Source organism: Pseudomonas sp. NPDC087626, assembly GCF_044743405.1.
GTDB lineage: Bacteria > Pseudomonadota > Gammaproteobacteria > Pseudomonadales > Pseudomonadaceae > Aquipseudomonas.
On sequence record NZ_JBIUWJ010000014.1, the window covers coordinates 1 to 113,709 of the forward strand.

Sequence of the window (113,709 nt, forward strand, 5' to 3'; positions counted from 1 at the left end):
AAACCGGCAGGACGCCGGTTTAGCCGCACTGGGCCAGGGAGGGCCCATTGCGGCGGCCCCCCAAATCAATGTCGGAGTACGGGCATGCCGAGCCTCAGCGAGGCACCGAGTGGTGGGGTAAAAGCGTTTTGCTTACTTTTGCGCTGTTCAAAAGTGAGCCGCCGTCAGGCGGAACCCAAATCAGCCGTTATCGCAAAAATGGATATGTACTCCCCCTAATCCAACACCCCAGAGGCCGCCACGCGGGCAAGCCTTGCTCCTACGACAGCCGCGTAGTCGAATCACATTATGGATTAGCCTCCAAAGGCTACTTTTGCAAATGTAGCCTTTAGAGGCTACTTTTAAGCACTACGTCTTTCCTCTAGGCACCTGCATGACGATCAAGGCAGTCCTGACCGGCGATCTGATTCATTCCCAGCACTCCCACGACACCCTGGCGTACATCGAGGGGCTTGCAGCAGTGCTGGCGACCTTGAGCGAGCGCTACGGCGCCAGCGCTGAAACCTTCCGTGGCGATGGCTTTCAACTGGTGCTCGGGCAACCGGCGCTGGCCTTCGACTGTGCGCTGGCCTTGCGGGCCGGGCTGATTGCCGCCAGTCCCAAAGGCGAGCGTTGGGACGCCCGGGTCGCCATCGGCCTCGGAACGGCGCAAGCAGACCAAGGCTACGGCGAAGTCTTTGTGCTTTCCGGGCAAGGCCTGGACAGCATGAAAAAATCGACCCTGGGGGTTTTCAGCAGCGACGGGCAGTTTCTCGAGCGCACAGAACTGGTAACCGAGTTTGTCGGCGCCATCATCGAGCAATGGACCCAGGTGGAGGCCCAGACCTACGGCGTACACCTGACCAGCCAGGGCGATCAATCGAGTACCGCCCACTACCTGGGCAAATCCCGGGTCACGGTCAACAAGGCGTTGCAACGGGCCCAGGCACGATTGCTCGATCGTTACCTGGAACGCACCCACCAGTGGATCGAGGAGTTGCAACATGGCTGAGCCGAGCACCCTGTTGCTGATACTGCTACTGATCCATGTGCTGGCCGACTTCTCCCTGCCGTGGAAACGCTGGTTCAGCGATGCTGCCACCGGCTTACACCGAGCGCGGGCGCTGACGGGCTATGTCGCGGTCGCCGGGCTGGGCTACTTTAGCGCGCTGGCGCTGACTGCCAACCCGCTCCCCTGGGCTGCACTGATCGCGCTGTCGCTGGCCGTGGCGCGAGCGGCGCTGCATGGATTACTACCGCGGCCCGCGCCCCATCCGGTGCGCCGTTTTATCCTGGAGCAGGGACTATGCGTGCTGGCGATCCTCGGGGTCTGGGCCGTGATCGAGGGTGCCGCGCTGCCCTGGCACGCCTGGTTGAGGGGACTGGTGAGCCCGCCAAACCTGTTGATCGCCCTGGCCTACCTGCTGGTGTTGCGCCCCACTTCCAGCTTGATCGGGGCCGCCCTCGCCCCGTGGATCAGGGAAATCGACAAGCTCGGCTCACTGGCCAATGCCGGTGCGCTGATTGGCAATCTGGAGCGGGTGTTGATCCTGACCTTCGTCCTGTTGCAGCAATGGGAGGCCGTGGGTTTCCTGATCACCGCCAAAAGCATCCTGCGCTTCAATGAAATCCAGGGGGCCAAGGTCCGCTCACTGAGCGAATACGTGCTGCTTGGCACCTTGTTGAGTTTCACCATGAGTATCGCCATCGGGCTGGCAGTGACGCGGATCCTGGCACTGTAGCCTCCTGAGGCTACTTTTCGAGATGTAGCCTCAGAAGGCTACACCTGCGCGGCGACTTCCGGCACTGGAGCGGCACTGTACCTTGGGCTAGTCTCAGCGGCGCAGGGGCCACTTCGGCATTAGCACAGCAGGGAGAGCGATCATGGGGGATGCGTCTGAATTCGAGCCATTACAGGTCCATCCGGTGGACCTCAATGAAGACATGCAGCAGGCGATTCTCGACCTGACCAGCGATGGCATCTGGGACTGGAACGCCAACACCGGCTTCGTCTACCGCAACCGTGGCTGGTACGCAATGCTTGGCTACGCCCCCCACGGCCTGGAAAACAGTGTGCTGACCTGGGAAAACCTGATCCACCCGGAAGATTTCCCGCGGGTAATGCAACTGTTCGATGACCATCTACAGCAGCGCTCGCCGCGTTACCTGGCGCAATACCGCTGCCGCATGCAGGACGGCTCCTACACCCGGATCGAAGACCACGGCTATGTAGTCGCGCGCAACGCCGATGGCTCGGTCGCGCGGATGATCGGCGCCCATCGCAGCATTGAAGACAAGCAGCGCCTGGTGGAGCAACTGGAGCAACGCAACAAGTCCCTGGAAGCGATCATCGACGAACGCACCCGCGAGCTGTCGCGAGTCAATCAACAGTTGCAGGTGCAGTTGCAGGAGAACCGCAAGCTGGCGGAGAGCGACAGCCTCACCGGCATCGCCAACCGCTACCGCCTGGAAACCGCCCTGCCCCTGGAATGCGAACGCGCCGAGCGGTTTCGCCAGCCGCTGTCGCTGATCGCCATGGACATCGATGATTTCAAAGTCATCAATGACCATTACGGCCATGCCCTGGGTGATGCAGCGTTGGTGCACGTGGTGGAAACCATCAAGCGCTGCGTGCGCGAAGGCGACTTGCTGGCCCGCTGGGGCGGCGACGAGTTCATCATGCTGATGCCCAATACCCCCGTTACCACCGCCCAGGTCCTGGCCGAAACCATTCGGTTTGAACTGGAAAGCCTGGCCCCCGTGGGCGACTACCAGGTGACCATGAGCTTTGGCGTGGTCGAGCGCTTCGCCGACGAACAGAAGACCGGCCTGCTGGCCCGCGCCGACCAGGCGTTGTACCGCTCGAAGATCGTCGGCAAAAATGTGATCTCCGGATGAGCCGGGCTAGTTCCCGGCCTTCACCAACACCGGTTGCGCCGAATACCGCTGCGGGTACAGCTGTTTGAGCTGCGCCACTTTCGGCAGGTCGTTGATCACAATGTAGGGGTGGTTGGGGTGCTCGGTCAGAAAGTCCTGATGGTAATCCTCCGCCGGGTAAAAACCGCTGTCGCGCTCGATGCTGGTCACAATCGGTGCGCTGAAGGCATGGGCCGCGTCCAGCTGGGCGATGTAGGCCTGGGCGACCTTTTGTTGCCGGGCATCCTCCACGAACAGTGCCGAACGATACTGGGTGCCACGGTCCGGCCCCTGGCGGTTGAGCTCAGTGGGGTTATGGGCCACCGAAAAATAGATCTGCAGCAAGCTGCCGTAGCTGACCTGGGCCGGGTCGAAGGTCACTCGTACCGCTTCGGCGTGGCCGGTATCGCCCTCGCCGACACGTTCGTAGCGGGCTGTTTCGGCCGAGCCCCCGGCGTAGCCGGACACCGCACTGGTCACCCCTTTGACGTGCTGGAACACCCCCTGCACGCCCCAGAAACAACCACCGGCGAACACCGCGATTTCGCTCGCAGTGTTCGGCATTTCGTCGACCACTGGCGCTGCCAGGACGACTGCTTCTTCGCTCGCGCCCAGGGAAAAGCCCAGGCACTGCCCGACCACGCCGGCAAGCGCCAGGCCGAACAAGGTGTGACGCCAGGTCAATCGGCGATTCATGGTAGGTACTCCTGATGGGGAAATTTTGCGGCTGGCGGTGCGGCCACTGACCGAGGTAAAAGCCCGGGGTCAGGCGGCAAAGGTCATGGCCAGGCCGTTCATGCAGTAACGCAGTCCGGTCGGTGCTGGGCCGTCGTCGAACACATGGCCCAGGTGCCCACCACAACGCCGGCAATGCACCTCTTCGCGCAACACGCCGAAACTGCGGTCCTGGCGGGAGGCCACGGCGTTGGGCAGCGGCGCCCAGAAACTGGGCCAGCCGGTGTGGCTGTCGAACTTGCGGCTTGAGGTAAACAGCGCCAGCTCGCAGCCGGCGCAGGCAAAGGTGCCGTCCCGATGCTCGTCGTTCAGTGCACTGCTGTAGGCGCGTTCGGTGCCCTCCTCCCGCAGGATGTGGTACTGCTCGGGGCTCAGCAGGGCGCGCCATTGGGCCTCGCTGTGGCTGACTTCGAAAGTCTCGGCCGCCTGCGCCGCACCGATCAACGCCGGGGGCGCCACCCGCCGGGTCAAGACCCCGGCCACCAGCGCCGCAACACCCAGCCCGCCGCCGGCCAGAAGAAACTGTCGCCGTGAGTACATGGTTCCTCTCCTTCACTGTGTTTTCTGGAACACAGCCTAGGCTTGAGGTGATCGCCAAATCCTCACGCACAGTTAAACAATTCGTGATAACTGAGCGTCGGGAAAAGCCGCACAATGGCCGCACTACGCAACCGGATCGGAGCTTTATGGACCAGCCTAAACGTGTCCTGGTGGTCGAGGACGACAGCCACATCGCCGACCTGATCTGCCTGCACCTGCGCGACGAACACTTCGAGGTGGTGCACAGCGCCGATGGCAACCAGGGCTTGCGCCTGCTCGAACAGGGCAACTGGGACGCGCTGGTCCTCGACCTGATGCTGCCCGGTGTCGACGGCCTGGAAATCTGCCGCCGCGCCCGCGCCATGGCGCGCTACACGCCGATCATCATCACCAGTGCACGCTCCAGCGAAATGCACCGCATCCTCGGCCTGGAACTGGGTGCCGACGACTACCTGGCCAAGCCGTTTTCCATGCTCGAACTGGTGGCCCGGGTCAAGGCCCTGCTACGCCGGGTCGATGCCATGGCGCGCAATCTGAAGATGGACGCCGGCAGCCTCAGCAGCGACAGCCTATTCATCGACCCGATCACCCGCGAAGTGACACTGCACGGCAAACGCCTGGACCTGACGCCACGCGAGTTCGACCTGCTGTATTTCTTTGCCCGCCAACCGGGCAAAGTGTTCTCGCGCATGGACCTGCTCAATGCGGTATGGGGCTACAGCCACGAAGGCTACGAACACACGGTCAATACCCACATCAACCGCCTGCGCGCCAAGATCGAGGCCGATCCGGCGCAGCCGGTGCGCATTCTCACGGTCTGGGGCCGCGGCTATAAATTCGCCAGCGCGCAGGAGCCGACATGAGGCTGACCCTGAGCCAACGCCTGTCGCTGGTGTTCGCCTTGCTCCTGCTGATCTGCAGTGGCAGCTCGGTGTGGATGCAGGTGCGCGCCAACCAGATGCACGAGCTGGAGGTGGTGCAAGGCTTGTCCCGCGACCTGGCGCAGCACATCGCCCGCGACACTCAGTTGATGGATGCCAACGGCCTGAAACCCGAAGCCCTACGTGGCCTGTTCAGCCAACTGATGCTGGTCAACCCGAGTGTCGAGGTGTACCTGCTGGACAACCAGGGCCGGGTGATCGGCGATGCCGCGCCCGAGGGCCATCTGCGCCGCGAACAGGTTGACCTGGCGCCATTGCGACGCTTGCTCAACGACGAGACCCTGCCGATTCTCGGCGACGACCCGCGCAGCCTCGACGGGCGCAAGGTATTCAGCGCCGCGCCGCTCAAGGTCAACGGCCAGCAGGCCGGTTATTTGTATGTGGTGCTGCTCAGCGAAGAACGTGATCGCTTGGCCGCGCGCGGCGCCACCAGTGCGGCGCTGAACACGGCGCTATGGTCGATTGGCCTGGTGGCGTTGCTGTGCCTGATTGCCGGCCTGACTGCGTTCACCCTGATCACCCGGCCCCTGCGGCGCCTGACCGACAACGTGAAGGGCTTCGACATCGACGGCATCCCCACCACGGCGCCCGCCCCCGCCCCTGTGGAGCCGCCCACCAGCCAGGACGAAATTGCCGTACTCGCTGCCGCGTTCCGGCAGATGCAGAACCGCCTGGGCGAACAATGGCGCTCCCTGACCCGCCAGGACCAGGAGCGCCGTGAGCTGGTGGCGAACATTTCCCACGACCTGCGCACGCCTTTGGCTTCGTTGCATGGCTACCTGGAAACCCTGTCGCTCAAGGACGCCAGCCTGACCCCGGACGAACGCCGGCGTTACCTGGGCATCGCCCTGGACCAGAGCCGCAAGGTCGGTGGCTTGGCGCAATCGCTGCTGGAACTGGTGCGCCTGGAGCACGGTTTTGTCCAGCCGGTGCTGGAGCGTTTTTCCCTGACCGACCTGGTGCAGGACATTTTCCAGAAATTCGAGCTGAACGCCGAGGCCCGGCATGTGCAACTCAAGGCCAGTTTTGCGCCGAGCGTGTCGGGGGTGTGCGCCGACCTCGGGTTGATCGAACGGGTGCTGACCAACCTGTTCGACAACGCCCTGCGCTATACCCCAGTCGGCGGGGTGGTCGAGATCCGCCTGGAGCCTCAGGGCAAATTCGTCGAAATCACCGTCAGCGACAGCGGCCCGGGGATCGCCGCCGAACTGCGCGAAGGGTTGTTCCTGCGTCCGTTCAACATTGGCGGCGCACGGCGCGATGGTGGCTTGGGCTTGCGGATTGTGCAGCGGATCCTCGAACTGCATGGGCGCCAGGTACGACTGCTGGATGTCCCGGGCCAGGGCGCGACCCTGTGCTTCTCCCTGGCGGTGGACGAAGCAACGGCCACGGCCCTGGCAGTGCGCTCGATGAACCTCAATACACCGGGACAAGCCTGACGGACCAGAGGCGACTGCATCGCCAGCCCTGTAGGAGCGAGCTTGCTCGCGATGGCGGTATGTCAGGCGCCATGGATACTGAATGTGCCGGCCTCATCGCGGGCAAGCCCGCTCCCACAATGGATTTGTGGTGCCCACAGATCCCGCATACACACCACAAACCCTGTGGGAGCGAGCTTGCTCGCGATGGTGGTGTGTCAGGCGCCATGGATATTGAATGAGCCGGCCTCATCGCGGGCAAGCCCGCTCCCACAATGGATTTGTGGTGCCCACAGATCCCGCATACACGCCACCAACCCTGTGGGAGCGAGCTTGCTCGCGATGGTGATGTGTCAGGCGCCATGGATATTGAATGTGGCGGCCTCATCGCGGGCAAGCCCGCTCCCACAATGGATTTTTGGTGCCCACAGACTCTGCATACATACCCTAAAACCTGTGGGAGCGAGCTTGCTCGCGATGGCGGTGTGTCAGGCGCCATGGATATTGAATGTGGCGGCCTCATCGCGGGCAAGCCCGCTCCCACGATGGTTTTGTGGTGCCCACAGATACCTGCAGTCAGTCGCGGTAGCCGGGCGCCACTCGGTCGAGCAGGCGCAGCAGGGCTTTCCAGGCCAGGTCCAGGGCGTCCGGATCACTCAGTTCGCCTGCGGCCAAGGGGCGCTGCGGCTGGTTGAACTGGCGTTCGGTGTGTTCGCAGACCGCTGTCGGAGGCAGCACCAGGTCACCGCAGGCTTGGGCGGCCAACTGAATGTCGCAGGCCTTTTCCAGGTAGTACATGCGCAGGAACGCCTGGGCCACGCTGCTGCCGACAGTCAACAGACCGTGGTTGCGCAGCATCAGCACGGGCTTGTCGCCCATGTCCGCCACCAGCCGCGCTTGCTCGGCCAGGTCCAGGGCGATGCCTTCGTAATCGTGATAGGCAACACGGCCATAGAACTCCATGGACATCTGATTCACCGGCAACAAGCCGCAGGCCAGCGCCGCCACCGCGCAGCCGGCCCGGGTGTGGGTGTGCAGCACGCACTGGGCGTCCTCGCGGGCCGCGTGCAGGGCGCTGTGGATCACGAAGCCGGCCGGATTGACCGGGTAGGGACTGTCCTCCACCGCACGTCCGTCGAGCCCGATCTTGACCAGGTTCGAGGCGCTGATTTCGTCGAACATCAACCCATAAGGGTTGATCAGGAAATGATGTTCAGGCCCCGGCAGGCGCACCGAGATGTGAGTGAAGATCAGGTCGGTCATGCGAAAGTGCGCGATCAAGCGGTAGCAGGCCGCCAACTCCTCACGCAATTGCTGTTCGGTCGGGTTGATCACTGGCACTGCTCCAAGCCCTCGACCAGCGCGTCCCAGCCGCTGAAGCCGCGGCGGCCGATGAACACCAGGCGCGAGCCCGTGGCCTGGGCCTCGTCGGTGGCGGCAAGGAACTGGCTACGGGTGCCGACGTGTTGCAGCCAGTGCGCCTTGGTGCCCTGATCCAGCAGCACCAGGCCCTTGACCCGAAACACATCGCGGGGCAACGCCTGCAACCAGCCGCGCAGGCGCTCGACGTTCAAGGGCGTTGGGCTCTGCCAGAGAAAGCTGCTGAACATTTCACCGTGGTCGTCACTGGCAACCAGGGTCAAGGGTTTGAGCGCGCGCGTCTGCAGGTCCAGGTCCGAATCCAGCCACAGCGCGTCGGGCAGCTGCGCCTGGACGCTTTCGTGGATCCGGGTCCGCAGGCCCAGTGCGTTACGCAAGGCTTGCAGTTGGACGGCGTCCACCAGGTCGGTCTTGTTCAACAGCAGCAGGTCGGCCGCCGCCACTTGCGCCCGGGCCAGGCGGGCGTACTCGCCGTCGAGCTGCAGATGACCGGTGGCATCGACCACGGTGATCACCATGTCCAGTTGCATCTGGCTGCGCAGTTGCGGGTAGGCCAGGGTCTGCACGATGCGCTGTGGATCGGATACCCCGCTGCACTCGATGACGATGCGCTCCAGCCGTGGCTGCAATTGCGCAAGGCTGCTCAACTGCGCCAGCAGGTCTTCCTGCACCGTGCAGCAGATGCAGCCGTTCTGCAGGCTGTACACCGCATCGGTGACCTCGGAAACGATCGCCGCATCGATGTTCAGCTCACCAAAATCATTGACGATCACCGCCAACCGACTGCCTTCGGCGCGGCGCACCATGCGGTTGAGCAAGGTGGTCTTGCCGGCCCCGAGAAACCCCGAGACCACGGTTACCGCGATGCGCTGAGGGTTCATTGGGCCTTGCCCTCCAGCACCGGTGGTTCACCTGTCCACACGGCCTTGAGGCCGGCGTCGGCCAGTGCGCCGTTGCGGTCATAGACCAGTTGCCCGTCGACGAAGGTCAACAGCACCTGGGTCTGGTGAATGTAATTGCGCGCCGGCTGGGCAAACAGGTCGCGATCGATGACGATCAAGTCCGCCGATTTGCCGACTTCCAGGCTGCCGGTCGACTGCTCCAGGCCCATGGCCACGGCACCGTTGAGGGTGATCACGTTCAGCGCCTGCTCGAGGCTGATCGGATCGCCGAAGCAGGACGGATCGTCGTTCCACGGGTTTTGCCGGGTGACCATGGTTTCCAGCGCCAGCCACGGGTCGATGGACGCCACCGGCCAGTCGGTGCCCATCACCGCAGTGCCGCCGGCTTCGAGCACGCCCTTGAAATCGTAGATGCGCTTGAGCCGCTCCTGGCCGTAGCCCGAACGTGCGCCGCTGGCGAATGGCGTCGGGTACCAGGCCGCCGGGGAGAATTCGGCGATCACGTTGAGTTCCTTGAAGCGCGGCAGGTTGCCAGGGTGCAGCAAGGTGCTGTGGGCGCACTGGTGGCGCACACCGCTGAAGCCGTTGCGCCGCCGGGCCTCGGCGACGGCATCGAGGAACACATCGGAAGCGCCGTCACCGGTGCAGTGGGCGATGACGCGGATGCCGCGGCTGTCCATGTCCACCACCATGTCGGTGATGTGCTCGGGGGTCAGGTTGAGCTTGCCGCGCCAGCTCGACTCTTCTGGCCAGGGGGTCAGCAGGTACGAGGACTTCGGCTCCACGGTGCCGTCGAAGTGGAATTTCACCGCGTTGGCGCTCAGGCGCGCGCTGCGGTAGTAGTGACGCTCACCACTGAGCAGCTCCCAGCGGCGACGCACCGGGAAGATGTCGTCCTGCCAACTGATGGCGGCTTCAATGCGCACCGTCAGTTCGCCGCTGTCGTCCAGCTCTTTCAGCGCCTGCAGGCGTTGCTCGCAGACGTGTACGTATTTGCTCGCGGTGACGCCACGCGAGCTCTGGAAATGCACCCCATCACGGTAGGCGCGGCGCAGCACGCTGACCGGGGTCGGCGGCATGGCGGCGTGGATCATCGCATAGGCACCGTCGATCATCAGGCCGTTGGGTTCGCCACTCAGCTCGTCGCGCTCCAGGTAGCCATTGCGCGGGTCGGCGGTGTGGCGGTCGATGCCCGCCAGTTCCAGGGCCTTGGAGTTGACCATCATGGTGCCCCACATGCGATCGAGCAGGGCCACCGGGCGGTCCGGCATGACGCTGTCGAGCCACGCCCGGCCCGGGGTCAGGCCGGCTTCGCGGAAGGTGTAACGCACCCAGTACTGCCCGTAGATCCAACCGTCGCCGGGGTGGGCCTCGGCATAGGCCAGGATGCTCGCGCGCAACTGTTCCGGGGTCGGGTCTTCGATGCCGACATCCAGGTCGTCGCTGTAGCGCGGGGCCAGGGCCAGGTCAGGGTGGGTGTGCATGTCGTGCAGGCCCGGCATGCAGAAGGCGCCCTGCAGGTCATGCACCAGGGTGTTCGGGCCCTTGAACCCTTGCAGCTCGGCCAGGCTGGCAACCCCCACCAACTTGCCGCCGCGAATGGCCACGGCCTCAGCCCAGGGCTGCGCAGGGTTCTGGGTATAGATGCGACCGTTGCCAAGGATCAGGTCGGCATAGGTCCCTTGCGCAGAATGGGTAGAGGAAAAGTTGTCGGACTCAGCCATGCAAGCCACCTTCGAGTTCAGTGCGGGTGAAGGGTCTTCCGCGCACGTTTGGCTTCGGTGACCCTGACGAATGGCACTAGTATTGTTGAATCAACCAATACAACAATCGATTTTTTTTGGCTTAATCGTTCGATTTACGTCACCATACGATTCAACACTCAGCTCCCTTAAAGACAGGATTCTTTATGCGCTTTCCTTCGATGACAGCCCTGCGGGCTCTGGATGCGGTGGCCCGGCTGGGCAGCGTGTCGGTCGCCGCCCGCGAACTGAACCTGACCCGCAGCGCCATCAGCCACCAGATCAGCAAGCTGGAAGAGTGCGTGGGGTTTGCCCTGACCGAGCGCATCGGCCGCGGGATCGGCCTGACCTACCAGGGCGAGCGTTATGCCCGCGAAGTGCATGGGATTTTGTTGAACCTGCTCGACGCCGGCCAGCCGGTTGACGACCAGGAAGTCTCGGGACGGCTGTGTGTCAGCTGCGCGCCGGGGTTCGCCACTTACTGGCTGTGCCACCACATTGGCGCGTTCCTGCGCCAGTACCCGCAGGTGCAGTTGCAGCTGATCTCCCCCAAGTCGCCGGACGACACCCACAACACCAACGTCGACCTGTTTATCGCCTACGGCATTGGCGACTGGCCAGAAATGCACGTCGAGGAAATCGTCGCGCTACGCTTTTTCCCGGTGTGCAGCCCGCGCCTGATCAACGCCTTGAGCGGCCTGAAGAACCCGCAGGAACTCAGCGCCTACCCGCTGCTGCACATGACCGACTACTCGGACTGGCGCGTCTGGCTGACCGCCGCCGGTGCCTCGGGTGTCAATGCCATGAGCGGAATCCTGTTCTCCGACGCCCACTGCGCGCAGTCGGCGTGCATTGCCGGCCAGGGCATCGCCATCGGCGACAACCTGATCAGCGGCGACGCGCTGTCCAAGGGACTGTTGGTGCGCCCATTCGACATCACCATCGACCTGCACCGCGGCTACTACCTGGCAACCGACCCGCAAAAAGCCGAGCGGCGGGTGGTCCAGGCCTTTAGCAGTTGGGTCAAGACTCAGTTGCAGTCCTCGCACCAGACCTGGCAAGACACCCTCTGACGTGGCGGCAAACTCCGCTCTTTCATAGGGCGGAGTCATCGGGTAATTGAGTAATTTTACTAACCAATACCCACAAAATAATTCCATTGATGTAGCGATACTTTTAACAATAATAAACCCAAAGCCCATTTCGGATTTGCATCCGTCCTCGTACGTCTTATGGGCAATAAAAAGAGGAACTCCATCGTGTCCAGCGGTTCAGCGATTCAGCTCAGCGCACAAGGTATCAGCCAGTATTACGGTCGCTTCGCAGCGCTGGATAACGTCGACCTGGACGTTCGCCAAGGCGAGTTCCTGACGTTGCTGGGACCTTCCGGTTCGGGCAAGACCACCTTGCTGATGATCCTCGCGGGCTTCCTCAGCCCGACGTCCGGAAAATTGATGGAACAGGGCGTCGACATCATCAAGCGCTCGGCGGAAAAACGTAACTACGGCATGGTGTTCCAGGGGTATGCGCTGTTCCCGCACATGACGGTGGCGGACAACGTGGCCTACCCGCTGCGCATCCGCAAAGTCGCCGCCGAAGAACGCCAGCGTCGGGTCAAACACATTCTCGAGGTGGTCGGTCTCGGCGCACACATGCACAAGAAGCCCGCCGAAATGTCCGGCGGCCAGCAACAGCGCGTGGCGATTGCCCGGGCGCTGGTGTTCGAACCGGACCTGCTGCTGCTCGACGAGCCCCTGTCGGCACTCGACAAGAACCTGCGCGAACAGCTGCAGACCGAACTGCAACGCATCCACCGCCAGGTCGGCACCAGCTTCGTGTTCGTCACCCACGACCAGAACGAAGCCCTGGCGCTGTCATCGCGCATCGCGATTTTCAACCACGGCAAGCTGACTCAGGTCGACACTCCGGAAAACATCTACAACCGCCCCGAGAGCCGGTTTGTCGCCGAGTTCCTTGGCAAGATGAACCTGTTCCCGCTGCTGGACCTGACCCGCAACGGCCCGACCGCCAGCGGCCGCTGTGGCGACAACCTGCTGCACGCCCAGGCCCCCGCGCCCCTGAGCAAACAGCCGAGCGTGCTGGCGGTGCGTCCCGAACACATGGACCTGCACAGCGAACGCCCGAACCGCGACGGCTACAACGTGATCCCGGCGCAACTCACCGACAAGGTCTACCAGGGTTCCAGCACTCACCTGTCGCTGACGGTCGGGGGCGACGCCCTGCCGATCAACCTCTCGGTTCCCGGTAATCATCCGGGAGCCCTGATGCCCAGCGGCGCCCCGGTGTGGCTGAGCTGGCCGGTCCAGCAAAGCTTCCTGCTGCAAGCCTGACCCCTGAATTACGTGCGTCACAAAGCTCTCTCCTAACGACAACAATAGGCCCTTGTCCCAACGGACACCCGCCATCTGAGGACTTGCCCATGAGCCAGGATCATCAACGCGACTGTATTGAAGTGCTTATCGAAAAGGCCCGTGGCGGGCAGATCAACCGACGCACCTTCATCCAGGCCATGGGCCTGTTGGCGGCAGTGCCCCTGGCGCTGCGCAGCGGTATCAGTTGGTCGGCCGACAAGCCGCTGGTGGTGGTCAACTGGGGCGGCGACGCACTGACCGCCTTCCGCTCGGCCTGGACCGACACCTTCACCAAGAACACCGGAATCCAGGTGCGCATCGACGGCGCCGGCCCCACCGAGGGCGCGATCCGCTCGCAACTGGCCAGCGGTCAGCCCAGCTGGGACGTAGTCGACGTCGAGAGCTACAGCGCAATCGTCCTGGGCAAGGAAAAGATCCTGCAGCCGCTGGACTACAACGTGATCAAGCGTGACCAGGTGGCGCCGGTACTGGCCTCCGACCACGGGATCGCCAGCTACCAGTTCAGCTACGTGATGGCCTGGGACAGCGAGAAGTTCGGCGATAACGGGCCGAAAACCTGGGCCGATTTCTGGGACGTGAAGAAATTCCCTGGCAAACGCACCCTCTATAAGTGGATGAACGGCATGCTCGAAGCGGCGCTGCTGGCCGACGGCGTACCGGCCGATCAGCTCTACCCGCTGGACGTGGTGCGCGCGCTGAACAAGATCGACGAGATCAAGCCCCACGTGCTGTCGTTCTGGAGTTCGGGCGCCGAAAGCCAGCAACTGATGGTCGATGGCGAAGTCTCGGTGGGCGCTATCTGGCACACCCGCGCCAAGCTGCTCAGCGAAGACACCGAAGGCCGCGTGCGCTGGAGCTTCGACAACGGCTTCATCAACTCCAGCAGTTGGGCCGTGCTGTCGGGCAACCCGGCGGGCAGCCAGCCGGCGATGCAGTTCATCCAGCATGCCCTGCAACCGCAAGGCCAGCTCAAGCTCTTCGAACTGCTGGGTAACGGGCCGTCCAACAGCGCGACCGAGAAGCTGATGTCGGCCGAACAACTGCAAGCCAACTGCGCGTCAGAAGAGAACCTGAAAAAACAGATCGCGCTCAACGCCCAGTGGTACGCCGATAACTACTCCAACGCCCTGGAGCAGTACCTCACGCGGCTGTCCAAGTGAGCCATTGACCATGACCTTGACCCTGAGCAAACCCAAGCCGCGGTTCAGTTCGCCGGCGCTGGAACGCAGCTTGCTGCTGTTCCCCCTGCCAGTGTTGCTGCTGATCTTCTACGTGCTGCCGTTTATCGGCGTGGTCGGCTGGAGTTTCTCGTTGCCGACACCGGGCCTGGACCAGTACGAACGCATCGCCACCGACCCGGCCATCCACGACATGCTCTGGCGCACCCTGCGCCTGTGCCTGACCGTCAGCGTCCTGGCCCTGGTGATCGGTTACCTGCTGGCTTACTGCTGGGTGTTCAGCCCGCCGTTCTGGCAGCGGGTGGTGGAGATCTGCATCTTCATCCCGTTTTGGATCTCGGTGCTGGTGCGGGCGTTTGGCTGGTTGATCGCCCTGCGCAGCAACGGAGTGCTCAACAATGGGCTGATGGGTATGGGCCTGATCGATCAACCGCTGCAACTGAGCCGCAACGAAATCGGGGTGGTGATCGGCATGCTCCACGTGATGATTCCGTATGCGGTGTTCCCGCTGCTGTCGAGCATGCGCCAGCTGGACCAGCGCATCCTCATGGCCTCCCGCGGCCTGGGCGCCGGGCCACTGCGCACCTTCTGGCAAGTGTTGCTGCCCCAGACCCTACCGGGAGTGCTGGGTGCCCTCATCATGGTCTTCGTGTTCTGCCTGGGCTTCTTCATTACCCCGGTACTGCTGGGTGGCGGGCAGACGGTGATGATCGCCGAGTACGTGTTCCTGCAAATGTTCCAGACCAGTAACTGGGGCCTGGGAGCTGCCTTGAGCGTGGTGCTGCTGTTGTTGGTCAGCGCATTGATCTGGGTCCTGCTGAAAATGACCCGTGTGAACCGCCTGGTAGGCTGAGGTTATCTATGAACACCCATCGTACAAGCCTGAGTACCCGCCTGCTGGCCGTGACCGCCATGGCGTTCATGCTGTTCCCGCTGCTGACGGTGATACCGGTGTCGTTCACCAGCAAGCGCTTCCTGTCGATGCCCGAGGGCAACTGGTCGCTGCGCCATTACGAGGCGCTGGTGAGCAACCCGGACTGGTTCCATGCCATCAGCCAGAGCCTGACCATTGCCTTTGCCACCAGTATCATCGCGACCCTGCTGGCGGCCAGCTTCAGCCTCGGCATCTGGTACATGCGCTCGAAACTGGCCACCGCGCTGATCGGCCTGGTGCTGTTGCCCATGGCGATCCCGCCGGTGATTTCGGCGCTGGTGCTGTACTTCATGGAAACCAAGCTCGGCCGCTTCGCCCCGGGCATGGGCTACGACACCCTGACCGGGGTGGTGATCGCCCACGTGATCATGGTGGTGCCGTACGGGGTGGTGACCATGCTCGTGGCCCTCAGCCAGATCGACCGCCGGATTGAACTGGCGTCGCGCAACCTCGGCGCCAGCCTGATGCAGACCACCTTCATGGTGATCCTGCCGAACCTCAAACTGGGCTTGGCATCCACCGCCCTGCTCGGCTTTGCCCTGTCATGGGAAGAAGTGGCGGTGACCCTGTTCATCACCAGCGTCAACGTCGACACCCTGCCCAAACGCATCTGGAGCGGCTTGCGCGACAACGTCGACCCAAGCGTGGCCGCCATCTCGGTGCTGCTGATCAGCCTGACCCTATTGGTGCTGATTGGACGCCTGGTGGTCCAGCACCTGGTCGACAAACGAGCGCAAAGGCTTCAACACCCGTGACAACACCGCCCCGGTCCAATAGATTAGGCGGCCTGAAAAGGCCGTCGTGCTTTCTCGCCTCAATTCAAGTTTAAAGAAGTAGTGAAATTTCAATGCCAGATTCCAATACCGCTGAATCCGTAGTCACCTTGTCGTCCAAAGCGGAATACGAAAACTCCATCAATCTTTCACAACACGTGCCCCAGGCCAAAACCATCAGCGAGATGGTCCTGGACGCCTTCCACACTTCCAAGGAAAGCGACCAGATTCGCGAGCTGCGCACGGCCATCCGCCAGGCCCACGACCGCTTCGACGACGACCAGGCGTACGAACTGATGGGCCAGCTCAAGCAACTCAAGGACGCCGAGGCCGCCGACATCGCCGCCCTCGAAGACCTGAGCAGCAAGTTCCCGATCAGCCGCATCCTGTCCAGCTTCAAGGACGACCCAAGCTTCCAGGAGCTGGTCTACGGCTTGGCCCTGAAAGTCCTCAACCAGACCCACCAGGCCATCAGCAACCCAAGCGGCAGCAAGGGCAAGGCCGCCCGCGCGAAGAAAGAAGTCGAAGTGTTCAGCATCAGCAAGGACGGCCTCACCGTGACCCTGCCCCTGCGCACCCCACGCTCGAAACCCAGCGTCGATCGCCAAGCCTATGAATTCCTCGGCTTCACCTTCGTCGGCGAAGGCGACGAACTGGAACTGGAAAACGAAACCTTCCTCGACGCCAGCGGCACCGAACAACCGGCCACCCGCAAAGCCATCATCACCGCCCTGCAACAGCAGACCGCGTTTGCCGGCTACAGCATCGCGGCCCAGTAATCGCCGAGCAAAACCAGCCCAACAAAAAGCCCCGCACTTCTCACAAAGGCGGGGCTCCAGTTACAGCGGCAAACCTCAAGGCGCGTAAGTCAGCAACAACTCACTCGGCACCTTGAAATCCAACGACATCATCACGCTCAACGCAGTGATGGTGAAGATCGAGAACACAAACAGCTTGCGTGCCCACACCGTGTCATCCACCGCCTTGTAGCCGGTCCAGGCCATATACAACCAGTACATGCCCATGGCCGCCGCAACCGCGAGATAACTCATCCCCGCATAACCACTGAAGGTCAGCATCAAGGTCGCCACCAGGAACGCCAGGATGTAGAGCAGGATATGCCGCTTCGCCACCTCGATCCCACGCTTGACCGGCAACACCGGAATCGATGCCGCCAGGTAGTCGTTGAAACGGAAGATCGCGATCGCATAGGAATGCGGCATCTGCCACAGGCTGAACATCACCAGCAGGGTCAGCGCAGCCATGTCGAAGCTGTTGCTCACGGCTACATAACCGATCACCGGCGGCATCGCCCCCGACAGACTGCCCACCAGCGTGCCGTGTACCGACTTGCGCTTGAGATACAGGCTGTAGAAGCCGACATAGATGACAAACCCGATCACCGCGAACAGCGCCGCCAACGGGTTGGCCACCTTGTACAGCAGGGCCACGCCAGCAACACCCAGGACAGTCGCGTAGACCAGTGCCAGTTTCAGGGAGATCAGGCCCTGCACCAGCACCCGGTTCTTGGTGCGCTCCATCTTCAGGTCGATGTCACGGTCGATGCAGTTGTTGAACACGCAACCCGAGGCCACCACCAGGGACGTGCCGATCATCGCGGCCAGGAAAATGGCCAGATCGACATGCCCCTTCGAGGCCAGGAAAAATCCGCCTGCCACAGAAAGCACGTTACCGAAAATGATCCCCGGTTTGGTGATTTGGATAAAGTGCTTAAAGGACATCCGGACTTACCTCACTTCGCCATCATGAAGGTGTGGATGCTGAACATGATCCACAGCGACAGACCCACCAGCAGGACAATTACCAGTGCGGCGAAGACAAACGCGATCACGTTGTTACGCTGAGCCTGCGAACGATCCAGGTGGAGGAAGTACACCAGGTGCACAAGCACCTGGATCACGGCGAATGCCAGGACGATCCACAAGGTGATCGACTTCGGCAGCGATGGGTACATCACCAGGCCGAAAGGAATCACCGTCAGGATGACCGACAGGATGAAGCCGATGGCGTAGGACTTGACGCTGCCGTGACCGGCGTCGTCGTGGGAATGTGATGTGTTAGCCATTTACATAGTCCCCATCAGATAAACAACGGTGAATACGCAGATCCACACGACGTCCAGGAAGTGCCAGAACAGGCTCAGGCAGCTCAGACGGGTCTTGTTGGTCGCCGTCAGGCCGTTTTTCTGCACCTGATACATCATGATCGCCATCCAGATCAGACCGCTGGTCACGTGCAGACCGTGGGTACCGACCAGGGTGAAGAACCCGGACAGGAAGCCGGAACGGCTAGGGCCGTAGCCTTCGGAGATCAGCAGGTGGAACTCGTTGATCTCCATGGCGATAAAGCCGGCGCCGAACATGAAGGTCATGGCCAACCAGCCCAGGACCTGGCTCTTCTTGCCCTTGAACAACGCCAGCATGGCGAAGCCGTAGGTGATCGAACTGAACAGCAGCAGAGCGGTTTCGCCCAGTACATACGGCAGTTCGAAGATGTCGTGGCCCGACGGGCCACCGGCGACGTTGTTTACCAGTACCGCGTATACCGCGAAGATCGACGCAAACAGGATGCAGTCGGTCATCAGGTAGAGCCAGAAGCCGTATACGGTCATCTCGCCCGAGTCGTGGTGATGGTCATCATGCCCATGTCCATCGACATGGGTGTGTCCAGCATTGGTCACTAAGTTCGACATGGTTTAAGCCTGTTCCAACGAGGTTTCAACACGGGTGGCGGTGGCTGGAACTTTCCCGGCCGCTACCAGACGCTTGTGCTGCTCGGCTTCGATGCGCTCGATCACGTCGACCGGCACCATATAGCCCTGATCATCACGCGCAGCGTGGATCACGAAGTACACCACGGTGCCGACCAGACCGAAGGCGGCCAGCCACCAGATGTGCCAGATCATCGCGAAACCGAACACTGTCAACAGTGCGCCCATGACCACACCGGTGGCGGTGTTGTTTGGCATGTGGATCGGTTCGTAACGGCTTGGCGCCTGGTACGCAGTACCGTTTTCCTTGGCTTCGGTGAACGGATCGATCACATCGGCTTTTGGCAGTACGGCGAAGTTGTAGAACGGTGGTGGCGAGGAGGTCGACCATTCCAGGGTGTGGGCATTCCACGGGTCACCGTGTTCGCACATGTTTTCTGGCTTGTTGCGATCACGCACGCTGACGTACAGCTGGATCAACTGGCAGGCGATGCCGACAGCGATCATCACGGCGCCGAACATGGCGACGTACAGGTACGGCACCCATTCCGGGTTGGTGGTGGCGTTCAGGCGACGGGTCATGCCCATGAAGCCCAGGACGTAGAGCGGCATGAATGCGACGAAGAAGCCGGTGATCCAGAACCAGAATGCAGCCTTGCCCCAGCCTTCGTGCAGCTTGAAGCCGAACGCTTTCGGGAAGTAGAAGCCAAAACCTGCGATGTAGCCGAACACGGCGCCGCCGATGATCACGTTGTGGAAGTGCGCGATCACGAACAGGCTGTTGTGCAGGACGAAGTCAGCACCCGGGATGGCCAACAGTACACCGGTCATGCCGCCGATGGCGAAGGTCACCATGAAGCCCAGGGTCCACAGCACTTGGCTGGTGAAACGCAGGCGGCCCTGGTAGATGGTGAACAGCCAGTTGAATAGCTTCACACCCGTGGGGATCGAAATCAGCATCGTCGCCAGGCCGAAGAAGGCGTTGACGCTGGCACCCGAACCCATGGTGAAGAAGTGGTGCAGCCAGACCATGAAGCCGAGGATCGAGATCGCGCCCGAAGCGTAGATCATCGAATGGTGGCCGAACAGTTTCTTGCCAGTGAAGGTCGAGATGACTTCGGAGAAGATCCCGAACGCCGGCAGAATCAGGATGTACACCTCGGGGTGACCCCAGGCCCAGAACAGGTTGACGTACATCATCGGATTGCCACCAAGTTCATTGGTGAAAATGTGGAAATCCATGTAACGGTCAAGCGTCAGCAGTGCCAGGGTAGCGGTCAGGATCGGGAACGAAGCGACGATCAGGACGTTGGCCCAGGTGCAGGTCCAGGTGAAGATCGGCATGTCCATCAGTTTCATGCCCGGGGTACGCATTTTCAGCACGGTGGCCAGGAAGTTGACCCCCGTCAGCGTCGTACCTAGCCCGGATAGCTGTAGCGCCCAGATGTAGTAATCCATCCCCACGCCCGGACTGTATTGCAGGCCCGACAGCGGCGGATAGGCAACCCAACCGGTCTTGGCGAATTCGCCAACGCCCAGGGACAGGTTGATCAGCACCACGCCGGAAACCAGCAACCAGAAGCTCAAGGAGTTCAGGAACGGGAAGGCAACGTCACGCGCGCCGATCTGCAGCGGCACTGCAAGGTTCATCAGGCCGGTGAAGAATGGCATCGCCATGAAGATGATCATGATCACACCGTGAGCGGTGAAGATCTGGTCATAGTGTTCAGGAGGCAGGTAGCCCGGCGAACCCTCGGTGGCCATGGCCAACTGGGTACGCATCATGATGGCGTCGGCAAAACCGCGCAGCAGCATGACCATGGCGACGATGATGTACATCACGCCAATTTTCTTGTGGTCGACCGAGGTCAACCACTCGGTCCACAGGTAGGTCCACTTCTTGAAGTAGGTGATTGCAGCGAACAGCGCCAGACCACCGAGCGCGATCATGGCGATGGTAATCATCACGATCGGTTCGTGGAACGGGACCGCTTCCCAACTTAATTTACCAAACATCGTTTACTCCTCTGCCCCGGCAGCTGAATGCGATTCCATGTCCGTAGCGGCCACTTCTTTCTCTTTCTTCTCGTGCTTGACCTTCGGACCCGGTTTCATCCCTTCGTACTTGTCGACGATGATCTGGAACAGGTTCGGCGTAACCGAGGAGTAGAGCTCGACTGGGTTGTTCTGGCTCTGCTTGGAAAGGGCTGCGTATTCAGCTTGTTCAAGCTGTTTAGGTGCCTTTTTGACTTCGCTTACCCAGGCGTCGAACTCTTCCTGGGTGGTGGCGATTGCCTTGAATTTCATACCGGTGAAACCAGCACCGCTGTAGTTGGCGGAGATACCGTCCATTTCAGCGTTCTGGTTGGCGATCAGGTGCAGCTTGGTCTGCATGCCCGCCATCGCGTAGATCTGGCCGCCCAGGCCCGGGATGAAGAACGAGTTCATCACGGCGTCCGAGGTCACCTTGAAGTTGATTGGCGTGTGCGCCGGGAACACGATCTTGTTGACCGTGGCGATGCCTTGTTCCGGGTAGATGAACAGCCACTTCCAGTCCAGCGCGACCACTTCGATGGTCACAGGCTTAACGTCGGACTCCAGCGGACGGTACGGGTCCAGGGCGTGGGTCGATTTGTAGGTGACGTAACCCAGGGCAATGATGATCAGAACCGGGACAGCCCACACTGCGATTTCGATCTTGGTGGAGTGGTTCCACTTGGGCGTGTAGGTGGCGCTGGTGTTGGACGCACGGTACTTCCAGGCGAACAGGAAGGTCATGACGATGACCGGAACCACGACCAGGAGCATCAGCAGCGTTGCGGTGATGATCAGGTTTCGCTCGTCCAGGCCGACCTGGCCCTTGGGATCGAGCAAGGTCATGTTGCAGCCTCCCAGCAACAGCGTGCCGAGCAGCGGCAATAAGCCTAGTAGTCTGGGGTACCTGTTTTTACTCATCTCACGACCTCTAAAGCAGCTTGCGCAATGCAGTTGGGTTTCGATCGCCAACACTTCACCCTGCCAAGGGTTGGCATTTTTCTTGGATTGAATAAGGGCTTGCCCGTCACGCGTTAAACGCTGATTGACACATCCTGGGCCAGCGGTGAGTTCTTATTCGAATTCGTGGTCAAAGGCCTTGTTACAGACCAATTCCATTTGGTGCGGATAATTGGAAAGGCACCGACACCTGGGGTCGCACGAAGCTATCGAACCGCTCCTCGACCACCCTTCTCTGCTCAGGGGTGAGCAGTGCCGGAATTTCAGTGCGGGCGATTGTAGATATGTAACGTTTTATAAACCATGTCTCATCTCGAAATAATTTTTATCGGATACGGCAACAATCATTAACCAATCCTGTAAAGATTGCCGATTTTATCGCGATTCATTCTCAACAAGAACCCCAAAAATTGTAGGCCTACTGTGCGCAGTTCAGACAGCTTCCAGGCCCAAGCTCGGTCCGCCATGCTCGCCAAAGCCCCCTTTTCACAAGGCCTGTGGCGATTCGCCGAAGCCTGTTAAAACTGCCTGTCGCGGCATTCTTGCTGGCTTTTGGCTAAGACCGGCGCCGGGCAGATCTTTGTATCTTTTCATGCCAAAACACGAAGCTTGAAATGAGTTGCGACACTTGAGCTGTGACAACATGTCGCACACTCGCCGCACCCTCGATTGCCCCACATCACGAACTTTTTACTGGCGCGCTGAAACGTCAAACGCCCCGGCCTCTTTCGAGGACCAGGGCGTTTTTTGTGCAACGACGGTGGTTGAGGGTGTCGGCCTCAGTTCAGCTGTTTGCGGTTGCGCGAAACCAGCAGCGGCACCAGGACCACGGTCAGGACGAAGGCCACCAGGGCCCATTGCGCCAGCGACAGGCCAAGGATCGGCGGATAAGGCGTGGAGCAGAAACCGTCGACCTGGAAGCCCAGCGGGAAGATCTTCGCCAGTGGCAAGCCATCGACAATCGGCTGCAGCACATCAATACCGCAGCTCACCGATGGATAGAACTGGGTGTAGACGTGATGGGCCGCGGTGCCCGCCCCCGCCAGGGCAAAGATCACCACCAGGGTCTCGAACACCGTGATGCTGCGTCGGGTGCGCATGGCCGCGCCGGCGAACGCACTGAGAGCGATCAGCAGCAATGCATAACGCTGCAGGATGCACAGTGGACACGGGGCTTCGCCCAGCACGATCTGCATGTACAGCGCGCCCCCGATCAGCGCCAGGCAGATGATGCCCAACAACACCAGAAAGCGCCGCTCACGGCCCAGGCGCATCGAATCCTCGTTCATTCCCGTTTCCTTCGTCATAAATCAGGCTATGGCCGCCAGTTTACACGCCAGGCGCGCGTATGCAGCACGTGGCGTGGTGTCGGACCTTTCGCTGGGAATTAACGGTGGGGGGTATTAACAGCGGATTAACCCGTGGAATCTGTGTTGACGCGCATGACGCCATCGCGAGCAAGCTCGCACAGTGAATCTGTGGGACCAGGCCAGGCGGCGCTCCGCTTGCCCGGGATGGCGGTGGGTCAGGGGGCATAAATGTTGGCTATGCCGGCCTCATCGCGGGCAAGCCCGCTCCCACAAAGATACTCCAACGCAGGAAAGCAGGCCGGCCGGTAGGCCGCCTCGCCTGCCCTTGCCACTCAGGCCGACCGGCAGGTCGCCGTGCTTTTGCTCTTGATCCACCCGCCCCATCGGCAGGCTGAGCGAAGGTGTCCATCAGGGGGGAGGCGCGGAGCGCCGTGCGGCGAAGCCGCATACATCGAGAGGAGGTGCAGCGAAGCAAACCGGAGGCGACGCCCCCGGATGGATACCGTAGCGAAGGGACCCCGAGCCTTAGCGAGGGGCCGAACGCCTGGGGCAAAGACCTTTGGTTACTTTGGGGCGTTTGCCAAAGTGACCCGCCGTAAGGGCGGAACCATTAGCCGCCACAACCGCAGCAATGGATATACCTCAAATCCAAGATCAAAAGATCACAACCTTCAGCAGCTCCCACAGACCCTCAACACCATAGAATCTCCCACAATTGACCTTGCCTCGACTAAAGACTGGTGGAAGCGAGCCTGCCCGCGATAGGGGCGACTCGGTCTGACCAAATCGCCCCTTTGCGGTTACTCCAGCGCCGCAGCCGGCCCAAAGAACTCGTAACGGCTCTGGCTCTCCGGCACACCCAACGCCTTGAGGTGACGCTTGATCGCCGCCATGAAACCCTTGGGCCCCAGGAAGTAAGCATCCAAGTCCCGTTGCTCGGGCAACCAGTGGCCCAATTGCTCCTGGCTCAGCAACCCGACCTGGTCAGCCGCCGGGCTGATCCCGTCATCTTCGGCGTAGCAGTAGAAGCGCTTGAGTTGCGGATGACGCGCGGCCAGGGCGTCGATCCAGTCACGGAAAGCATGCACCCCGCCATTACGCGCGCAATGGATAAAGTGCACCGGCCGCTCGGTTGCCAGGGCCGCTTCGAGCATGGCCAGGGTCGGGGTGATGCCCACCCCGCCGCTGATCAGCACTAGCGGCTTGTCGCTGGCCGTCAGGGTAAAGTCGCCAGCAGGCGGGAACAGTTCGATGCGGGCACCGACCTGGAACTGGTCATGCAGGTAATTCGAAGCGCGGCCGCCGGCTTCGCGCTTGACGCTGATGCGGTACTGGCCGTCGGTACCCAGGGACGACAGCGAGTAGTTGCGACGAATCTCTTCACCGTCCAGCAGCAGCTTCATGCCGATGTACTGGCCTGGCTCTGCGGCAAGGATCGGGCCCTTGTCCGCGGGTTCAAAGTAGAACGAGGTGATTTCCGCGCTCTCCTCGACCCGCTGGGCCAGGATGAACTCGCGCGCCCCGCGCCAACCGCCGACAGCTTCGGCTTTCTGGTCGTAGATCGCGGCTTCGGCACCGATCAGGATCTCAGCCAGTTGGCCATAGGCCGCGCCCCAGGCATTCATCACTTCGGGCGTGGCGATCTCGTCACCGAGCACTTCACTGATGGCGCGCAACAGGCAGCTGCCAACAATCGGATAGTGCTCAGGAAGAATCTGCAGGGCCACATGCTTGTTGATGATCTTCGCCACCAGATCGCCCAACTGGTCGAGCTGGTCGATGTGCCGGGCGTACATCAGCACGCCATTGGCCAGGGCCCGGGGCTGGTCGCCGCTGGCCTGGTGCGCCTGGTTGAACAGCGGGCGCACTTGCGGGTATTCGCTGAGCATCATGCGGTAAAAGTGGGTGATCAGGGCTTCACCACCGCTTTCCAGCAGTGGCACAGTGGATTTGACGATGGCACGGTCTTGAGCGCTAAGCATAAGGGGATGAACTCCTGAACGACTGCTTTTAATGGATTACCCTTTGGGTATCAGTTTCCATGCCAAGTATTAAATCGTTATAAATCAATGATTTGATTAATATGTAGTCATAACGACCCTTGGGGTTTTATAGTCACCTCGACTACATGGAGTCAATATGACTGCAAAATCCCTGCTGACCACCCTGCTGCCGCTGGTCTCTGACCTGTCCCGCGAACTGCCCGAAGGTGAGCGCTACCGGCGCCTGCTGGAAGCCATGCGTGCCCTGCTGCCCTGCGATGCCGCCGCCCTGCTGCGCCTGGATGGCGAATGGCTGGTGCCGCTGGCGGTCGACGGCTTGAGTACCGACACCCTGGGTCGGCGCTTCAAGGTCAGCGAGCACCCGCGCTTCGAGGCGCTGCTCAGCAGCCCTGGCCCGACACGCTTTGCCGCCGACAGCGAGCTGCCGGACCCTTATGACGGCCTGGTCGATGGCCTCGACGAGCACCTGGAGGTCCACGACTGCATGGGCTGCCCGCTGTTTATCGATGAGCGGCCCTGGGGCTTGCTGACCCTGGATGCGCTGGACCCGGAACGCTTCGAACCCATCGAACTGGATGCCCTGCAGGCCTTCGCCAGCCTGGCAGCCGCCACGGTCAACGCCGCCGAGCGCATTGAGCGGCTGGCCAATCGGGTCGAAGACGAGCACCAGCGGGCCGAGGTCTATCGGCAGGCCAGCGGCCAGCAGGACCGCGAAATGATCGGCCAGAGCAAGGCGCACAAGCGCCTGGTGGAGGAGATCAAACTGGTGGGCGGCAGCGACCTGACGGTGCTGATCACCGGGGAAACCGGGGTCGGCAAGGAGCTGGTGGCCCAGGCAATTCACGCCGCATCAGCGCGGGCCCACAAGCCGATCATCAGCCTCAACTGCGCCGCCCTGCCCGATACCCTGGTGGAGAGCGAGCTGTTCGGCCATGTGCGCGGGGCCTTCACCGGCGCCACCAGTGACCGCCGCGGCAAATTTGAACTGGCCAATGGCGGCACCCTGTTTCTCGACGAAGTCGGCGAGTTGTCCCTGACAGTGCAGGCCAAGTTGCTGCGCGTCCTGCAAAGCGGCCAGCTGCAGCGCCTGGGGTCGGACAAGGAGCATCAGGTCGACGTGCGCCTGATCGCCGCCACCAACCGCGACCTCGCCGAAGAAGTGCGCAGTGGCCGCTACCGCGCCGACTTCTATCATCGCCTGAGCGTGTATCCACTGCTGGTGCCGGCCCTGCGTGATCGCGGGCGCGATGTGCTGCTGCTCAGTGGCTATTTCCTCGAACAGAATCGCTCGCGCATGGGCCTCAACAGTCTGCGCCTGTCCAGCGATGCCCAGGCCGCGCTGCTGGCTTACAGCTGGCCGGGCAATGTCCGCGAACTGGAACACCTGATCGGTCGCAGTGCCTTGAAGGCGCTGGGCAATTCCCGCGAGCGGCCGAAGATCCTCAGCCTCAGTGCGATCGACCTGGACTTGCCCCACGACACCCTTGAGATCAGCACAGTGCCTGCGCCCGCCGCACCTGCGCCAGCATTGGAGATGAACGGCGACCTGCGCCAGGCCACCGAGCAGTACCAGCGCCAACTGATCAGCGCGTGCCTGGAGCGCCACCAGCACAACTGGGCCAGCGCCGCCCGCGAACTGGGCCTGGACCGGGCGAACCTGGGGCGAATGGCCAAGCGGCTGGGCATGAAGTGATCGCCCCCAACGGTATTGCCAAGCCAAATGAACGTCCTGCAGCCGTTGACGCAGCCTCGCGGGCTCGGCAGCGGCGACAAAGGTTGTACCGGTCCTAAAGCCTGCCGCCGACAAGTCGATAACCCGTTATCAATAGTTGTCGGCGCTCCCGCGATCCTCCGCCACCTTTTCCACAGAAGGTTTTTATGTCCTCCACCAAAGCCCGCGCAGATTCACTTTCGCTTCTGCTGTTTACCTTGCGCAGTGGCAAGCTGATGGCGATCAACCTGCTGAAAGTCAGTGAAATCATCCCCTGCCCGCCGCTGACCCGGCTACCGGAGTCGCACCCCCACGTCAAAGGCATCGCCACCCTGCGCGGCAACTCGTTGTCGGTCATCGACCTGAGCCGCGCCATCGGCGAGCGGCCCCTGGCGGACCCGGACGGTGGCTGCCTGATCGTCACTGACGTCAGCCGCTCGAAACAGGGCCTGCACGTGCAGGCGGTGAGCAAGATCGTGCACTGCCTGACCTCCGATATTCGCCCGCCGCCGTATGGCTCGGGCGGCGGACGTTCGTACATCACTGGCGTGACCTCGGTCGATGGCACGCTGGTGCAGGTGCTGGACATCGAGAAGGTCATCCACGGCATTGCCCCGGAGCCGGTGCAAATGGCGCCCACCGAGTTGAGCATGGAAGATGCCGAGTTGCTGGGCAACGCGCGCATCCTGGTGGTCGACGACAGCCAGGTGGCGCTGCAACAGTCGGTACATACCCTGCGTCACCTCGGGCTGTTATGCCACACCGCCCGCAGTGCCAAGGAGGCCATCGACTGCCTGCTGGAACTGCAAGGCACCGCGCAGCAGATCAACCTGATTGTCTCGGACATCGAGATGTCGGAAATGGACGGCTACGCCTTCACCCGGACCCTGCGCGAAACCCCCGATTTTGCCCACCTCTACGTGCTGCTGCATACCTCCCTGGACAGCGCGATGAACAGTGAAAAAGCCCGACTGTCCGGAGCCAATGCGGTGCTGACCAAATTCTCCTCGCCGGAGCTGACCCAATGCCTGATCGACGCCGCCAAAGCGGTGGCGCAGCAGGGTCATTGAGCCGTGGCCCAGGCTTACTGCCTATTATTGCGCCGCGAACTGGCCGGCCCCCTCGCGCCCTGCGCCTGGCCGGCGGGTATCAGCCTGACCAGCTACCAACCGGCGATGGCCGAGGCGGTGCATCAGTTGCTAGAGGCCGGCTATCGCCAGGGCGGCGGTCAGGTCTCGGCCCTGGCTACCTGGCGCGAACGTTTTGAGCGCGACCCCGAATACGATCCGCAACTGTGCTTCATCGCCTCCGACGCGCAGGGCCTGGTCGGCGTGATCCAGTGCTGGACCAGCGCCTACATCAAGCACCTGGTGGTGCATCCCCGCGCCCGGGGGCAGGGCTTGGGACGGGCGTTGCTGCTGCATGCCTTCAGCGTTTTCCAGCAGCGTCGCGAAGGGTTTGTCGATTTGAAGGTACTGGAGGACAACCATCGGGCGCGGCAGTTGTATGACAGCTGCGGCATGCGCCTGGTCCGCCGGGAACCCGTTCCAGACTGAGCACCGCCTCCCCCCACAACTGCATCAGGCATACTCCCTATCCGACCTATCTGGAGTCCTGCCATGCGATCCCCTGCCCTGCTCTTCATCGCCCTGACCAGCCTCGCACTCCACGCCCAGGCCTCGAGCCCCGACGCCTGGGCCGCCTACGACAAGGCGGTACTCGCCAGTTGCACAAAGGCCAGCCAGTTGAGCCACGCCAAGCCGGTGGGTAATGCCGCGTTGTTCGATGATCGCGTCGGCTACAGCGCCTTGCTGCTTGAGGGCCAGTACCCGCAAAAGCACATGAAGGGACAGCGGGGCACGGAGCTGTGCCTCTACCACAAGAAAAGCAAGACCGCCCATGTCACAGAATGGGACTCGGTGCGCCCGGCCACCCAGGGTCAATGACTGGCGCACAACTTGCTTCGCACCAGGCCCCGGCGCTGTTTTTTTGTCATCGCTGACGCTTTCGGACTGTGAACGCCCCCATGAACACATCGTTTTCCTGCGTAGGCTGCGGCAAATGCTGCAATGACCACCATGTGCCCCTGACTCTCGCCGAAGCCCGCATGTGGGCAGCGGATGGCGGCGCAGTGATCGTGCTAGTCGAAGGGTTCCTGGACAACGGCCTGGGCCTGCCGGCCGTGCAGCGCGAACACGCCCGCCGCCGTTCAGTGGTGGTGCCCAGCGGTGACACCCACGCCTACGTGACGATTACCTTCGCCGCCTTCAATGCGGGCCGCTGCCGGAATCTTGACGAAGACAACCTGTGCCGGATCTATGAACGTCGGCCGCTGGTGTGCCGGATCTACCCGATGGAGATCAACCCACACATCCCCCTCACACCGGGAGCCAAGGACTGCCCGCCCGAGTCATGGCAGCAGGGGCCTGAGTTGATCGTCGGCGGCCAATTGGTCGACCCGGCGCTGGCAAGCCTGATCGAAGATTCGCGCCAGGCCGATCGGGACGACATTCAAGCCAAGGAAGGGATTTGCACACAGCTGGGAATTTGCACCGCAGCCCTCAAGGGCGACGGTTTTACCGCCTATTTGCCGGATATGGCCGCGTTTGCCGCCGCCATCGACCAGATTCAGGCCGAACCGCAATTGGCTGCGGTCGGGCAATGGCAGTTTCATCTGTCGGGGGCAGCGCTGGCCGATCAGGTGCAGGCCGCCGGAGCGCGGGTGACGACTGCGCAGCCCCTGAATTACGCCTTTATCTCGTTGCAGGCGGCCTAGGCCGCAATGGCAGTGGCCTGATGACCACTGCGCAAGCTCAGCAAATCAGCGTTTGCCCATCGAGCGACGGGTACCTGGTGGCGCGGCGCCCGGAACCTTGGTGTGGCCATTCTTGGCGCCATTCTTGTACCACGGCTGATTGCCAGCCTTGGCGGCAGCCAGTGCACCTGGCTTGAACGGGAACTTGAAGGCCGGGATCGCGGCGTTGCTGTCGCTGTCGGCGCTGGAGTCGACGCTGTCTGGCAGGTCAGCCTGGTCGTCAGCCGCAGGCGCTTGTGTCGGGGAAGTCATGAATGCTCCGGGTGTAGCGTTGAGTCGCGCCCGGATGATGGGTCGCGAAAAGCCGGCAGTATAGCGGGAAGAGCCGCGGCAAGCTGCAAGCTTCAAGCGCCAAGCTGTCCGCCCTGTCAGTTAGCCGTCACCCTGCTGACCGGATCGTGGGGCTATAACGGAGGCATACTGGCTACCTATCCGACCCACCGGCCCCGGCGATTGACTTGATGCCCAGCAAAAAAACCACGCTCCTGCTTGTCGCTACCCTCGTCGTGCTTGTCGCCGCCGGGGCCTGGACCCTGCTCCGGCCGGCTTCGAGCAAACTCGCCGCGCCGACGGCGGTGCCGGTGCGGGTGGTCAGCGTCGCGCAGCGCGATGTACCGCGATATGTCAGCGGCATCGGCTCGGTGCTGTCGTTGCACAGCGTGGTCATTCGCCCGCAGATCGACGGCATCCTCACCCGCCTGCTGGTCAAGGAAGGCCAACGAGTCAAAGCCGGCGACCTACTGGCCACCATCGACGATCGCTCGATCCGCGCCAGCCTCGATCAGGCCCGCGCGCAACAGGGCGAAAGCCAGGCCCAGTTGCAGGTGGCCCAGGTCAATCTGCAGCGCTACAAGCTGCTGAGCGCCGATGACGGGGTGTCGAAACAGACCTACGACCAGCAGCAGGCGCTGGTCAATCAGTTGAAAGCCACCCTGCTGGGCAACCAGGCCACCATCGACGCGGCGCAGGTGCAACTCTCCTACACCCAGATACGTTCACCGGTGACCGGGCGGGTCGGGATTCGCACCGTGGATGAGGGCAACTTCCTGCGCATGAGCGATACCCAAGGGTTGTTCTCAGTGACCCAGATCGACCCGATCGCCGTCGAGTTCTCCCTGCCACAGCAGATGCTACCGACCTTGCAAGGCCTGATCGGCGCGACGCCCGCAGCCGCGGTCGACGCCTATCTGGGAGCCGATACCGACGGCCAGACCGGCAACTTGCTCGGGGAAGGCCACCTGACGCTGATCGATAACCAGATCAACGCCAACACCGGCACCATTCGCGCCAAGGCCGAATTCAACAACCCCGGGCAAAAGCTCTGGCCCGGGCAACTGGTGACGATCAAGATCCAGACCGCGCTGGACAAGGCGGCCCTGGTGGTACCGCCGACGGTGGTCCAGCGCGGCCTGGACCAGCACTTTGTGTACCGGGTGACGGATGGCAAGGTCGAATCGGTGCCGGTGCAGATGGTCTATCAGAACAGCGACCTGAACATCATCAAGGGCGTGCAGGCCGGTGACGTCCTGGTCAGCGATGGCCAGTCGCGACTCAAGCCGGGGAGTCGCGTGCAGATCCTCGACGAACCACCGGAACTGACCCAGGCCACCGTTTCGGAGCAGCAGCCATGACGGCCCGCAGGGGGATCAGCGCCTGGTGCATCGATCACCCGGTGGCCACCGTCCTGTTGACCTTCGCCTTGGTGCTGCTGGGCCTGATCGCCTTCCCGCGATTGCCGATTGCGCCCCTGCCGGAAGCCGAGTTCCCGACCATCCAGGTCAACGCCCTGCTGCCCGGCGCCAGCCCGGACACCATGGCCTCGTCGGTGGCCACGCCCCTGGAGGTGCAATTCAGCGCCATCCCCGGCATGACCCAGATGACTTCCAGCAGTGCCCTGGGTTCGACCAACCTGACCTTGCAGTTCACCCTCGACAAGAGCATCGACACCGCCGCCCAGGAAGTCCAGGCCGCGATCAACACCGCCGCCGGCAAACTGCCCAAGGACATGCCGACCCTGCCAACCTGGCGCAAGGTCAACCCGGCCGACAGCCCGGTGCTGATCCTCAGCGTCAGTTCGACACAAATGCCCGGCACCGAACTCAGCGACTACGCCGAAACCCTGCTCGGTCGCCAACTGAGCCAGGTCGACGGCGTCGGCCAGGTCAACATCACCGGCCAGCAGCGCCCGGCCATCCGGGTCCAGGCCTCGGCCGACAAGCTCGCTGCCATCGGCCTGACCCTGGCCGACATTCGCCTGGCCATCCAGCAAACCAGCCTCAACCTGGCCAAGGGCGCGCTGTATGGCGAGTCGAGCATTTCCACCCTGGCGACCAACGACCAACTGTTCCACCCCGAGGAATACGGCGAACTGATCGTCTCCTACAAAGACGGCGCACCGGTGCACCTGCGCGATGTCGCCCGGGTGGTCAACGGCGCGGAGGACGCTTACGTGCAGGCCTGGTCCGGCACGCAGCCGGGGGTCAACCTGGTAATTTTCCGTCAGCCGGGGGCCAATATCGTCGAGACCGTCGACCGTATCCAGGCCGCGTTGCCCAGCCTGCAGGCGATGCTGCCGGCGTCGGTCGAGGTCAAGGTGCTGATCGACCGTACCCAGACCATCCGCGCCTCGCTGCACGAGGTAGAACTGACGCTGTTGATCGCGGTGTTGCTGGTGGTGGCCGTGATGGCGCTGTTCCTGCGCCAGCTGTCGGCGACGCTGATCGTCTCCAGCGTGCTCGCGGTGTCGTTGATCGCCAGTTTTGCCCTGATGTACGTGATGGGCTTCAGCCTCAACAACCTGACCCTGGTGGCGATCGTGATTTCGGTCGGCTTCGTGGTCGACGATGCGATTGTGGTGGTGGAGAACATTCACCGCCACCTGGAGGCCGGCGACGACCAACGCGTGGCGGCGATCAAGGGCGCCAGCGAGATCGGCTTCACCGTGGTCTCGATCAGCTTCTCGCTGGTGGCCGCGTTCATTCCGTTGCTGTTCATGGGCGGGGTGGTCGGGCGCCTGTTCAAGGAGTTTGCCTTGACGGCCACCTCGACCATCCTGATTTCGGTGGTGGTGTCCCTGACCCTGGCGCCAACCCTGGCAGCGCTGTTCATGCGTGCCCCCAAACATGACGCCCACGCCAAGCCTGGCTTTGGTGAGTACCTGCTGGCGCTCTATGAAAAAGGACTGCGTCGCGCCCTGGCCCACCAAAAGTTGATGCTCGGGGTCTTCGGTTTGACCCTGAGCATGGCCGTCGCCGGTTATGTGTTTATCCCCAAGGGCTTCTTTCCTATTCAGGACACCGGCTTCATCTTCGGCACTACAGAAGCCGCCGCCGACATCTCCTACAACGACATGGTGAAAAAACACCTGGCAATGGCCAAGATCGTCGCCGCCGACCCGGCCGTGGAGGTGTTCTCCCACTCAGTGGGCGTCTCGGGCAGCAACCAGACCATCGCCAACGGCCGCTTCTGGATCACCCTCAAACCTCGGAGCGAGCGCGATGTGTCGGCCAGTGAGTTCATCGACCGGATTCGCCCACAGCTGATGAACGTCCCCGGCATCGTCCTCTACCTGCGGGCTGGTCAGGATATCAACCTCAGTTCCGGCCCCAGCCGGGCACAGTATCAGTACGTACTCAAGAGCAACGACGGCCCGACGTTGAACCTATGGACCCAGCGCCTGACGGACAAGCTACGCGGCATCCCGGCTTTCCGCGACATATCCAACGACCTGCAACTGGGCGGCAGCATTACCCACATCACCATCGACAGGGCGGCGGCGGCGCGTTTCGGGCTGACCGCCAGTGATGTCGACGAAGCACTCTATGACGCCTTCGGCCAGCGCCAGGTCAATGAGTTCCAGACCCAGATCAACCAGTACAACGTGATCCTCGAACTGGACACCCGGCAACGGGGCAAGGCCGAAAGCCTGGCGTATTTCTACCTGCGCTCGCCCCTGAGCGGCGAGATGGTGCCGCTGTCGGCGCTGGCCCGCTTCGACGCACCGACCATCGGCCCGCTGTCCATCGCCCACGACGGCATGTTTCCGGCCGCCAACCTGTCGTTCAACCTCGCACCGGGCGTGGCCTTGGGCGACGCGGTGATCCTGCTCAACCAGGCGAAAACCGAAATCGGCATGCCGACCTCGGTCAACGGCAACTTCCAGGGCGCAGCCCAGGCATTCCAAAGCTCGCTGGCCAGCCAGCCCTGGTTGATCCTGGCGGCGCTGGTGGCGGTGTACATCATTCTCGGGGTGCTTTATGAGAGCTTCGTGCACCCGCTGACGATCATCTCTACCCTGCCCTCGGCGGGCCTCGGCGCCGTGATCATGTTGTGGTTGCTGGGCCAGGACTTCTCGATCATGGCGCTGATCGGCCTGGTGTTGCTGATCGGCATCGTCAAGAAAAACGGCATCCTGATGATCGACTTCGCCCTCGATGCCCAGCGCAAGGGTGGGCTTACGCCCGAGGACGCGATCTACCAGGCCTGTATCACGCGCTTTCGGCCGATCATCATGACCACCCTCGCCGCCTTGCTGGGCGCCCTGCCGCTGATGCTGGGCCACGGCCCCGGTGCCGAATTGCGCCAGCCATTGGGGATTGCCGTGGTCGGCGGCTTGCTGGTGAGCCAGGCGCTGACGCTGTTTACCACGCCCGTCATATACTTGTGGCTTGAACGGCTGTTTCATCGGCCTACACCAGCACCTGCGCTGGCGACTACACACTGAGGCGGGTCATGCGTGTCCTGATCGTTGAAGACGAAGAAAAAACCGCAGACTACCTGTATCGCGGCCTGACGGAACAAGGCTACACCGTAGACGTCGCCCCCGATGGCATCCAAGGCCTGCACCTGGCACTGGAGTGCGACTACGCGGTGATTGTCCTCGACGTGATGCTGCCGGGGCTGGATGGCTACGGCGTGCTGCGGGCCTTGCGGGCACGCAAACAGACGCCGGTGATCATGCTCACCGCCCGCGAGCGGGTCGAGGACCGGATCCGCGGCCTGCGCGAGGGTGCCGACGATTACCTGGGCAAGCCCTTCTCGTTCCTCGAACTGGTGGCCCGCCTGCAGGCCTTGACCCGCCGCAGTGGCGGGCATGAACCGGTGCAGGTGAGCGTGGCCGACCTGTGGATAGATCTGCTCAGCCGCAAGGCCACCCGCGCCGGTACCCGTCTGGACCTGACGGCCAAGGAATTCTCGTTGCTCAGCGTGCTGGCCCGGCGCCAAGGTGAAATCCTCTCGAAAACCTCGATTGCCGAAATGGTCTGGGACATCAATTTCGACAGCGATGCCAATGTCGTTGAAGTGGCAATCAAGCGCCTGCGGGCGAAAATCGACGGCCCGTTCGACGAGAAACTGCTGCACACCATCCGTGGCATGGGCTATGTGCTGGAGAGCCGTCGTGCCTCGTAACTCGATCGCCCTGCGCCTGAGCGCGATGTTCACCCTGGTGGCCGCGCTGGTGTTCCTGGTGATCGGCTGGGCCTTGTACCAGCAGGTCGACAAGGCTCTGGGCCTATTGCCGGAAGCGGAGCTGGATGCGCGCTACAGAGTGCTCGAATCCACGGTGGGCAGTCATGGCACCCCGGAACATTGGGTCAAGATCAACAACAAACTCAATCTGCTGGGCGAAGGTGACAAGTGCATCAGTTTCTGGATCATCAGCGGCGATAGCCGTTACGAATACGGCGCTATCACCCCACAGATCCGCGCCTTCGCCGCAGGCCCGCTGGGCATGCGCGACCTGCAGTTACCAGAGCAGCCCTACCCACTGAAAGTGCTGGTCAGCCAGTTCCCGGCCAAGGATCAGCGCCCGCCGTTGCGCTTCATGATCGGCATCGACACGCAGACTTTTTATGAAACCCAGCATCACCTGCTGATCGCCCTGATCAGCCTGGCGATCATAGGTGTACTGCTGGCCTCCGCATTGAGTTACTGGGTCGCGCGAATTGGCCTCAAGCCATTGATCAAGTTATCCCAGGAAGCGCAACGTCTGGCCCCGCCCCTGCTGTCGGCGCGCTTGCAACTGTCGCCCTTGCCGCCGGAACTCGATCAGTTTGTCACCTCGTTCAACTCGACCCTAGAGCGGGTCGAACAGGCCTATACCCGCCTGGAATCGTTCAACGCCGACGTCGCTCACGAACTGCGTTCACCGCTGACCAACCTGATCGGCCAGACCCAGGTAGCCCTGACGCGCGGACGCTCGGCGGAACACTACTTCGAAGTGCTGCAATCGAACCTGGAAGAGCTCGAGCGGTTACGCTCGATCATCAACGACATGCTGTTCCTGGCCAGCGCCGACCAGGGCAGCAAGGCCACCAAACTCACCAGCACCTCGTTGGCCGATGAAGTGGCGACCACCCTGGATTACCTGGACTTCATCCTCGAGGATGCCCAGGTCCAGGTCCGGGTTAGCGGTGACGCCCAGGTGCGGATTGAAATCGCCCACCTGCGCCGGGCCTTGATCAACCTGCTGAACAACGCGGTACAACACACCGCACCCGGACAGGTGATCGAGGTGCGGATCGACGCCGAACACCATCAGGTTCGCCTTGGAGTGACCAACCCCGGCGAGCCGATTGCCAGCGAACACCTGCCGCGCCTGTTCGAGCGTTTCTACCGGGTCGACGCCTCGCGCAGCAACAGTGGCGCCAACCACGGCCTGGGGCTGGCCATCGTCAAGGCAATTGCGCTGATGCACGGCGGCGATGTGTTTGTGCGCAGTGACAAAGGGGTCAATACCTTCGGTATCTACCTGCCCATCTAATGGCATCCGCAGGCTGGGCGCGGCACCAACTATTGCTGTTCCCGCAACAGTCCTTTCTGTAATCCGCTCTGTTTCCTTTTACCCGCGCCCCTTATCTTTGCCCGCACCAAACAGCACTTGCCAAGCAAGAAGGTTTTTCAGATGTCCAACAGTATGGGTATTGCCAGCGCTTTCGTTTTGTCGTCCTTGTTCCTCTCGCCATTGGCCATGGCCGAAGAGTCGCCAGCCTTTATCGCGCAGAATGCCGCGCGTGCAGCCGCCTTCGACAAGGCCCAGAACGAACTGACCGCCAAGGCGCAAAACCCTGAGCACGCCCCGCAAGCAGCGACTGTCCAGGCTCAGCCGCAGGTTGAGAAAGACAGCTGATTGATCGGCGTTTCGAGTTTCCCTCGACACTTTACTCGGCTCTTTCCCAAGTGAAGTTGTCTTAAAAGCCGCTGCTATCAGCGGCTTTTTTTTATTGTGTTTTTGCCCCGCGCGCGCACGTCCCCCTTAATAAGAAACACCGGATTTCAAACAATGACCCTACAGGTCATTGCGCCAAGGAGCTGTACCCCACGTGAGTATCACCGTCAAACTGTGCCCTCTGTTCATTGCAATCGCCGCAACGATCCCCACCGCCGCCCAGGCCACCGAAAACTCCCCGCACGAAGGTTTTGTCGAGGGTTCCAGCCTCAACCTCAGTGCCCGCAACTACTACATGAACCGCAATCGCCTGCAGCAGGCTGATGACAACATCGAGTGGGGCCAGGGTTTTCTCGGACAATTCGAGTCGGGTTACACCCAGGGGCCACTGGGTTTTGGCCTGGACGCCAATGCCATGCTCGGGCTGAAACTCGATGGCGGGGGCGGCACCGACGGCTCCAGCATCCTGCCGACCAGCGATGGCAACGGCAAAGCCCCGGGGTCGTTTTCCACCAGCGGCGCGACCCTGAAAATGCGCGCCATGGACACGGAGCTCAAGGCCGGTGACCTGTTCCTCAATAACCCGGTGATCGCCGGCGGCATGAGCCGCATGCTCCCGCAGACTTTTCGCGGCGTCAGCCTGAGCAACCACAGCTTCGACGGCTGGCTGCTCGAAGGTGGCCAGGCCAGTTTCACCAAGCCCTACAACCAGAGCGGGCACCAGCGCATCGGCACTGCCTACGGGACCTTGGCCGAGGGTGACGAAAGCCGCCACCTTAACTGGGCCGGCGTGGCTTGGAGCGCGGTGCCAGGGCTTAGCAGCAGCCTGTACGCCTCCGAGCTCAAGGACGTGTGGAACCAGTACTACTACGACCTCGACTACAACTACTCGCTGAGCGAGCACGTCAGCCTGAACCCGGGCCTGCACTACTATCACACCCAGGACAGTGGCGAGGCGCTGCTGGGGGCGATCGACAACAACACCTACAGCCTGCATTTGACCCTCGGTGTCGGTAATCACAGCCTCACGGCGGCGTACCAGCGGGTGAACGGTAATACCCCGTTTGACTACATCGCCCAGGGCGACAGCGTCTACCTCGACAACTCGCAGCAATACTCGGACTTCAACGGCCCCAACGAGCGTTCGTGGAAGCTCAAGTACGCCTATGATTTTGCCGCTGTGGGCATGCCCGGCCTGACCTCGGCCCTGTCCTATTCGCGCGGCACCCTCGACTTGCGCAAAGTCGATCCGCACAGCCCCGGCTATGGCGCCTGGTACAACGCGGACGGCCAGCACGCCAAACACTGGGAGCGCGATCTCGACCTGCAGTACGTGGTCCAGGACGGCACGGCGAAAAACCTCGCCGTGCGCCTGCAATGGGCAACCAACCGGGGTGGCAACGGCTATGGCGCACTGGACAACGACACCGATGAGTACCGGGTGATCCTCGACTACCCGCTGAACGTTTTCTAAGGCGCGCCTGCGCATACCTATGGGAATGAGCCGGGCGGCCCTCCGTCTGCTCGCGATGAACCGCAGAGCGCCGGATGTTCACGGCATTCGTGCGTTTTCGTTCACGTCCATCGCGAGCAAGCTCGCTCCTACATAATGCTTCATCGCGGGGCTGGCGTTTTTTGCGCCTGGGATCTATATATGCAATCAAGCTAACGATCAACGAACTGATATCTGCAATGCCGCCCGGTCCGTTCGGGAACTACGCTGATGATGTCCCTCTGCAGAAATCAGAACCATGAGTGCAAGCCGTACGCACCTCCACTTGACGGGTAACACCCGCCGCCCCGAATTCATGCTGATTCTGGGCAGCTCACTGACCGTCATTGCCATCATCGCCATCGTCACTTTCCTGCTGATACGCGAGCACGCCAACGCGATGCAGGCGGCGACTCGCAGCGCGACCAATATCGTGCAGTTGATCGACGCGGATGTGCTGCGCAACGTCGAACTCTATGACCTGTCACTGCAAGGCCTGATTGCCGCCGCCCAGCGTGACGACCTGCAACAGGTGTCGGCACAGATCCGTCACCTGGTGCTGTTCGATCGCTCCAGCACCGCACGTTTCAAAGGCGACCTGCTGTTGCTGGACAAGTATGGCAACGTGATCGCCGACTCCTCCCTGGTGACCCCGAAGCCGGGGAACTTCGCCGACCGTGATTACTTCCTGGCTCATGCGTTCAACGATGACACCGGGATGTTTATCAGCCGTCCTTTCAAACCCCGCTGTGAGTGCCCCGACAGCGAGCAGTGGCGCATCAGTTTCAGCCGGCGCATCTCTTCACCCTCCGGCGAGTTTCTCGGCGTGGCCGTGGCGTCCATGCGTCTCGCGTATTTCGACGAGTTATTCAAGAGCCTGAACATCGGCAACGACAGCACCCTCAATGTGCTCGACAAGGACGGTATTCTGCTCGCGCAAAAACCCATGCTGCGTGACAACAGCATCGGCAAGAGCTTCGGCAACCGCCCCAATGTGGTTCGAATCATGCGCGAAGGCACAGGCAGTTTCAGCAGTGTCTCAAGCATGGACCACCGCAATCGCCTGTACACCTTCTCGCGAGTCGGCAACCTGCCATTGACGGTGATCGTGGCGCTGTCCATGGACGAAGTCTTCGCCACCTGGAAACGCACCGCCTATGTGATCAGTGGCGCCACCGGTGTGCTGTGCATCGGCCTGATGTGGCTGGCCCTACTGCTGTGTCGCGAGCTGCGTTTGCGCCAGCACGCCGAGCAGGAACTCGCCCAGCAGGCGGCCATTGATTCGCTCACCGGAGTGGCCAACCGCCGCACCCTGGATACGGTATTGAATCGCGAATGGTCGCGTGCCCATCGCTCGGGGAAACCGCTGTCGGTGCTGATGATCGACGCCGATCACTTCAAAGCCTTCAATGACCGGCATGGTCATCAAGGCGGGGATGATGCGTTGCGCGTGCTGGCCAGGGTCATCAGCGAAAATATCCGCCGCCCGGCTGATCTCGCTGCACGCTATGGCGGCGAAGAGTTCGCCGCGGTACTGCCCGAAACCGATACCGCCGGTGCACTGCGCATCGCCGAAAATATTCGTGCGGCGGTCGAACGACTACCGCCCTTTGCCGCCGACGAATCTCCCATGACCGTCAGCATCGGTCTCAGTACCTCCACAGGACAACCGAACCAGAGCCTGGAAAACCTGATGTACACCGCTGACAAGGCGCTGTACCAGGCCAAGCACCGGGGACGCAACTGCGTGGTCAGTGCGCAGGAGTAGGTCCGGCATTTGCGCCAGGCATAAAAAAAGGCCACCCGAAGGCAGCCTTTAAAAACTAGAGAGGTTTTTACTTACACTGCCGCAACTGGGCGCATGTAAGAGATCGGAGCAGTGCTGGCGTCTTCAAAAGTCACGACTTCCCAAGCATCTGTCTGCTCAATCAATTTGCGCAGAAGCTGGTTGTTCAGTGCGTGGCCGGACTTGAAGCCCTTGAACTCACCAATCAGGCTATTGCCCAGCAGGTAGAGGTCGCCAATGGCGTCGAGGATCTTGTGCTTGACGAATTCGTCTTCGTAGCGAAGGCCGTCTTCGTTCAATACACCGTCCGCATCGACCACGATGGCATTTTCAACGCTACCGCCGAGTGCGAGGTTGTGCTTGCGCAGGTACTCGATATCACTCATGAAACCAAAGGTCCGGGCGCGGCTGACTTCTTTTACGAACGAAGTGCTGGAAAAATCCACGCTGGCACTTTGGGTGCGGTCACGAAACACCGGGTGATCGAAATCGATCTCGAAGCTCACCTTGAAACCTTCGAAAGGGACAAAAGTGGCGCGCTTGTCGCCATCTTCCACTGTCACTTCACGCAGGATACGGATGAACTTCTTGGCGGCATCCTGTTCTTCCAGGCCAGCCGATTGAATCAGGAATACAAAAGGTCCAGCGCTACCATCCATGATTGGCACTTCGGACGCGGAGAGCTCGACGTAGGCGTTATCGATGCCCAGGCCAGCCATGGCCGAGAGCAAGTGCTCCACCGTGTCCACTTTGACGTCACCGTTGACCAAAGTGGTCGACATGGTGGTTTCGCCAACGTTTTCTGCGCGAGCAGGAATCTGCACCACAGGGTCGAGATCGGCACGACAAAACACAATGCCAGTGTCGACAGGTGCAGGCTTGAGGGTCAGGTAGACCTTCTCCCCGGAGTGCAGGCCGACACCTGTGGCACGGATAATATTCTTCAGGGTGCGTTGTTTAATCATGGCATGGGCCGCTTCAGCGCAAAGTGCGAACTGGTATCAACAAAGGCTGGCGATAATAGCAGACCAGACCTTTGCTGAACACCAATCAACTTAATACGCCTGATACATTTCATCAATCGGCCTGACGACGCAGGAATGCCGGGATGTCCAGGTAATCCAGATCGTCTTGCGGATTGAGCTTTGCCGCCGCCGCTGCGCCGGCCTGAGCCTGGTTGCGCATCACGGTTGGACGGTCCAGGTCGCGGTAGTTCACCGACGGCATTTCCGGACGTGCGGCAGCGGCAGAAGGAGCCGGGGCGCTGGTCATGGAAGTGTGGACGGTGTTGTCGATGACCTTGACCGGTTTCTCGATTTTCGCGCCCAGACCGGTAGCAACAACGGTCACGTGCAGTTCGTCGCGCATGTCTGGATCGATAACGGTACCGACCTTGACCATCGCGTGCTCGGAAGCGAAGGCTTCGATGATGCTACCCACGTCGGAGTACTCACCCAGGGACAGGTCAGGACCGGCGGTGATGTTCACCAGGATGCCACGCGCACCTTGCAGGTTGACGTCTTCGAGCAACGGGTTGCGGATGGCCGCTTCAGTCGCTTCACGTGCACGGTTCGGACCGCTGGCGCAGCCAGTGCCCATCATCGCCATACCCATTTCGCTCATCACGGTACGCACGTCGGCGAAGTCGACGTTGATCATGCCCGGACGCTTGATGATGTCGGAGATACCGCGCACGGCACCGGCCAACACGTCGTCAGCCTTGGCGAAAGCCGACAGCAGGCTGGCGTCCTTGCCGAGGATGGTCAGCAGCTTCTCGTTGGGAATGGTGATCAACGAGTCGACGCTTTCGGACAGCAGACGAATACCTTCGTCGGCCAGTTGCATACGCTTGCGACCTTCGAACGGGAACGGACGGGTCACCACCGCAACGGTGAGGATCCCCATTTCCTTGGCCACTTCGGCGATTACAGGTGCAGCACCGGTACCGGTACCACCACCCATGCCGGTGGTAATGAACACCATGTTGGTGCCCGCCAGTACTTCGGCGATGCGCTCACGGTCTTCCATGGCGGCCTGACGACCGACTTCAGGATTCGCGCCGGCGCCCAGGCCTTTGGTTACGCTGGTGCCCAGTTGCAGGATGGTCCGCGCGCTGATGCTTTTCAGCGCCTGGGCATCAGTGTTGGCGCAGATGAACTCAACGCCTTCAATGTTGCTCTTGACCATGTGGTTGACAGCGTTGCCGCCGCCTCCGCCAACACCGATGACTTTAATGACCGGGCTTGCGGGGATGTTGTCTACGAGTTCGAACATTTTCCCTCTCCTTCAATTCTCTAGTTTTTTTCGCCTACTGCGCCTACTGCTTGTAACGGTGTTGCGGTAAATCTTTAGAAATTGCCCTGGACCCAACTCTTGATGCGGTCGAGCAACGGGCTCTTGGCCTCTTCGTTGCTGTAGCTATCGCGGCTGCTGCTGATCCCCGAGAAGGAAATGCCGTCGGACTGCTTTTGCAGGCCATACATCAGCAAACCAACACCGGTTGAATAAATCGGGTTGCGTACTACATCGTCCAGGCCCTTGACGCCATGGGGCACGCCCAGGCGGACCGGCATGTGGAAAATCTCTTCGGCCAGTTCGACCGCGCCTTCCATCTTCGACGTGCCACCGGTCAGCACGATGCCGGCCGGGATCAGGTCTTCGTAGCCGCTGCGACGCAGTTCGGCCTGGATCAGGGTGAACAGCTCGTCGTAACGCGGCTCGACCACTTCGGCCAGGGCCTGGCGGGACAGCTCGCGAGGCGGACGATCACCAACGCTTGGCACCTTGATGGTTTCACCGGCACCGGCCAGCTTGGCCAGGGCGCAGGCGTAACGAATCTTGATTTCCTCGGCGTACTGGGTCGGGGTGCGCAACGCCATGGCGATGTCGTTGGTCACCTGGTCACCGGCAATCGGGATCACCGCGGTATGGCGGATCGCGCCTTCGGTGAAGATCGCGATGTCGGTGGTACCGCCACCGATGTCCACCAGGCACACACCCAGCTCTTTCTCGTCATCGGTCAGCACCGAGTACGCCGAAGCCAGTTGCTCGAGGATGATGTCGTCGATTTCCAGGCCGCAGCGGCGCACGCATTTTTCAATGTTCTGTGCCGCATTGACCGCGCAGGTGACCACGTGGACCTTGGCTTCCAGGCGCACGCCGGACATGCCCAGCGGCTCGCGCACGCCTTCCTGGTTATCGATCACGTAGTCCTGCGGCAAGGTGTGCAGGACCCGCTGGTCGGCCGGGATCGCCACTGCCTGGGCAGCATCGAGCACGCGCTCGAGGTCGGCGGAGCTGACTTCACGATCACGGATCGCGACGATGCCGTGGGAGTTCAGGCTGCGGATGTGATTACCCGCCACGCCGACGAACGCCGAGTGGATCCGGCAACCGGCCATCAGTTGCGCTTCTTCGATGGCGCGCTGGATCGACTGCACGGTGGACTCGATGTTCACCACCACGCCCTTCTTCAGGCCGCGGGAAGGATGGGTACCGATCCCGACGATTTCCAGTTGGCCATCGGCCGCGACCTCGCCTACCAGTGCCACCACCTTGGAGGTACCGATATCCAGACCGACGATCATTTTGCCGCTTTGCACGTTTGCCATGGTCCTGCCTCTTCTCAATTCTTCGCGACGGCGGGTTGGGCCGTCGTGGGCGCTACAGGTTCCCGCCAGCCGACGGCAAGGCCGTTGGCATAACGCAGGTCGATGCGCGCAATGTTCGTAATCTGTTCTTTAAGCGTCTTGTCGTAGATGGCAAAGAAGCGGCGCATCTTTTCCACCAGGTTGCCGCGGCCCAACAACAACTCGATCCCCGGCCCCGCACTGCCGGCACCTGTGGTCAGGAACCAACTGCCGCGTTCACGCAACTCCAGCCGGGCGATGGAGAAACCCAGTGGCCGAAGCATCTGGCTCAACACCTGATACTGCTGCATCACTTGCTGCTGGGCCCGCTGCGGGCCGAACAACTGTGGCAAATGTTCGTAATTGGCCAGTTCACGCGGGGTAAACGCCTGGCCCTGGTTGTTCAGCAAGGCCTCGTCACCCCAACGGGCCACGGGCAGTTGTTCTTCCAGGCGAATCACCACCTGGTCAGGCCAGACGCGACGCACTTCGGCGTGGGCAATCCAGGGCATCTGTTCCAGTTCGGTGCGCATGCTCGCCAGGTCGATGGTGAAGAAGCTCGCCGCCACGTAGGGGGCGATCCGCTGCTGCACCGCTTGCTGGCTGATGTAGCTCAAGTCGCCCTGCACGTTGATCTTGGTGATCGGGCGGTCCGCGTACGGCATCAGGCGCTGGGCACCCTCATAGGTACCGAACCCCAACGCCACCAGCAGCACCGGCCAGAACACCGCTTTGAGAAAACCAAAATTGGCTTTCGGCAGGCGCACCGACATCGGCTCTTTGGCCACCATTCGGCTGGCACCCCGCGGCACCGGCTTGCGGCCGGGAGCGGGTGGCTGATGACGTAGCTGGGCGCCTTGCATGGACTTACCCTCGCGGCTCAATGCTTGCAGCCAGGATCGCCAACACCAACTGTTGGAAATCCAGGCCGGCTGCCCGGGCCGCCATCGGCACCAGGCTGTGATCGGTCATGCCCGGTGCGGTGTTGACTTCGAGGAACCAGAACTGCCCTTCGGCGTCCTGCATCACGTCAGCCCGTCCCCAACCGGCGATACCCAGCGCCTCACAGGCTTTCGCCGTAAGGTCCATGAGTTCTTGTTCCTTGGCACTGTCGAGGCCACACGGGATCCGGTACTGGGTATCGGAAGCCAGGTACTTGGCGTCGTAGTCGTAGAAAGTGTGCGGCGTACCCAGGGCGATCGGCGGCAACACCTGGTCGCGCAGCGTGGCGATGGTGAACTCCGGACCTTGAATCCATTGCTCGACCAACACTTGCGAATCGTAGGTACTGGCCGCTTTCCAGGCGTCGGTCAATTCAGACGCTGATGTCACTTTGGCCATACCGATACTTGAACCTTCATGCGCCGGTTTGACGATCAAAGGGAAGCCCAGTTCCGTCGCTGCCGAAATACAATCAGCTTCGCTGCTCAGCACGGCGTGACGCGGGGTCGGAATACCCAGGGTGTGCCAGACCTGCTTGGTGCGCAGTTTGTCCATGGCCAGGGCCGAAGCGAGGATGCCGCTGCCGGTGTACGGAATGCCCAGGCACTCGAGCAGGCCTTGCATGCTGCCGTCTTCACCGCCGCGACCGTGGAGAATGATGAACGCACGGTCGATCTTTTCATCGAGCAGGCGTTGCAGGAAGTCGTCACCGACGTCGATCCCGAACGCATCCACACCGGCGCTCTGCAGGGCACTGAGCACCGCATTGCCGGATTTCAGCGAGACTTCGCGTTCGGCGCTCTTGCCACCGAACAGCACGGCGACACGCCCGAAGTCTTGCGGGGCGATAGTCGAGAACAGGTTGGCGTAGGCTGCAGTCATTTCAACTTCCCCTCGCTAGGCGCGGCAACGGCACCTGCGAACAACGAACTTTTCAACAATTTGGGTGCAAGGCCACCGATATCACCGGCGCCCTGGCACAGAAGGATGTCACCGGCACGCAGCAACGGCTTGACCAGCGGCGCAAGGTCGACGCCACGCTCGATGTAGATCGGGTCAAGCTGGCCGCGCTGGCGAATGCTGTTGCACAGCTTGCGGCTGTCGGCGCCCGGGATCGGCTCTTCGCCGGCCGGATAGACTTCCATCAGCAGCAGCACGTTGGCGTCGGCCAATACATTGACGAAGTCGTCATACAGGTCACGAGTGCGGCTGTAGCGGTGCGGCTGGTAGACCATCACCAGGCGACGCTCCGGCCAGCCACCACGCACGGCCTGGATTACCGCGGCCACTTCGGTCGGATGGTGGCCGTAGTCGTCCACCAGCATCACGCTGCCGCCTTCGACCGGCAGCTCGCCGTAGACCTGGAAGCGGCGGCCGACACCCTGGAAGCCCGACAGGCCCTGGACGATGGCTTCATCGCTGACGCCTTCGTCAGTGGCGATACAGATGGTCGCCAGGGAGTTGAGCACATTGTGGTTGCCCGGCATGTTCACCGACACATCCAGCGGCTCGCGATCAGGGCGCAGCACGGTGAAGAAGGTCTGCATGCCCTGCTGGCGAACATTGATTGCGCGCACGTCGGCGTCTTCGCTGAAACCGTAGGTGACGGTTGGGCGCTTGACCTGCGGCAGGATCTCGCGAACCACCGGATCGTCCAGGCACACCACCGCCAGACCGTAGAACGGCAGGTTGTGCAGGAACTCGACGAAGGTTTTCTTCAACTTGTTGAAGTCGCCGTCGTAGGTCGCCATGTGGTCGGCGTCGATGTTGGTGACCACGGCCACCAGCGGCTGCAGGTGCAGGAAACTGGCGTCGCTTTCATCGGCTTCGGCGATCAGGTAGCGGCTGGTGCCGAGCTGTGCATTGGTACCTGCTGCATTCAGGCGGCCACCGATGACGAAGGTCGGGTCCAGGCCACCGGCGGCAAACACCGAGGCGATCAGGCTGGTGGTGGTGGTTTTGCCATGGGTACCGGCGACGGCGATGCCGTGGCGGTAGCGCATCAGCTCGGCCAGCATCTCGGCACGCGGCACCACCGGGATACGGCGCTCGAGCGCGGTCGCCACTTCCGGGTTGGAGGTGTTCACGGCACTGGAGACCACCAGTACATCGGCATTCGCGGCGTTCTCGGCGCGGTGGCCAAGGAAAATCTGTGCACCAAAGGATTCCAGGCGCTCGGTCACGGGGGAAGCCTTGAGGTCGGAACCGGACACTTCATAGCCCAGGTTCAGCAACACCTCGGCGATCCCGCACATGCCCACACCGCCGATGCCGACGAAGTGGATACGACGGATACGGCGCATTTCCGGCTGCGGCATGGCTTTCTGATTCTCAACCATGAACCACCTCCAGGCAGATATCGACCACGTTACGGGTGGCATCCGGTTTGGCCAGGCGACGAGCTGCGCCAGCCATGTCGTTGAGTCGTTGTGGTTGCATCAGGACCTCGGTCAGGCGCGCAGCCAGTTCTGCGGCGCCGGTCGTTCTTTGCGGCATCAGGAAGGCAGCGCCTTCACGAGCCAAATAATCGGCATTGCGGGTCTGGTGATCGTCGATCGCGTGGGGCAGAGGCACCAGCATCGAGGGCAGACCGGCAGCAGCCAGCTCACTGACAGTCAGCGCACCTGCGCGACAGACCACCAGGTCGGCCCAGCCGTAGGCTTGGGCCATGTCTTTGATGAACGGCTGCACTTGCGCCTCGACACCGGCAGCGCGGTAGCGCTCGGCAGTCACTTCATCGTGGTTTTTGCCAGCCTGGTGGAACACTTCCGGGCGCAGTTCGACGGGAACCTGCGACAAGGCTTCAGGCAGCAATTTGTTCAAGGGTTCTGCCCCCAGGCTTCCGCCCAGGATCAGCAAACGCGCCTGGCGTCCGGCCAGGGCCGGGCGCGGCGTATCGAGGAACAACTCGGCGCGCACCGGATTACCGGTGGTCCGTCGGCTGCCACGGGCAGCAAAGGTGTCCGGGAAAGCTTCGCAGACTCGCGCGGCCAAGGGCACCAGCAACCGATTGGCGGTACCGGCCACGGCATTCTGTTCGTGAACGATCACCGGCACGCCGGCCAACCTGGCTGCTACGCCACCAGGGCCGGTGACATACCCGCCAAAACCAAGGACACACACCGGCTTCAGCTGACGAATGATTGCCCGCGCCTGGAACACCGCCTTGAGCAGCACAAAAGGTGCCTTGAGCAGGGACAACTTGCTCTTGCCGCGCAGGCCACTGACGTTGATCAGGTGCAACGGCAGGCCCGCATTGGGTACCAGCTCGTTTTCGATGCCACGGGGCGTGCCGAGCCAGTGCACGGTGTAGCCGCGCGCCTGGAACTCGCGGGCACAGGCCAGTGCCGGGAACACGTGGCCACCGGTGCCGCCCGCCATGATCAGCACATTAGCGCCCATGGGTTGGCTCCTCGGCAAAATCACTCTCCTTGAACTCCATCTCTTCGCTGCCCAGGTGGGTCCGACTCTCCCACTCGATACGCAGCAACAGCCCCAGGCACGCACAGCAGATCACCAGCGAGCTGCCGCCATAGCTGAGGAACGGCAAGGTCAGGCCCTTGGTTGGCAGCAGGCCGACGTTCACCCCGATGTTGATCAGGAACTGACCAATCCACAGGAACGACAAGCCGTAGGCGATGTAGGCGGCGAAGAACTGCTTGGACTTCTCGGCCCAATAACCGATGTACATGCCGCGGATGCAGACAAAGGTGAACAGTGCGACGGTGCACAGCGAGCCAATGGCGCCCAGCTCTTCAGCCAGGACCGAGAACACGAAGTCGGTGTGGGCTTCCGGCAGGTAGAACTGCTTCTGCACGCTGTTGCCCAGGCCAACCCCCAGCCACTCACCGCGACCAAACGCGATCAGGGCCTGGGACAGCTGGTAACCGGCGCCGAACTGGTCGGCCCATGGGTCGGCAAAGTTGGTCAGACGCGCCATTCGATACGGCTGCACCTGAATCAACAGCACCACGGCCGCCACGGCCAGGACCACCATCAGGGAGAAGCGGAACAGCCCGACCCCGCCAAGGAACAGCATCGCTGCCGCCGCGCCCATCATCACCACGGTGGCCCCGAAGTCCGGTTCCATCAGCAACAGGCCCGCCATCGGCAGCAGCACGATGAACGGCTTGAAGAAGCCCATCCAGCTTTCACGCACTTCTTTTTGCCGGCGCACCAGATAACCGGCGAGGTAGATCACCACGAACACCTTGGCGATTTCCGAAGGCTGGACGTTGAAGAAACTGAAGCCGATCCAGCGCATCGAGCCGTTCACTTCGCGGCCGATCCCCGGGATGATCACCATCACCAGCAGGCCGAACGCACCAATCAGCATCAGCCAGCCCAGGCGTTGCCAGGTGGCGATCGGAATCATCATGGTGACGATGCAGGCCCCAAGGCCAAGCAGGACGTAGATCAGGTGACGAATCATGTAATACAGGGCGCTGCCCGACTGCACGGCTGCCACTTCAGTGGAGGCCGATGCAATCATCACCAGCCCCAGGCCGATCAGCGCCAGGCACCCGGCGAGCATCGGGAAGTCGAGGTCGATACCGCGCCCGGTGATGATCGGCGACGGGTAAGGCTTGATGATGTTTCTCAAGTTCATGCCAAGTCCTCCACGGCCTGGGCGAACAGGTGCCCACGCTCTTCGTAGTTCTTGAACATGTCGAAACTGGCGCAGGCCGGCGACAGCAGCACGGCATCACCGGGCTGGGCCACGGCGCGGCATTGTGCGACCGCTTCGAGCAGCGAGTTGACGCGAATCCGCGGTACACCGTCGCCGATGGCCTGGCCGATCAGCTCGCTGTCACGGCCCATCAACACCACCGCACGGCAGTTTGCCGCGACCGGATCACGCAGGTCCTTGAATTCAGCGCCCTTGCCATCGCCGCCGGCAATCAGCACGAGCTTGCCGTCGATGTCGGCGCCCAGGCCTTCGATCGCCGCCAGGGCGGCACCGACGTTGGTGGCCTTGGAGTCGTTGTAGTAGCTCACGCCGTCCAGGTCACGCACCCACTGGCAGCGGTGCTCGAGGCCGGCGAAGGTACGCAGGGTGGCGAGCATGGCGTCGAACGGCAGGCCGACGGCGTGCCCCAGCGCCAAGGCCGCGAGGGCGTTGGACTGGTTGTGGGCGCCACGGATTTTCAGCTCGCGCACCGGCATCAGGTTGGTGAATTCGAAGGCCAGGTATTTCTCGCCGTTCTCTTCACGCAGGCCAAAGGCCTTGAAGTCAGGTTTGCCGAGGCCGAAGGTCCAGCACGGCAGGCCCTCGCCCATCAACGGCCGGCTCAGGGCGTCCTGGCGGTTGACCACCACTTGCCGCGCGCCGCGGAAGATCCGGTGCTTGGCCAGGTGGTAGGCAGGCAGGCCGCTGTAGCGGTCCATGTGGTCTTCGCTGACGTTGAGCACGGTGGCCACTTCAGCGCCCAGCTGATCGGTGGTTTCGAGCTGGAAGCTGGACAACTCCATCACGTACAGCTCGACATCGTCGCTCAGCAGGTCGAGCGCCGGCGTTCCGAGGTTGCCGCCCACGGCCACACGCTTGCCGGCCGCAGCCGCCATGTCGCCGACCAGGGTGGTCACCGTGCTTTTTGCGTTGGAGCCGCTGATGGCGACGATCGGCGCTTTCGCGTTACGCGCGAACAGCTCGATGTCACCGGACAGTTTCACGCCACGGGCAGCCGCCGCCTGCAGGGCTGGTGTAGCCAGCGCCAGGCCGGGGCTCACGTAGAGCTCGTCGGCACGGCACAGGAACTCGACATCCAGCTCGCCACAACGCACTTCCACGTGCGGGTAGTCACGGCGCAGCGTGACCAGCTCCGGTGGATTGTCCCGCGTGTCAGCCACAGCGAACGCCACGCCCCGGTTCGCCAGGAAGCGAACCAGGGACATGCCGCTCTTGCCGAGGCCGACAACGATGCGGAAGTGGTCAGAAGCGATCAGAGACACTCGTTCTACCTCAGCTTCAGGGTGGCAAGGCCGAACAGCACGAGAATCACGGTGATGATCCAGAATCGGACGATCACGCGTGGCTCGGGCCAGCCCTTGAGTTCAAAGTGGTGGTGGATCGGCGCCATGCGAAACACCCGGCGACCGGTCAGCTTGAAGGACGCGACCTGGATCACCACCGACAGGGTTTCCATCACGAACACGCCGCCCATGATGAACAGCACGATTTCCTGGCGCACGATCACTGCGATGGTGCCCAGGGCCGCGCCCAACGCCAATGCGCCGACGTCGCCCATGAACACTTGCGCCGGGTAGGTGTTGAACCACAGGAAGCCCAGGCCGGCACCAATCAGCGCGCCGCAGAACACAATCAGTTCACCCGCGCCCGGGACATAAGGGATCAACAGGTATTCGGCGAATTTCACGTTACCCGACAGGTAGCAGAAGATCCCCAGGGCGCCGCCGACCATCACGGTCGGCATGATCGCCAGGCCATCGAGGCCATCGGTCAGGTTGACGGCGTTGCTGGAGCCGACGATCACGAAGTAGGTCAGGACGATGAAGCCGGCACCCAGGGGAATGCTGTAGTCCTTGAGCATCGGCAGGATCAGGGTGGTTTCCACCGGGCTGGCGGCCGTCATATAAAGGAAGATCGCCGCGCCCAGGCCAAACACCGACTGCCAGAAGTACTTCCAGCGGCTCGGCAAGCCACGGGAGTTCTTCTCGATGACTTTGCGGTAGTCGTCGACCCAGCCGATGGCGCCGAACAGCAGGGTCACCAGCAGCACGACCCAGACATAGCGGTTGGTCAGGTCGGCCCACAGCAGGGTGCTGACGCCAATGGCGGACAGGATCAGCGCGCCACCCATGGTCGGGGTGCCGGACTTGGACAGGTGCGATTGCGGCCCGTCGTTACGTACCGATTGGCCAATCTGACGATTCTGCAGGGTGCGGATCATCCACGGCCCGAAGCACAGCGACAGCGACAGCGCGGTCAGTACACCCAGAATCCCGCGCAGGGTCAGGTACTGGAAGACCGCGAAGCCTTTGTAGAACTGTTGCAGATACTCCGCTAGCAGCAGCAGCATTAATGTTTCTCCCCGCTCGAACCGCACAGAGCCGCAACGATGTTTTCCATCGCCGCGCTGCGCGAGCCCTTGATCAAAATAGTGGTGTTTGAATCGTGTTCGGCGCCCAGCGCCGCAATCAGGTCGGCCTGAGTGGCAAAGTGACGGGCCTGCTCACCGAAGGCGGCGACGGCATGCGCCATCAACGGCCCTACGGCGTAAAGTGCAGAAACCTTGCCGCTGGCATACGCGCCAACTTCGCGGTGCCCCTGCTCCGCCCACTCGCCCAACTCGCCGATATCTCCGAGCACCAGGACGGTGCGGCCGGAAAAGCCGGCAAGTATATCAACCGCAGCGCACATCGAGGTGGGGTTTGCGTTGTAAGAATCATCAATGACCCGCATGCCATTGCTCGCCAGTTGCGCCACCGCGCGTCCCTTGACCGGTTGCACGGCGTTCAGGCCGGTGACGATGCCGAACAGCGACACCCCGAGGGCGTGGGCAGCGGCGGCGGCCGCCAGGGCGTTGGCCACGTTGTGGGTGCCCAGCAGATTCAACTGGACGTGCTCGACACCCAGCGGACTGTGCAGTTTGAAGGACGGGCAGCCCCGTGCGTCGCGATCGAGGTCACTGGCATGGAAGTCGGCCTGGCTGTCGTGCAGGGCGAAGGTCAGCACCTGGCGCCCGGCTGCGCGGGCCTTCCAGATGGCGAATGCCTTGTCGTCGAGGTTCAGTACGGCGACGCCATCGGCGTCCAGCCCTTCGAGAATCTCGCCCTTGGCCTCGACGATTTTTTCCGGCCCGCCGAACTCACCGACGTGGGCGGTCCCGGCATTGTTGAGCACGGCTACGTGGGGCTTGGTCATGGCCACGGTGTAGGCGATCTCGCCGATGCGCGAGGCGCCCAACTCGATCACCGCAGCACTGTGTTCGGCCGCCAGTTCCAGCAGGGTCAGGGGCACGCCGAGGTCGTTGTTCAGGTTGCCACGGGTCGCCAGCACCGGACCGCGGGTGCGCAGGATGCTCGCGAGCATTTCCTTGACCGTGGTCTTGCCGCTGGAACCGGTGATTGCCGCGACCGGCTTGGTAAAGGCCGCACGGTTCAGGGCGCCCAGTTGACCCAGGGCCTGCCGAGTGTCCTTGACCAGCAGTTGCGGCAAGGTGGCGTTGGCCACTGCACGCTCGACCAAGGCTGCGACCGCACCTTTGCCGGCCACTTCGTTGAGGTAGTCGTGCCCGTCGAAACGCGGACCGGCCAGGGCCACGAACAGTTGGCCCGGCACGATGGCCCGGCTGTCGATGCTCACGCCCTCGAAGCGGCTGTCGGTAGTAACCAGACGGCCACCCAATGGACCCGCCACTTCGCTCAATTGCAGGGCCTTAAGCATGGCTCACCTCCCAGGCGGTCAAGGCGCGATCGGCCTCCACCAGGTCAGAGAAGGCATGGCGTTGGCCATTGATTTCCTGATAGTCCTCATGACCTTTGCCAGCCAGGACGATCACGTCATCGGCGCTGGCGCCAGCAACAATTTCGGCAATCGCCTGGCCACGACCGGCGACAAAACGTACGTTATCCACCGCGCTGAAACCGGCGCGGATGTCGTCGAAAATCTGCAGTGGGTCTTCGCTGCGCGGGTTGTCATCGGTCACCAGAACGCCATCGGCCAGGCGCTCGACCACTTCGGCCATCAGCGGACGCTTGCCACGATCGCGATCGCCGCCGCAGCCGAACAGGCACAACAACTGACCCTTGGCGTGGGGACGCAGGGCCAGCAGGACTTTTTCCAGGGCATCGGGGGTATGGGCGTAGTCGACTACCACCAATGGCTGGGTGCCGCCACCCAGGCGCTGCATGCGACCGGCCGGGCCTTCGAGCTTGGGCAGCACACGGAGGATTTCGTCCAGCGCATAGTCCAGGCCGAGCAAGGCACCGACCGCGGCCAACACGTTGCTCAGGTTAAAACGACCGAGCAAGGCGCTGCGCAAATGGTGTTCGCCCTGAGGCGTTACCAGCGTGGCACGCACACCCTCGTCGTCGAACTGCGCTTCGCGGCAATACAGGTAGGCGCTGGCGTCTTCCAGGCTGTAGGTGATCAGCCGCGATTCGCCCTTGTCGGCGGCCAGTTGGCGACCGAATTCGTCGTCGAGGTTGACCACCCGGCACTTCAGGTCATTCCAGGCGAACAACTTGGCCTTGGCTTCACCATAGGCCTGCATGGTGCCGTGATAGTCCAGGTGATCGCGGGACAGGTTGGTCATCACTGCCACGTCGAAGGCCAGCGCGCTGACGCGTCCCTGATCCAGGCCGTGGGAAGAAACTTCCATGGCCACCGCCTTGGCACCGGCCTTTTTCAGGTCGGCCAGGGTGGCTTGCATGTCGATCGGGTTGGGCGTGGTGTGCAGGCCACTTTGCAGCGCGCCGTAGAAACCACTGCCCAGAGTGCCGACGATGCCGCAGTGCTGGCCGAGCAAATCGAGGGCCTGGGCAACCAACTGGGTCACACTGGTTTTGCCGTTGGTGCCGGTGACACCGACCAGGTTCAGATGCCGGCTCGGGTCACCATAGAAGCGTCCAGCGATGTCCGACAGTTGCGCGGCCAGGCCTTTGACCGGGATCAGCGGCACATCGGTAATCGGCAGGACGGTCGCCCCTTCGACTTCATAGGCCACGGCTGCCGCACCGCGTTGCAGGGCATCGGCGATATGCGCACGGCCATCGAACTTGCCACCAGGCACTGCGAGGAACAGGTCCCCGGCGCGCACATTGCGGCTGTCCAGGGCCAGTTCGCGAATCAACAGGTCGCGGCCGGCATGGGCGAAAATCTTGTTCAGGCTCAGAGACATCAGCCGCGCCCTCCGTTGGCTTTGAGTGGGATCGCCGGGGTGGCATTGGCTTGCTGGGTCGGCGGCAGGTTGTCCGGCGAGATGTTCATCAGGCGCAGGGTGCCCGACATCACTTTGCTGAACACCGGTGCCGAGACCAGGCCACCGAAGTAGCCGGCCTTGCTCGGTTCATCGATCACCACGACGATGGCAAAACGCGGGTCGCTCATCGGGCCGAAACCGGCAAACAGCGAGCGGTAGGAGTTGACGGCGTAGCCCTTGAGGCCTGCGGAGGTCTTACGCGCAGTACCGGACTTGCCGGCCACGTGATAGGCCGGAACCTGCGCACGGAATACCCCGCGCGGCGCCTCGATCACTTGCTGCAGCATGCCCTGCATGGTCTTGGCGACGTCTTCCGGGATCACCTGGGTGGTTTGCGGCAGCTTGTCGGTCTTGACCAGGGTCAGGGGCGCGATACGGCCGTTGTTGGCCAATGCCGAGAACGCGTGGACCAACTGGATCGCGGTTACCGACAGACCGTAGCCGTACGACAGCGTGGCCGTCTCGGCCTTGCGCCATTCGCGGTAGTTGGGCAGGTTGCCAACGCGCTCGCCCGGGAAGCCCAGGCCAGTGTCCTGGCCCAGGCCGATTTTCTGTGCCAGACGGAAAATAGTCTCGCCGCCAATATCGAAGGCGATCTTGCTCATGCCCACGTTACTGGAGTTGATCAGGATCCCGGTCAGGTCGAGCACCGGGCCTTCGCTCCTGGACACGTCACGAATGGTGTACTTGCCCAGTTGCAGGGTGCCCGGATAGACCTCGACCCGGTCACTCGGCTTCCAGCGCCCGGTTTCCAGGGCGGCACTCATGGAGATGGCCTTCATGGTCGAGCCCGGCTCGAATACGTCGATCATCGCGCGGTTACGCATCATCGCCGGCTGCAGGTTGCGACGGTTGTTCGGGTTGTAGGTCGGCTGGTTGACCATGGCCAGGATCTCGCCGGACTTGACGTCCATGATCACCAGGCTGCCGGCCTTGGCACCGTTCTCGATGATCGCGTTGCGCAGTTCGCGGTTGGCCAGGTATTGCAGGCGCAGGTCAATCGACAACGCCAAGGGCTTGCCGGCCTTGGCGTTTTTGGTGACTTGGACATCTTTGATCAGTCTGCCGCGCCGGTCCTTGATGACCTGGCGTTTACCGGGGACCCCGGCCAGCCATTCGTCATAGGCCAGCTCCACACCTTCGCGGCCATGGTCGTCGATATCGGTAAAGCCGACCATGTGGGCGGTGACTTCCCCGGCCGGGTAGAAGCGCCGGAACTCTTCGATGCCATAGACGCCAGGCACTTTCAGGTCGAGCACCACCTGGCCTTGCTCCGGCGTCAGGCCGCGCACCAGGTAGATGAATTCTTTATTGGCCTGGGCTTCCAGGCGCTCGGTCAGCGCACGCGGGTCCTGGCCCAATGCGGCAGCCAGGGCCGGCCAGCGGTCCTTGGCGCTCTGCATTTCCTTGGCGTTGGCCCACAGGGTGGTGACCGGAGTACTGACCGCCAAAGGCTCGCCGTTACGATCGGTGATCAGGCCACGGTGCGCGGGAATCGGGATGTGGCGCATGCTGCGCGCGTCACCCTGGCCCTTGAGGAAGGCACGGTCGACCACTTGCAGGTCAATGATGCGCCAGGCAATCGCCGCCACCATGATCCCGAGCAAGCCCACGACCAAGCGAAACCGCCACGGAAAGAGTGCCCCCTCGAGTTTCATCATGGCGCCACCATCCGCACTTCTGCCGCGCCGGGAATGCGCATCTTCAGTTGTTCGGTGGCCAGCACTTCAATACGGCTATGAGCGGTCCAGGTGCTCTGCTCGAGAATCAACCGCCCCCACTCCGCCTGCGCCTTGTCGCGCACACTCAACTCGCCGTACAACGAGTTGAGCAATTGCCGATTCCAGTGGGCGCTGTAGGACACCGCGATCGCGGAAACCAGCACGCCGATAAACAGCAGCAGCATGATAAAGCTGCCGCCTGGAAGAGGCTTGGCGAAAAGCTTGCTCACCGCAACTTCTCCGCGACACGCATGACAGCGCTACGGGAACGTGGGTTGGCTTTGAGTTCGGCTTCGCCGGCGAACTGCGCTTTGCCATGGACTTTGATTTTCGGCACAAAAGCTTCGAAACGTACCGGCAGGTTGCGCGGCAGGTTGTCGGTTTCACCCTTGACCAGTTTGCGCATGAACAGCTTGACGATGCGATCTTCCAGCGAGTGGAAGCTGATCACTACCAGGCGGCCGCCGATTTCCAGCGCCTCGAGTGCTGCTTCGAGGCCGGCTTCGAGATCGCCCAGTTCATTGTTGACGTGAATTCGCAGGCCCTGGAAGGCACGGGTAGCTGGGTTCTTACCTTTTTCCCACGCCGGGTTGGCGACTTTCAGCACTTCTGCCAGGTCACCGGTGCGCTCGAACGGCTTGATGTCGCGACGCTCAGCCACGGCACGGGCCATACGCCCGGAGAAACGTTCTTCGCCATATTCCTTGAACACCCGGGCGATTTCTTCGACGGGCGCGGTGTTGACGAATTCGGCAGCACTGATCCCTCGGGACGGGTCCATACGCATGTCCAGGGGGCCGTCATTGAGGAAGCTGAAGCCACGCTCAGGGTCGTCTAGCTGGGGCGAAGACACGCCCAGGTCGAGCAGCACACCGCTGACCTTGCCGGCCAGGCCGCGCTCGGCAACTTCCGAACCCAGTTCGGCAAAGCTGCGCTGCACAACGACAAAGCGGCCGTCTTCGGCCGCTAGCGTTTGCCCGGTGGCAATCGCTTGAGGATCTTTGTCAAACCCCAGCAACCGGCCATCAGGACCGAGCTGGCTGAGTATCAGGCGGCTGTGGCCGCCGCGCCCGAACGTGCCATCGAGATAGCAACCATCAGGGCGTACGGCGAGAGCCTCGACGGCTTCGTCAAGCAGTACGGTGATGTGGTTAAAGCCGCTATCAATAGTCACAGGATCAAATCACGCAGTTCATCAGGCATAGCGCCCGGTTGTTGAATAGCAGCCAGGTCAGCAGCAGACACTGCATCCCAGGCATCCTCGTCCCACAATTGGAACTTGTTCAGTTGGCCTACCAACATCGCGCGCTTATCCAACTTGGCATATTCACGCAGACGCGGCGGAACCAGAAAACGACCACTGCCGTCGAGTTCGAGGTCGACGGCATTACCAATCAGCAAACGTTGCAGGCGACGGTTCTCTTCGCGAAGCGAAGGCAGTGCGCGCAGTTTGGTTTCAATCAGCTCCCACTCATCGAGGGGGTAAACACACAAACAAGGATCAACCGCATCAATGGTCACGATCAGTTGCCCGGAACTACGCGAAACCAACTCGTCACGATACCGGCTCGGCATAGCGAGACGGCCTTTTGCATCGAGACTGATAGCGTTAGCTCCGCGAAACACGTCAGCGTTTCTCCAAATTCTAGCGTTTTACGCTCAAAAAACCCACTTCATGCCACTTTCCGCCACTTGCGCACACTATAGGAATGCGCCTACCGCACCGTCAAGGCGCGCAGTAAAGGAAAACCCTTACAGATCGGAGATTTAGCGGTACAAAAGAAGGGGTTACGAGTATTTGGCGGATGACTCAGCTCAATAACTTGAAGCAGCGCAGGAGGCTACGTTCAGAAGTTAAAGTAATTTGTTAAGAGTAAGATTTTTTCGGTATTACGAAAGCGCTTCTGCTATTGATTCAGCAGGGTGGGTAATTGCTACTACACGCGCGCCTCTACAAGGGGGTCAAACGAGATGATGGCATATCGATATCAAGTAACACGTGCCCACAACATGCTGCGGGCGGTGAACCGATAATACCAAGCCCCTGTGCCGGTGATTCAAGCACAAAAGCGAAAAAAAGGTGGAGAGTCGATCTATAAGCCGGGTTCTGTCTTGAACAGTCATTCGTCTACGATGGCCATCACTGGACACCTTTAGCAACCTACCCGGTCCCAGCGCGGGCCACGCCTTGGGACCCTATTTGGTCTTGCTCCAAGTGGGGTTTACCTAGCCACGAACTGTTGCCAGTCGTGCGGTGCGCTCTTACCGCACCTTTTCACCCTTACCGGCACCGAAGCGCTTAGGCGGTTATTTTCTGTGGCACTTTCCGTAGGCTCACGCCTCCCAGGCATTACCTGGCACTTCGCCCTATGGAGCCCGGACTTTCCTCCCCCCCCTAATTTTCATAGAGGGCAGCGACTGTCCAATCGACTCTCCGCCGCGAAGGTTAACGGCACAGCGCCCGAAGAACAAGCAATAAAAGCCTTTTGCCGCTCTGCAGGCCCCGTTTTTACTCGCCCTTCTGTTTTTCCAGGGCCACTTGATAGAGCACATTCTTGCGCTCACCGGTAATTTGCGCCGCCAACGCCGCGGCACGCTTGAGCGGCATCTCCTCGAGCAACAGATTGAGGATGCGCATGGCCTCGCTGCTGACCGCCTCCTCAGTCTCTGGCGCGGTCCAGCCCGCCACCAGCACCACGCACTCGCCACGCTGCTGATTGCTGTCGCCCTCGACGAACGCACGCAGCTCGGCCAGGGGCAAGCCCTTAAGGGTCTCGAAGGTCTTGGTCAGCTCGCGCGCCAACAAGGCTGGCCGCTCGGGGCCGAACACCAGCTCCATGTCCTGCAGGCATTCGAGGATCCGGTGAGGTGCCTCATAGAAGATCAGGGTCCGCGGCTCTTCCTTAATGGACTCCAGGCGCGCGCGCCGGCCAACGGCCTTGGCCGGCAGGAAACCTTCGAAGATAAACCGGTCGGACGGCAATCCCGCCGCCGACAATGCGGCGATCAGCGCGCACGCCCCGGGAACCGGGACTACATTGATACCGGCAGCGCGGGCCTGGCGCACCAAGTGATAACCCGGATCGGAAATCAGCGGCGTGCCGGCATCGGAAATCAGCGCAACATTGTCACCGGCCAGCAACCGCGTGATGAAGCGACTGCCTTCGTCGCGTTCGTTGTGTTCGTGACAAGCCGCCAGGGGCGTAGCGATGCCGAAATGTTGCAGCAACCGCAGGGAGTGGCGCGTGTCTTCGGCGGCGATCAACGCCACCTCACGCAAGATCTTCAGCGCGCGGGCACTGATGTCATCCAGGTTGCCGATGGGCGTCGCCACCACATAAAGCGAGCCAGCAGCGGAATTCAAAGCACCTGGAGCAGTCAAAGCGCACACCTCATGATCGGTAAAAGCGCCATTGTAGCGCGTAGAAGCCCGCTGGATGCGCACCACTGTCATCAGGACGCACTACCTTTTCGTGAGCACGGCAACATTTACACGACCTAAATTGCACGATTCACGCCAGTAACATCGCGCCCCGGCCAGTGCTTGGGTACAATTCCACGCTAATTTGATCGAGTATCAGGAACACTTACATGATCGCTTGCCTGCGGCTGTTCACTGCCCTCTGCCTCGCTGCCCTGTTGGCGGCTTGCGCCAGCTCGCCCTCGTCCAGCCTTGGCGACCTTCCACGGACGGCCGATGCCAGTATCGAGCAACTGCTCGAACAGGCTGCCACCAGCACCAATCCGGAAAAGGCTGCCCTGCTGCGCCTGAGCGCGGCCGACCTGGCGTATCGCCAGGGTAACGCCGGCCAGTCCGCGCAAATCCTGCAACAGGTTCCGCTGGAAACGCTCAAGCCGGGCCAGCAGGTCTATGCCAGCACCCTGGCCGCCGAACTGGCGATGACCCGCAACCAGCCCAAGGCGGCACTGACCGCCCTGAGCCACCCAAGCCTGCAGCGCCTGAGCGAATTGCCGGACGAGCAACGGGTTCGCACCGGCACCGTGCGTGCCCGCGCCCTCGAAGCCGACGGCCAGACGCTGGCCGCCGCCCGCGAGCGGATTGCCATCGCGCCGATGCTCGAAGGCGAAGCCGCGAACAAGAACCACGAGGCGATCTGGGCACTGATTGCCTCGCTGCCCACCGACCAGCTGCAACCGATCACCGACGACGTGCTCGGCGGTTGGATGAGCCTGGCCGTGGCGGTAAAAACCGCCGGCACCCTGGAACTGCAACAGGCTGCCATCGACAACTGGAAAGCCCAGCACCCGAAACATCCTGCCGCCCTGCAGTTGCCACTGCCACTGACCCAACTCAAGCAACTGGCCAGCCAGCCGCTCGGCAAGATCGCCCTGCTGCTGCCCCAGGAAGGCCCGCTGGCCTCGGTGGCCAAGGCCCTGCGCGAAGGTTTCATGGCTGCTCACTACCAGGCCCAACAGGCCGGACAGAACCCACCCGCCATCGAGTTCTATGACAGCTCGCGCCTGACCTCGCTGGACGACTTCTATCGCAAGGCCCAAGCCGATGGCGTGCAACTGGTAGTCGGCCCGCTGGAAAAACCCCTGGTCAAGCAACTCAACGCGCGCCCTCAACTGCCGATCACCACCCTGGCGCTGAACTACAGCGAAGGCGACCAAGGCCCGGCCCAACTGTTCCAGTTCGGCCTCGCGGCCGAGGACGAGGCGCGCGAAGTATCCCGTCGCGCACGTGCCGACGGCCTGCATCGCGCTGCGGTACTGGTACCTAAAGGCGAATGGGGCGACCGCGTCCTCAAGGCCTTCAGCCAGGACTGGCAAGCCAATGGCGGCAGCATCATCGGTGTCGAACGTGTAGACCAACCCGTGCAACTGGCCCAGCAGATCGCCGACCTGTTCCAACTGCGCCAGAGCGAAGGTCGCGCCAAGAGCCTGCAAAGCACCGTCGGCTCGCAGATCGCCGCACAGCCGTCGCGCCGCCAGGACATCGAGTTCATCTTCCTCGCCTCGACCCCACAACAGGCGCAACAGATCAAACCCACGCTGAACTTCCAATACGCGGGTGACGTGCCGGTCTACGCCACGTCCCACGTGTACAGCGCCAGTGGCGACCAGAACCAGTACAACGACATGAACGGCGTGCGCTTCTGCGAAACCCCATGGCTGCTCAACACCAGCGACCCGCTGCGCCAGCAAGTGACTGCACAATGGCCACAAGCCAATAGCAGCCTGGGTCGGCTGTACGCCATGGGCGTCGACGCCTACCGCCTGGCCCCGCGCCTGGGTCAACTCAAGGCCCTGCCGGACAGCACCATCGAAGGCCAGTCGGGCAACCTGAGCATGAGCCCGACGCAACGGGTTCAACGCCAGCTGCCCTGGGCGCAATTCGTCAACGGCCAGGTCCAACGCCTGCCGGACACCCCGCGCTGATGCCCGACAGGTCACGCCAGCAAAGCGGTCGAGATGCTGAAAGCCAGGCGCTCCAGCATCTCCAGCAACAGGGACTGCGCCTGCTGGCGCAGAACTGGTTGTGTAAACGCGGCGAGCTTGATCTGGTCATGCTTGACGGCGATACAGTAGTATTCGTCGAAGTCCGCTACAGAAAAAACACCCAATGGGGTGGCGCGCTCGGCAGTATCGATGCGCGCAAGCGTCAAAAACTGATACTCGCCGCGCAGTATTTCCTGCAGAGCGAGTCACGCTGGGCCGACTCCCCCTGCCGTTTTGATGTGGTTGCCATAGACAGCACTGCAGCGCATCTGAACTGGCTACGGAATGCCTTTGATAGCTGACCGCTGTCGGGCAGGACCGATTTTCACCCAACACTTTTGCTCTTTGCTTTGCGGGCCGCACATTGCTGTGCCACCAGGCCGCGCCACTTAAGGTCACACAGATGGACATGCAATCCCGAATTCGCCAGCTTTTTCAGGCCAGTATCGATACCAAGCAACAGGCGATGGACGTACTTGCACCGCACATCGAGCAAGCCAGCCAAGTGATGGTCAACGCCCTGCTCAACGAAGGCAAAATGCTCTCGTGTGGCAACGGCGGTTCGGCCGGTGACGCACAGCACTTTTCCTCCGAGCTGCTCAACCGCTTCGAGCGCGAACGCCCCAGCCTGCCGGCCATCGCCCTGACTACTGACAGCTCGACGATCACCTCGATCGCCAACGACTACAGCTACAACGAAATCTTCTCCAAGCAGATCCGCGCCCTGGGCCAGCCCGGAGACGTCCTGCTGGCGATTTCCACCAGCGGCAACTCGGCCAACATAATTCAAGCGATCCAGGCCGCACATGATCGCGAAATGATTGTCGTAGCATTGACCGGTCGCGATGGCGGCGGCATGGCGTCGCTGCTATTGCCGGAAGACGTGGAGATTCGCGTACCGGCCAACGTCACCGCACGCATTCAGGAAGTCCACCTGCTGGCGATCCATTGCCTCTGCGACTTGATCGACAGCCAATTGTTCGGGAGTGAAGAATGACCCCTAATCGCCTAGGCCTACTGGCCCTGACGCTGTGCCTCAGCATCAGCGGATGCACCTCGGTGGTGAACGCCAGCCGTGAAAGCCCCATTCAGGATGACCGTGGCACTCGCACCTTCGGCAGCAAGATCGACGACTCGTTGATCGAAACCAAGGTTGGCGTGAACGTGGCCAAGGCCAACCCGGACCTGGACACCCAATCGCACATCGTCGTCACCAGTTTCAACGGCGTGGTACTGCTGGCCGGGCAAACGCCCCGTGCCGACCTCAAGGCCCAGGCCGAGCAGGCCGCTGCCGCTGTGCAGCGGGTCAAGACGGTGCACAACGAACTGCAGGTCATGCAACCCTCGTCACTGTTGGCACGCAACAACGACGCCTGGCTGACCACCAAGATCAAGACCCAGATGCTCACCGACGCCAGCATTCCCGGCTCACGCATCAAGGTCGTGACTGAAAACGGCATCGTCTACCTGCTGGGCTTGCTGACCAAGCAGGAAGCGGCCCAGGCCACCAACCTGGTGCAGGGCGTTTCCGGGGTGCAGAAGATTGTGAAACTGTTTGAGTACATTGACTGACACGCTCTCCTGCAGGAGCACGGCTCCTGCAAGTAATAAAAAAGGCGATCCGAATGGATCGCCTTTTTTATTACTTCACCACCTTCAAGCTTGGCCGTCCGCTAGGGCGCGGTGGCTCGTTGTCGGGTGGCGGCAGATCATCTTCGGGCTCGAACTCGTCCTCGCCCTCTACCGGCGACTCCAAGTCAAACACCATACCCTGGCCATTCTCCCGAGCGTAAATACCCAGGATCGCAGCTATAGGCACGTACAGGGTGTGCGGCACACCACCGAAGCGACCTTCAAAGCTCACTGCATCGTTATCCATGTGCAGATGACGCACGGCAGCGGGCGAAACGTTCAGGACAATCTGTCCGTCACTGGCAAAACCTTGTGGCACCTGCACCGAAGGAAACTCGGAGTTGACCAGCATGTGCGGGGTGCAATCGTTATCGACAATCCACTCATAGAGCGCACGGACGAGATAAGGACGACTGGAGTTCATAGCGGCTCCTTAAGCCTTAGCGCATATCGCGTTCGACACCAGACAGGCTCGCCTGGAATGCCTCACGCGCAAACTGGCGCTCCATATAATCAAGCAGCGGCTTGGCCGGCCGCGGCAGTTCAATACCCAGGATCGGCAAACGCCAGAGTATCGGTAGTAGGCAGCAATCCACCAGACTTTGTTCCTCACTGAGGAAAAACGGCTTGTCGGCGAACAACGGCGAGACACCCGTGAGGCTCTCTCGCAGCTCCTTGCGCGCCTGCACGCGTGCTGGCTCCTTGGTCCGCGAATCCAGGATCAGATCCACCAGGCCACACCAGTCACGTTGGATGCGATGGATCAGCAGGCGGCTATTGGCCCGCGCCACCGGATAAACCGGCAGCAAAGGTGGATGGGGATAACGCTCATCCAGGTATTCCATCACCACGGTCGACTCCCACAACGCTAGGTCACGATCGACCAGGGTGGGCAAGCTGCCGTAAGGGTTCACTTCGATCAGCTTTGGCGGCTGACGGCCCGCCTCCACACTGATGATCTCGGCGCTGACACCCTTCTCTGCCAGTACGATTCGCACTCGGTGGGAATAGTGGTCGGCGGGGTCGGAGTAACAGGCCAACCGGTTGGTCACGCCCATGGCGGTCCTCCTCGCTTGTTGAAATTATTGAAAGCGGAAAAACGAGCGCGCCCAGAGGGCGCCTCCCGTAACGCCTGGATGACCAGATTCGTTACGTTTACAGAGACGCCCTTGGGCGCGCGCGATTAACAGCAAATGCTTGAAGCTAGATCAATGCACATCTTTCCAGTATTCGCGCTTGAGCAAGTAAGCGAATACGAAGAAGAACGCCAGGTACAACAGTACGTAGGTACCAATGCGCTGATGCTCCAGCTTAACCGGGTTAGCCGAGTAAGCGAGGAAGGTTACCAGATTCTTGACCTTCTCATCGAACTGCTCTTCGGTCAGGGCACCGGACTTCGGCACGATGGTCAACTGATCGCACGCTTCATGAGTCAGCGGCGTACCGGTCAGCGGATCATATTGCTTCTTGCCGTCCTCGACGATCTGCACCTGTTTGCAGCCTACGACCTGACGACCTTGCAGGCCGACCAGCACGTTGGGCATGCCGACGTTCGGGAACACCTTGTTGTTCACGCCCCAAGGACGCGACGGATCTTCGTAGAACGACTTCAGGTAGCCGTAGAGCCAGTCAGTGCCACGCACCCGAGCTACCAGGGTCAGGTCAGGCGGCGCAGCGCCGAACCAGGCCTTGGCGTCTGCCGGCTGCATGCCAATGTTCATGTGGTCGCCGATCTTGGCGCCGGTGAACACCAGGTTCTTGAGCATCAGATCGTGAGGAATCCCCAGATCGTCGGCAACGCGCTCATAGCGCTGGAACTTGGCACTGTGGCAGCCCATGCAGTAGTTGGCGAAGGTACGTGCGCCATCTTGCATTGCCGCTTTATCGGAGACGTCGATGTCGACCTTTTCCAGCTCAGGACCGCCCGCGGTGGATGCGAACGAGAACACAGGCAAAGCAGCAAGAATCAGTACAGCAAATAGCTTTTTCATCAGCCAGTCACCCTTTCCGGAACCGGTTTTGTCTTCTCGAGCCGGGTGTAGAACGGCATCAGAATGAAGTAGGCGAAGTACAGGAAGGTACATACCTGCGACAACAGCGTACGACCTGGCGTTGGCGCCAGAACACCCAACACACCCAGGATCACGAACGAAATGCAGAACACCCAGAGCCAGATCTTGCTCATCCAGCCCTTGTAGCGCATGGATTTGACCGGGCTACGGTCAAGCCATGGCAGGACGAATAGCACGGCGATCGCGGCGCCCATGGCGATAACGCCCAGGAGCTTGTCGGGAACGGCACGCAAGATCGCGTAGAACGGGGTGAAGTACCAGACCGGAGCGATGTGCTCTGGGGTCTTGAAGGCGTTCGCCACTTCGAAGTTCGGCTTCTCGAGGAAGTAACCGCCCATTTCCGGGAAGAAGAACACGATCGAGCAGAAGATGAACAGGAACACCACCACGCCGACGATATCTTTCACGGTGTAGTACGGGTGGAAGGCAATGCCGTCCAGCGGTACGCCGTTTTCGTCTTTGTATTTCTTGATGTCGACGCCGTCCGGGTTGTTCGAACCGACTTCGTGCAGCGCCAGGACGTGCAGCACTACCAGGCCAAGAATAACGATCGGCAAGGCCACCACGTGCAAGGCGAAGAAGCGGTTCAGGGTGATCCCGGAAATCAGGTAGTCACCACGAATCCACTGGGTCAGGTCGTCGCCGATGACCGGAATCGCACCAAACAGCGAGATGATCACCTGGGCACCCCAGTAGGACATCTGGCCCCACGGCAGCAGGTACCCCATGAAGGCTTCCGCCATCAGGGCCAGGTAGATCAGCATGCCGAACACCCACACCAGCTCACGCGGCTTCTGGTACGAACCGTAGAGCAAGCCACGGAACATGTGCAGATAGACCACGACGAAGAACGCCGAAGCGCCGGTGGAGTGCAGCAGACGCAGGATCGAGCCGTACTCGACGTCGCGCATGATGTATTCGACGGAGGCAAACGCCTCTTCCGCCGACGGGGTGTAGCTCATGGTCAGCCAGACACCGGTAACGATCTGGTTAACCAGAACCAGCAGTGCCAGGGAGCCAAAGAAGTAGAAGAAGTTGAAGTTCTTCGGAGCGTAATACTTGCTGAGATGGTCTTCCCACATCTTGGTCGCAGGAAAGCGCGCATCAACCCAATCCATCAACTTGCTCATCACGCGTTCTCCGTATCGACGCCGACGACAATGATGTCGTCCGACTCATAGGAATGCGGGGGAACTGGCAGGTTCAAAGGCGCAGGCTGCGATTTGAAGACACGGCCAGCCAGGTCGTAGTGGGAGCCATGGCAAGGGCAGAAGTAGCCGCCCACCCATTTTGGACCGAGGTCGGCCGGCGCCACTTCTGGACGGAAGGTCGGTGAACAGCCCAGGTGCGTGCAGATACCGATCAGCAGCAGCACTTCCGGCTTGATCGAACGCGTCTTGGGATCCACATAGGTCGGTTGTACCGAGGCCTTGGAGTCCGGATCGGAGAGATCCCCCTCGATCTTCGTCAGGTTCCCCAGAATCTCCTGGGTGCGGCGGACGATGAATACCGGCTGACCGCGCCATTCGGCAATCATTTGCTGACCTGGCTCGATTTTGCTGACATTCACTTTCACCGGTGCACCTGCGGCTTTCGCCTTGGCACTGGGAAACCACGACCCCACGAACGGGACCGCAGCCCCCACCGCTCCTGCAGCACCCACCACGGATGTGGCTGCTACCAAGAAGCGACGCCGGCCTGTATTCACGCCGTCATTGCTCATCCAGTCCTCTCCCATCAGCTTTGTGGCCTGTTAAATCAGGCATCTACTAAGTAAAAATCTGAACTTATAAAAATTTTGCAGAATGGTAATGAAAAGCCCCAATTCTGACAAGGTAATTACCACCCATGGGTACCGCCAAGCCTTGTAGTATAGGGCTTCTGCGGATGTGGCAAGTTGTCACACCAAAAATCATCGCCCATAAAAAACGCCCAGCTCCGCGAGGAGACTGGGCGCTTTGAACGCGAAAGCGAATTAACGCTTCGAGTACTGCGGACGCTTACGCGCTTTACGCAGACCAACTTTCTTACGTTCAACTTCACGCGCGTCACGGGTTACGAAGCCAGCTTTACGCAGTGCACCGCGCAGAGTTTCGTCGTAATCCATCAGAGCGCGAGTGATGCCGTGGCGGATTGCGCCAGCTTGACCACTTACACCACCACCGATCACGGTGACGTAGATGTCGAACTTCTCGACAGTCTCAGTCAATTCCAGCGGCTGACGAACTACCATGCGGGCAGTTTCGCGACCGAAGAAATTTTCCAGCGAACGGTTGTTGATGGAGATGTTACCAGTGCCCGGACGCAGGAAAACGCGTGCGGTTGCGGTCTTGCGACGGCCAGTGCCGTAATTTTGAGTCGCCGACATAATGAACTATTCCGTTAAAACTTCAGTTCTTGGGGCTGCTGAGCAGTATGAGGGTGAACAGCGCCCGCATAGACTTTCAGCTTACGATACATGTCGCGACCCAGTGGGTTCTTAGGCAGCATGCCTTTAACCGCGGTCTCGATCACGCGCTCAGGGGCTTTAGCGATCAGCTTTTCGAAGTTGATCGACTTGATGCCGCCCGGGAAACCGGAGTGGGAGTAGTAGATTTTGTCGGTGGTTTTAGCACCGGTTACACGAATCTGCTCGGCATTGATAACGACGATGTAGTCGCCGGTGTCAACGTGAGGAGTGTACTCAGCTTTATGCTTGCCACGCAGACGGCTCGCGATTTCGGTGGCCAGACGACCCAGGGTCTGACCTGCAGCGTCGACGACAAACCAGTCGCGCTGTACTGTTTCCGGTTTAGCAGTAAAAGTTTTCATTCTTTATACCCTCATGGGCCGACCTGTAAATTAGACGGCGGATCTTACTGAATAGTGCGTACTTTGACAAGTCAAAGGCAGCCGGGTACAGACGCTATCGGGGGCTCGGGTCGGCGCGTCCGTTCAACGGCAAGATTCTTCGGCGGCGGCGCATCACTTCCACTGCAGAAAGAGGTGCGCAATTATGCAGATTGCGAAAAATTTTTCAACCTGCTTTTATGATTGTTTTGCCAAGGGAGCACCCGATGGACTATCGCCAGCTAGGCCGCACCGACCTGAATGTCAGTGCCATCTGCCTCGGAACCATGACCTGGGGCGAGCAAAACAGCGAGGCAGAGGCCTTCGCGCAGATCGAGCGAGCCAAGAGTGCCGGGATCAACTTCATCGACACCGCCGAGATGTACCCGGTCCCACCCCAGGCGCAAACCTACGCCAGCACCGAACGCTACATCGGCAACTACTTCAAGAGCCGTGGCGACCGAGCCGACTGGATCCTGGCCAGCAAGATCGCCGGCCCCGGCAACACCATCGACTATATTCGCGACGGTCACCTCAAGCACAACCGCGAACACATCGTCCAGGCCCTGGACGCCAGCCTCAAGCGTCTGCAAACCGATTGGATCGACCTCTACCAGTTGCATTGGCCGGAGCGCAGCACCAACTTTTTTGGCCAACTGGGCTACAAGCACAAGAGCGAAGTCAACCTGACGCCGCTTGAGGATACCCTCCAAGCCCTGGATGAACAGGTCAAGGCCGGCAAGATCCGTCACATTGGCCTATCCAACGAAACCCCATGGGGCACCATGCGTTTTCTCGCCCTGGCCGAAGCCCGTGGCTGGCCGCGTGCGGTGACCATCCAGAACCCCTACAACCTGCTCAACCGCAGCTTTGAAGTGGGCCTGGCGGAAATCGCCATCCGCGAACAATGCGGCCTGCTCGCCTACTCGCCGCTGGCGTTCGGTTTCCTGTCAGGCAAATACGAAGGTGGCGCGCGCCCGGCAAAAGGCCGCCTGAGCCTCTACAGTCGCTTCAGTCGCTATTTCAACCCGCAATCGGAAGCTGCCTGCAGCCGTTATGTCGCGCTGGCCCGTGAACACGGCCTGGACCCGGCACAAATGGCCCTGGCCTTCGTCACCCAGCAACCGTTCGTCACCAGCAACATCATCGGGGCGACCACGATCGAACAACTGGACAGCAACATTGCCAGCTTCGACCTGAAGCTGTCGGATGAAGTGCTGGCGGGGATCGAGGCGATCCACAAGGATCACCCGAACCCGGCGCCATAACCCCCACGTGTAGGAGCGAGCTTACTCGCGAAAAGCCTGAGCACACCGCTGGGTGCCAGGCTTTCAACGCTATCGTTGACGACCATCGCGAGCGAGCTGTTCCTACAATGATCTGGCAATGATCTCCTTCATGATCTCGTTGGTCCCCGCATAAATCCGCTGCACCCGCGCATCGGCCCAGGCCCGGGCGATCGGGTATTCCCACATGAAGCCGTAGCCGCCATGCAACTGCACGCATTCGTCGAGCACCTTGCATTGCAGGTCAGTGCCCCAGTACTTGGCCATCGCCGCCGTCGGCACGTCTAGCTTGCCTTGCAGGTGCAGTTCCAGGCAGCGGTCGACAAACACCCGGCCAATCTGGATCTCAGTGGCCATTTCCGCCAGCTTGAAGCGGGTGTTCTGGAAGTCCGCAATCGACTTGCCGAACGCCTTGCGCTCGCGGGTGTAATCCAGGGTCCATTGCAGGGCGGCCTCCGCCGACGCCAGGCCGCCTACGGCCACCGTCAGGCGCTCCTGTGGCAACTCCTGCATCAGATAGGCGAAGCCCATCCCGGCCTGCCCCAGCAGGTTCTCCTTGGGCACCCGGACGTCCTGGAAGAACAGCTCGGAGGTGTCCTGGGCCTTCATGCCGACCTTTTCCAGGCGCTTGCCCTTGGCAAAGCCCGGGGTGTCGGCTTCCACCAGGAACAGGCTGGTGCCCTTGGCCCCGGCCTTGGGATCGGTCTTGGCGACGACAATCACCAGGTCCGCCAGGTAGCCGTTGGTGATAAAGGTCTTCGAGCCGTTGATCACATATTCGTCGCCATCCAGCACCGCGGTGGTCTTCACCCCTTGCAGGTCGGACCCCGCGCCCGGCTCGGTCATGGCAATGGCCGTGACCATCTCGCCCGAAACCAGCTTGGGCAGGTATTTGTGTTTCAAGGCCTCACTGCCGTAATGCAGGATGTACGGCGCAACGATGTCCGAATGCAGGGAGAAGCCGATGCCGGTCAAGCCCAGCCGCCCGACTTCCTCGATCACCACCGTGCTGTAGAGAAAGTCCGCCCCCAGGCCGCCGTACTCCTCCGGCAGATGGGAGCAGAGCATCCCCGCCTCCCCCGCCTTGTTCCACAACTTGCGGTCGATGTAGCCCTGTTTTTCCCATTGAGCATGAAACGGCACGGCTTCTTTTTCGAGGAAGGTGCGCACGCTATCGCGAAACAATTCGTGCTCGGAGCTGAACAAGGTTCTAGGGATCATCGGGGCACCTGTCGTTATTGTTGAACGAAAATGTATGCCAGAGACTAATCCCACCACCTGCAACGGGACACTGGACACATCCGCCAAAAAATAAGACGATCCAGCCGCTTGGTGACCACTTTCCCCTATAAGAATAAATTGAATTATGTCTATCCAATCTTCTGCGCCGTTGCGGCGCGTCAGCATCCTGGCGATCGACCGGGTGTTTGCCTACACCCTCATGCAGGCCAAGGATTTTTTCCACCTGGCCAGCCTGCGGTACGGCAAGCAACAGGGCCAGGGCCTGACCCCCGGCTTTGAAACCCGTGTAGTCAGCCCCGACGGCAAACCCGTCAACAGCTTCAGCGATGTGCTGATGCCGGTGGACGGCGGCCTGGAAAATGCCGATATCATCATCCTCCCGGCGTTCTGGGACGACTTCGACACGCTGTGCCAGCGTTATCCACAGGTGTTGCCGTGGCTGCGTGAGCAGCATGCACGGGGCGCAGTGCTCTGCGGCGAAGCCACCGGGGTGTTCTGGCTGGCCGAGGCCGGCCTGCTCGATGGCAAGGAAGCGACCACCTACTGGCGCTTTTTCAACACTTTCGAAGAGCGTTTCCCCAAGGTCCAGCTCAACAAGGACAAGCACCTCACGGATGCCGACAACCTGTTTTGTGCCGGCGGCACCACCTCGGCCTGCGACCTCTACATTTACCTGATCGAGCGCTTCTGCGGGGCCAATGTGGCCCAGGCCGTAGCCCGCGACATCCTGTATGAAGTGCAACGCAGCTATTCCCCCGGCCGCATCGGCTTCGGCGGACAGAAGCTGCACCAGGACGTAATCATCCTGCAGATCCAGCACTGGCTCGAAGAGCATTTTGCCGACAAGTTCCGCTTCGAAGACGTCGCCCGCGAGCACGGCATGAGCATCCGCAACTTCATGCGTCGCTTCCAGACCGCCACCGGCGACAAGCCGCTGCACTACCTGCAACGCCTGCGCATCGAAACCGCCAAGGGCTTGCTGTCCGGCAGCCGCAAGAGCATCAAGACCATCAGCTACGAAGTCGGCTACGACGATGCGAGCTTCTTCGCCCGACTGTTCCGCCAGCACACCGAACTGTCGCCGAACCAGTATCGGCAGCAGTTTCAGCAGGCGGCGTAGCCGAACACCAACCGAATGTGGAAGCGAGCCTGCTCGCTTCCACACAGAATCTTGCGCCGGCCACGCAGTTCTTTCGCTGTGCATTTTCCTACGCAAAAAGCGGAATACATAGCGCCGGAGAACCCAACCCTACCCACAGACGCAGCCCCTTAAAAACTTCAACATCTTCCCTGCAAACCATCAGGGAAGATCAAACATGACTATCGGATCAAGCTACAACTACCCTTCATACATCGCCAAGGAGACCGACCGAACAAAGCGCTCGGCTAAAAATAAATGGGCGGCTCGCTTTCCCAATCCGCCGGATTTGTGCTTTGACTATCGTGCACTGGTAGAGCAGGAAAACGGTATCGCCAGGGCAACTGACCCGCAACATAAAATCTGCATCATCGGCGCCGGCGTCACAGGCCTGACCGCCGCCAGAGAGCTCTATCGCTGCGGCTTTACCCATATCACTCTCATCGAACAATCCAGGCGCATCGGCGGCAGGCATCTGACCGTTCCCGGCAGCCGAAACTCGACAGCAAGCCATACACCGTTTGAAATGGGCGCCATGCGCATGCCCTTCTTCAACCGGGCGGATGAGCCACCGACAGAAGGTCGGTCGCTGATGGCTTACTACGCCAATCAATTTGAATTGGCGTTTTCAGACTTCGCCAACCCCGGCAGCCAATGGGTTAACTCGACAGGCATCTATCTCCGGGAGGGCAGCATGGGCGGCGGATCGGCGCCGCAGATGTTGATATGGAAAAACGAAGACGGCGTCACACCGCCTCCCGGCGATGAATTGCAAAAGGTTTATTCCAAATGGAAAGCCTTTGCCGATCGCATGACCCGCCACGTTGCTGAGCTCTACGCGAGCCAGGAATGGGAAGCCATATGGGCTTCTATCGTTGAAAAATACGAGAGTGTCTCGTTCCGCGACCTGGTCAGCATGCCAGCACTGGAAGCTTGGGATGCCCGCTCACCCGGGGATTTCGGCGGAATGGGAATGTCTGCGCAAGAGTCCGCAATTTTTTACGCAATAGGTATAGGTGACGGTAGCTGGGGAGCTTTTTATGACGTCTGCTGCCTCTACCCTCTGCGTACTGCGATTTTCGGTTTCAGCAGCCAATTGCAACTGATCCATGGTCGTGTGGACTCAAACGGCGATCCACTGGATTCGCCCTACCTGAATAGCGAAGCCGTTTTTGACTCAATGGGGCAGAGTTTTGACAAGCCCCGCTACATCGGTCTCGCCGCTTTGGACGAATGCCTGCTGTTTGTGAAAACCGATGAAACCGGAAAGTCCATCTACGAACATTGCCTCGAAAGAAGCAATGGGCTTCTCACCGACTCATCCGTTACAAAACTGGAAAAGCTGACCAATCAAAAAATACGCGTCCATTACAACTGGAAACACAATCAACCCGAGCAAATCCAGGAGCAATTTGATGACTTTGACTCGGTCATCATGACACTACCCTCCTGGCTGATTGAAACTCGAATCAAGCTCGAAAATTTCACCCGGGAGATGCTGCCTTTCGAGACGATTAACGCCTACAAAACCGCACACTGGGAAACTAGCTGCAAAGTGTTTGCACCGCTGAAAAAATCATTTCTCTCGAAAAACAAAAACATCCCGCAAGCCATCGTAACCGACAGTTTCATCCACGATGTCTATACCTACCGCTACAACGACAATTACAGCTATGACTGCATCCTGCTGAGTTATACCTGGGAAGATGACGCAACCAAACTCGCCTCATTCAGCGATAAGGAGCTGGTATCAAGATGCGCCGAAGAGCTGGATCGCATACTCATGAACTCTGCCAACGTCCAGGAAAAAATCTCTCCCTACATCGGCATTGAGCAAGCCGTGGTTCAGCGCTGGATCACTGATAAAAATGCTCTGGGCTGTGCCAAGCTTTACCGACCGGGCACCTACTACGATGCCGTCAGCCTGATGAAGTACAACCGGGACTTTGCTCATGTTTCAGGCTTGTATTTGTCCGGCGAGTCATTTTCCGTCGATGCCGGTTGGACGGAGCCATGTTTTCGCGGTGCTGTCGATGCAGTGATTCATATCTGCAACAAAACCGCCGCGACGTTCAATGGCGGATTTTCCTTGAGCGACTACCCGCACTACCAAATCAAAATCTGATCCCCCCGTTTCAGAGCCATGCACGCAATACATGGCTCTACCTCTCGCGCCGGCTACCCAGGGCCATCAAACATCACTCTGATCCATTTTCGGACAAGGACTACGACCTAAACGGAAGTAGCTGACTTACACCCCATTCCTGATTCCTCTCTCATACACACGCCATTTAACAGCTTGAAAAACAATAAAAAGAGGAACGACGAAAATGAATGAGCCAACAAGCCCTGTTCGTGTAGCAGTCGTGCAATTCGATCCACAAGTCGGCATCGAAAAATGTGTAGGTAATCTGCGTCGCAGCCTGGAATTGGCGCTTGAAGCGGTAAACCGAGGTGCGAATCTCATCGTTCTGCCCGAACTTTCCAATACCGGCTATTTCTTCAGCAATCGACAGGATGCCTTCGCCCATGCCGAAGCGGTTCCTGACGGGCCAAGCGTGCAGAGCTGGATCGACTTCGCCCGCGAGCACAACGTTTACCTCGTGGCCGGTCTCGCCGAACGCGACGGCATGCGACTCTTCAACACCGGCGTTCTGGTGGGACCAGATGGTTTTATCGGCAAATACCGCAAAGCCCATTTGTGGAATCTGGAGAAGCTCTGGTTCACCCCCGGCGACCTGGGTTTCCCGGTTTTCGACACACCGATCGGCCGCATCGGGCTATTGATCTGCTGGGACATCTGGTTCCCGGAGGTGCCACGGATCCTCGCCCAACAAGGCGCAGACATCATTTGCAGCCTGAACAACTGGGTCTGGACACCGCCGCCGCTGTTCGACGATGCCGGTAAGTGCATGGCGTCTTATCTGACGATGACCGCCGCTCACGTCAACAACGTGTTTATCGCTGCCGCCAGCCGGATCGGCGAGGAGCGCGGCGCACGCTATCTGGGTTGCTCGCTGATTGCCGGAACCAACGGCTGGCCGATTGGCGCCGTGGCTTCGGCAGACAGGCAGGAAATCCTGTTTGCCGATGTCGACCTGACCAGCTCCCGCAGTGCGCCCATCTGGAACAACCTGAACGATCTGCATCGCGATCGTCGGGCCGATCTTTACGATCAGATGCTCGGCTACACCCAACACCCTTGCCTCCCACGTTGATCAGGAGGCCTATCGCATGGAAGTTACAACCGACAAAAACCAACCATCGCGCAAATCACCGATTGATACAGCCGTCGCCCTGCTAATGATCGGCGCGACACTGCTGATCGTCTGGCTTTCTTTCAGCAACCGGACTTTCTGGGGAGCGCATTGGCCCGGGTACGGCGACATGGTATCGCTGCTACCCGAACCGAGTGCCTGGTTGCGTTGGGTGTTAGGTGACATCAGCGAGGTGGCTTTCTACAAGCACGAGTTCGCCTCGATCGGCCTGCTGGCGGGCGCTTATCTGGCTTACTGGGCGAATCGAACGGGGAAATCCTGGCAAGGGTTTGCCATCTCCTATGGAACGGGACTTTGGCCCTGGCTGGTCACCAGTTCGTTGCTCGGGCTGCTGCTGAGCAATCTGCTGTGGGGATGGACGGTGACAGCCACAACCTGGCAACCCACATTCGTAGCATTCGTCTCGCTGCCAGCGGCGATGGTGCTGATGTTTGGTGGAGGCTGGAAGGTCACGATCAACGGCGCACTCATGGGCGCCGTACTCGTCACACCGATGTGCCTACTGATCGTCAACTACGTGTGCCAACCCCTGGCCTTGCCTGCAGTGATTGGCAATGTGCTGGGCATGGCGGTTGCCAGCGTCCTGGCGTTTCTGCTCTGCCGCTATTGGCCGAACCTGGTGAAATCCAGGTCGTCGCAAACGCCACCCGCCTCCATAGCCCCCGCCAAGGCGCCCGACTATGGCGTTATCTGGAGCCTGCGCCGGATTCTGGCGGACTTTTCCGAAGCACCGTTCTTCGGCAATGAGCTGGCCAGCCTTGGCCTGATACTGGGTGCACTGCTGGCGTACAGCTTGAACCCTTCAAGCCCCGCGTACGGATCAGGCTTGTTGCTGCACATCATTGGCGCGCAGGCATTAGCCTCGGCCATCGGCGTGCTGATCTGGCGTCGACAATGGATGTTGCGCGGCTGGTATCCCACTTACATCCCGCTGGTTTCAGTGGTGCCCGCGGCGATCCTGGCCTATGGCGGCAGCTGGCAGATAATCGTCTCAAGTGCACTGCTGGGGGCATTGCTCGCACCACCGCTGGCCTGTGTGATTGCCAGGAAATTACCGGCCGACATGCATGCCTACATCGCCAATGTACTGTCGATGGCCATCAGTACACTGCTGATCGTGCCGCTGATCGGTTTTCTGATCGCTGATTAATGCCCCAGCCATTCGGCTGTATCGCGGCCTCAATAGCGGATACAGCCACTTTTCATTACAAACAAGCGAGGTATCCCATGGACCTGCCCAAACTGTCCATCGCGGCACTTGGCGGCACAGTAAGCATGCAAGCGAGCAATGCCGGTGAAGGCGTCATCCCGACCGTCAGCGGCGAAGCCCTGCTGACTTCCATACCGGAACTGACGACACTGGCCGGAGTCACCGTCGAGACCCTCGGCCTGCTGCCCAGTGCGTCCCTGGATTTCGAGTTTTTGTTGAACGTATTGTCCTGGGCTGAGTTTCAGGTCAAACAGGGCGCCGTTGGGGTCGTGATAACCCAGGGCACCGACACACTCGAAGAAGCCGCGGTGTTTTTGGATTACTTGTGGCCCTACGACACCCCCTTGGTGCTGACCGGTGCCATGCGTTCCGCAGCGCAGCCAGGTGCCGATGGACCGGCCAATCTACTGGATGCATGTCGCGTTGCCTTGGCGCAGAACAGCCGGCAGCGCGGTGTCCAGGTCGTAATGAACGGACAGATTCATCAAGCGTGCAGCGTACGCAAAACCGATTCGCTGGCATTGCAGGCGTTTTCCTCTCCAGTCGTGGGGCCCGCGGGCCTACTGGTGGAAGACCGTGTTCGCTACCTGCGCCCGCCGGGGCCGCGCACGGTGTTACCGATGCCGCAACGGACCACACAGAAGGTTGCACTACTTGAGGCCTCACTTTCGGCCGACACCCTGCTACTGGAAAATATTCTCGCACTCGATTACGACGGGCTGGTGATCGGCGGTTTCGGCGCTGGCCACATCTCGCAGCGCTGGGCGACAACGATTGAGCATATTGCCAAACGAATCCCGGTGATCATTGCGACCCGAACCGGCTCCGGCTCCACCGCACGTGCCTCTTACGGTTTTGGCGGTGGTGAAATGGACTTGATCCGCAAGGGGGCATCGATGGCGGGTTTTCTATGTCCGCGAAAAGCCAGAATTCTGCTTTGGTTGCTGCTTGGTTGCCAACGGCAGCACGAGCTTGCGCAGTATCTCAACGAAGATATTTGACTTCAAAACAATGTACAAACCTGTGGGCGGAGGATTTGCGCTGACAAAAAAGGGCCTGCAATCGCAGGCCCTTTTTTATATTCCGAAACACCTTACGGCTTATGCGCCCGCGACAGGAACTCGTGGGATTGCATCTCCAGCAGGCGACTCAAGGTGCGCTGGAACTCGAAGTTCAAGCGACCACCGGTGTACAAGTCTTTGAGCTCGACTTCGGCAGAAATGATCAGTTTCACGTTACGGTCGTAGAACTCGTCGACCATGTTGATGAAACGTCGGGCGATGTCGTCGGTGGTAACGCTCATCTGCTCCACGCCACTGAGCAGCACGGCATGGAAGATCTTGCCCAGTTCGATGTAGTCGTTCTGGCTGCGTGGGCCGTCGCACAGTTCGCGGAAGTCGAACCAGGCCACGTCGTCACACGTACGCAGGGCACGAATCTCGCGGTTCTCGATCATCAGCACGTCGTTTTCCACCGCGGCCGTGCATTCCGGTGTCAGCGCGCGGAAGCTTTTGCGCAGGCTCTCGTGGGACGCTTCGTCGAGCGGGAAGTGGAACAGCTCTGCTTGCTCAAGGTGACGCAGACGGTAATCGACGCCGCTGTCGACGTTGACGATGTCGGTGTTCTGCTTGATCAGCGCAATCGCCGGCAGGAACCGCGCACGTTGCAGACCGTCCTTGTACAGGCCGTCCGGCACAATGTTGGAAGTCGCGACCAGGGTCACGCCGTTCTTGAACAACTCTTCCATCAAGGTGCCGAGGATCATCGCGTCGGTGATATCGGAAACGAAGAACTCATCGAAGCAGATGACCCGCGCCTCGTTGGAAAAACGCTTGGCGATAATGGTCAGCGGGTTCTTCTCGCCACCGAGGGTCTTCATCTCTTCGTGCACGCGCTTCATGAAGCGGTGGAAGTGGGTCCGGGTCTTTTCCTTGAACGGCAGCGCTTCATAGAAGGTGTCGACCAGGTAAGTCTTGCCGCGACCTACGCCGCCCCAGAAGTACAGGCCCTTGACCGGCGCCTGGTCTTTCTTGCCGAACAGCTTGCCGAGCAGGCCCGGCTTGTTCTGCGAGGCTGCAACCAGGTCGTCGTACAGGCGCTGCAAATGACGCACGGCAGTTTCCTGGGCGGCGTCATGGAAGAACTCCGGACGTTTGAGATCAGCTTGATATCGTTCTAGGGGCGTCATAATTCGTTAGCAAGGCAACAAAAACGGGCCGTCACTGTAGCGACGGCCCGAAAGAATGGCAATCGGCCCTTGGTCGGGCCGCGCCGCTGATTATTCCTGGACTGGCGTCAGAGCGACCCGCAGGGCGTCGATGGCCAGGTCCCGCGCTGCACTGTCGGCAAAGGCCGGGCTGTCGCCGACGCACGCGCCTTCGAGCCAGACGCTGAAACCCAGGTCGTCGCTGCGCACATCCAGCGCCTGGCCGGATTGCAGCTGCTTGGTCACCTGCCCTGCGGCTTTGCCATCGGCAAAGTTGCGCGACAGCAACAGTTGCTCGCCATCGGCCGCCAGCAGACGGAAACGGAAACTGCCGTCGTCTTCACGGAAGCTGACAAAACGCGCGGCCTTGGCGGCTTTTTTCTTGGTGCTGGCAGCGACTTGCGTCTGATTGACGAAAGAACGCAGGCCGACCGCCTCACGCAGTTCGTTGAGGAACGGGGTGGCCACGGCGCGGGCTTTTTTCGCACCGACCTGCAGGATGTCTTCCAGGTCCGATGGACGCGCAATCAGTTGGTGATAACGCTCGCGGGACTCGCCCAGTTCGCTGTCGAGCAGCTGGAACAGACGATTTTTCGCTTCGCCCCAACCCAAGCCCTGCAACAGTTCACTACGGAACTCAGTGGCTTGGGCCGCAGTGGCGAACGCCTGGAACAAGGTGAACAGGTGCGAGTTGTCCGGGTCCTTGGCTTCGCCCGGGGCGCGAGAGTCGGTGACGATGCGCGAGATCGCGTCCTTCATGTCCTTGGCGCTGGTGAACAACGGAATGGTGTTGTCGTAGCTTTTCGACATCTTGCGCCCATCCAGGCCGGGCAAGGTGGCGACGCTTTCTTCGATCAGCGCCTCGGGCATGGTGAAAAACTCCTTGCCCTGGCCAAACAGGTGGTTGAAGCGCTGGCCGATGTCGCGGGCCATTTCCACATGCTGGATCTGGTCGCGGCCGACCGGCACCTTGTGCGCGTTGAACATCAGGATGTCCGCGGCCATCAGCACCGGGTAGCTGTACAGGCCCATGGTGATGCCGGCGTCCGGGTCTTCGCCGGTCTCCAGGTTCTTGTCCACCGACGCCTTGTAGGCGTGCGCACGGTTGAGCAGGCCCTTGGCCGCGACGCAGGTCAGCAGCCAGGTCAGCTCAGGAATCTCCGGGATATCGGACTGACGGTAGAAAGTTACCCGGTCCACATCCAGGCCACCGGCCAGCCAGGTCGCGGCGATTTCCAGGCGCGAGCGCTGGATACGCAGCGGGTCGTCGCACTTGATCAAGGCGTGGTAGTCGGCCAGGAAATAGAACGAATCGGCATTGCTGTCGCGGCTGGCGACGATCGCCGGGCGGATCGCCCCGGCGTAGTTGCCCAGGTGCGGGGTGCCGGTGGTGGTGATGCCGGTGAGGATGCGCGTACGAGTAGTCATGGGTAATCGCTTATCAGACTGCTATCAATTCGAAAGGCGCGGCAGCAGCAGATCCTTGAGATCGGTCAGCTTGCCGTGAAAAAAGTGTCCGCATTCTGCCACTTTCAGCAGCTCATGGGGGCGATCAAGGGCCGCGGACCAATCGTAAACCAGCTGCGGGTCGATCACTTCGTCGGTTTCCGGCTGGATCAGGGTCAGGGCGCCGTGCTGCGGCAACCGGTCCTGATCCCCCAGGCGCATCACCGCCGGTGCCACCATGAACAGCCGGGCCAGGGTTTCGCCCTTGGCCTCCAGGCGCCCACCGAGGCTGGCCGCGACAAAACCGCCGAAGGAAAAACCGAGCAAGGTCAGGGGCAAGTCAGGGTGCCGGGCCCGTAGCCATTGGGCGGCTGCCTGGGCATCGTCGACTTCACCAGTGCCCATGTCATGGCTGCCGGCACTGGCACCCACGCCACGGTAGTTGAATCGCAAAGTAATAAAGCCGGCATCGCGCGCGGTGCGCTGCAGGGTCGAAACCACTTTATTGAGCATGGTGCCGCCCTGCACCGGGTTGGGATGGCAGATCAGCGCCAGGCCACGTGGTTCGGGGGAATCCAGGTACAAGGCTTCCAATTGGCCCACCGGGCCAGCAATCTCTACAGGGGTTTCACGCATAAGCAAGGAAGGAACTCCGTGACCTCTCGAAGGGTCGACTCGTCTAGCTAAAAGTCTGCGCCTGGCATGATTGCGATCTCGTCGCGGTATACAGCGCAGGTCCGAGCCGTTAACGTAAAGCAAAGCCGTTTATAGAGGAAGGACTCGTGGAACACTCGCTCTTAGTTTGGTTGTTGCCGACTCTTGCCCTGGTTGCCGGTGTCGCTATTGGATTCCTGGTTGCGCGTCTGCTGCCCAATGCCGTGCCTAACAGCACGCAGCGTCAGCTGGATGACATTCAGGAACGTTTTGACAGCTATCAGAATGAAGTGGTCACCCACTTCAACAGCACCGCAACGCTGGTGAAAAAACTCACCCAGAGCTACCAGGAAGTACAAGACCACCTCGCCGAGGGTGCCAACCGCCTGGCCCTGGACGAGCAGACTCGCCAACGCCTGCTGGCCGCGCTGCACGCCGATGCCGCCCAGGCCCCACGGGAACGCCTGACGCCACCGCGCGACCAGGAACCACCTCGCGACTACGCGCCAAAAACGCCCAACGCACCGGGCATGCTCGATGAGCATTACGGCCTGAAGAAGTAATACGCTTTCAGGCGATCGCCAAAAGCCCCCGGATGAGTGATTGCCCGGGGGCTTTTTTGTGCCTGTGCGTCTTGCCCACGAGAGGCCGTCAATGGCCATAAAAAAGCCCGCCCGGTCACTAGGACCGGGCGGGCTTGTCTGACACCTGGGGTTCAGTCAGATGTTCATGGGTACTGCTGCACTTGCCCTTGCTGCTGGCCGCCATACTGCTGGCCAGGAATTGCCTTGAGGTTGACCTCGACACGGCGGTTCTGCGCCCGACCGTTGACGTCGCCGTTGCTGGCAACCGGGTTGTCCGGGCCTGCGCCACGTGCCGACAGGTTGGCACCGCTGACGCCTTGGGACGTCAGGTAGGTCGCCACGCTTTGCGCACGACGCTGGGACAGGTCCATGTTGTGCTGGCGGCTGCCGGTGCTGTCGGTGTAGCCAACGATTTCGATCTGGTTCTGGTTGAACTCTTTCAGCGAGCCGGCCAGGTTGTTGAGCGGCTGGTAGAAACTTGGGGCAATGTTCGCCGAATCGGTGGCGAAGGTGATGTTGCCCGGCATGATCAGCTTGATCTGATCGCCCTGGCGCTGCACTTCAACCCCGGTGTTGGCCATGCTGGCGCGCAGTTTCTTTTCCTGCTGGTCGGCGTAGTAGCCATAACCGGCGGCGGAAGCACCGACCACGGCGGCGCCGATCAGCGCCCCCTTGCCACGGTTGTTGTGGTCGATGGCAGCACCCGCCAAGGCGCCAGCCAGGGCTCCCAAGCCACCGTACTTGGCGGTTTTGCTCATGCCCGTGGAGCCACCGTCGGCCTGACCCTGGTTGTCATAAGGGTTAGGGGACGCACAGCCCGACAACAAGGCCACGGCAGTTGCGACAATAATCAAACGACGCGAGGTGAACATGGAGAGCTCCTACTTTTACATTCTGTGGTGCAGCGGACGTTAGCAAATGGACCCCTGCGGGCGTTGGAACACGGCAACCGGCAAAAATTCCGTGGCGACCTGTAACACCGGCTGTCCTAGGCGCGGACAAACGGATTTTCACGCATCTCGTCGCCCAGGCGGGTATCGGGACCATGCCCGGTGACCACCGTCGCCTCTTCATCGAGGGTGTACAGGCGTTGCTTGATTGAGCGCACGATAGTCGCCTGGTCACCGCCCCACAAATCCGTGCGCCCTACCCCACGCCGAAACAAGGTGTCGCCGGCTATCAGCAGCTTAGCCTCTGCAAACCAGAAACTCATGGAGCCCGGTGTGTGACCTGGTGTGTGCAACGCGACACCACAGCCGCACGCCAGCTCTTCATCATCATCCAGCCAGCGATCCGGAGACGGCACCGGGGTATAGGGCACGCGAAACATCTGGCATTGCATCTCCAGGTTGTCCCAGAGGAACTGATCCTCCTTGTGCAGATGCAGGGTAGCACCGGTTTTTTCCTTCAACTGGCCCGAAGCCAGGAAATGATCCAGGTGCGCATGGGTATGAATGATGCTCACCACCTTCAGGCCCAGGGCCTCGAGGCGCGCCAGGATCAATTCATGATTGCCACCCGGATCGACGACGATGGCCTTTTTGGTGATCGGGTCGCCAATGATCGTGCAGTTGCACTGCAAAGGGCCGACGGGGAAGGTTTCGCGGATCAGCGCGGGTTTGGCAGCGTCCATGGATGTTCCTGGAAAAAATGGATCGGCTATTCTGGCACAGCCCGCCACAATCGCCGATGGCAGGCCGGTAACAAAACGCCCCCGGCCCTGGCATTCGCCAATGCCTGAACTGCCGCCCCAACACGGACACACCCATGACGTTCAACTGGCACAGCGAACTACTGACAACCGCAACCCCGCTCGACAAACACTACAAAAACACCCAGAACGTCCGTCGCTTCATGCACGAGCACTGCGGCGCAGACTTCCGCTTCGACCGCGACTTCATGGCCTGGATCCGCAGCGGAACGCCTGCAACCCTGGGCGATGTGGTCGATGAGTGGCGGCGTCGGCAACCCGTAATCGAAGAGCCACGCATCTAAGGGCGACTGTTCAAGATTCGCCATTAGGTCCGGCAGCATGCTTAGAGTTACTGCAGAGCATGCCTACATCATTCAAAGAAACGTCTGATTTATCTCCCTTTGCCCAGTCATCTAGCGTGCGTCCTTTCGAAACAAAAAGGACGCATGTCGCATGAAGCGCTATCACATCACCGTCGGGGCCAAGACCACCGCCGACGGCACCGTAATGACGGGCTACCCCCACTGGACCATCGATGGCCAGCCCATCGCCCGTGAGGGCGACGAAGTCGCTTGCCCGGCCTGCGACAGTACTGGCGTCATCGTCTGCGACGGTCCGCATCTGGTGGACCTCATGCAAGGACGCCCCACCGCCCTGGACGGTGACCTCTGTCACTGCAAGTGCGACCCGCCACCACGCCTGATAGCCAACCAGACCCTGCAGTGCCAGGAGTTCAGGGACCTCGCGCCAGACCCGCGCTTTACGCCACCGCCCACTCCGCTCGCAGCCCAACCCGCAGACGGAACGCACTCATCCGGTTTCGCCTCGGTCACTAGCCATCCAGCGCCCCACGGCTTTAATAGCACTCAAGGTCAGGAGCCTGGCTTCTACATCGTGCCCAAGAGCACTACCCGAGAACTGCTTGAAGCGAACCTGTTCAGCCTGCGCGATCCGGCGGTGATGGGTAAGTTTCAATTGCTCAACCCTTATCGGCACGACGTCAAAGCCGGCTCGATGATCGTGCTAAGCGACCCGAGCAATTGGCAATGCAGCCGGGAAGAAGCCTTGCTGATGGAGGTGGCGGAAAAGGTCAATGCGGCGCTCCAGGAACTGACACGTGACGAAGCTGACTTCACGACTCGTCATCGTGAACAAATTGAAGCGTTTTTGACCGAAGGTTCCGCAGCAATTGGTATAGGTGAAGTCATGTTCTCCAGGCACCTTGGCAATGTGAAAAGCACCCTGGAACAACTGGAGACGTTGCACCAAAGCACGTTTCAACGGCACGGGAACTTGCACACGCCTGAGTTTTTCTCGGAGCGCAATCGTTTGTTGTCGCAGTTGAACAACAGCCTGAGTCCACTCGTGCGTAGAGGAATAGGGATACCTGAACACCCAAAATTGAAAAGCGCTTTGGGGATCTCCAGCCGCAGCCTTGTCCATCATTGGAGCAGTTCGGGAACATCTGGAGGTATTCCGGGCTATGCGACTCACATAGATGGTGTCGTCAAAGCGAGCAAATACATCAAGGTCGGGGGCTGGGTGGGGATTGGTCTGGGGGCCTCAGGATCGGCGTTGAAAATACGCGAAACCTGCCATTTAGGTCGTGAGGAGGAATGCCGTCAGGTCAAGTACACGGAAAGTGGAAAGTTCGCTGGAGGTTTAATCGGCGGCGCATTGGGTGCACCTATTGGCGGAGCCGTTTGCCTGGGTCTTAGCGTCACGGGACTTGGGGCCATTGTCTGCGGCGTGATTATGGTGGGATTGGGATCAGCCATTGGCGGTGCTGGCGGTGAAGCTTACGGTGAAGAAGTGGGTGAGGTGTTACATGAGCTGACCAGCCATGAGGAGTGATATTGAAATTGTTTATTTCCTTTTCGGAGGAGGAGTGCTTTTTGCCATCGGTTTTTTGTTTATCGGGACGCAGCTCTATCTGGCCTACTTCAGAATAAACGAAATACTTGAAAACCTAAGCCGCTCTCGAGGGGTTCAACTTCGACGATCCATGATGGGCAAGGATCCATTCAGTCGCTTCTTCATGTTGATAAGCGTGAGTGCAATGCTGAGCTTCTACAACCGCTCGATAAAGGGTGGCGACTTGGACCTGGAGGACTACACCAACTTCCCACGCGGGCTACGTCAAATAATAACGCTCTCGTATTTGACGGCCCTTTTCGCAGGCTTACTGTTGTTCACGCTTTGGGGAGTTGGAAAGTTCATGGGGTGGCTAAAGTAGCCTTGGGCCGCATGCACACCTCGCGCTTCTGATCCCTCTCAAAACGCCAACTGCAACGTCTCCTTCCCCTCCAGCCCCAACAGGTACTGCTTGGCCTCCAGGCCGCCGGCAAACCCGGTCAGGCTGCCTGATGCGCCAATCACCCGGTGGCAGGGGGTGACGATCGAGATCGGGTTCTTGCCGTTGGCGGCGCCCACCGCGCGGACGGCCTTGGGGCTGCCGATCTGTTGGGCGATCTGGCTGTAGCTGCGGGTTTCGCCGAAGGGGATGGTCAGCAGGGCCTGCCAGACCTTTTGCTGGAACTCGGTGCCGACAAAGTCCAGTTGCAGATCAAAGTGCTCGCGCTCACCGGCGAAGTACTGCTGCAGCTGGCGTTCGGTTTCCTGCAGCAGCGGGCTGTGGATATCTTCCAGCAGCGGGCCGATGCGCACGCGGTTGAGGCGTTCGTTTTCCCAGAGGATCGCGCAGAGTTTGTCGCCGCTGGCGATCAGGGTCAGGGTGCCGACCGGTGACGGCATCCGTTTGAATACGTATGACATGGGTGACTCCTGGATCCGACTGTTCAGGTGCGGTCGTTGAGTGTTGTCAAAGAACGTATTCAGGGTAATCCAGGATTCAAACGCAAGAACTACGTTTCTTGCGTTTGAATTTTCCAGGCGGACAGGGGCCCGCGACAAGGCCTTCAGAAAGGGTTAGAGCCGGCCATACTCCTGCGCCGTGCGATCCAGTGCCCGCAGTGTCTTGGCGACCAGTTCGTCGACTTCTTCGCGGCTGGCGATCAACGCCGGGGCCATGATCATGCGCCCCAGGGTGGAGCGGATGATCACTCCCTCTTCAAAGCCCAGGGTTCGGCAGCGCCAGGCGATGTCATTCTCGTTGACAAACCGTTTACGGCTGCCCCGATCCTCGGCCAGCTGTAAGGCCGCGACCATGCCCACGCCCTGGATATCGCCCACCAGCGGGTGCTGGCCGAACACCTCGCGCAGGCACTGTTGCAGGTAAGGCCCGATGTCCTCCTTGACCCGAGTGACCACTCCTTCATCGCGCAGTGCCTTGAGATTGGCGATCGCCACCGCGGCGGCCACTGGGTGCCCGGAATAGGTCAGGCCGTGGGCGAATACCCCGCCCTGCTCCACCAGCACCTGGGCGATTTTCTTCGACAGGATCAGCCCGCCCATGGGGATGTAACCCGAGGTCAGGCCCTTGGCGATCGACAGGGTATCGGGCTCGAATCCGAAGTGCTCATGGGCGAACCATTCACCAGTGCGACCGAAGCCACCGATCACTTCGTCGGCACACAACAACACGTCGTACTGGCGGCAGATGCGCTGGATTTCCGGCCAGTAGCTCTCTGGCGGGAAGATCATCCCGCCCGCGCCCTGGAAGGGTTCGGCGATGAATCCGGCAACCTTGTCGGCCCCCAGTTCGAGGATCTTGGCCTCCAGTTGTTGCGCCGCCCGCAGGCCAAATTCGGCCGGGGTCAGGTTGCCTTCATGGGCAAAAAAGTACGGCTCGTCGATGTGCGCGATGTCCGGCAGCATGCCACCCATCTCGTGCATGAACTTCATGCCGCCGAGCGCCGTGGCCGCCAGGGTCGAACCGTGATAACCGTTCCAGCGGCCGATCATCACCTTCTTCTCGGGCTTGCCGAGCACTTGCCAGTAACGGCGCACGGTGCGGATCAGCACTTCGTTGGCCTCGGAACCGGAGTTGGTGTAGATCGCGTGGCTGTAATGCCCCGGCAACAGGCTGAACAGCAGCTCCGACAGCTCGATGACCTGCGGGTGGGTGGTGTGGAAAAACATGTTGTAGTACGGCAGTTGCTCAAGTTGCCGGGTCGCCGCGGCGGCGAGGTCCTTGCGCCCATAGCCCAGGTTGGTGCACCACAGCCCCGACATGCCATCCAGGTAACGCCGCCCGTCGTTGTCCCACAGGTGCAGGCGCTCGCCTCGCACCATCACGCGCGGCCCTTCGTCGTTGAGGGCTTTCTGATCGACGAACGCGTGGATGTGGTGTGCAGCGTCGGCGGCCTGGTAGTCGCGGGTTTCACGTGGGGTGGTCATCGCCAGTTCTCCGTTGTGGTGATCGATAGTGGCCCAGGTACCCGCAGGGCAAAAATAGTAAAAATGTGTTCGCAGGCGATGAAAAAACTAGGCATCGATTTCCCCCATGCGCGCGCCATGTGGTTATTGTTCAGGCATGACCCAATCGTCGCCCACGCGGACCTGGGCGGTGCGCAAATTGCTTGGGATCAGCGGTCGAGACCGACACCTGCCCCATCACCCCGAGGTTTGCCGTGGCTGCCTACAATCTGCGTCAACTGAAGTACTTCATCACTACCGTGGAATGCGGCAGCGTCGCCGAGGCCTCGCGCAAGCTGTACATCGCCCAGCCGTCGATCTCCACGGCCATCAAGGGCCTGGAAGACAGCTTCGGGGTGCAGTTGCTGATCCGCCATCACGCCCAGGGCGTCTCCCTCACCCCCAGCGGCGCACGCTTCTATCGCAAGGCCCAGGAGCTGCTGCGCATGGCCAAGGAGTTCGAGCAGAACGCCCTGGCCGACAACGATGTGGTGTCCGGGCAGATCGACATCGGCTGCTTCGAGACGGTGGCACCGTTGTACCTGCCGCAACTGATGGCCGGGTTTTCAGCGCTGTACCCGGGGGTGGAGATCCGCATCCGCGATGGCGAACAGCAGGAGCTGGTGCAGGGGCTGACGTCGGGCGCCTTTGACCTGGCGATCCTCTATGAGCACGACCTGGATGGCACCATCCAGACCGAACCCTTGATGCCGGCGCAACGCCCTTATGCCCTGCTGCCGGCCGATCACCGCTTCGCCCAGCAGGCCCAGGTGTCACTGCGCGACCTGTGTCTGGAGCCGATGATTCTGCTGGATGTGCAGCCGAGCCGGACCTACTTCGTCAGCCTGTTCGATGAGCTGGGGCTGACCCCACGAATCGCCTTCAGCTCACCCTCGATCGAGATGGTGCGTGGCATGGTCGGCCAAGGTTTCGGTTTTTCGATCCTGGTCACCCGGCCACATTCGCAATGCACCTACGACGGGCAAAAGGTGGTGTGCGTGGACATCGTCGAAGATGTCACTGGTTCCGGGTTGGTGGCCGCCTGGCTCAAGCGCGGGCAATTGACCAAGCCGGCGCAGTTGTTTGCCGATTACTGCCGGGAGCAGTTGACGGCCAAGGCCCTGGGATCGGCCTGATGTGACGAGCCCTGGTCAGGCCAACAGTCCCAGTTCTTTCGCCCGGGCCACGGCCTGGGTGCGACGCTCGACGCCGAGCTTGCTGTTGATGTGGCTGGCGTGGGTTTTCACCGTGTGCAACGAGATGAACAACTGATCGCTGATTTCCTGGTTCGAACAGCCCCGGGCAATCAGTTGCAGCACCGCTTGCTCACGAACACTGAGGGCTTCGCCGCCGGGTTGGCTCTCAACGCTTTCGCGAATCGCGACGTGAGGCAAGTGTTCCATCAGGCTCTGGCGCAGAGCCGTGGGTGGACAGTGGGCCAGTTGCTCACGCAGCCAGTCCGGTCGCTCGCGCAATAACCCATCAAAAGGCTGCAACACGCCACCGCTGGCGGCCTCGAACGCCTGGGCCATGGCCCGACGTGCTTCTGGCTCGCGCCCATGGCCCAGCAACAGGCTGACTTTCTGAATCAGCGCCATCACGCTGAGCATCTGCCGCCCACTCTTTTGCCCATGCTCGAACAAGACATTGAGACGCCCTTCGGCCAGCATCGGCTGGTTTTGCATCGACTCCAGCAGGGCTTGCTGCAACTCGATGTGCAGGGGCATTTGCGGGTGGAATTCGGGGGGCGCCGCGGCCTGTTCGCCGTTGTAGGTCTGGCCCAGGCGTGTCAGCCAGGCGCCGGCCAGGTCGGTACGCCCCTGGGCCAGCCACAGTTCACATTTGACCAAGGTCAGCATGGCCAGGTAGTAGATCGGCGGCACGTCCCAGATGTGCATCAGCCGCTCGGCCTCGGCCAGTTCGGCGAACGCCTTGGCAAACTCGCCCCGGCTGCCTTCCAGCCGGGCGATCACACTGTGGCCGATCAGCACGCTGATGTCGCGGCAGGCCCGTGCTTCCGTCAGGCCGGCGTGCAGGCGGGCAAGCCCGAGTTCGGGTTGCAGGCGCAGGACCAGCAGGAAGCCTTCGTACAGGGTCAGGCGCGCGCGCACCGCATACAGCCGTTGCGGCGACAGACCCTGCAAGCGTTGCTGGCCCTGGTGGACTTCGTCCAGGGCACGCAGGATTTCCCCTCGCGCCTGCAGCACCCGGGCGCGGTCGTAATGGGCCAGCGCTTCGAACAGGGGATTACCGACCCGTTGCGCCAGCTCCAGGGATTCGCGGTTCAGCTCTCGGGCACGCCACAGGTCGGCGTCGGCGATGGCCAGGTTGGACAGGGTCGACAGGCACATCAGCCGCTGGCCATAGCGTTTGTGCGGCAGGCTTTGCAGGGCCTCGGTGCAGTACAGCAAGGTCAAGTCGCGCTGGCCGCGGCCACGGGCGATGATCCCGCTCAAGGCCAGCCACTGCGCCAACATGGATTTTTGCGCAGTGGCCGAAGGAGCCGGCAGGAACCGGCTGAGGTGGCTGGCCAACTCTTGCGCAGCATCCAGCTGGCAGGCCAGGCCCAGGGCCCAGCTGTACAGCACGATCAGCCGTGGGGTGCTGACCAGCAGGCTGTCGGGCAAGTCCATTTTCCAGCGCAGCAACATGCCGACGTTCTGTTCAGCCAGCAGCTGTTCTTCGGACAGGTTTTGCACCAGGTTCGCCGCCACATCCAAGTGCCCGGCCCGCAAGGCCTGCTCCACGGCTTCGTCGAGCAGGCCCTGGGCATTGAACCAGCGACACGCCCGCAGGTGCAGGCTGGCGACGGGCACCATGGCGTTAACGGTCGGGCGGCTGCGCAGCAGGTCGGAAAACAGGTGGTGATAGCGGAACCAGTGCCCCTGCTCGTCGAGCGGGACCAGGAACACCTGGTGGGACAGCAGGTAACGCAGGATTTGCGCACTGTCGTGGGCTTCGCGCACCGCGTCGCACAGTTCGCTGCAAAAGCGCTCCTGGGGCGCGGTGTCGTAGAGGAAGGCCTGGACCTCGGCGGGCAGGCAATCGATGACTTCTTCGAGCAGGTAGTCGCGGATCAGCCCTTCACCACCGTGCAGTGGCGGTGGCAGTGTTGCGCCATTGCCGGCTTCCGACGCCGCGAGCAACCAGAAGCGTAGCCCCGCCACCCAGCCTTCGCTGCGCTCAATCAGGCTTTCCAGCGCCTCGCCACGCAGCGAACTGCTGTGCCGGTTCAATAGGGCCAAGGATTCGTCGTGCGTCAGGCGCAGGTCCTGCTCGTGCAGTTCGAGTAATTGCCGCGACAGGCGTAAACGAGCCAGGTGCCAGTCTGGCCGCTGGCGACTGGTCACCAGCACCAGCAGGCCATCGGGCAGGTGATTGAGGAAAAACTGCAGGCAGCGGTCCAGCACCGGGCCCTGGGCCAGGTGATAGTCATCCAGCACCAGCAACAATGGGGCGCTGGGCGAGAGCTGGACCGCCAATTCGTCGAGCAGCCCGTCCAGCCACTCTTCGAAGGCGAACGGTTGATGACGCTGGCGCATTTTCAGCAGGCCCAGGGCCTGGGCGCCCAGCCGAGGGAAATAGTGCTGCAGGCCTTCGAGCAACCGCTCGAGAAAACGCCCCGGGTCATTGTCACGGGGGCTGAGTCCCAGCCACAGGCTTTGCCAGTGGTCCGGCAGGCTCTGGCAGAACTCCACCGCCAGTGAGCTTTTACCAAACCCGGCCGGGGCGCTGACCAACAGCAGTCGCCCGGTCAAACCAGCACTCAGCCGCTCGCACAACCGCGGCCGCAGGATGTGGCCGTCGGGCAAGGGGGGACGGTAAAAGCGTCCTTCCAGCATCGGCACGGCCGGGCCAGGAGGGCTGTGGATTCGGAACAGGTCAGTCATAGCCAACTCTTATTGAAGTGCTGTTGTCGGCATTGCAGATGTCCGCAGACTAGCGGCAAACCGCCAGGGTTTGAAGGCAATTGCTACAAATGGCTACAAAAAGTCTGAGCACCCTCTGGCGTCGTCACCGATTCGGTGGGTGTCGATCACTTTATCCAAGGCAAAAAAAACGCCCCGAACCAGTCGGGGCGTTTTTCGAGGATGCGGCCTCTGGTGCAGCGTATTAGCGAACACCTTCCTGACGCAGTGCGGCCGGGGTGAAATCGCTGGTGGTGGCGGTGAAGCCGAAGTCGTAAGCCTGTTTCTCTTCGTTCTTCATGCCCAGTGCCAGGTAACGGCCGGACTGCAGGTCGTAGAGGGTTTCCAGGGCATACCACGGCACTTGTTTGTCGTAGTAGTCCTGGGCATGGGCTTCGGCCACGCGCCACAGTTGACCACGACCGTCGTAGTGGTCGATTACCGCGGCTTGCCAGGTGTCTTCGTCGATGTAGAAGTCACGCTTGGCGTAGATGTGACGCTGGCCTTCCTTCAGGGTCGCAACCACATGCCACACGCGGCGCAGCTCGTAGCGGGCCAGGTCCTGGTTGATGTGCCCGGCCTTAATGATGTCGGAGTACTTGAGCTTCGGATCGTCAAGCTTGTAGCTGTCGGAGGCGATATACATCTCTTTCTTGCCTTCGAGCTTCCAGTCGTAGCGGTCCGGTGCACCGTTGAACATGTCCAGGTTGTCGGAGGTCCGCAGGCCGTCGGCTGCAGTACCCGGGCCATCATAGGACACTTGCGGGGCACGGCGCACACGACGCTGGCCGGCATTGTAGACCCACGCCGAACGCGGCTCCTTGACCTGGTCGAGGGTCTCGTGGACCAGCAGCACACCACCGGCCAGACGCGCCGGCGCGGTTACTTTCTGCTTGAAGTAGAACAGGATGTTGCCCGGGTTTTTTGGGTCGTAGTCCTTCATTTTGTCGCGGAACACGAACTGGTCCTGGAAGTACACCAGGCTGTAGGAGCCGTTGGCTTGCGGCGTGGCCTGGGTGACCAGGCGGGTCACGCTGCCACCACGGTAGCGGGTGATGTGGTTCCAGATCACTTCCACACCGGTTTTCGGGATTGGGAACGGCACGGCCGTTTCGAAGTTTTCCAGGCCGTTGCCACCCGATACAAGGGTGGTGTTGGTGGCGTTGCGCTTGATGGACGCGAACACTTCAGGCGGCACGGTGGCGCCACGGTGAGAGGTGTACACCGGCATCTTGAAGGTTTCCGGGTAACGCTTGAACATCGCGTATTGGCCCGGGGCCAGCTTTTCCTTGTACTTGTCGACGTTCTGCGCGGTGATGGTGAACAGCGGTTGCTCGCTGGCATAGGGATTGGACAGGAAGCCCTTGCTGTCTACCGTGCCGGCATTCTTGGCCAGGGGTTTCCAGCTCGGAATCGAGCCGTCGGCATTGCCGGTCATTTCTGCGCCCATCGGCGTCAGGCTCTTGCCCAGCTTATCGGCTTCGGCTGCCGGAACGGCGCCCATGACGCCGGTCGCCAGCAACGAAAGCCCCAGTCCTGCGACGTACACCAGATTCTTGGTTATTTTCATTTCTTGTTCGTCCTGAAGAAGCAGTGCTTAGAAGTTCACGCCGACGCTGAGCGCGACGAAGTCACGGTCATCCACGGTGGTGTACTTGCCGTCGAAGAAGTTGGTGTAGGCCAGGCTCGCGGTGTAGGTGTTCTGGTACTCGGCATCCAGACCCAGGCTGACGGCCTTGCGACCCTCCTCGAAGTTACCGCCAGGACCAGGCGAGTAGCCGCTGACGTCATGGGACCAGGCCACGTTCGGCTTGAGGTTGACCCCGGCGAATACGTCGTTGTAATCCCAGATTGCACGACCACGGTAGCCCCAGGAGGTTGGCGTGGTGAAACCTTCATCGTTGCAATTGCGGGTCGCGTTGTTGGTGGCGGTCCCTGGACCGGCACCGGCGATGGTCCGGCCGTTGAGGAATTCGCAGGAAGCACCTGGCAGTTCGCCCGGACCATAGACCGGGTCACGGCCGTAACGGACATCGGAGGTGCTTTCCAGCCCACCGACGTGAGTCACGCCGACTTCACCGACCACAGTCAAGCGGCTGGCGCCCATCACCTGGTCAAAGAAGTGCGTCAGGGTGGTCTGGAACTGGGTCACTTCCTTGCGGCGATAGCCGTGCAGGTCGGAACCCGGTGCTGCCGACAGCAGCGAAGCGTTGGCCAGCGCGCCGCCCAATGGACGAACCCCGGCGAACAGGATGTCGGTGGAGTTGAGTTGTACCGGTGCATTCGGACGGTAGCTCAATTCACCTTGCCACGCCGTGCCGGTAGGCAAGGTGGTGGAGAAGCTCAGGCCGTAGAGGCGAATGTCTTCAGGGTATTCGACGAAGTACTGCGAGTTGCCCGCCACCAGCAGTGGCCCGAGCGCAGCGAATGGCCCCGGCAACGACGCGGCGGTGTTGTAGACCGACTGCGAGGCCCCCGTGGCGCTGAAGATCGGCGCACGGCTGTGGTAGTTCATGAAATAGGCACCGAACTCGGTGTCCAGCGGATCGAACATGTACTTGAAGGACGCGCCCCACTGGCCGCTGTCCCGTGCATCACGGTCCGGACCGCGGCGCACCAGCACACCTTCCTCATTGACGTCGACACCGTTCGCAGCCAATGGCCCCAGGGCGATGGCCGGAATGGTCGAACGCTTGTTCAGTACGCGCAGGTTGTTGTCGCAACCGTCGGCGACGATGTCCGGCTGGGAGAAGAAGGTGCCGCAGTTATCGACAACGGTCTGGTCCCATTCCAGTTGATAGAACGCCTCGGCCGAGAGGTTTTCGGTCAGGCTCTGGGACACGTAGAACATGTTGACCGGGATCAGGCCTTCCTTGATCTCGGCACCCGGACGACGGAATGCGGACACATCGATCGGGTTGATGGAGTTGATGCCGCCGCCGATGAAGGTACTTTCACCCCAACTGACCACCTGTTTGCCCAGACGCACGGAGCCCGGCTGATCGGCAATCGCGTAGTTGTGGTAGACGAAGGCGTCGAGGATCTGCCCGCCGGAGGACTTGGCGCCTTCCTTGCGGTTGTCGTTGCTGACGTCCTTGAATTCCAGCTCTTCGTTCTGCAGCGCGAAGTCATACCAGTACTTGCCCCGGACAAACATGCCGGTGTCACCGTACTTCAGTTCAAGGTCATGAATGCCTTTGAAGATCTTCGAGAACGCTTGCCCGCTCTTGAAGTTCAAGTGGCCGTCATCGGAGGTCTGGGACAGACCGTGCCCACCGTTGTTGACGCCGATGAGGTTCTTGTTTGGCGATTGGGTCGACACACTCATGCCCAACGAGAGGGACGAGTCGAATTGACCTTCGATTTCACCAACGTTGAAACTGACGCCGAATGCAGGCCCGGCGAGCGTAGAGGCGAGACTGACCGCCAAGGGCAGTTTCGCCCGGCGCCAGAACTGGTTTACTGATGTCATCGACGCTACTCCATGTGCTTTTATTGTTATGGCAGTGAGCACTTTTAAAAACGCTCTGGAGGACAGTGAGCCATGCGCTCGCGAAGTCATCCAAAGTTGCATCGCCCCTGTTCGTGCGTGCGTCTCGCTCTTAAAAATCCTTGAACGGACTATATCCAGCAGGCTGTACTGCTTGATCCCTCTAAAGTGTGATTTGCAGCCCCCAACCACTCTGGAACGGTCCTTCTGCCAGTCCGGCAGATGCCGGCACGGCAAGGATGGCTGAAAATTCGGAATTAACAAGCCAAGCGCTTGCTTGGTGGGCGTGTCGTGCCCTTTCGGGCACGACACAGGAGACTTAAAGCGTCGACAGGAAGGTGCTGTTGTTGGCCTGCCACTGCGTGATGTCGAGGCGAATGCGTTTCTTGTCGAGCTTGCCGACACTGGTCTTGGGAATTTCCGTAACAAGGGCGATCTGACTCGGGATGGCCCACTTGCTCAGGTGGCCCAATTCGACGAATGGCTTGAGGTGCTCCTTGAGTTCCTTGGCCCCAATCACGTGGCCTTCACGGATCACCAACAAGGCAAACGGGCGCTCTCCCCACTGCGGATCGGGAATGCCCACTACTGCTACTTCGCGTACCGCCACGTGCCGGCTGATCAAGTCCTCGAGGTCCAGGGACGAGATCCACTCGCCGCCGGTCTTGATCACGTCCTTGATCCGGTCGCGGATGTCGATCACTCCCATGCTGTCCAGGGTCGCGACGTCCCCGGTATGCAGCCAGCCCCCGGCCCAGAGTTCTGCGCCCTTCTGCGGCTCGTTGAAATAACCTTCGGTGAGCCACGGTGCGCGCAGCACCAACTCGCCCAGGGACTCGCCATCGGCCGGCAGAAAGTTACCCTCGGCGTCGATTACTGCCGCTTCCACCAATGGCACCGGCACCCCGGCCTTGATCCGGTAGGTGGTGCGTTCGTCCTCGGTACCGGCCATCAACTCATCGTTGAGGTGGGCACAGGACACCAGCGGCCCGGTTTCCGACATGCCGTAGGCCGCAGTGAGCTGAATCCCCTTGGCCTTGGCCGCTTCGTACAGCGCACGGTTCAGCGCGCTGCCGCCAATGACGATTTTCCAGCCCGCAAAATCGGTGTTTTGCGCTGCCTTGGAGTTGAGCAGCATTTGCAGGATGGTCGGTACGCAGTGGGAGAAGCTGACTTTTTCCTTGCGCCACAGCTCCACCAGGTATTCCGGGTCGTAACGGCCAGGGTAGACCTGCTTGAGACCAAGCATGGTGGCCACATAAGGCAGGCCCCAGGCGTGGACGTGGAACATCGGGGTGATGGGCATGTACACATCGTTGGTCCCCAGCAGGCGCACGCTGTCGATGCTGCCCATGATCGTCGACACGCCCATGGTGTGCAGCACCAGTTGCCGGTGGGTGAAGTACACCCCCTTGGGGTTGCCGGTGGTGCCGGTGGTGTAGAAGGTAGTCGCTACCGAGTTCTCATCGAAGTCGGCGAAATCGTACTGCGGGCTCGCCCCCGCCAGCAGTTGCTCGTACTCACCCACCAGGTTTGGCAGCTCGGCAGTCTTTTGCGGCAAGTCGGTGAGCAGGAGGGTTTTCTCCACCGTGGTCAGGTGCCCGGCGATGGCCTGGTACAACCCGACGAACTCACTGTTGACCAGCACGAAGCGGTCCTCGGCGTGGTTCATGGTGTAGAGGATCTGCTCAGGCGACAAACGCACGTTGATGGTATGGATCACCGCGCCGATCATTGGGATGGCGAACATGCATTCCAGGTAACGATGGCTGTCCCAGTCCATCACCGCCACGGTATCACCGGCCTTGACCCCTGCCGCCGTCAGCACGTTGGCCAGCCGCGCGACGCGCTCGATCAGGGTCGGATAGCTGTAGCGCAACTGGTCGCGGTAGACAATCTCGCGGGTTTTCTCATACCGACTGCCCGACATCAGCAATCGCTTGATCAACAGCGGGTATCGATAAGCACCTTCGGCTGGCGGAATAACGCGAGTCTGCAACATAAGCATCCCTTTCATCTGACTGCACGGTCTTGGCGTAAAGACTGCACTTTAGTCAGCCTGGACGCGCGCTAAATCAGCCAAAGGAATGATTTGAGAACAGGGCAAATGCTGGCTCTAAGCCAGCACCGCTGTGGAAAAGACGCCCTCCGTCAGGCCGCTTGTCCTACTGCTGCCTCGGCCGGTGTGCGTGGGAATATCAGCGCCGAGAGGAAGGTCAAAGCAGCAAAACCGGCCAGGATCAGGTACAGCCCGACAAAACCCTGGCGGGGCTCGACAAAGGCAATCAGTGGGATGGCCGTGGCGCTGGCACCGAAGGACAGGCAGTAGCGCAAGGCGAACACCCGCGATTGCCATTGCGGCGCAACGAAGTTGGCGACCATCGCGTCATTCACCGTGACCTGCCCGAACACCACGAACATGAAGGCGGCACCCAGCACTATGACGGCCGAGCCCTCGACATAAGCCATGGCAAACAACAACGGGGCCTGGCACAGGGTGAGGAGCATGAACGGCCATTTCAGGCTGAAGCGATGCAACACCCGACCGATACTCAACTGCGCCACCGCGCCAAAGGCGTAAGCCAGGCTGACCACCACCCCAAGGGTTTGCGGTGAGGCGAACAGGTCATGCAGGCGTTCCTGGAACAACTTCGGATAGGTCATGGTCGTGGCATTGAACACCACGCCACCCGTGGCGGTAGCCAGGGCCAGTACCCCGAACACCATGATCATGGAGATCCGCTGGCCAGTAGCGCCCTTGAGAGGGGCATGGGCGCGCACGGGAATCGGCTCCTCGCGTACCTGCAAGGCAAAGCCGATGCCCAGGGCGATGGCGGCGACACCCGGCAGGATAAACGCCGAACGCCAGCCAAACTGCGCCACCAGCAAACCGGTGACCAAGGCCGAAAACGCCACCCCCAGATTGCCCCACATGCCGTTGATGCCAATTTCCCGGCCTCGGTTCTGGGCGTAGGCCACCAGCATCGCAGTGCCCACCGGGTGATAAATCGCGGCAAACACCCCGATCAGCGTCAACCCCAGGACCAGCATCGGCGCAGAGCTGCTCAGGCCGGTGAAAATCGCCGAGGCGCCAATCCCGAAGAAAAACACCAGCATCATCTGGCGTCGGCTCCAGTGGTCGCCCAGCCAACCCGCCGGTAGCGAGCAGGCACCAAAGGCAATGAACCCGCCCAGGGACAGGCCGATCATGGCGGCGTAGTCCAGGCCGAAGACCTCGGTCATGCCCAGCACGGCGGCGGGGAAAATCAGCATGAACATGTGGTCGATCACATGGGCGGCGTTGATGTAGCGGATGACATTTCTGGGTTGATGCATGACGGCACACTATTCGTTGAGGGTGTGGCGTTATGCTAAGTTGGCAATAACACGCATTCCTGACAACAAACTCATCGAATCAGACAATGTTAATCAGCCACTTCCACCATGGCCCGGTCAGCGCCCATCCGCGGGATTACCCGGATGGCGCGCATCAGGAGCGACATATCCATCGCGAGGCGCAATTGCTGTACGCCATGTGCGGCACCATGCGCGTGGTCACGGCCCAAGGTGCGTGGGTGATTCCGCCGACACGGGCGGTGTGGATTGCACCGTGGATCGAGCACGAGATCTTCATGTCGGGCAAGGTCTGCATGCGCTCGCTGTTCATTGACCCCGAACTGTCGCCCGCCAACCTCAGCCAATGCTGCGTACTGGCCGTCACCCCGTTGCTGCGCGAGCTGATCCTGAAGGCGGTGCAAGCCCCCCGCCATGCAAAGAACCCGCTGATCCAACAGTTGATGCTCGAAGAAATTGCCGGCCTGGAAAACCTCCCGCTGCACATCCCCATGCCCGAGGACCGACGCTTGCAAGGGATCTGCATGGCCCTGCTGCAAACCCCCGACCATCCCAATACCCTGGAAGATTGGGCGCAACAGGTCGGTGCCAGTTCACGCACCCTGGCGCGACTGTTCCAGCAACAGTTGAAGATGAGCTTCAACGCCTGGCGCCAGCAACTGCGCCTGATGGAAGCCCTGCCGCGACTGATCGCCGGGCAAAGCGTGCAGAGCGTTGCCGATCAATTGGGCTATGGCAGTGCCCGAGCCTTCAGCGCGATGTTCCGGCGGTTGCTGGGGCACAACCCCCGGGAATACCTCGGCGCGCTGAATCAGCTCAGCGCGATCAATGCATCTCGGTAAAGGCCAGCTTCACACCGATGGCGATCAGCACCACCCCCATCATGCGGTCGAACCAGTGCCCCATGCGGGCAAATCCGGCGCGCACTCGCTGCTGGCTGAACAGCATCGCCACCAGGCAGAACCAGATGGCAGTCGCCACGGCCAGGTAGATGCCATAGCCGGCCTGAATCGACAGCGGCGTATGCGGGTTGATCACCACGGTGAACAGGGACAGGAAGAACAGCGTGGCCTTGGGGTTCAGGCCGTTGGTGACGAAGCCCGAGGTAAAGGCGCCGCGCGCCGTACGAACGCCGGCTTCCTTGTGCAGGTCTTCAGTGGCTGGCTTGGCCGGCTGCGCGCGCAGGGCCTTGTAGCCGATGTACAGCAAGTAGGCCGCCGCCAGCCACTTCAGGGCGTTGAACAGCACGATCGACTGCGACACGATCAAGCCGATGCCCAGCAACGAGTAACCCACGTGCAGGAAGATCGCGCTGCCTACCCCCAACGCCGTCCAGGTACCCGCGCGCCGACCGTGGGTCACGGCCTCGCGCACCACCACGGCAAAGTCCGGACCGGGACTTGCGACGGCCAGCAGGTGAATCAGGGCAACAGTCAAAAACTCTGTCCAGTACATTGGAGCTCCTTGAGGGCAAGCGTAACTATTTATTTCATCTGGTAGGCTCGGCAGATTACGCCTTCAGACTCACGCGCAAAAGGTACAGTTAATGACGAACAATCGCCGCGCCGTTTTCCTTGATCACCCATCACTGGACTTGGGCGACCTCGACCTCAGTGCATTGCGCGACTGCTTCAGCGAACTGCAACTGTTCGCCCAGACCGAACCCGGACAAGTGGCCGAACGCCTGCAAGGCGCCACGGTGGCGATCACCAACAAGATAATGATCGATGCCAGTGCCATGGCCGCCAATCCGGACCTGAAACTGATCCTGATCACCGCCACCGGTACCAATAACGTCGACCTCGCCGCCGCCCGCGCCCAGGGGATTACCGTGTGCAACTGCCAGGGCTACGGCACACCGTCGGTGGCCCAGCACACGATCATGCTGCTGCTCAACCTGGCTACCCGCCTGGGTGACTATCGCAAAGCCGTCGACGCAGGCCGCTGGCAGCAGGCCAAACAGTTCTGCCTGCTGGACTACCCGATTGTCGAGTTGCAAGGCAAAACCCTCGGCCTGCTCGGCCACGGCGAACTGGGCGGTGCGGTGGCGCGACTGGCCGAAGCCTTTGGCATGCGGGTGGTCTCGGGCCAGCTTCCTGGCCGCCCAGCCCGGATCGACCGGATGCCGCTGGATGAGTTGCTGCCCCAGGTCGACGCCCTGACCCTGCACTGCCCGCTCAACGAACACACTCGCCACTTCATCGGCGCCCGCGAACTGGCGCTGCTCAAGCCCGGCGCTTTCGTGGTCAACACGGCGCGCGGAGGCCTGATCGATGAACAGGCGTTGGCCGATGCCTTGCGCAGTGGCCATCTGGGAGGGGCAGCCAGCGATGTGCTGAGCGTCGAGCCGCCGACCGCCGGCAATCCGCTGCTGGCCAGCGATATCCCGCGCCTGATCGTCACCCCGCACAACGCCTGGGGCAGCCGCGAAGCGCGCCAGCGGATCGTCGGCCAGTTGCGCGAAAATGCCCGGGGCTTTTTCAGCGGTACACCGCTGCGGGTCGTCAGTTGATAAACTGCCGCACTTTTTTTCTAGGAGCAGAGTATGGATCCGCGCAGTGAAGTACTGCTTCGACAGGCTGAATTGTTTCAAGGCAACGTGCTGCTGGCCGGTTTGCCTGCCGACGACTTGCTGGGAAAGTTGCCCGACGCTCATGGCTGGTGCTGGCACGCCGGCGATCAGGCGGCCCTGGACGCGCGTTTTGCCGAGCGCAGCCATTTCGGGGTGAACGCGCCCACGCGTGAGTTTGCAACGGCGGTGCTGTTCCTGCCCAAGTCCAAGGACCTGACCGACTACATCCTCAACGCCCTCGCCTCGCGCCTGGCCGGTTGTGAACTGTACCTGGTGGGGGAAAAACGCAGCGGCATCGAAGGCGCCGCCAAGCAGCTCAACCCATTCGGTAAACCACGCAAGCTCGACAGCGCGCGGCACTGCCAGTTGTGGCAAGTGACCGTGGCCAATGCACCTCAAGCCAAGTCCCTGGAAAGCCTGGCACAGACGTATGAGTTGCCGCTGGCCGAAGGCCCGTTGACGGTCATTAGCCTGCCGGGCGTGTTCAGCCACGGTCGACTGGATCGCGGCAGTGCCCTGCTGCTCGAGCATCTCGACAAGCTGCCCAGCGGCCATCTGCTGGACTTCGGTTGTGGTGCCGGCGTACTGGGCGCGGCGGTCAAGCGCCGTTACCCGCACAACACCGTGACCCTACTCGACGTCGACGCCTTTGCCGCCGCCAGCAGCCGCCTGACCCTGGCAGCCAATGGTCTTGAAGCCGAAGTCCTGACCGGCGATGGCATCGACGCTGCCCCCATGGGATTGAGTGCGATCCTGAGCAATCCACCGTTCCATGTAGGTGTCCACACGGACTACTTCGCCACGGAAAACTTGCTGCGAAAAGCGGTTAAACATCTGAAAACTGGCGGCGAACTACGACTGGTAGCCAACAGTTTCCTGAAGTACCAGCCGCTGATCGAAGAGCACTTGGGGCAGTGCTCGATCAAGGCCGAAGGACAGGGTTTCCGCATCTACCGGGCCAAGCGCGGCTGAAACACCGGATGAAAAAGAAGGCTTGCCGAATGGATTTTGCCTAGGCAGAATCCGCTCCGTCCTAGGGGAGTAGTCTCCCACGAGCGCCATGCTCGTCCGGCATACGTCAACATACTTGGTCAACAGGCCATGGCGTATGCGACCCAAGCGTCCGCACAGACGGACCGCAGGGTTTGACAAGACCTATGACACGCACACCTTACCCGGGGCGGGAAGGCTGTACGTGTCATAGCCGTGTCGACCCGCCCCTTAGGAAAACCCTGATGTTGGATTCGCTACTCGTTCCTACCGCAATCGTTGCCTTGGCCGAAATCGGCGACAAGACGCAACTGCTCGCGCTTATTCTCGCCGCCCGCTTCCGCAAACCCTGGCCGATCATCGCCGGCATTGTCGCCGCGACCCTGGCCAACCACGCCGCCGCTGGCGCCGTGGGTGCCTGGTTCGGCAGCTTCTTCTCGGATGCGACCCTGCACTGGATTCTCGCCGCCAGCTTTGCCGCCACCGCGCTGTGGACCCTGGTGCCGGACAAGATGGATGACGACGAGACCAGCACCGCCCGCAAGTTCGGGCCGTTCCTGACCACGCTGATCGCGTTCTTCCTGGCGGAGATGGGGGACAAGACCCAGGTCGCCACGGTGATGCTCGCAGCGCAATACCCTGAACTGTGGCTGGTGATCATCGGCACCACCGTCGGCATGCTGATCGCCAACGTACCGGTGGTGCTGGCGGGCAACTTTGCCGCAGACAAACTGCCCCTGACCCTGATCCGACGCCTGGCGGCATCGGCATTCCTGATCCTGGCGATCGTCGCGGTGTACAAGGCGATGCAGAGCAGTGGCTGGGTTTAAGACGGATGGCGCGGCGCTACAAGCGCCGCACACTCCTCAGGACTTCTTGGCTTGCTGATACAGCGGCATGACTTTCGGAATCGCCGCCTGCAACGAGGAAATCCGGCTGGCCGAGGCCGGGTGCGTACTCATGAACTCCGGCGGCGCGCCCTCGTTCAGTTTGCTCATCTTGTTCCACAAGGTGATCGCGGCGTTCGGGTCATAGCCGGCACGGGCCGCCAGCTCCAGGCCGATCAGGTCGGCTTCGTTCTCGTTGGCCCGGCTGTTGGGCAAGGTCATGCCGTAGTTGGCCACGGTATCGGCCAGGGCCAGGGTGTCCTGGCCCAGACCGAGCAAGGCACCCGCGCCCTGCTTGGCCATTTCGATGCCATAGGCCTTGGACATCGCTTCACGGCCATGCTCGCGCAGGGCGTGGGCGATTTCATGGCCCATGATCGCGGCGATTTCATCGTCGTTAAGTTTCAGCGTATCGATCAGCCCGGTGTAGAAAATGATCTTGCCGCCAGGACCGCAGTTGGCGTTGAGTTCATCACTCTTGATCAGGTTGACTTCCCACTTCCACTGCGCCGAATCCGGACGGAATACCGGCGCCTGGGCGATCAGACGAGTGGCGATGGCCTGGACCCGTTTGGCATCACTGCTGGTCCTGTCCAGCACGCCCTTGCTGCCCGCCTCGCCCACGGTCTTCTGGTAAGACTGGGCGTACATCTGGTTGACCTCATCGGTCGACAGCATGCTGAACATCCACTGCGAGCGCTCTACGCCCACGGCCCCGCCGCTGGTGGTGTTGACCGACTGACAACCACTGAGCAACAGACTGACGCCCAGCGCGCACACAACCCAATTCTTGTTCATGAATACACTCCCTGAAAACATGGCGCGTATCGTAGGCGGTGGCGGGAGTCGGCGCCAGATGTAACAGACGCGCAACCCATCATTTACCGAGTGAAACGTGGCGCAGCGACTCAACCTGGGGTCAGGCACTCCGGGGCATTGAGCTTGGGGTCATTGACCAGGTTCGCCAGGACCCGCTCACGCAGGGCCGCGGGCTCGCTGGCAAGCAGTGCCTGCAGGGCATGCAGCGGAGTCTGCGGGTCAAGCCAGGCCTCCTGGCCGGCTGCGTCGAGAATCAATGGTCGCCGTTGGCTGGCCGCCGGTTGGGTAATCACCGCCGTGCTCAACCACAGTTGTTCCTGCACTGGATAGGCTTCCCAGATGGCCGCAAAAAACAGCGACGATCCCTCACCCGGAGTCAGCCAATACGGGCGCTTGCGCGCGGTGCCGCGCCATTCGTAAAAACCGTTGGCCGGCAGCAGGCAGCGCCGCTGACGGAAGGCCTCACGAAACATCGGCTGTTCGGCGACAGTTTCCGCCCGGGCATGGGCCGGCGTCTTCGACAGGTCAGTCAGCCAGGGCGGCGTCAAACCCCAACGGGCACGTGCCAACGTGCGCTCACCGGCTTCGGCACGCAGGATCAGCACCGAAGCATTCGGCGAAATATTCCACTGCGCCTGCTGATCGGCCGGAAAACCGGGCAAGGCCGCGAACGCGGGGTTCCAGCGAAACAGGGCAAAACGTCCACACATGGGGCAACACGACTCTTGATCAAACGAACGTCAGCCTAACAGACCAGCACGCCCGGGAAGCTATCCGGTTCGTCGCCGGGCATCGGCAACGCCGCATTGTACGCGGCGATCAGCTCACGGGCGTATTGCGCCTGATCATTATCCACCGCCAGGCCCAGCAGGCCGAACACCGGCAACTCCCCTGCCGCCCCGAGCAGATCACGCCCCACCAGATGGGCCTCGACCCCTTCGCTGGCCAGCATCCCTTGCAGCAACTCACCTTCCATCAGGTTTTCCGGCTCGTAGATGCGCTGCATAGAGGCCACTCCTCACTCGTTTTCACTGTGAACTTCGAGCATCCATTCCTGACCATCGGTCTGCAGCGTGAACACTATCGGCCGACAACACACCGGGCAGTCCTCGACATACGTCTGGTCGCCCCCGGACAAATCCAGGACCGCTTCGGCGTCTTCACCACAATAAGGGCACTCATAGTGCTCGGTTTCCAGCATCGCGGTCTCCCAAGTGACTTGTGCGTATAATCGCCGGTCTATTTGCAGGGCTATTTTTGTTTGAGCAGATTTTTCAGACCGTACCCTGTGTGGATTTGATCCAATCCATTACTTACCCTAGCCGTTTCTAACAAGAGAGCATGATGGGCGAATTCGATGCCATCCGACCTTACGACGACAGCGAAGTCCCAGCGGTGCTGGCACGGCTGCTGAGCGACAAGGCGTTTCTAGATATCCTCACCCACTTTCGCTTTCCGCGGTTTGCCGGCGCCTTGGGCTGGATGCTCAAACCCCTTATAGCTCATCGGCTGCGCCGTGAGTTCGCGGGTGTCAGCTCGGTTGCCACTTTGCAGGACAAAGTCGAGTTCTATGTCGACCACACCATCGAGCGCGCCACCGACGGCGTGACCTATACCGGTGTCGAGCAATTCAAGTCCGGCAGTGCCTATCTGTTCCTGGCCAACCATCGCGACATCGTGATGGACCCGGCCTTCGTCAATTACGCGATCTATCACGCAGGCCTGCCCACGCCGCGCATCGCGATTGGCGACAACCTGCTGCAAAAGCCCTTCGTCAGCGACCTGATGCGCCTGAACAAGAGCTTCATCGTGCACCGTTCCATCAGCGGTCGACGGGAGAAGATGGCGGCCTATCAATTGCTGTCGGCGTATATCAACCACTCGATTCGCAACGATTGCCAATCGATCTGGATCGCCCAGGCCGAAGGCCGCGCCAAGGACGGTGACGACCGTACCGAATCGGCAATCCTCAAGATGTTCCACATGAGCCGCAAGGACGAGCCGTTTGCCGAGGTGATCCTGTCGCTGAACCTGACCCCGGTCTCGATCAGCTACGAGTACGACCCGTGCGACCAGGCCAAGGCTCGCGAGCTGTACATCCGCGCCACCACCGGCAGCTACACCAAGGAGCCCGGCGAAGATGACGTAAGCATCGCCAAGGGCATTACCGGCTACAAGGGCCGGGTCCACGTGAACTTTGCCGCGCCGATCAGCGAGCGATTCGAAGACACCAAGCAATTGGCAATCGAGATGGACCGGCAGATTCTCGGTGGCTACCGCCTGTTCCCGGTGCACTACCTGGCCTACGCCCAGTGGCAGGACGCCGACCCACAATTGAGCGTGCCGAGTGCCGCCGAGCTGTTCCCGGCCGACGAACTGGCCAAGGCCCGGCAAGAATGGCAAGACCGCCTCGCGGCGTGCCCCGAGGAGCACCGTCCGTTCCTGGTGCTGCAGTACGCCACCCCTGTGCGTAACCAGTATCGGGTCAAGGCCGGGCTCCCCCTGTAGGGCTCTGCCGGCAATAAAAAACGGCGCCTTGAGCGCCGTTTTTTATCTGTGCATCAGACCCGGGTGCTGATCCACGACACCAGCAGCGCCAGGCCCAGGCAGGCGAAACCAAAAGCATAGAAGAAGCGATTCAGGCGCAAGGTGGCGATGCTCGCCAGATGCATCTGGTTGTCGGCACTGGCACGCCCGGCCTGGGCTGCCAGGCTGGCCCGCGCCTGTTGCTCGCGGCGACGGGTCGCGTGAAGCAGCCAACCACCCGGGCAGGCGAACAGCAGTGCGAGGAGGTTGATCAGCTTGGCGGGATGAGCGGAAAACAGCGACCAGAGTTGCAGTGACATCGTGGACCTCAATCGAAACAGGGCATGCGCGGCGCGAATTCTACCCAAACCCGCACTGTCTGCCCGGGCTTTCCGATAAAAAACCAAACATCTGCCTGACTAATGTTCTGCGTCACGGCTTCGTCATCTAAATACGCCAGTCTGTCGCCCCTCGAAACCGACACGGAGCTTGTCATGCTGCACGCCGAAAACCAGGACCGCCTGTACCTCATCACCCCAACCGACGAACAACAGGCCCTCGTCGGCAGCCTGGCCTTCAATGTCCAGGATCGTCACTGGCTGGTGTATTGCGCCCTGGGCGGACACCAGCATGCCGACTTGCCGGAAACCGACCTGCTGACCGGAGTGAGCGTGCTGGATTTCTATTCGCAGGCAGCGTGAGCGGCTCCCACAGACATTAAAAAACCCGGGCCATGACTGACACCGGGTTTGGTAAACGCACTACAAAGCGTTACTCGGCCAGGATCTGACCCACAGTCGGGTCCTTGAACAGGCGGGTCAACGCATCACTCAACACATCGCTGACCAGCTTGGTGTTGGTCTCCTGGTTCGGCGCCATGCCAAAGCGCTGGTCCAGCGAGGCACCGTAACGCCCGCTGTAACGACGACCGGCGTTCTGCACATCAGAGCGGAAGGTCGCGCCAATGGTGGCCTCGGTCACGTACATGCCTTCCTTGGGCGACTGATACTTCAGTTCCGCCAGGGTCACCGTCAACTGCGGGGCATTCAGCGCATTGGCGGTCGGGGTGAAGCCCAGCAGCCGCACAGCTGCTTCGGCCTGGGCCTGTAGCTTGGGCAGGATCTGCGCGCTCTGCACCGTGATCGCGCTGGTTTCAGGGTACAGGCCACCACGGGTACCCAGGGTCGGCGACGGACGACCGTCCACCACCTTCACCACCACCGGCTGGCCACGCCCGACCGGCGCCAACTGAGTCGTCAGTTTCGGCTCCGGGGCGAGTTGTTGCGGGCTGTGGGCGCAGCCAACCAGGGTCAAACTGGTCACAGTGATCAAACCGAACAACAGGCGTTGCAACATGCTTTTCTCTCCAGAATCAGGCACAGACAGACGCGCAGTATAGCGGTCGGCACCGGCTGCAAACCAGCAACCCTGAACACCGGCTGAAGACTTGTGCAATGTCATCGCGCACGACTGCTCGGTCACGGGAGTGTCATGCCACACTGCTAACTTCAACGCTGTCACTGAACGAGGGCATCGCCATGCATTTTCTCTGGTCGCTTTTCGCTCCACGCCGCACCTATCGTTACTTCGCCCGACTCGACAGCGCCGAACGCTGCCTGGCATTCAAGCACTGCCAGATGCCTCCGATGGGCGATGGCTGGGTCGAAATCAATGAGATTCGCCCCCACTGGTTGCACCAGCCACTGCCCGCCAGCGCCCGCCTGAGCCCACGCATTCGTCGCCTCAGGTTGCACTCGGCACTGGCCGGCTGACCGAACGGCTAATAAAAGTCATTAAACACGACCATTTCCCTGCGTTTCTTCGCTACAATCTCCCCCCGATTATAAGGACGTCTCCTGATCGGGCCTCGCAGCACCGCTGATACCTGCGTATTGGCACCCCCGCACCGCCCACAGAGAGCCGCCCACACAGATCGAGTGAAGCTGGCGAGCTTGCTGTTTATCTTGCAAACCACCACTTTTCGCGAATCTGCAGAGCTGTCATGACGCTCGGCCACTGAGCTGTTTGCCCGTTTTTAACGCGGGTCCGGTGCCAGGCGCAGATAGCCCTTTTTGAGGTTCACGTCTTCAAAAGAGCGTGAAAAAACGGGTTTTCACAACTTCACAAGAGTGTGGCGAGCAAATGAATAGTTTTGCGTCTGAATATGCACCATTAGCGTCTACAACAGCCCAACGACACAGGACCGGATACGCCTCGAATACCGGAGCCTGAAGCCTGTCCGCTACGGATTTGGTTGCACAAACGGACGTATCGACCATAAGTCGAATTGCCTGCCGCGCGCTGAAATGAGTTCATGGGAACCCTGAGGCCAGTAGGTAACGTCTGTCGAAGTTGCGATAAATTGCGAAGATTCGGACATGGCGATCCTGGCCATGGGTGACCTGGGGCTCTACAGAGCATGCCCCGTAACTCCTGGCAGCTATGCCGACAATTTGGTGCTGCAGATTTTGGAGACGCGTTAAATGGCGCATAACGAAGCAGTCGACGTAGTACTGGTTGGGGCCGGCATCATGAGTGCCACCCTCGCTGTACTGCTCAAAGAGCTCGACCCCGCGATCAAGCTGGAAGTCGTCGAGCTGATGGATTCCGGAGCCGCGGAGAGTTCCAACCCGTGGAACAACGCCGGTACCGGTCACGCCGGCCTGTGTGAGCTGAACTACACGCCACAGGCCGCTGACGGCAGCGTCGACATCAAGAAAGCCGTGCACATCAACACCCAGTTCGAGGTGTCGAAGCAGTTCTGGTCCTACCTGACCCGCAAAGGCACCTTCGGCTCGTCGAAATCCTTTATCAGCCCGGTCCCGCACCTGAGCTTCGTGCAGGGTGACGCTGGCGTGTCGTTCCTCAAGGAACGCTTCAACGTGCTGAAAAAGCACCATGCCTTCGCCGACATGGAATACACCGAAGACAAGGCCAAGATGGCCGAGTGGATGCCCTTGATGATGCCTGGGCGTGACGCTGGCGAGACCCTCGCCGCGACCCGCGTGATCAACGGCACCGACGTCAACTTCGGCAACCTGACCAATCAACTGCTCAAGCACCTGACCAGCGCCGGCGATGCCCAGGTCAAGTACTGCAAGCGCGTGACCGGTCTCAAGCGCAATGCCAACGGCTGGACCGTCAGCATCAAGGACGTCAACAGCGGCAACAGCCGTGAAGTCGACGCCAAGTTCGTGTTCCTCGGCGCCGGCGGCGCGGCCTTGCCGTTGCTGCAGGCCTCGGGCATCGAGGAAAGCAAAGGTTTCGGCGGTTTCCCGATCAGTGGCCAGTGGCTGCGTTGCGACAACCCGGAAGTGGTCAAGCATCACCAGGCCAAGGTCTACAGCCAGGCCGCGGTAGGTTCGCCGCCCATGTCGGTACCGCACCTGGACACCCGTGTGGTCGATGGCAAGACGTCCCTGTTGTTCGGGCCATACGCCGGTTTCACCACCAAGTTCCTCAAGCACGGATCCTTCATGGACCTGCCGCTGTCGGTACGTGCCGGTAACATCGGACCGATGCTGGCCGTGGCCAAGAACAACATGGACCTGACCAAGTACCTGGTCAGCGAAGTGATGCAATCCATGGAACAACGCCTGGAGTCGCTGCGTCGTTTCTACCCTGAAGCGAAAGCCGAAGACTGGCGCCTGGAAGTGGCCGGCCAACGGGTGCAGATCATCAAGAAAGACCCGAAAAAAGGCGGCGTGCTGCAGTTCGGCACCGAACTGGTCGCAGCCAAGGACGGATCGCTGGCCGCCCTGCTCGGCGCTTCGCCAGGTGCTTCGGTGACCGTTTCGATCATGCTCGAGCTGATCGAGAAATGCTTCCCGGGCAAAACCAAGGGCGAATGGGCTGGCAAACTCGCGGAAATTTTCCCGGCCCGTGAAAAAGTCCTGGAAACCGACGCTGCGCTGTATCGCAAGATCAACGCGCAGAACAACGTCGCCCTGGAGCTGGTGGAAGCCAGCAGCGAAACTCCAAGCTTCGCTTGATCCTCGCCCATGAAAAACGCCCCGCTCTCAATGAGAACGGGGCGTTTTTTTATGGCCGGGAAAAGCTCAGCCGCGGGCTTTTTCGATCAGCTCGATGTACTCGGCGCTGTTGCGCTGATCCTTGATCACTTCGGCGAAGGTCTGGCCATGCTCATCCTTGCCGTCCAGGTCGTAGCCGGCTTCGACAAAGAACGTCAGGAAACGCTCGAAATCGTCGATGCGCAGGCCGCGATAAGCCTTGATCAACTTGTGCTGGGACGGTGAAGTCGCGTCAACCGGTTCGAAATCGAGGAACAACTTGATCTGCTCATCGCCGATCTCGTCACCAATCACTTGTTTCTTATCTTTACGCATTGCCGACTCCAGCTCGCAGACATTTCACGGGGCAGGCAGTTTACCCCCGCCCCGCCCGATGCCTCAACGACCACGCTTCACTGCACCCGTGTGCAGGTCTGCCCAAATGTGACCATTGGCGTAGCTGAGAAACTGACAATAGACCGTGTCGTTGCGTAACAGGTCCAGCACCACCCGGTACTGAGCCATGGGGTAAAACAGGGTGAGGGTGCGGGTATTGGCGTCGTAGATCGGCTTTTTCAGGCTTTTGCTTTCGCCGTCGAAATTCACCAGCACCTGGCTGATGGTGGCCCCCTTGTTCAGGGGCTTGCCCTTGAGGCGAATCAGCACCGGCGAAGTCACCGGGATCGGCTGCTGATTGGACTGGCGCTGGCTGCCCACCACCACCGAATACTCAGTGACCTGCAACAGTTGCTGCTGCTCGGGCGAGGTGTCGCGCAGGGTCAGGTCGTCGGGCGGCAGGAATTGCCCGTGCATGACCGCAGGCGCGGCCGCCAGTGGCAGGCTGAGGCTCAGCAACAGAACGGCGCAACTGCGGATCAAAAGGCTCATGACGGGCTCCAGAATCGGGCCCAGCACTGTAGCAGCTGACGCAGCCTGCGTCCGGTGGTGCAGCCTTCTCGACCCATTGAGCAACGAGTGCCTGATCGAGAAAGCTGCGGCGCGTTCCGGCTTACATACCTTTAACGGCAAAAATCCCGTTGGCGTTGCGCCAGTAGCCTTTGTAGTCCATGCCGTAGCCGAAGATGTAACGGTCAATGCAAGGCAGCCCGACGAAATCGGCCTTCAGGTCCGGACGCGCCTTGCGGTCGTGGTCCTTGTCGATCAGTACCGCGGTGTGCACTTTGCGGGCACCGGCGTGTTTGCAGAAGTCGATGATCGCGCCCAGGGTGTGCCCTTCGTCGAGGATGTCGTCGATGATCAGCACGTCACGGTCGATGAACGAAACTTCCGGCTTGGCTTTCCAGAACAGATCGCCGCCGCTGGTTTCGTTGCGATAGCGCGTGGCGTGCAGATAGGACGCTTCCAGCGGGAAATGCAGATGGGTGAGCAACTTGCCAGAGAAGATCAGCCCGCCGTTCATCACGCAGAACACCACGGGATTGCTGTCAGCCAGCTGTTCGTTGATGAGCGCACCGACACGGGCGATGGCCGCCTCGACTTCAGCTTCGGTGTACAGGCAGTCAGCCTCTCGCATGATTTGACGGATATGCTCGAGATCAGCGGACATGGTGCTCTCCAAGGGGTGGCGGATTCGGAAAAGCGAGCAAAGGTACGCATCCCGACCGGTCGAATCAAGCGTTTCTGGACTAACGTTCTGAATGTCTATAGGACAACAACCCCGGATAGATTAATCTAGGCCGGTTTTTTTGCCCGCCGCCGGAGCCTTTCCCTATGCCCATCCGTGAGATCCGCCATCCGCTGATCCGACACAAACTTGGCCTTATGCGCCGCGCCGACATTAGCACGAAGAATTTCCGTGAGCTCGCTCAGGAAGTCGGTGCCCTGTTGACCTACGAGGCAACCAAGGACCTGCCCCTGGAAACCTACGACATCGAAGGCTGGTGCGGTACCGTATCGGTCGAGAAAATTGCCGGTAAGAAAATTACCGTGGTCCCTATCCTGCGCGCCGGCATCGGCATGCTCGAAGGTGTCCTGAGCCTGATCCCGGGCGCCAAAGTCAGCGCCGTGGGCGTGGCCCGCAACGAGGAAACCCTCGAAGCCCACACCTACCTGGAAAAACTGGTTCCAGAAATCGACGAACGACTGGCCATGATCATCGACCCGATGCTCGCCACCGGCAGTTCCATGGTTGCCACTATCGACCTGCTGAAAAAAGCCGGCTGCAAGGACATCTGCGCCATGGTCCTGGTCGCAGCCCCCGAAGGGATCGCGGCTGTCGAGAAGGCTCACCCGGACGTGACCATCTACACCGCCTCGATTGACGAAAAACTCAATGAACACGGCTACATCATTCCGGGCCTCGGCGATGCTGGCGACAAGATCTTCGGCACCAAGCAGAAGGACGCGTGAGCATGCAGGATGAGTTCAACGACCCGCTCTGGCGCCAGGTCCTGTCGGGCGCCCAGATGCTGTTCGTGGCGTTCGGCGCGCTGGTGTTGATGCCGCTGATTACCGGCCTCGACCCCAACGTCGCGCTGTTCACGGCGGGCCTGGGGACTCTGCTGTTCCAGCTCGTTACCGGGCGCCAAGTGCCGGTGTTCCTGGCTTCGAGCTTTGCCTTCATCACCCCGATCATTCTTGCCAAGGGCCAGTTCGGCCTGGCGGCAACCATGGGCGGCGTGATGGCGGCAGGTTTTGTCTACACCTTCCTGGGCCTGGCCGTGAAGATCAAGGGCACCGGTTTCATCGACCGCCTACTGCCTCCGGTAGTGATTGGCCCGGTGATCATTTCGATCGGCCTGGCCATGGCGCCGATTGCCGCGAACATGGCCATGGGCAAGGCCGGTGACGGCAGCGAGCTGATTCATTACCAGACGGCGATGATGATCTCGATGCCGGCGCTGCTGACCACCTTGATCGTGGCCGTGTTCGGCAAAGGCATCTTCCGCCTGGTGCCGATCATTTCCGGGGTGCTGGTGGGCTTTGGCATGGCGTTCTACTTTGGTGTCGTCGACACCGCGAAGATCGCTGCCGCACCTTGGTTTGCCTTACCGCACTTCACGGCACCGGAGTTCAACTGGCAGGCGATCCTGTTCATTGTCCCGGTGGCGCTGGCCCCGGCCATCGAACACATCGGCGGGGTAATCGCCGTCGGCAGCGTGACCGGTCGCGACTACCTGAAAAAACCGGGCCTGCATCGCACCCTGTTTGGCGACGGTATCGCTACCACGGCAGCCGGCATGCTCGGCGGCCCACCCAACACCACCTACGCCGAAGTCACCGGCGCGGTGATGCTGACCAAGAACTACAACCCGAAAATCATGACCTGGGCGGCGATCTTCGCCATCAGCCTGGCGTTTGTCGGCAAGTTCGGTGCGCTGCTGCAAAGCATTCCAGTACCGGTGATGGGCGGGATCCTGTGCCTGTTGTTCGGCTCGATTGCCGCGGTGGGCATGAACACCATGATCCGCCACCAGATCGACCTGGGCGAAGCGCGCAACCTGGTGATTGTCTCGGTCACCCTGGTGTTTGGGATCGGCGGTGTGCTGATCGGCACCGGCACCGGCCCCGACGACTTCGGCCTCAAGGGCATCGCCCTGTGCGCGATTGTCGCGATCGGGTTGAACCTGCTGTTGCCGGGCAACGACGGCTGGAAGAAAAAACAGCCGGATGAGCCGCTGCTCTAAGGGCTTTACTGCCTGAAAGAACGTTATCGCGGGCAAGCCTTGCTCCTACAGGAACATGGCTTGCCCGCGATGCTTTCGGCCTTCTACAAAACCACTGGCGCCCTTTCACACAGGGTGTTCAACGCCTGCGCCCACTGCGGCTCATCGTTGAGGCACGGCACCAGCACCAACTCCTCGCCCCCCGCCTCGCGGAACTGCTCCAGGCCACGGTCACCGATCTCTTCCAGGGTTTCGATGCAGTCGGCGACAAACGCCGGGCACATCACCAGAATCTTCTTCACCCCACTTTTCGCCAGCTCGTCGAGACGCGCTTCGGTGTAGGGTTCGATCCATTTGGCACGCCCCAGGCGCGACTGGAACGACACCGACCACGTGCCTT

At 61.0% G+C, this 113,709-nt stretch carries 109 protein-coding genes, 1 other RNA gene and 1 riboswitch (1 of these 111 only partly in view); of the genes, 48 read left to right on the forward strand and 62 right to left on the reverse strand.

Annotated elements, in window-relative coordinates; genetic code table 11:
* Positions 1–373 precede the first annotated feature (373 nt).
* The 3 genes from ACIOVD_RS13770 to ACIOVD_RS13780 all read left to right on the forward strand — a co-directional run bounded on the left by ACIOVD_RS13770 (position 374) and on the right by ACIOVD_RS13780 (position 2,877).
* Positions 374–991 carry a hypothetical protein gene (locus tag ACIOVD_RS13770; RefSeq protein ID WP_401128349.1) on the forward strand — a complete coding sequence of 206 codons (618 nt, stop codon included), beginning with the start codon at positions 374–376 and terminating at the stop codon, positions 989–991.
* Positions 984–1,721 (forward strand): DUF3307 domain-containing protein, encoded by a 738-nt coding sequence (locus tag ACIOVD_RS13775; RefSeq protein ID WP_095168898.1) that lies wholly within the window; start codon positions 984–986, stop codon positions 1,719–1,721. Before ACIOVD_RS13770 ends, ACIOVD_RS13775 begins: the two co-directional genes overlap by 8 nt.
* A gap of 142 nt (positions 1,722–1,863) precedes the next feature.
* Positions 1,864–2,877 (forward strand): diguanylate cyclase domain-containing protein, encoded by a 1,014-nt coding sequence (locus ACIOVD_RS13780; protein WP_401128352.1) that lies wholly within the window; start codon positions 1,864–1,866, stop codon positions 2,875–2,877.
* Between the two features lie 6 nt (positions 2,878–2,883).
* Here ACIOVD_RS13780 and msrA read toward each other — a convergent pair whose 3' ends face one another.
* Together msrA and msrB are read right to left on the reverse strand one after the other, a co-directional pair.
* The gene (gene msrA / locus ACIOVD_RS13785) at positions 2,884–3,591 is read right to left on the reverse strand and encodes a peptide-methionine (S)-S-oxide reductase MsrA (protein ID WP_401128355.1); all 708 of its coding nucleotides are present in this window, start codon (positions 3,589–3,591) and stop codon (positions 2,884–2,886) included.
* A 69-nt stretch (positions 3,592–3,660) separates the two neighbouring features.
* Positions 3,661–4,170, reverse strand: a complete 510-nt coding sequence (msrB, locus tag ACIOVD_RS13790) for a peptide-methionine (R)-S-oxide reductase MsrB (RefSeq protein ID WP_320332977.1) — start codon at positions 4,168–4,170, stop codon at positions 3,661–3,663.
* A 146-nt stretch (positions 4,171–4,316) separates the two neighbouring features.
* Between msrB and ACIOVD_RS13795 the strand changes: the two genes are divergently transcribed.
* Positions 4,317–5,033, forward strand: a complete 717-nt coding sequence (locus tag ACIOVD_RS13795) for a response regulator transcription factor (RefSeq protein WP_401128359.1) — start codon at positions 4,317–4,319, stop codon at positions 5,031–5,033.
* The gene (locus ACIOVD_RS13800) at positions 5,030–6,550 is read left to right on the forward strand and encodes an ATP-binding protein (RefSeq protein WP_401128362.1); all 1,521 of its coding nucleotides are present in this window, start codon (positions 5,030–5,032) and stop codon (positions 6,548–6,550) included. The genes ACIOVD_RS13795 and ACIOVD_RS13800 overlap by 4 nt, the downstream gene beginning before the upstream one ends.
* A gap of 555 nt (positions 6,551–7,105) precedes the next feature.
* Here ACIOVD_RS13800 and ACIOVD_RS13805 read toward each other — a convergent pair.
* Genes ACIOVD_RS13805 through ACIOVD_RS13815 form a run of 3 tightly spaced genes read right to left on the reverse strand, consistent with a single transcriptional unit; the run spans position 7,106 to position 10,535 of the window.
* On the reverse strand, positions 7,106–7,861 hold the full coding sequence (locus ACIOVD_RS13805) for a class II aldolase/adducin family protein (RefSeq protein WP_159998916.1): 756 nt from the start codon (positions 7,859–7,861) through the stop codon (positions 7,106–7,108).
* Positions 7,861–8,790 carry a CobW family GTP-binding protein gene (locus ACIOVD_RS13810; RefSeq protein WP_401128365.1) on the reverse strand — a complete coding sequence of 310 codons (930 nt, stop codon included), beginning with the start codon at positions 8,788–8,790 and terminating at the stop codon, positions 7,861–7,863. Before ACIOVD_RS13810 ends, ACIOVD_RS13805 begins: the two co-directional genes overlap by 1 nt.
* Positions 8,787–10,535: an amidohydrolase gene (locus ACIOVD_RS13815; RefSeq protein ID WP_159997859.1), complete on the reverse strand. Its 1,749-nt coding sequence runs from the start codon at positions 10,533–10,535 to the stop codon at positions 8,787–8,789. The genes ACIOVD_RS13810 and ACIOVD_RS13815 overlap by 4 nt, the downstream gene beginning before the upstream one ends.
* 185 nt (positions 10,536–10,720) lie before the next feature.
* Here ACIOVD_RS13815 and ACIOVD_RS13820 point away from each other — a divergent pair, with 185 nt between their 5' ends.
* From ACIOVD_RS13820 to ACIOVD_RS13845, 6 genes are all read left to right on the forward strand, one after another.
* Positions 10,721–11,626, forward strand: a complete 906-nt coding sequence (locus ACIOVD_RS13820; protein WP_095168906.1) for a LysR substrate-binding domain-containing protein — start codon at positions 10,721–10,723, stop codon at positions 11,624–11,626.
* Positions 11,627–11,812: 186 nt separating this feature from the next.
* On the forward strand, positions 11,813–12,904 hold the full coding sequence (locus ACIOVD_RS13825; RefSeq protein WP_095168907.1) for an ABC transporter ATP-binding protein: 1,092 nt from the start codon (positions 11,813–11,815) through the stop codon (positions 12,902–12,904).
* An 89-nt stretch (positions 12,905–12,993) separates the two neighbouring features.
* Positions 12,994–14,106 carry an ABC transporter substrate-binding protein gene (locus ACIOVD_RS13830; protein WP_095168908.1) on the forward strand — a complete coding sequence of 371 codons (1,113 nt, stop codon included), beginning with the start codon at positions 12,994–12,996 and terminating at the stop codon, positions 14,104–14,106.
* Between the two features lie 10 nt (positions 14,107–14,116).
* Positions 14,117–14,977, forward strand: coding sequence for an ABC transporter permease (locus tag ACIOVD_RS13835; protein ID WP_401128369.1), 861 nt, complete (start codon positions 14,117–14,119; stop codon positions 14,975–14,977).
* Positions 14,978–14,985: 8 nt separating this feature from the next.
* Positions 14,986–15,813, forward strand: a complete 828-nt coding sequence (locus tag ACIOVD_RS13840) for an ABC transporter permease (protein WP_159997861.1) — start codon at positions 14,986–14,988, stop codon at positions 15,811–15,813.
* A 92-nt stretch (positions 15,814–15,905) separates the two neighbouring features.
* Entirely contained in the window at positions 15,906–16,610 is a 705-nt protein-coding gene (locus ACIOVD_RS13845) for a hypothetical protein (RefSeq protein WP_095168911.1), read from the forward strand.
* Between the two features lie 75 nt (positions 16,611–16,685).
* Here the strand turns inward: ACIOVD_RS13845 and cyoE are convergent, their stop codons facing one another.
* From cyoE to hmpA, 7 genes are all read right to left on the reverse strand, one after another.
* Complete coding sequence (gene cyoE, locus ACIOVD_RS13850; protein ID WP_401128374.1) at positions 16,686–17,573, reverse strand: heme o synthase; 888 nt, start codon at positions 17,571–17,573, stop codon at positions 16,686–16,688.
* An 11-nt stretch (positions 17,574–17,584) separates the two neighbouring features.
* Entirely contained in the window at positions 17,585–17,917 is a 333-nt protein-coding gene (gene cyoD / locus ACIOVD_RS13855; protein ID WP_095168913.1) for a cytochrome o ubiquinol oxidase subunit IV, read from the reverse strand.
* Positions 17,918–18,544 (reverse strand): cytochrome o ubiquinol oxidase subunit III, encoded by a 627-nt coding sequence (locus ACIOVD_RS13860; RefSeq protein WP_095168914.1) that lies wholly within the window; start codon positions 18,542–18,544, stop codon positions 17,918–17,920.
* Positions 18,545–18,547: 3 nt separating this feature from the next.
* The gene (cyoB, locus tag ACIOVD_RS13865; protein WP_095168915.1) at positions 18,548–20,578 is read right to left on the reverse strand and encodes a cytochrome o ubiquinol oxidase subunit I; all 2,031 of its coding nucleotides are present in this window, start codon (positions 20,576–20,578) and stop codon (positions 18,548–18,550) included.
* 3 nt (positions 20,579–20,581) lie between these two features.
* On the reverse strand, positions 20,582–21,517 hold the full coding sequence (gene cyoA, locus ACIOVD_RS13870) for a ubiquinol oxidase subunit II (RefSeq protein WP_095168916.1): 936 nt from the start codon (positions 21,515–21,517) through the stop codon (positions 20,582–20,584).
* A gap of 818 nt (positions 21,518–22,335) precedes the next feature.
* A complete protein-coding gene (locus ACIOVD_RS13875; protein WP_095168917.1) occupies positions 22,336–22,845 on the reverse strand; it encodes a disulfide bond formation protein B in 510 nt (169 codons plus the stop codon).
* Between the two features lie 821 nt (positions 22,846–23,666).
* Positions 23,667–24,848: an NO-inducible flavohemoprotein gene (gene hmpA, locus ACIOVD_RS13880; RefSeq protein WP_401128379.1), complete on the reverse strand. Its 1,182-nt coding sequence runs from the start codon at positions 24,846–24,848 to the stop codon at positions 23,667–23,669.
* Between the two features lie 157 nt (positions 24,849–25,005).
* On the opposite strand from hmpA, the gene norR reads away from it, so the two are divergent.
* The 5 genes from norR to ACIOVD_RS13905 all read left to right on the forward strand — a co-directional run bounded on the left by norR (position 25,006) and on the right by ACIOVD_RS13905 (position 29,356).
* Entirely contained in the window at positions 25,006–26,562 is a 1,557-nt protein-coding gene (gene norR, locus ACIOVD_RS13885; RefSeq protein WP_095168919.1) for a nitric oxide reductase transcriptional regulator NorR, read from the forward strand.
* Between the two features lie 185 nt (positions 26,563–26,747).
* Entirely contained in the window at positions 26,748–27,650 is a 903-nt protein-coding gene (locus ACIOVD_RS13890) for a chemotaxis protein CheV (RefSeq protein ID WP_095168920.1), read from the forward strand.
* 3 nt (positions 27,651–27,653) lie between these two features.
* Positions 27,654–28,136 carry a GNAT family N-acetyltransferase gene (locus tag ACIOVD_RS13895; protein ID WP_401128383.1) on the forward strand — a complete coding sequence of 161 codons (483 nt, stop codon included), beginning with the start codon at positions 27,654–27,656 and terminating at the stop codon, positions 28,134–28,136.
* Between the two features lie 63 nt (positions 28,137–28,199).
* Positions 28,200–28,526 (forward strand): hypothetical protein, encoded by a 327-nt coding sequence (locus ACIOVD_RS13900; protein WP_159997869.1) that lies wholly within the window; start codon positions 28,200–28,202, stop codon positions 28,524–28,526.
* An 80-nt stretch (positions 28,527–28,606) separates the two neighbouring features.
* Positions 28,607–29,356 carry a YkgJ family cysteine cluster protein gene (locus ACIOVD_RS13905; RefSeq protein WP_095168923.1) on the forward strand — a complete coding sequence of 250 codons (750 nt, stop codon included), beginning with the start codon at positions 28,607–28,609 and terminating at the stop codon, positions 29,354–29,356.
* 45 nt (positions 29,357–29,401) lie between these two features.
* Here ACIOVD_RS13905 and ACIOVD_RS13910 read toward each other — a convergent pair whose 3' ends face one another.
* The gene (locus tag ACIOVD_RS13910) at positions 29,402–29,647 is read right to left on the reverse strand and encodes a hypothetical protein (protein ID WP_095168924.1); all 246 of its coding nucleotides are present in this window, start codon (positions 29,645–29,647) and stop codon (positions 29,402–29,404) included.
* A gap of 209 nt (positions 29,648–29,856) precedes the next feature.
* On the opposite strand from ACIOVD_RS13910, the gene ACIOVD_RS13915 reads away from it, so the two are divergent.
* The 7 genes from ACIOVD_RS13915 (at position 29,857) to ACIOVD_RS13945 (ending at position 39,823) form a co-directional block, all read left to right on the forward strand.
* Entirely contained in the window at positions 29,857–31,026 is a 1,170-nt protein-coding gene (locus ACIOVD_RS13915; RefSeq protein WP_401128388.1) for an efflux RND transporter periplasmic adaptor subunit, read from the forward strand.
* On the forward strand, positions 31,023–34,118 hold the full coding sequence (locus ACIOVD_RS13920) for a multidrug efflux RND transporter permease subunit (protein WP_401128391.1): 3,096 nt from the start codon (positions 31,023–31,025) through the stop codon (positions 34,116–34,118). The genes ACIOVD_RS13915 and ACIOVD_RS13920 overlap by 4 nt, the downstream gene beginning before the upstream one ends.
* A gap of 8 nt (positions 34,119–34,126) precedes the next feature.
* Complete coding sequence (locus ACIOVD_RS13925; protein WP_095168927.1) at positions 34,127–34,804, forward strand: heavy metal response regulator transcription factor; 678 nt, start codon at positions 34,127–34,129, stop codon at positions 34,802–34,804.
* Complete coding sequence (locus ACIOVD_RS13930) at positions 34,794–36,158, forward strand: heavy metal sensor histidine kinase (protein ID WP_401128394.1); 1,365 nt, start codon at positions 34,794–34,796, stop codon at positions 36,156–36,158. Before ACIOVD_RS13925 ends, ACIOVD_RS13930 begins: the two co-directional genes overlap by 11 nt.
* Positions 36,159–36,299: 141 nt before the next feature.
* Entirely contained in the window at positions 36,300–36,524 is a 225-nt protein-coding gene (locus tag ACIOVD_RS13935; RefSeq protein WP_095168929.1) for a hypothetical protein, read from the forward strand.
* A 193-nt stretch (positions 36,525–36,717) separates the two neighbouring features.
* Positions 36,718–38,037, forward strand: coding sequence for an OprD family porin (locus tag ACIOVD_RS13940; protein ID WP_401128397.1), 1,320 nt, complete (start codon positions 36,718–36,720; stop codon positions 38,035–38,037).
* A gap of 277 nt (positions 38,038–38,314) precedes the next feature.
* The gene (locus ACIOVD_RS13945) at positions 38,315–39,823 is read left to right on the forward strand and encodes a sensor domain-containing diguanylate cyclase (protein WP_095168931.1); all 1,509 of its coding nucleotides are present in this window, start codon (positions 38,315–38,317) and stop codon (positions 39,821–39,823) included.
* 71 nt (positions 39,824–39,894) lie between these two features.
* Here the strand turns inward: ACIOVD_RS13945 and lpxC are convergent, their stop codons facing one another.
* The 18 genes from lpxC to rsmI all read right to left on the reverse strand — a co-directional run bounded on the left by lpxC (position 39,895) and on the right by rsmI (position 59,459).
* Positions 39,895–40,806, reverse strand: a complete 912-nt coding sequence (lpxC, locus tag ACIOVD_RS13950) for a UDP-3-O-acyl-N-acetylglucosamine deacetylase (protein ID WP_007939852.1) — start codon at positions 40,804–40,806, stop codon at positions 39,895–39,897.
* A gap of 112 nt (positions 40,807–40,918) precedes the next feature.
* On the reverse strand, positions 40,919–42,115 hold the full coding sequence (ftsZ, locus tag ACIOVD_RS13955) for a cell division protein FtsZ (protein ID WP_095168932.1): 1,197 nt from the start codon (positions 42,113–42,115) through the stop codon (positions 40,919–40,921).
* Between the two features lie 74 nt (positions 42,116–42,189).
* Positions 42,190–43,452 (reverse strand): cell division protein FtsA, encoded by a 1,263-nt coding sequence (gene ftsA / locus ACIOVD_RS13960; protein ID WP_095168933.1) that lies wholly within the window; start codon positions 43,450–43,452, stop codon positions 42,190–42,192.
* Positions 43,453–43,466: 14 nt separating this feature from the next.
* Positions 43,467–44,333 (reverse strand): cell division protein FtsQ/DivIB, encoded by an 867-nt coding sequence (locus ACIOVD_RS13965; RefSeq protein WP_095168934.1) that lies wholly within the window; start codon positions 44,331–44,333, stop codon positions 43,467–43,469.
* A gap of 4 nt (positions 44,334–44,337) precedes the next feature.
* Positions 44,338–45,294, reverse strand: a complete 957-nt coding sequence (locus ACIOVD_RS13970) for a D-alanine--D-alanine ligase (protein ID WP_095168935.1) — start codon at positions 45,292–45,294, stop codon at positions 44,338–44,340.
* Positions 45,291–46,751, reverse strand: coding sequence for a UDP-N-acetylmuramate--L-alanine ligase (murC, locus tag ACIOVD_RS13975; RefSeq protein ID WP_095168936.1), 1,461 nt, complete (start codon positions 46,749–46,751; stop codon positions 45,291–45,293). Before murC ends, ACIOVD_RS13970 begins: the two co-directional genes overlap by 4 nt.
* The gene (gene murG / locus ACIOVD_RS13980; RefSeq protein WP_401128404.1) at positions 46,744–47,814 is read right to left on the reverse strand and encodes an undecaprenyldiphospho-muramoylpentapeptide beta-N-acetylglucosaminyltransferase; all 1,071 of its coding nucleotides are present in this window, start codon (positions 47,812–47,814) and stop codon (positions 46,744–46,746) included. Before murG ends, murC begins: the two co-directional genes overlap by 8 nt.
* On the reverse strand, positions 47,804–49,021 hold the full coding sequence (gene ftsW, locus ACIOVD_RS13985) for a putative lipid II flippase FtsW (RefSeq protein ID WP_095168938.1): 1,218 nt from the start codon (positions 49,019–49,021) through the stop codon (positions 47,804–47,806). The genes murG and ftsW overlap by 11 nt, the downstream gene beginning before the upstream one ends.
* Positions 49,018–50,364, reverse strand: a complete 1,347-nt coding sequence (gene murD / locus ACIOVD_RS13990) for a UDP-N-acetylmuramoyl-L-alanine--D-glutamate ligase (protein WP_401128408.1) — start codon at positions 50,362–50,364, stop codon at positions 49,018–49,020. Before murD ends, ftsW begins: the two co-directional genes overlap by 4 nt.
* A gap of 5 nt (positions 50,365–50,369) precedes the next feature.
* Complete coding sequence (gene mraY, locus ACIOVD_RS13995; RefSeq protein ID WP_095168940.1) at positions 50,370–51,452, reverse strand: phospho-N-acetylmuramoyl-pentapeptide-transferase; 1,083 nt, start codon at positions 51,450–51,452, stop codon at positions 50,370–50,372.
* Positions 51,452–52,819 carry a UDP-N-acetylmuramoyl-tripeptide--D-alanyl-D-alanine ligase gene (gene murF / locus ACIOVD_RS14000; protein WP_320332993.1) on the reverse strand — a complete coding sequence of 456 codons (1,368 nt, stop codon included), beginning with the start codon at positions 52,817–52,819 and terminating at the stop codon, positions 51,452–51,454. Before murF ends, mraY begins: the two co-directional genes overlap by 1 nt.
* Positions 52,812–54,275, reverse strand: coding sequence for a UDP-N-acetylmuramoyl-L-alanyl-D-glutamate--2,6-diaminopimelate ligase (locus tag ACIOVD_RS14005; protein ID WP_159997893.1), 1,464 nt, complete (start codon positions 54,273–54,275; stop codon positions 52,812–52,814). Before ACIOVD_RS14005 ends, murF begins: the two co-directional genes overlap by 8 nt.
* Entirely contained in the window at positions 54,275–56,014 is a 1,740-nt protein-coding gene (locus ACIOVD_RS14010) for a penicillin-binding protein 2 (protein ID WP_177440661.1), read from the reverse strand. The genes ACIOVD_RS14005 and ACIOVD_RS14010 overlap by 1 nt, the downstream gene beginning before the upstream one ends.
* On the reverse strand, positions 56,014–56,307 hold the full coding sequence (gene ftsL, locus ACIOVD_RS14015) for a cell division protein FtsL (protein WP_095168944.1): 294 nt from the start codon (positions 56,305–56,307) through the stop codon (positions 56,014–56,016). The genes ACIOVD_RS14010 and ftsL overlap by 1 nt, the downstream gene beginning before the upstream one ends.
* Entirely contained in the window at positions 56,304–57,251 is a 948-nt protein-coding gene (rsmH, locus tag ACIOVD_RS14020) for a 16S rRNA (cytosine(1402)-N(4))-methyltransferase RsmH (protein WP_162530210.1), read from the reverse strand. Before rsmH ends, ftsL begins: the two co-directional genes overlap by 4 nt.
* Positions 57,248–57,703 carry a division/cell wall cluster transcriptional repressor MraZ gene (gene mraZ / locus ACIOVD_RS14025; protein ID WP_019693566.1) on the reverse strand — a complete coding sequence of 152 codons (456 nt, stop codon included), beginning with the start codon at positions 57,701–57,703 and terminating at the stop codon, positions 57,248–57,250. Before mraZ ends, rsmH begins: the two co-directional genes overlap by 4 nt.
* Before the next feature lie 454 nt (positions 57,704–58,157).
* Positions 58,158–58,511, reverse strand: an RNA gene (rnpB, locus tag ACIOVD_RS14030) — RNase P RNA component class A.
* 75 nt (positions 58,512–58,586) lie between these two features.
* On the reverse strand, positions 58,587–59,459 hold the full coding sequence (rsmI, locus tag ACIOVD_RS14035) for a 16S rRNA (cytidine(1402)-2'-O)-methyltransferase (protein ID WP_095169036.1): 873 nt from the start codon (positions 59,457–59,459) through the stop codon (positions 58,587–58,589).
* A 209-nt stretch (positions 59,460–59,668) separates the two neighbouring features.
* On the opposite strand from rsmI, the gene ACIOVD_RS14040 reads away from it, so the two are divergent.
* The 4 genes from ACIOVD_RS14040 to ACIOVD_RS14055 all read left to right on the forward strand — a co-directional run bounded on the left by ACIOVD_RS14040 (position 59,669) and on the right by ACIOVD_RS14055 (position 63,112).
* Positions 59,669–61,480, forward strand: a complete 1,812-nt coding sequence (locus tag ACIOVD_RS14040; protein WP_401128416.1) for a penicillin-binding protein activator — start codon at positions 59,669–59,671, stop codon at positions 61,478–61,480.
* Complete coding sequence (locus ACIOVD_RS14045; RefSeq protein ID WP_320332994.1) at positions 61,480–61,842, forward strand: YraN family protein; 363 nt, start codon at positions 61,480–61,482, stop codon at positions 61,840–61,842. Before ACIOVD_RS14040 ends, ACIOVD_RS14045 begins: the two co-directional genes overlap by 1 nt.
* A 101-nt stretch (positions 61,843–61,943) precedes the next feature.
* On the forward strand, positions 61,944–62,537 hold the full coding sequence (locus ACIOVD_RS14050) for a phosphoheptose isomerase (RefSeq protein ID WP_007904374.1): 594 nt from the start codon (positions 61,944–61,946) through the stop codon (positions 62,535–62,537).
* Positions 62,534–63,112, forward strand: a complete 579-nt coding sequence (locus ACIOVD_RS14055) for a BON domain-containing protein (RefSeq protein WP_401128419.1) — start codon at positions 62,534–62,536, stop codon at positions 63,110–63,112. The genes ACIOVD_RS14050 and ACIOVD_RS14055 overlap by 4 nt, the downstream gene beginning before the upstream one ends.
* Before the next feature lie 70 nt (positions 63,113–63,182).
* Here the strand turns inward: ACIOVD_RS14055 and ACIOVD_RS14060 are convergent, their stop codons facing one another.
* The 7 genes from ACIOVD_RS14060 to rplM form a co-directional block, all read right to left on the reverse strand.
* On the reverse strand, positions 63,183–63,596 hold the full coding sequence (locus tag ACIOVD_RS14060; RefSeq protein ID WP_095168948.1) for a ClpXP protease specificity-enhancing factor: 414 nt from the start codon (positions 63,594–63,596) through the stop codon (positions 63,183–63,185).
* A gap of 16 nt (positions 63,597–63,612) precedes the next feature.
* Positions 63,613–64,230, reverse strand: coding sequence for a glutathione S-transferase N-terminal domain-containing protein (locus ACIOVD_RS14065; RefSeq protein ID WP_095168949.1), 618 nt, complete (start codon positions 64,228–64,230; stop codon positions 63,613–63,615).
* 150 nt (positions 64,231–64,380) lie between these two features.
* Positions 64,381–65,163, reverse strand: coding sequence for a cytochrome c1 (locus tag ACIOVD_RS14070; RefSeq protein WP_095168950.1), 783 nt, complete (start codon positions 65,161–65,163; stop codon positions 64,381–64,383).
* Complete coding sequence (locus tag ACIOVD_RS14075) at positions 65,163–66,374, reverse strand: cytochrome bc complex cytochrome b subunit (protein ID WP_159997899.1); 1,212 nt, start codon at positions 66,372–66,374, stop codon at positions 65,163–65,165. Before ACIOVD_RS14075 ends, ACIOVD_RS14070 begins: the two co-directional genes overlap by 1 nt.
* A complete protein-coding gene (gene petA, locus ACIOVD_RS14080) occupies positions 66,374–66,967 on the reverse strand; it encodes a ubiquinol-cytochrome c reductase iron-sulfur subunit (RefSeq protein WP_095168952.1) in 594 nt (197 codons plus the stop codon). Before petA ends, ACIOVD_RS14075 begins: the two co-directional genes overlap by 1 nt.
* A 252-nt stretch (positions 66,968–67,219) precedes the next feature.
* Complete coding sequence (rpsI, locus tag ACIOVD_RS14085; protein ID WP_008080273.1) at positions 67,220–67,612, reverse strand: 30S ribosomal protein S9; 393 nt, start codon at positions 67,610–67,612, stop codon at positions 67,220–67,222.
* A gap of 14 nt (positions 67,613–67,626) precedes the next feature.
* Positions 67,627–68,055 (reverse strand): 50S ribosomal protein L13, encoded by a 429-nt coding sequence (rplM, locus tag ACIOVD_RS14090; RefSeq protein ID WP_007905295.1) that lies wholly within the window; start codon positions 68,053–68,055, stop codon positions 67,627–67,629.
* Between the two features lie 245 nt (positions 68,056–68,300).
* Here rplM and ACIOVD_RS14095 point away from each other — a divergent pair, with 245 nt between their 5' ends.
* Positions 68,301–69,341: an NADP(H)-dependent aldo-keto reductase gene (locus ACIOVD_RS14095; RefSeq protein ID WP_401128426.1), complete on the forward strand. Its 1,041-nt coding sequence runs from the start codon at positions 68,301–68,303 to the stop codon at positions 69,339–69,341.
* A 102-nt stretch (positions 69,342–69,443) separates the two neighbouring features.
* Here the strand turns inward: ACIOVD_RS14095 and ACIOVD_RS14100 are convergent, their stop codons facing one another.
* The gene (locus tag ACIOVD_RS14100; protein ID WP_095168954.1) at positions 69,444–70,580 is read right to left on the reverse strand and encodes an acyl-CoA dehydrogenase family protein; all 1,137 of its coding nucleotides are present in this window, start codon (positions 70,578–70,580) and stop codon (positions 69,444–69,446) included.
* A 244-nt stretch (positions 70,581–70,824) separates the two neighbouring features.
* Between ACIOVD_RS14100 and ACIOVD_RS14105 the strand changes: the two genes are divergently transcribed.
* From ACIOVD_RS14105 to ACIOVD_RS14125, 5 genes are all read left to right on the forward strand, one after another.
* Positions 70,825–71,721, forward strand: coding sequence for a GlxA family transcriptional regulator (locus ACIOVD_RS14105; RefSeq protein ID WP_174244637.1), 897 nt, complete (start codon positions 70,825–70,827; stop codon positions 71,719–71,721).
* Between the two features lie 196 nt (positions 71,722–71,917).
* The gene (locus tag ACIOVD_RS14110) at positions 71,918–73,864 is read left to right on the forward strand and encodes an FAD-dependent oxidoreductase (RefSeq protein WP_159997903.1); all 1,947 of its coding nucleotides are present in this window, start codon (positions 71,918–71,920) and stop codon (positions 73,862–73,864) included.
* 205 nt (positions 73,865–74,069) lie between these two features.
* Positions 74,070–74,957 (forward strand): nitrilase family protein, encoded by an 888-nt coding sequence (locus tag ACIOVD_RS14115; protein ID WP_095168956.1) that lies wholly within the window; start codon positions 74,070–74,072, stop codon positions 74,955–74,957.
* Positions 74,958–74,973: 16 nt separating this feature from the next.
* On the forward strand, positions 74,974–76,167 hold the full coding sequence (locus tag ACIOVD_RS14120) for a hypothetical protein (protein ID WP_095168957.1): 1,194 nt from the start codon (positions 74,974–74,976) through the stop codon (positions 76,165–76,167).
* Between the two features lie 77 nt (positions 76,168–76,244).
* Positions 76,245–77,228: an asparaginase gene (locus ACIOVD_RS14125; protein ID WP_095168958.1), complete on the forward strand. Its 984-nt coding sequence runs from the start codon at positions 76,245–76,247 to the stop codon at positions 77,226–77,228.
* 92 nt (positions 77,229–77,320) lie between these two features.
* Here the strand turns inward: ACIOVD_RS14125 and zapE are convergent, their stop codons facing one another.
* The 3 genes from zapE to ACIOVD_RS14140 form a co-directional block, all read right to left on the reverse strand.
* On the reverse strand, positions 77,321–78,415 hold the full coding sequence (zapE, locus tag ACIOVD_RS14130) for a cell division protein ZapE (protein WP_095168959.1): 1,095 nt from the start codon (positions 78,413–78,415) through the stop codon (positions 77,321–77,323).
* A gap of 90 nt (positions 78,416–78,505) precedes the next feature.
* Positions 78,506–79,861, reverse strand: coding sequence for a tryptophan--tRNA ligase (locus ACIOVD_RS14135; RefSeq protein WP_401128433.1), 1,356 nt, complete (start codon positions 79,859–79,861; stop codon positions 78,506–78,508).
* Between the two features lie 24 nt (positions 79,862–79,885).
* Positions 79,886–80,515 carry an alpha/beta hydrolase gene (locus ACIOVD_RS14140; protein ID WP_401128436.1) on the reverse strand — a complete coding sequence of 210 codons (630 nt, stop codon included), beginning with the start codon at positions 80,513–80,515 and terminating at the stop codon, positions 79,886–79,888.
* A gap of 146 nt (positions 80,516–80,661) precedes the next feature.
* Here ACIOVD_RS14140 and ACIOVD_RS14145 point away from each other — a divergent pair, with 146 nt between their 5' ends.
* Positions 80,662–81,096 carry a YhcB family protein gene (locus ACIOVD_RS14145; RefSeq protein ID WP_095168962.1) on the forward strand — a complete coding sequence of 145 codons (435 nt, stop codon included), beginning with the start codon at positions 80,662–80,664 and terminating at the stop codon, positions 81,094–81,096.
* A gap of 164 nt (positions 81,097–81,260) precedes the next feature.
* On the opposite strand, the gene ACIOVD_RS14150 is transcribed toward ACIOVD_RS14145, so the two are convergent.
* Positions 81,261–81,989 carry an OmpA family protein gene (locus ACIOVD_RS14150; RefSeq protein ID WP_095168963.1) on the reverse strand — a complete coding sequence of 243 codons (729 nt, stop codon included), beginning with the start codon at positions 81,987–81,989 and terminating at the stop codon, positions 81,261–81,263.
* A 116-nt stretch (positions 81,990–82,105) separates the two neighbouring features.
* Positions 82,106–82,750 (reverse strand): MBL fold metallo-hydrolase, encoded by a 645-nt coding sequence (locus ACIOVD_RS14155; protein WP_095168964.1) that lies wholly within the window; start codon positions 82,748–82,750, stop codon positions 82,106–82,108.
* Positions 82,751–82,884: 134 nt separating this feature from the next.
* Between ACIOVD_RS14155 and ACIOVD_RS14160 the strand changes: the two genes are divergently transcribed.
* The 3 genes from ACIOVD_RS14160 (at position 82,885) to ACIOVD_RS14170 (ending at position 85,046) form a co-directional block, all read left to right on the forward strand.
* Entirely contained in the window at positions 82,885–83,112 is a 228-nt protein-coding gene (locus ACIOVD_RS14160) for a DUF6434 domain-containing protein (protein ID WP_401128441.1), read from the forward strand.
* A 151-nt stretch (positions 83,113–83,263) separates the two neighbouring features.
* Positions 83,264–84,664, forward strand: a complete 1,401-nt coding sequence (locus ACIOVD_RS14165) for a PAAR domain-containing protein (protein WP_401128443.1) — start codon at positions 83,264–83,266, stop codon at positions 84,662–84,664.
* Complete coding sequence (locus tag ACIOVD_RS14170) at positions 84,654–85,046, forward strand: hypothetical protein (protein ID WP_401128446.1); 393 nt, start codon at positions 84,654–84,656, stop codon at positions 85,044–85,046. The genes ACIOVD_RS14165 and ACIOVD_RS14170 overlap by 11 nt, the downstream gene beginning before the upstream one ends.
* A gap of 38 nt (positions 85,047–85,084) precedes the next feature.
* Here the strand turns inward: ACIOVD_RS14170 and ACIOVD_RS14175 are convergent, their stop codons facing one another.
* Both ACIOVD_RS14175 and ACIOVD_RS14180 read right to left on the reverse strand, forming a co-directional pair.
* Positions 85,085–85,585: a methylated-DNA--[protein]-cysteine S-methyltransferase gene (locus ACIOVD_RS14175; RefSeq protein WP_159997915.1), complete on the reverse strand. Its 501-nt coding sequence runs from the start codon at positions 85,583–85,585 to the stop codon at positions 85,085–85,087.
* A gap of 153 nt (positions 85,586–85,738) precedes the next feature.
* The gene (locus tag ACIOVD_RS14180) at positions 85,739–87,109 is read right to left on the reverse strand and encodes an aspartate aminotransferase family protein (RefSeq protein WP_401128450.1); all 1,371 of its coding nucleotides are present in this window, start codon (positions 87,107–87,109) and stop codon (positions 85,739–85,741) included.
* 233 nt (positions 87,110–87,342) lie between these two features.
* Here ACIOVD_RS14180 and ACIOVD_RS14185 point away from each other — a divergent pair, with 233 nt between their 5' ends.
* Positions 87,343–88,263 (forward strand): LysR family transcriptional regulator, encoded by a 921-nt coding sequence (locus ACIOVD_RS14185; RefSeq protein WP_095168968.1) that lies wholly within the window; start codon positions 87,343–87,345, stop codon positions 88,261–88,263.
* A gap of 15 nt (positions 88,264–88,278) precedes the next feature.
* On the opposite strand, the gene ACIOVD_RS14190 is transcribed toward ACIOVD_RS14185, so the two are convergent.
* The 5 genes from ACIOVD_RS14190 to ACIOVD_RS14210 all read right to left on the reverse strand — a co-directional run bounded on the left by ACIOVD_RS14190 (position 88,279) and on the right by ACIOVD_RS14210 (position 97,861).
* Positions 88,279–91,017: a LuxR C-terminal-related transcriptional regulator gene (locus ACIOVD_RS14190; RefSeq protein ID WP_095168969.1), complete on the reverse strand. Its 2,739-nt coding sequence runs from the start codon at positions 91,015–91,017 to the stop codon at positions 88,279–88,281.
* Between the two features lie 223 nt (positions 91,018–91,240).
* A complete protein-coding gene (locus ACIOVD_RS14195) occupies positions 91,241–92,605 on the reverse strand; it encodes a DUF1329 domain-containing protein (protein ID WP_095168970.1) in 1,365 nt (454 codons plus the stop codon).
* Between the two features lie 27 nt (positions 92,606–92,632).
* Positions 92,633–94,507 (reverse strand): DUF1302 domain-containing protein, encoded by a 1,875-nt coding sequence (locus ACIOVD_RS14200; RefSeq protein ID WP_401128455.1) that lies wholly within the window; start codon positions 94,505–94,507, stop codon positions 92,633–92,635.
* 337 nt (positions 94,508–94,844) lie between these two features.
* Complete coding sequence (locus tag ACIOVD_RS14205; RefSeq protein WP_401128458.1) at positions 94,845–96,527, reverse strand: fatty acid--CoA ligase; 1,683 nt, start codon at positions 96,525–96,527, stop codon at positions 94,845–94,847.
* Positions 96,528–96,676: 149 nt separating this feature from the next.
* Positions 96,677–97,861, reverse strand: coding sequence for an MFS transporter (locus tag ACIOVD_RS14210; protein WP_401128461.1), 1,185 nt, complete (start codon positions 97,859–97,861; stop codon positions 96,677–96,679).
* Between the two features lie 86 nt (positions 97,862–97,947).
* On the opposite strand from ACIOVD_RS14210, the gene ACIOVD_RS14215 reads away from it, so the two are divergent.
* Entirely contained in the window at positions 97,948–98,721 is a 774-nt protein-coding gene (locus ACIOVD_RS14215; protein ID WP_095168974.1) for a helix-turn-helix domain-containing protein, read from the forward strand.
* Here the strand turns inward: ACIOVD_RS14215 and ACIOVD_RS14220 are convergent.
* A complete protein-coding gene (locus ACIOVD_RS14220) occupies positions 98,705–99,334 on the reverse strand; it encodes a LysE family translocator (RefSeq protein ID WP_095168975.1) in 630 nt (209 codons plus the stop codon). The two genes, ACIOVD_RS14215 and ACIOVD_RS14220, sit on opposite strands and share 17 nt — an antisense overlap.
* 91 nt (positions 99,335–99,425) lie before the next feature.
* Between ACIOVD_RS14220 and ACIOVD_RS14225 the strand changes: the two genes are divergently transcribed.
* The 3 genes from ACIOVD_RS14225 (at position 99,426) to ACIOVD_RS14235 (ending at position 102,271) form a co-directional block, all read left to right on the forward strand.
* Positions 99,426–100,391, forward strand: a complete 966-nt coding sequence (locus ACIOVD_RS14225; protein WP_095168976.1) for a 2-hydroxyacid dehydrogenase — start codon at positions 99,426–99,428, stop codon at positions 100,389–100,391.
* Between the two features lie 33 nt (positions 100,392–100,424).
* Positions 100,425–101,423: a class I SAM-dependent methyltransferase gene (locus ACIOVD_RS14230; RefSeq protein WP_095168977.1), complete on the forward strand. Its 999-nt coding sequence runs from the start codon at positions 100,425–100,427 to the stop codon at positions 101,421–101,423.
* Between the two features lie 52 nt (positions 101,424–101,475).
* A riboswitch (yybP-ykoY riboswitch) is annotated at positions 101,476–101,597 on the forward strand.
* A gap of 89 nt (positions 101,598–101,686) precedes the next feature.
* The gene (locus tag ACIOVD_RS14235; RefSeq protein ID WP_095168978.1) at positions 101,687–102,271 is read left to right on the forward strand and encodes a TMEM165/GDT1 family protein; all 585 of its coding nucleotides are present in this window, start codon (positions 101,687–101,689) and stop codon (positions 102,269–102,271) included.
* A gap of 36 nt (positions 102,272–102,307) precedes the next feature.
* On the opposite strand, the gene ACIOVD_RS14240 is transcribed toward ACIOVD_RS14235, so the two are convergent.
* The 4 genes from ACIOVD_RS14240 to ACIOVD_RS14255 all read right to left on the reverse strand — a co-directional run bounded on the left by ACIOVD_RS14240 (position 102,308) and on the right by ACIOVD_RS14255 (position 104,348).
* Positions 102,308–103,126: a M48 family metallopeptidase gene (locus tag ACIOVD_RS14240; RefSeq protein ID WP_095168979.1), complete on the reverse strand. Its 819-nt coding sequence runs from the start codon at positions 103,124–103,126 to the stop codon at positions 102,308–102,310.
* Between the two features lie 110 nt (positions 103,127–103,236).
* Positions 103,237–103,857, reverse strand: coding sequence for an SOS response-associated peptidase (locus ACIOVD_RS14245; RefSeq protein ID WP_095168980.1), 621 nt, complete (start codon positions 103,855–103,857; stop codon positions 103,237–103,239).
* Between the two features lie 35 nt (positions 103,858–103,892).
* Positions 103,893–104,153, reverse strand: coding sequence for a putative signal transducing protein (locus ACIOVD_RS14250; RefSeq protein ID WP_095168981.1), 261 nt, complete (start codon positions 104,151–104,153; stop codon positions 103,893–103,895).
* Positions 104,154–104,165: 12 nt separating this feature from the next.
* Positions 104,166–104,348 carry a CPXCG motif-containing cysteine-rich protein gene (locus ACIOVD_RS14255; protein ID WP_095168982.1) on the reverse strand — a complete coding sequence of 61 codons (183 nt, stop codon included), beginning with the start codon at positions 104,346–104,348 and terminating at the stop codon, positions 104,166–104,168.
* 140 nt (positions 104,349–104,488) lie between these two features.
* On the opposite strand from ACIOVD_RS14255, the gene ACIOVD_RS14260 reads away from it, so the two are divergent.
* Positions 104,489–105,655, forward strand: a complete 1,167-nt coding sequence (locus ACIOVD_RS14260) for a 1-acyl-sn-glycerol-3-phosphate acyltransferase (protein ID WP_159997931.1) — start codon at positions 104,489–104,491, stop codon at positions 105,653–105,655.
* 53 nt (positions 105,656–105,708) lie between these two features.
* Here ACIOVD_RS14260 and ACIOVD_RS14265 read toward each other — a convergent pair whose 3' ends face one another.
* A complete protein-coding gene (locus ACIOVD_RS14265; protein WP_401128469.1) occupies positions 105,709–105,993 on the reverse strand; it encodes a hypothetical protein in 285 nt (94 codons plus the stop codon).
* Between the two features lie 174 nt (positions 105,994–106,167).
* On the opposite strand from ACIOVD_RS14265, the gene ACIOVD_RS14270 reads away from it, so the two are divergent.
* A complete protein-coding gene (locus ACIOVD_RS14270) occupies positions 106,168–106,374 on the forward strand; it encodes a hypothetical protein (RefSeq protein ID WP_095168985.1) in 207 nt (68 codons plus the stop codon).
* A gap of 70 nt (positions 106,375–106,444) precedes the next feature.
* On the opposite strand, the gene ACIOVD_RS14275 is transcribed toward ACIOVD_RS14270, so the two are convergent.
* Positions 106,445–107,029 carry a YajG family lipoprotein gene (locus ACIOVD_RS14275; protein ID WP_095168986.1) on the reverse strand — a complete coding sequence of 195 codons (585 nt, stop codon included), beginning with the start codon at positions 107,027–107,029 and terminating at the stop codon, positions 106,445–106,447.
* 182 nt (positions 107,030–107,211) lie between these two features.
* On the opposite strand from ACIOVD_RS14275, the gene ACIOVD_RS14280 reads away from it, so the two are divergent.
* Both ACIOVD_RS14280 and mqo read left to right on the forward strand, forming a co-directional pair.
* Positions 107,212–107,445 (forward strand): hypothetical protein, encoded by a 234-nt coding sequence (locus ACIOVD_RS14280; RefSeq protein ID WP_095168987.1) that lies wholly within the window; start codon positions 107,212–107,214, stop codon positions 107,443–107,445.
* A 711-nt stretch (positions 107,446–108,156) separates the two neighbouring features.
* Entirely contained in the window at positions 108,157–109,665 is a 1,509-nt protein-coding gene (gene mqo, locus ACIOVD_RS14285) for a malate dehydrogenase (quinone) (protein WP_095168988.1), read from the forward strand.
* 66 nt (positions 109,666–109,731) lie between these two features.
* Here mqo and ACIOVD_RS14290 read toward each other — a convergent pair whose 3' ends face one another.
* The 3 genes from ACIOVD_RS14290 to ACIOVD_RS14300 all read right to left on the reverse strand — a co-directional run bounded on the left by ACIOVD_RS14290 (position 109,732) and on the right by ACIOVD_RS14300 (position 111,250).
* A complete protein-coding gene (locus tag ACIOVD_RS14290) occupies positions 109,732–110,019 on the reverse strand; it encodes a PA4642 family protein (protein ID WP_095168989.1) in 288 nt (95 codons plus the stop codon).
* A gap of 63 nt (positions 110,020–110,082) precedes the next feature.
* Positions 110,083–110,571: a hypothetical protein gene (locus ACIOVD_RS14295; RefSeq protein ID WP_095168990.1), complete on the reverse strand. Its 489-nt coding sequence runs from the start codon at positions 110,569–110,571 to the stop codon at positions 110,083–110,085.
* A 121-nt stretch (positions 110,572–110,692) separates the two neighbouring features.
* Positions 110,693–111,250, reverse strand: coding sequence for a hypoxanthine-guanine phosphoribosyltransferase (locus ACIOVD_RS14300; RefSeq protein WP_095168991.1), 558 nt, complete (start codon positions 111,248–111,250; stop codon positions 110,693–110,695).
* Between the two features lie 164 nt (positions 111,251–111,414).
* Here ACIOVD_RS14300 and upp point away from each other — a divergent pair, with 164 nt between their 5' ends.
* Together upp and ACIOVD_RS14310 are read left to right on the forward strand one after the other, a co-directional pair.
* The gene (gene upp / locus ACIOVD_RS14305) at positions 111,415–112,053 is read left to right on the forward strand and encodes a uracil phosphoribosyltransferase (protein WP_095168992.1); all 639 of its coding nucleotides are present in this window, start codon (positions 111,415–111,417) and stop codon (positions 112,051–112,053) included.
* A 2-nt stretch (positions 112,054–112,055) separates the two neighbouring features.
* A complete protein-coding gene (locus ACIOVD_RS14310; protein WP_095168993.1) occupies positions 112,056–113,330 on the forward strand; it encodes a uracil-xanthine permease family protein in 1,275 nt (424 codons plus the stop codon).
* Between the two features lie 83 nt (positions 113,331–113,413).
* Here ACIOVD_RS14310 and hemH read toward each other — a convergent pair whose 3' ends face one another.
* Positions 113,414–113,709 carry the end of a ferrochelatase gene (hemH, locus tag ACIOVD_RS14315; RefSeq protein ID WP_401128477.1) on the reverse strand. The gene runs 727 nt beyond the window's last position, so the window shows 296 of its 1,023 coding nt (coding positions 728–1,023); the start codon falls outside the window, past its right edge; it ends in the stop codon at positions 113,414–113,416.

Coding starts and splice junctions, on each gene's coding strand:
- ACIOVD_RS14205 (WP_401128458.1), bottom strand. CDS start 96,527: ATGTTGCAGACTCGCGTTATTCCGCCAGCCGAAGGTGCTTATCGATAC.
- ACIOVD_RS13920 (WP_401128391.1), top strand. CDS start 31,023: ATGACGGCCCGCAGGGGGATCAGCGCCTGGTGCATCGATCACCCGGTG.
- murF (WP_320332993.1), bottom strand. CDS start 52,819: ATGCTTAAGGCCCTGCAATTGAGCGAAGTGGCGGGTCCATTGGGTGGC.
- ACIOVD_RS14060 (WP_095168948.1), bottom strand. CDS start 63,596: ATGAACTCCAGTCGTCCTTATCTCGTCCGTGCGCTCTATGAGTGGATT.
- ACIOVD_RS13965 (WP_095168934.1), bottom strand. CDS start 44,333: ATGCAAGGCGCCCAGCTACGTCATCAGCCACCCGCTCCCGGCCGCAAG.
- ACIOVD_RS13840 (WP_159997861.1), top strand. CDS start 14,986: ATGAACACCCATCGTACAAGCCTGAGTACCCGCCTGCTGGCCGTGACC.
- ACIOVD_RS14200 (WP_401128455.1), bottom strand. CDS start 94,507: ATGACATCAGTAAACCAGTTCTGGCGCCGGGCGAAACTGCCCTTGGCG.
- ACIOVD_RS13905 (WP_095168923.1), top strand. CDS start 28,607: ATGAACACATCGTTTTCCTGCGTAGGCTGCGGCAAATGCTGCAATGAC.
- ACIOVD_RS14225 (WP_095168976.1), top strand. CDS start 99,426: ATGACGAACAATCGCCGCGCCGTTTTCCTTGATCACCCATCACTGGAC.
- ACIOVD_RS13890 (WP_095168920.1), top strand. CDS start 26,748: ATGTCCTCCACCAAAGCCCGCGCAGATTCACTTTCGCTTCTGCTGTTT.
- ACIOVD_RS13810 (WP_401128365.1), bottom strand. CDS start 8,790: ATGAACCCTCAGCGCATCGCGGTAACCGTGGTCTCGGGGTTTCTCGGG.
- ACIOVD_RS13875 (WP_095168917.1), bottom strand. CDS start 22,845: ATGAACGAGGATTCGATGCGCCTGGGCCGTGAGCGGCGCTTTCTGGTG.
- ACIOVD_RS13775 (WP_095168898.1), top strand. CDS start 984: ATGGCTGAGCCGAGCACCCTGTTGCTGATACTGCTACTGATCCATGTG.
- ACIOVD_RS14005 (WP_159997893.1), bottom strand. CDS start 54,275: ATGTCTCTGAGCCTGAACAAGATTTTCGCCCATGCCGGCCGCGACCTG.
- ACIOVD_RS14135 (WP_401128433.1), bottom strand. CDS start 79,861: ATGACTACTCGTACGCGCATCCTCACCGGCATCACCACCACCGGCACC.
- ACIOVD_RS14160 (WP_401128441.1), top strand. CDS start 82,885: ATGACGTTCAACTGGCACAGCGAACTACTGACAACCGCAACCCCGCTC.
- ACIOVD_RS14120 (WP_095168957.1), top strand. CDS start 74,974: ATGGAAGTTACAACCGACAAAAACCAACCATCGCGCAAATCACCGATT.
- ACIOVD_RS13830 (WP_095168908.1), top strand. CDS start 12,994: ATGAGCCAGGATCATCAACGCGACTGTATTGAAGTGCTTATCGAAAAG.
- ACIOVD_RS14215 (WP_095168974.1), top strand. CDS start 97,948: ATGTTAATCAGCCACTTCCACCATGGCCCGGTCAGCGCCCATCCGCGG.
- norR (WP_095168919.1), top strand. CDS start 25,006: ATGACTGCAAAATCCCTGCTGACCACCCTGCTGCCGCTGGTCTCTGAC.
- ACIOVD_RS14210 (WP_401128461.1), bottom strand. CDS start 97,861: ATGCATCAACCCAGAAATGTCATCCGCTACATCAACGCCGCCCATGTG.
- ftsA (WP_095168933.1), bottom strand. CDS start 43,452: ATGGCAAACGTGCAAAGCGGCAAAATGATCGTCGGTCTGGATATCGGT.
- murC (WP_095168936.1), bottom strand. CDS start 46,751: ATGGTTGAGAATCAGAAAGCCATGCCGCAGCCGGAAATGCGCCGTATC.
- ACIOVD_RS14055 (WP_401128419.1), top strand. CDS start 62,534: ATGACCCCTAATCGCCTAGGCCTACTGGCCCTGACGCTGTGCCTCAGC.
- ACIOVD_RS13860 (WP_095168914.1), bottom strand. CDS start 18,544: ATGTCGAACTTAGTGACCAATGCTGGACACACCCATGTCGATGGACAT.
- ACIOVD_RS13780 (WP_401128352.1), top strand. CDS start 1,864: ATGGGGGATGCGTCTGAATTCGAGCCATTACAGGTCCATCCGGTGGAC.
- ACIOVD_RS13915 (WP_401128388.1), top strand. CDS start 29,857: ATGCCCAGCAAAAAAACCACGCTCCTGCTTGTCGCTACCCTCGTCGTG.
- ACIOVD_RS14115 (WP_095168956.1), top strand. CDS start 74,070: ATGAATGAGCCAACAAGCCCTGTTCGTGTAGCAGTCGTGCAATTCGAT.
- msrB (WP_320332977.1), bottom strand. CDS start 4,170: ATGTACTCACGGCGACAGTTTCTTCTGGCCGGCGGCGGGCTGGGTGTT.
- ACIOVD_RS14280 (WP_095168987.1), top strand. CDS start 107,212: ATGCATTTTCTCTGGTCGCTTTTCGCTCCACGCCGCACCTATCGTTAC.
- ACIOVD_RS14050 (WP_007904374.1), top strand. CDS start 61,944: ATGGACATGCAATCCCGAATTCGCCAGCTTTTTCAGGCCAGTATCGAT.
- ACIOVD_RS13845 (WP_095168911.1), top strand. CDS start 15,906: ATGCCAGATTCCAATACCGCTGAATCCGTAGTCACCTTGTCGTCCAAA.
- ACIOVD_RS14255 (WP_095168982.1), bottom strand. CDS start 104,348: ATGCTGGAAACCGAGCACTATGAGTGCCCTTATTGTGGTGAAGACGCC.
- ACIOVD_RS14165 (WP_401128443.1), top strand. CDS start 83,264: ATGAAGCGCTATCACATCACCGTCGGGGCCAAGACCACCGCCGACGGC.
- hmpA (WP_401128379.1), bottom strand. CDS start 24,848: ATGCTTAGCGCTCAAGACCGTGCCATCGTCAAATCCACTGTGCCACTG.
- lpxC (WP_007939852.1), bottom strand. CDS start 40,806: ATGATTAAACAACGCACCCTGAAGAATATTATCCGTGCCACAGGTGTC.
- upp (WP_095168992.1), top strand. CDS start 111,415: ATGCCCATCCGTGAGATCCGCCATCCGCTGATCCGACACAAACTTGGC.
- ACIOVD_RS14040 (WP_401128416.1), top strand. CDS start 59,669: ATGATCGCTTGCCTGCGGCTGTTCACTGCCCTCTGCCTCGCTGCCCTG.
- ACIOVD_RS14265 (WP_401128469.1), bottom strand. CDS start 105,993: ATGTCACTGCAACTCTGGTCGCTGTTTTCCGCTCATCCCGCCAAGCTG.
- ACIOVD_RS14260 (WP_159997931.1), top strand. CDS start 104,489: ATGATGGGCGAATTCGATGCCATCCGACCTTACGACGACAGCGAAGTC.
- ACIOVD_RS14140 (WP_401128436.1), bottom strand. CDS start 80,515: ATGCGTGAAACCCCTGTAGAGATTGCTGGCCCGGTGGGCCAATTGGAA.
- ACIOVD_RS13800 (WP_401128362.1), top strand. CDS start 5,030: ATGAGGCTGACCCTGAGCCAACGCCTGTCGCTGGTGTTCGCCTTGCTC.
- ACIOVD_RS14075 (WP_159997899.1), bottom strand. CDS start 66,374: ATGAGCAAGTTGATGGATTGGGTTGATGCGCGCTTTCCTGCGACCAAG.
- murG (WP_401128404.1), bottom strand. CDS start 47,814: ATGGGCGCTAATGTGCTGATCATGGCGGGCGGCACCGGTGGCCACGTG.
- ACIOVD_RS14310 (WP_095168993.1), top strand. CDS start 112,056: ATGCAGGATGAGTTCAACGACCCGCTCTGGCGCCAGGTCCTGTCGGGC.
- ACIOVD_RS14065 (WP_095168949.1), bottom strand. CDS start 64,230: ATGGGCGTGACCAACCGGTTGGCCTGTTACTCCGACCCCGCCGACCAC.
- ACIOVD_RS14125 (WP_095168958.1), top strand. CDS start 76,245: ATGGACCTGCCCAAACTGTCCATCGCGGCACTTGGCGGCACAGTAAGC.
- ACIOVD_RS13900 (WP_159997869.1), top strand. CDS start 28,200: ATGCGATCCCCTGCCCTGCTCTTCATCGCCCTGACCAGCCTCGCACTC.
- ACIOVD_RS13910 (WP_095168924.1), bottom strand. CDS start 29,647: ATGACTTCCCCGACACAAGCGCCTGCGGCTGACGACCAGGCTGACCTG.
- zapE (WP_095168959.1), bottom strand. CDS start 78,415: ATGACGCCCCTAGAACGATATCAAGCTGATCTCAAACGTCCGGAGTTC.
- ACIOVD_RS14045 (WP_320332994.1), top strand. CDS start 61,480: ATGCCCGACAGGTCACGCCAGCAAAGCGGTCGAGATGCTGAAAGCCAG.
- ACIOVD_RS14170 (WP_401128446.1), top strand. CDS start 84,654: ATGAGGAGTGATATTGAAATTGTTTATTTCCTTTTCGGAGGAGGAGTG.
- ACIOVD_RS14230 (WP_095168977.1), top strand. CDS start 100,425: ATGGATCCGCGCAGTGAAGTACTGCTTCGACAGGCTGAATTGTTTCAA.
- ACIOVD_RS14095 (WP_401128426.1), top strand. CDS start 68,301: ATGGACTATCGCCAGCTAGGCCGCACCGACCTGAATGTCAGTGCCATC.
- mraY (WP_095168940.1), bottom strand. CDS start 51,452: ATGCTGCTGCTGCTAGCGGAGTATCTGCAACAGTTCTACAAAGGCTTC.
- ACIOVD_RS14110 (WP_159997903.1), top strand. CDS start 71,918: ATGACTATCGGATCAAGCTACAACTACCCTTCATACATCGCCAAGGAG.
- ACIOVD_RS14295 (WP_095168990.1), bottom strand. CDS start 110,571: ATGAGCCTTTTGATCCGCAGTTGCGCCGTTCTGTTGCTGAGCCTCAGC.
- ACIOVD_RS14070 (WP_095168950.1), bottom strand. CDS start 65,163: ATGAAAAAGCTATTTGCTGTACTGATTCTTGCTGCTTTGCCTGTGTTC.
- ACIOVD_RS14155 (WP_095168964.1), bottom strand. CDS start 82,750: ATGGACGCTGCCAAACCCGCGCTGATCCGCGAAACCTTCCCCGTCGGC.
- ACIOVD_RS14270 (WP_095168985.1), top strand. CDS start 106,168: ATGCTGCACGCCGAAAACCAGGACCGCCTGTACCTCATCACCCCAACC.
- ftsZ (WP_095168932.1), bottom strand. CDS start 42,115: ATGTTCGAACTCGTAGACAACATCCCCGCAAGCCCGGTCATTAAAGTC.
- ACIOVD_RS14275 (WP_095168986.1), bottom strand. CDS start 107,029: ATGTTGCAACGCCTGTTGTTCGGTTTGATCACTGTGACCAGTTTGACC.
- ACIOVD_RS14180 (WP_401128450.1), bottom strand. CDS start 87,109: ATGACCACCCCACGTGAAACCCGCGACTACCAGGCCGCCGACGCTGCA.
- ACIOVD_RS13945 (WP_095168931.1), top strand. CDS start 38,315: ATGAGTGCAAGCCGTACGCACCTCCACTTGACGGGTAACACCCGCCGC.
- rpsI (WP_008080273.1), bottom strand. CDS start 67,612: ATGTCGGCGACTCAAAATTACGGCACTGGCCGTCGCAAGACCGCAACC.
- cyoA (WP_095168916.1), bottom strand. CDS start 21,517: ATGAGTAAAAACAGGTACCCCAGACTACTAGGCTTATTGCCGCTGCTC.
- cyoB (WP_095168915.1), bottom strand. CDS start 20,578: ATGTTTGGTAAATTAAGTTGGGAAGCGGTCCCGTTCCACGAACCGATC.
- mqo (WP_095168988.1), top strand. CDS start 108,157: ATGGCGCATAACGAAGCAGTCGACGTAGTACTGGTTGGGGCCGGCATC.
- ACIOVD_RS14010 (WP_177440661.1), bottom strand. CDS start 56,014: ATGAAACTCGAGGGGGCACTCTTTCCGTGGCGGTTTCGCTTGGTCGTG.
- ACIOVD_RS13970 (WP_095168935.1), bottom strand. CDS start 45,294: ATGACTGCAGCCTACGCCAACCTGTTCTCGACTATCGCCCCGCAAGAC.
- ACIOVD_RS13815 (WP_159997859.1), bottom strand. CDS start 10,535: ATGGCTGAGTCCGACAACTTTTCCTCTACCCATTCTGCGCAAGGGACC.
- ACIOVD_RS14300 (WP_095168991.1), bottom strand. CDS start 111,250: ATGTCCGCTGATCTCGAGCATATCCGTCAAATCATGCGAGAGGCTGAC.
- ACIOVD_RS14175 (WP_159997915.1), bottom strand. CDS start 85,585: ATGTCATACGTATTCAAACGGATGCCGTCACCGGTCGGCACCCTGACC.
- petA (WP_095168952.1), bottom strand. CDS start 66,967: ATGAGCAATGACGGCGTGAATACAGGCCGGCGTCGCTTCTTGGTAGCA.
- ACIOVD_RS14240 (WP_095168979.1), bottom strand. CDS start 103,126: ATGAACAAGAATTGGGTTGTGTGCGCGCTGGGCGTCAGTCTGTTGCTC.
- cyoD (WP_095168913.1), bottom strand. CDS start 17,917: ATGGCTAACACATCACATTCCCACGACGACGCCGGTCACGGCAGCGTC.
- ACIOVD_RS14290 (WP_095168989.1), bottom strand. CDS start 110,019: ATGCGTAAAGATAAGAAACAAGTGATTGGTGACGAGATCGGCGATGAG.
- ftsW (WP_095168938.1), bottom strand. CDS start 49,021: ATGAACTTGAGAAACATCATCAAGCCTTACCCGTCGCCGATCATCACC.
- ACIOVD_RS14245 (WP_095168980.1), bottom strand. CDS start 103,857: ATGTGTGGACGTTTTGCCCTGTTTCGCTGGAACCCCGCGTTCGCGGCC.
- ACIOVD_RS14220 (WP_095168975.1), bottom strand. CDS start 99,334: ATGTACTGGACAGAGTTTTTGACTGTTGCCCTGATTCACCTGCTGGCC.
- ACIOVD_RS14150 (WP_095168963.1), bottom strand. CDS start 81,989: ATGTTCACCTCGCGTCGTTTGATTATTGTCGCAACTGCCGTGGCCTTG.
- ACIOVD_RS13835 (WP_401128369.1), top strand. CDS start 14,117: ATGACCTTGACCCTGAGCAAACCCAAGCCGCGGTTCAGTTCGCCGGCG.
- ACIOVD_RS13925 (WP_095168927.1), top strand. CDS start 34,127: ATGCGTGTCCTGATCGTTGAAGACGAAGAAAAAACCGCAGACTACCTG.
- ACIOVD_RS13820 (WP_095168906.1), top strand. CDS start 10,721: ATGCGCTTTCCTTCGATGACAGCCCTGCGGGCTCTGGATGCGGTGGCC.
- ACIOVD_RS13770 (WP_401128349.1), top strand. CDS start 374: ATGACGATCAAGGCAGTCCTGACCGGCGATCTGATTCATTCCCAGCAC.
- ACIOVD_RS14250 (WP_095168981.1), bottom strand. CDS start 104,153: ATGCAGCGCATCTACGAGCCGGAAAACCTGATGGAAGGTGAGTTGCTG.
- ACIOVD_RS14235 (WP_095168978.1), top strand. CDS start 101,687: ATGTTGGATTCGCTACTCGTTCCTACCGCAATCGTTGCCTTGGCCGAA.
- rplM (WP_007905295.1), bottom strand. CDS start 68,055: ATGAAAACTTTTACTGCTAAACCGGAAACAGTACAGCGCGACTGGTTT.
- ACIOVD_RS14190 (WP_095168969.1), bottom strand. CDS start 91,017: ATGACTGACCTGTTCCGAATCCACAGCCCTCCTGGCCCGGCCGTGCCG.
- cyoE (WP_401128374.1), bottom strand. CDS start 17,573: ATGTCCTTTAAGCACTTTATCCAAATCACCAAACCGGGGATCATTTTC.
- ACIOVD_RS14195 (WP_095168970.1), bottom strand. CDS start 92,605: ATGAAAATAACCAAGAATCTGGTGTACGTCGCAGGACTGGGGCTTTCG.
- ACIOVD_RS13935 (WP_095168929.1), top strand. CDS start 36,300: ATGTCCAACAGTATGGGTATTGCCAGCGCTTTCGTTTTGTCGTCCTTG.
- ACIOVD_RS13795 (WP_401128359.1), top strand. CDS start 4,317: ATGGACCAGCCTAAACGTGTCCTGGTGGTCGAGGACGACAGCCACATC.
- msrA (WP_401128355.1), bottom strand. CDS start 3,591: ATGAATCGCCGATTGACCTGGCGTCACACCTTGTTCGGCCTGGCGCTT.
- ACIOVD_RS14100 (WP_095168954.1), bottom strand. CDS start 70,580: ATGATCCCTAGAACCTTGTTCAGCTCCGAGCACGAATTGTTTCGCGAT.